Annotated in this window: 110 protein-coding genes and 1 pseudogene (1 of these 111 only partly in view); 46 read left to right on the top strand and 65 right to left on the bottom strand. The window is 72.7% G+C overall.

Going from position 1 to position 112,476, the window contains the following annotated elements:
• Positions 1-133: 133 nt before the first annotated feature.
• The 6 genes from GRQ65_RS16455 to GRQ65_RS16475 all read right to left on the bottom strand — a co-directional run bounded on the left by GRQ65_RS16455 (position 134) and on the right by GRQ65_RS16475 (position 5,410).
• On the bottom strand, positions 134-796 hold the full coding sequence (locus GRQ65_RS16455; protein WP_160879089.1) for a VC0807 family protein: 663 nt from the start codon (positions 794-796) through the stop codon (positions 134-136).
• A 140-nt stretch (positions 797-936) separates the two neighbouring features.
• Positions 937-1,392, bottom strand: a complete 456-nt coding sequence (locus GRQ65_RS22215; RefSeq protein WP_202388269.1) for a hypothetical protein — start codon at positions 1,390-1,392, stop codon at positions 937-939.
• A gap of 25 nt (positions 1,393-1,417) precedes the next feature.
• Positions 1,418-1,900: a hypothetical protein gene (locus GRQ65_RS16460; RefSeq protein ID WP_160879090.1), complete on the bottom strand. Its 483-nt coding sequence runs from the start codon at positions 1,898-1,900 to the stop codon at positions 1,418-1,420.
• Positions 1,901-1,908: 8 nt separating this feature from the next.
• Positions 1,909-3,216, bottom strand: a complete 1,308-nt coding sequence (locus tag GRQ65_RS16465; protein WP_160879091.1) for an ABC transporter permease — start codon at positions 3,214-3,216, stop codon at positions 1,909-1,911.
• A complete protein-coding gene (locus tag GRQ65_RS16470; protein ID WP_160879092.1) occupies positions 3,213-3,914 on the bottom strand; it encodes an ATP-binding cassette domain-containing protein in 702 nt (233 codons plus the stop codon). The genes GRQ65_RS16465 and GRQ65_RS16470 overlap by 4 nt, the downstream gene beginning before the upstream one ends.
• Positions 3,911-5,410 (bottom strand): permuted SH3 domain-containing protein, encoded by a 1,500-nt coding sequence (locus tag GRQ65_RS16475; protein WP_160879093.1) that lies wholly within the window; start codon positions 5,408-5,410, stop codon positions 3,911-3,913. The genes GRQ65_RS16470 and GRQ65_RS16475 overlap by 4 nt, the downstream gene beginning before the upstream one ends.
• 92 nt (positions 5,411-5,502) lie before the next feature.
• Here GRQ65_RS16475 and pgm point away from each other — a divergent pair, with 92 nt between their 5' ends.
• The gene (pgm, locus tag GRQ65_RS16480; protein WP_160879094.1) at positions 5,503-7,149 is read left to right on the top strand and encodes a phosphoglucomutase (alpha-D-glucose-1,6-bisphosphate-dependent); all 1,647 of its coding nucleotides are present in this window, start codon (positions 5,503-5,505) and stop codon (positions 7,147-7,149) included.
• Between the two features lie 102 nt (positions 7,150-7,251).
• Here the strand turns inward: pgm and GRQ65_RS16485 are convergent, their stop codons facing one another.
• The gene (locus tag GRQ65_RS16485; RefSeq protein ID WP_202388270.1) at positions 7,252-7,650 is read right to left on the bottom strand and encodes a hypothetical protein; all 399 of its coding nucleotides are present in this window, start codon (positions 7,648-7,650) and stop codon (positions 7,252-7,254) included.
• Positions 7,651-7,713: 63 nt separating this feature from the next.
• Here GRQ65_RS16485 and GRQ65_RS16490 point away from each other — a divergent pair, with 63 nt between their 5' ends.
• On the top strand, positions 7,714-8,700 hold the full coding sequence (locus GRQ65_RS16490; protein WP_160879096.1) for a hypothetical protein: 987 nt from the start codon (positions 7,714-7,716) through the stop codon (positions 8,698-8,700).
• 13 nt (positions 8,701-8,713) lie between these two features.
• On the opposite strand, the gene GRQ65_RS16495 is transcribed toward GRQ65_RS16490, so the two are convergent.
• From GRQ65_RS16495 to GRQ65_RS16505, 3 genes are read right to left on the bottom strand one after another with little or no spacing between them, the layout of a single operon-like run.
• Positions 8,714-9,541: a hypothetical protein gene (locus GRQ65_RS16495; protein WP_160879097.1), complete on the bottom strand. Its 828-nt coding sequence runs from the start codon at positions 9,539-9,541 to the stop codon at positions 8,714-8,716.
• Position 9,542: 1 nt separating this feature from the next.
• The gene (locus tag GRQ65_RS16500; RefSeq protein WP_160879098.1) at positions 9,543-9,971 is read right to left on the bottom strand and encodes a hypothetical protein; all 429 of its coding nucleotides are present in this window, start codon (positions 9,969-9,971) and stop codon (positions 9,543-9,545) included.
• A complete protein-coding gene (locus tag GRQ65_RS16505) occupies positions 9,968-10,588 on the bottom strand; it encodes a hypothetical protein (protein WP_160879099.1) in 621 nt (206 codons plus the stop codon). Before GRQ65_RS16505 ends, GRQ65_RS16500 begins: the two co-directional genes overlap by 4 nt.
• Before the next feature lie 113 nt (positions 10,589-10,701).
• Here GRQ65_RS16505 and GRQ65_RS16510 point away from each other — a divergent pair, with 113 nt between their 5' ends.
• The 4 genes and pseudogenes from GRQ65_RS16510 (at position 10,702) to GRQ65_RS16525 (ending at position 14,150) form a co-directional block, all read left to right on the top strand.
• Positions 10,702-11,607, top strand: a complete 906-nt coding sequence (locus tag GRQ65_RS16510; RefSeq protein ID WP_337191801.1) for an ABC transporter ATP-binding protein — start codon at positions 10,702-10,704, stop codon at positions 11,605-11,607.
• A complete protein-coding gene (locus tag GRQ65_RS24095) occupies positions 11,600-12,505 on the top strand; it encodes an ABC transporter permease (RefSeq protein ID WP_202388271.1) in 906 nt (301 codons plus the stop codon). Before GRQ65_RS16510 ends, GRQ65_RS24095 begins: the two co-directional genes overlap by 8 nt.
• A gap of 62 nt (positions 12,506-12,567) precedes the next feature.
• Positions 12,568-13,416: pseudogene (locus GRQ65_RS24100) on the top strand (ABC transporter ATP-binding protein); the annotation flags it as partial.
• Entirely contained in the window at positions 13,413-14,150 is a 738-nt protein-coding gene (locus tag GRQ65_RS16525; RefSeq protein ID WP_160879102.1) for an ABC transporter permease subunit, read from the top strand. The pseudogene GRQ65_RS24100 and the gene GRQ65_RS16525, both read left to right, overlap by 4 nt.
• Positions 14,151-14,174: 24 nt before the next feature.
• Here the strand turns inward: GRQ65_RS16525 and GRQ65_RS16530 are convergent, their stop codons facing one another.
• Together GRQ65_RS16530 and GRQ65_RS16535 are read right to left on the bottom strand one after the other, a co-directional pair.
• A complete protein-coding gene (locus GRQ65_RS16530) occupies positions 14,175-15,410 on the bottom strand; it encodes a fatty acid desaturase family protein (protein ID WP_160879103.1) in 1,236 nt (411 codons plus the stop codon).
• Positions 15,407-16,546, bottom strand: a complete 1,140-nt coding sequence (locus tag GRQ65_RS16535) for a ferredoxin reductase (protein WP_160879104.1) — start codon at positions 16,544-16,546, stop codon at positions 15,407-15,409. Before GRQ65_RS16535 ends, GRQ65_RS16530 begins: the two co-directional genes overlap by 4 nt.
• A gap of 86 nt (positions 16,547-16,632) precedes the next feature.
• On the opposite strand from GRQ65_RS16535, the gene GRQ65_RS16540 reads away from it, so the two are divergent.
• Complete coding sequence (locus tag GRQ65_RS16540) at positions 16,633-17,757, top strand: PucR-like N-terminal domain-containing protein (protein ID WP_160879105.1); 1,125 nt, start codon at positions 16,633-16,635, stop codon at positions 17,755-17,757.
• A gap of 173 nt (positions 17,758-17,930) precedes the next feature.
• Here GRQ65_RS16540 and GRQ65_RS16545 read toward each other — a convergent pair whose 3' ends face one another.
• Positions 17,931-18,917 carry a cation diffusion facilitator family transporter gene (locus GRQ65_RS16545; protein WP_337191802.1) on the bottom strand — a complete coding sequence of 329 codons (987 nt, stop codon included), beginning with the start codon at positions 18,915-18,917 and terminating at the stop codon, positions 17,931-17,933.
• A gap of 29 nt (positions 18,918-18,946) precedes the next feature.
• On the opposite strand from GRQ65_RS16545, the gene GRQ65_RS16550 reads away from it, so the two are divergent.
• Complete coding sequence (locus GRQ65_RS16550; protein WP_160879106.1) at positions 18,947-19,831, top strand: SGNH/GDSL hydrolase family protein; 885 nt, start codon at positions 18,947-18,949, stop codon at positions 19,829-19,831.
• Positions 19,828-20,793 (top strand): GDSL-type esterase/lipase family protein, encoded by a 966-nt coding sequence (locus tag GRQ65_RS16555; RefSeq protein WP_160879107.1) that lies wholly within the window; start codon positions 19,828-19,830, stop codon positions 20,791-20,793. Before GRQ65_RS16550 ends, GRQ65_RS16555 begins: the two co-directional genes overlap by 4 nt.
• Positions 20,794-20,819: 26 nt before the next feature.
• Here GRQ65_RS16555 and GRQ65_RS16560 read toward each other — a convergent pair whose 3' ends face one another.
• Positions 20,820-22,328: an amidohydrolase family protein gene (locus GRQ65_RS16560; protein WP_160879108.1), complete on the bottom strand. Its 1,509-nt coding sequence runs from the start codon at positions 22,326-22,328 to the stop codon at positions 20,820-20,822.
• Positions 22,329-22,389: 61 nt separating this feature from the next.
• Between GRQ65_RS16560 and GRQ65_RS16565 the strand changes: the two genes are divergently transcribed.
• Positions 22,390-23,088: a hypothetical protein gene (locus GRQ65_RS16565; RefSeq protein WP_160879109.1), complete on the top strand. Its 699-nt coding sequence runs from the start codon at positions 22,390-22,392 to the stop codon at positions 23,086-23,088.
• Between the two features lie 7 nt (positions 23,089-23,095).
• Here the strand turns inward: GRQ65_RS16565 and GRQ65_RS16570 are convergent, their stop codons facing one another.
• The gene (locus GRQ65_RS16570; RefSeq protein ID WP_202388278.1) at positions 23,096-24,580 is read right to left on the bottom strand and encodes a serine/threonine-protein kinase; all 1,485 of its coding nucleotides are present in this window, start codon (positions 24,578-24,580) and stop codon (positions 23,096-23,098) included.
• A 62-nt stretch (positions 24,581-24,642) separates the two neighbouring features.
• Between GRQ65_RS16570 and GRQ65_RS16575 the strand changes: the two genes are divergently transcribed.
• Entirely contained in the window at positions 24,643-25,215 is a 573-nt protein-coding gene (locus tag GRQ65_RS16575; RefSeq protein ID WP_337191803.1) for an RNA polymerase sigma factor, read from the top strand.
• Positions 25,215-26,198: an NAD-dependent epimerase/dehydratase family protein gene (locus GRQ65_RS16580; protein ID WP_160879111.1), complete on the top strand. Its 984-nt coding sequence runs from the start codon at positions 25,215-25,217 to the stop codon at positions 26,196-26,198. Before GRQ65_RS16575 ends, GRQ65_RS16580 begins: the two co-directional genes overlap by 1 nt.
• Positions 26,199-26,273: 75 nt before the next feature.
• Here the strand turns inward: GRQ65_RS16580 and GRQ65_RS16585 are convergent, their stop codons facing one another.
• The 10 genes from GRQ65_RS16585 to GRQ65_RS16630 form a co-directional block, all read right to left on the bottom strand.
• On the bottom strand, positions 26,274-27,440 hold the full coding sequence (locus GRQ65_RS16585) for a flavin reductase (protein ID WP_160879112.1): 1,167 nt from the start codon (positions 27,438-27,440) through the stop codon (positions 26,274-26,276).
• Positions 27,437-28,189 (bottom strand): alpha/beta fold hydrolase, encoded by a 753-nt coding sequence (locus tag GRQ65_RS16590; RefSeq protein ID WP_160879113.1) that lies wholly within the window; start codon positions 28,187-28,189, stop codon positions 27,437-27,439. The genes GRQ65_RS16585 and GRQ65_RS16590 overlap by 4 nt, the downstream gene beginning before the upstream one ends.
• Positions 28,186-28,779 carry a carboxymuconolactone decarboxylase family protein gene (locus GRQ65_RS16595; RefSeq protein ID WP_160879114.1) on the bottom strand — a complete coding sequence of 198 codons (594 nt, stop codon included), beginning with the start codon at positions 28,777-28,779 and terminating at the stop codon, positions 28,186-28,188. Before GRQ65_RS16595 ends, GRQ65_RS16590 begins: the two co-directional genes overlap by 4 nt.
• Positions 28,776-29,897 carry an LLM class flavin-dependent oxidoreductase gene (locus GRQ65_RS16600; RefSeq protein ID WP_160879115.1) on the bottom strand — a complete coding sequence of 374 codons (1,122 nt, stop codon included), beginning with the start codon at positions 29,895-29,897 and terminating at the stop codon, positions 28,776-28,778. The genes GRQ65_RS16595 and GRQ65_RS16600 overlap by 4 nt, the downstream gene beginning before the upstream one ends.
• 141 nt (positions 29,898-30,038) lie before the next feature.
• Positions 30,039-31,295, bottom strand: a complete 1,257-nt coding sequence (locus GRQ65_RS16605) for a PucR family transcriptional regulator (RefSeq protein ID WP_160879116.1) — start codon at positions 31,293-31,295, stop codon at positions 30,039-30,041.
• Positions 31,296-31,357: 62 nt separating this feature from the next.
• Positions 31,358-32,278, bottom strand: a complete 921-nt coding sequence (locus tag GRQ65_RS16610; protein ID WP_160879117.1) for an NAD(P)-dependent oxidoreductase — start codon at positions 32,276-32,278, stop codon at positions 31,358-31,360.
• Positions 32,279-32,286: 8 nt separating this feature from the next.
• Complete coding sequence (locus tag GRQ65_RS16615; RefSeq protein ID WP_160879118.1) at positions 32,287-33,684, bottom strand: amidohydrolase family protein; 1,398 nt, start codon at positions 33,682-33,684, stop codon at positions 32,287-32,289.
• 43 nt (positions 33,685-33,727) lie between these two features.
• On the bottom strand, positions 33,728-36,265 hold the full coding sequence (locus GRQ65_RS16620) for an ATP-binding cassette domain-containing protein (RefSeq protein ID WP_160879119.1): 2,538 nt from the start codon (positions 36,263-36,265) through the stop codon (positions 33,728-33,730).
• Positions 36,258-37,430 (bottom strand): substrate-binding domain-containing protein, encoded by a 1,173-nt coding sequence (locus GRQ65_RS16625; RefSeq protein WP_160879120.1) that lies wholly within the window; start codon positions 37,428-37,430, stop codon positions 36,258-36,260. Before GRQ65_RS16625 ends, GRQ65_RS16620 begins: the two co-directional genes overlap by 8 nt.
• A gap of 92 nt (positions 37,431-37,522) precedes the next feature.
• The gene (locus GRQ65_RS16630; RefSeq protein ID WP_160879121.1) at positions 37,523-38,578 is read right to left on the bottom strand and encodes an ABC transporter permease; all 1,056 of its coding nucleotides are present in this window, start codon (positions 38,576-38,578) and stop codon (positions 37,523-37,525) included.
• A 203-nt stretch (positions 38,579-38,781) separates the two neighbouring features.
• Between GRQ65_RS16630 and GRQ65_RS16635 the strand changes: the two genes are divergently transcribed.
• Entirely contained in the window at positions 38,782-39,222 is a 441-nt protein-coding gene (locus GRQ65_RS16635) for a helix-turn-helix domain-containing protein (protein WP_337191804.1), read from the top strand.
• Positions 39,223-39,232: 10 nt separating this feature from the next.
• Positions 39,233-39,649, top strand: a complete 417-nt coding sequence (locus tag GRQ65_RS16640) for a VOC family protein (protein ID WP_160879122.1) — start codon at positions 39,233-39,235, stop codon at positions 39,647-39,649.
• 21 nt (positions 39,650-39,670) lie between these two features.
• Here the strand turns inward: GRQ65_RS16640 and GRQ65_RS16645 are convergent, their stop codons facing one another.
• From GRQ65_RS16645 to GRQ65_RS16660, 4 genes are all read right to left on the bottom strand, one after another.
• A complete protein-coding gene (locus GRQ65_RS16645; RefSeq protein WP_160879123.1) occupies positions 39,671-41,083 on the bottom strand; it encodes a dihydrolipoamide acetyltransferase family protein in 1,413 nt (470 codons plus the stop codon).
• An 11-nt stretch (positions 41,084-41,094) separates the two neighbouring features.
• Positions 41,095-42,087: an alpha-ketoacid dehydrogenase subunit beta gene (locus tag GRQ65_RS16650; RefSeq protein WP_160879124.1), complete on the bottom strand. Its 993-nt coding sequence runs from the start codon at positions 42,085-42,087 to the stop codon at positions 41,095-41,097.
• Positions 42,087-43,274 (bottom strand): pyruvate dehydrogenase (acetyl-transferring) E1 component subunit alpha, encoded by a 1,188-nt coding sequence (gene pdhA / locus GRQ65_RS16655; RefSeq protein ID WP_160879125.1) that lies wholly within the window; start codon positions 43,272-43,274, stop codon positions 42,087-42,089. Before pdhA ends, GRQ65_RS16650 begins: the two co-directional genes overlap by 1 nt.
• A 158-nt stretch (positions 43,275-43,432) precedes the next feature.
• Entirely contained in the window at positions 43,433-44,017 is a 585-nt protein-coding gene (locus tag GRQ65_RS16660; protein ID WP_160879126.1) for a TetR family transcriptional regulator, read from the bottom strand.
• A gap of 131 nt (positions 44,018-44,148) precedes the next feature.
• Here GRQ65_RS16660 and GRQ65_RS16665 point away from each other — a divergent pair, with 131 nt between their 5' ends.
• The 6 genes from GRQ65_RS16665 (at position 44,149) to opgC (ending at position 51,608) form a co-directional block, all read left to right on the top strand.
• Positions 44,149-44,904, top strand: coding sequence for an SDR family NAD(P)-dependent oxidoreductase (locus GRQ65_RS16665; RefSeq protein ID WP_160879127.1), 756 nt, complete (start codon positions 44,149-44,151; stop codon positions 44,902-44,904).
• A gap of 139 nt (positions 44,905-45,043) precedes the next feature.
• Complete coding sequence (locus GRQ65_RS16670; protein WP_160879128.1) at positions 45,044-46,261, top strand: PP2C family protein-serine/threonine phosphatase; 1,218 nt, start codon at positions 45,044-45,046, stop codon at positions 46,259-46,261.
• Complete coding sequence (locus tag GRQ65_RS16675) at positions 46,258-48,366, top strand: glycosyltransferase family 2 protein (RefSeq protein ID WP_160879129.1); 2,109 nt, start codon at positions 46,258-46,260, stop codon at positions 48,364-48,366. Before GRQ65_RS16670 ends, GRQ65_RS16675 begins: the two co-directional genes overlap by 4 nt.
• Positions 48,363-48,698: an STAS domain-containing protein gene (locus GRQ65_RS16680; protein ID WP_160879130.1), complete on the top strand. Its 336-nt coding sequence runs from the start codon at positions 48,363-48,365 to the stop codon at positions 48,696-48,698. Before GRQ65_RS16675 ends, GRQ65_RS16680 begins: the two co-directional genes overlap by 4 nt.
• Complete coding sequence (locus GRQ65_RS16685) at positions 48,691-49,116, top strand: ATP-binding protein (protein WP_160879131.1); 426 nt, start codon at positions 48,691-48,693, stop codon at positions 49,114-49,116. Before GRQ65_RS16680 ends, GRQ65_RS16685 begins: the two co-directional genes overlap by 8 nt.
• Entirely contained in the window at positions 49,095-51,608 is a 2,514-nt protein-coding gene (gene opgC / locus GRQ65_RS24105; protein ID WP_160879132.1) for an OpgC domain-containing protein, read from the top strand. Before GRQ65_RS16685 ends, opgC begins: the two co-directional genes overlap by 22 nt.
• A 103-nt stretch (positions 51,609-51,711) precedes the next feature.
• Here the strand turns inward: opgC and GRQ65_RS16695 are convergent, their stop codons facing one another.
• The 5 genes from GRQ65_RS16695 to GRQ65_RS16715 all read right to left on the bottom strand — a co-directional run bounded on the left by GRQ65_RS16695 (position 51,712) and on the right by GRQ65_RS16715 (position 57,823).
• The gene (locus tag GRQ65_RS16695) at positions 51,712-52,353 is read right to left on the bottom strand and encodes a hypothetical protein (RefSeq protein ID WP_160879133.1); all 642 of its coding nucleotides are present in this window, start codon (positions 52,351-52,353) and stop codon (positions 51,712-51,714) included.
• 403 nt (positions 52,354-52,756) lie between these two features.
• On the bottom strand, positions 52,757-53,701 hold the full coding sequence (locus tag GRQ65_RS16700; RefSeq protein WP_337191805.1) for a glutathione S-transferase family protein: 945 nt from the start codon (positions 53,699-53,701) through the stop codon (positions 52,757-52,759).
• Between the two features lie 162 nt (positions 53,702-53,863).
• A complete protein-coding gene (locus GRQ65_RS16705; protein ID WP_160879135.1) occupies positions 53,864-55,243 on the bottom strand; it encodes a hypothetical protein in 1,380 nt (459 codons plus the stop codon).
• 195 nt (positions 55,244-55,438) lie between these two features.
• Positions 55,439-56,422 carry a putative zinc-binding metallopeptidase gene (locus GRQ65_RS16710; protein ID WP_160879136.1) on the bottom strand — a complete coding sequence of 328 codons (984 nt, stop codon included), beginning with the start codon at positions 56,420-56,422 and terminating at the stop codon, positions 55,439-55,441.
• A gap of 69 nt (positions 56,423-56,491) precedes the next feature.
• Positions 56,492-57,823 carry a phospholipase D-like domain-containing protein gene (locus GRQ65_RS16715; RefSeq protein WP_160879137.1) on the bottom strand — a complete coding sequence of 444 codons (1,332 nt, stop codon included), beginning with the start codon at positions 57,821-57,823 and terminating at the stop codon, positions 56,492-56,494.
• Between the two features lie 177 nt (positions 57,824-58,000).
• Between GRQ65_RS16715 and GRQ65_RS16720 the strand changes: the two genes are divergently transcribed.
• Together GRQ65_RS16720 and GRQ65_RS16725 are read left to right on the top strand one after the other, a co-directional pair.
• Entirely contained in the window at positions 58,001-58,249 is a 249-nt protein-coding gene (locus GRQ65_RS16720; protein WP_160879138.1) for a type II toxin-antitoxin system Phd/YefM family antitoxin, read from the top strand.
• The gene (locus GRQ65_RS16725; RefSeq protein WP_160879139.1) at positions 58,246-58,635 is read left to right on the top strand and encodes a PIN domain-containing protein; all 390 of its coding nucleotides are present in this window, start codon (positions 58,246-58,248) and stop codon (positions 58,633-58,635) included. The genes GRQ65_RS16720 and GRQ65_RS16725 overlap by 4 nt, the downstream gene beginning before the upstream one ends.
• On the opposite strand, the gene GRQ65_RS16730 is transcribed toward GRQ65_RS16725, so the two are convergent.
• From GRQ65_RS16730 to GRQ65_RS24110, 3 genes are read right to left on the bottom strand one after another with little or no spacing between them, the layout of a single operon-like run.
• The gene (locus GRQ65_RS16730; RefSeq protein WP_160879140.1) at positions 58,595-59,890 is read right to left on the bottom strand and encodes an FAD-dependent oxidoreductase; all 1,296 of its coding nucleotides are present in this window, start codon (positions 59,888-59,890) and stop codon (positions 58,595-58,597) included. The two genes, GRQ65_RS16725 and GRQ65_RS16730, sit on opposite strands and share 41 nt — an antisense overlap.
• On the bottom strand, positions 59,887-61,272 hold the full coding sequence (locus GRQ65_RS16735) for an FAD-dependent oxidoreductase (protein WP_160879141.1): 1,386 nt from the start codon (positions 61,270-61,272) through the stop codon (positions 59,887-59,889). Before GRQ65_RS16735 ends, GRQ65_RS16730 begins: the two co-directional genes overlap by 4 nt.
• The gene (locus GRQ65_RS24110; RefSeq protein WP_160879142.1) at positions 61,269-62,702 is read right to left on the bottom strand and encodes an FGGY family carbohydrate kinase; all 1,434 of its coding nucleotides are present in this window, start codon (positions 62,700-62,702) and stop codon (positions 61,269-61,271) included. The genes GRQ65_RS16735 and GRQ65_RS24110 overlap by 4 nt, the downstream gene beginning before the upstream one ends.
• 244 nt (positions 62,703-62,946) lie before the next feature.
• On the opposite strand from GRQ65_RS24110, the gene GRQ65_RS16745 reads away from it, so the two are divergent.
• From GRQ65_RS16745 to GRQ65_RS16760, 4 genes are all read left to right on the top strand, one after another.
• On the top strand, positions 62,947-63,669 hold the full coding sequence (locus GRQ65_RS16745; RefSeq protein ID WP_160879143.1) for a GntR family transcriptional regulator: 723 nt from the start codon (positions 62,947-62,949) through the stop codon (positions 63,667-63,669).
• On the top strand, positions 63,666-64,337 hold the full coding sequence (locus GRQ65_RS16750; RefSeq protein WP_160879144.1) for a haloacid dehalogenase-like hydrolase: 672 nt from the start codon (positions 63,666-63,668) through the stop codon (positions 64,335-64,337). Before GRQ65_RS16745 ends, GRQ65_RS16750 begins: the two co-directional genes overlap by 4 nt.
• A gap of 157 nt (positions 64,338-64,494) precedes the next feature.
• A complete protein-coding gene (locus tag GRQ65_RS16755) occupies positions 64,495-64,743 on the top strand; it encodes a hypothetical protein (protein ID WP_160879145.1) in 249 nt (82 codons plus the stop codon).
• Between the two features lie 145 nt (positions 64,744-64,888).
• Positions 64,889-65,650, top strand: a complete 762-nt coding sequence (locus GRQ65_RS16760) for an endonuclease/exonuclease/phosphatase family protein (RefSeq protein ID WP_160879146.1) — start codon at positions 64,889-64,891, stop codon at positions 65,648-65,650.
• A 247-nt stretch (positions 65,651-65,897) separates the two neighbouring features.
• On the opposite strand, the gene GRQ65_RS16765 is transcribed toward GRQ65_RS16760, so the two are convergent.
• Positions 65,898-66,569 carry a response regulator transcription factor gene (locus GRQ65_RS16765; protein ID WP_337191806.1) on the bottom strand — a complete coding sequence of 224 codons (672 nt, stop codon included), beginning with the start codon at positions 66,567-66,569 and terminating at the stop codon, positions 65,898-65,900.
• 107 nt (positions 66,570-66,676) lie between these two features.
• Here GRQ65_RS16765 and GRQ65_RS22220 point away from each other — a divergent pair, with 107 nt between their 5' ends.
• Positions 66,677-66,820 (top strand): GPGG-motif small membrane protein, encoded by a 144-nt coding sequence (locus GRQ65_RS22220; RefSeq protein WP_202388295.1) that lies wholly within the window; start codon positions 66,677-66,679, stop codon positions 66,818-66,820.
• A gap of 265 nt (positions 66,821-67,085) precedes the next feature.
• Here GRQ65_RS22220 and GRQ65_RS16770 read toward each other — a convergent pair whose 3' ends face one another.
• From GRQ65_RS16770 to GRQ65_RS16780, 3 genes are all read right to left on the bottom strand, one after another.
• Positions 67,086-68,339, bottom strand: a complete 1,254-nt coding sequence (locus GRQ65_RS16770; protein WP_160879147.1) for a type II toxin-antitoxin system HipA family toxin — start codon at positions 68,337-68,339, stop codon at positions 67,086-67,088.
• 45 nt (positions 68,340-68,384) lie between these two features.
• Entirely contained in the window at positions 68,385-68,687 is a 303-nt protein-coding gene (locus GRQ65_RS16775; protein ID WP_160879148.1) for a helix-turn-helix domain-containing protein, read from the bottom strand.
• 120 nt (positions 68,688-68,807) lie between these two features.
• Positions 68,808-69,392 (bottom strand): hypothetical protein, encoded by a 585-nt coding sequence (locus tag GRQ65_RS16780; protein ID WP_160879149.1) that lies wholly within the window; start codon positions 69,390-69,392, stop codon positions 68,808-68,810.
• A gap of 113 nt (positions 69,393-69,505) precedes the next feature.
• On the opposite strand from GRQ65_RS16780, the gene GRQ65_RS16785 reads away from it, so the two are divergent.
• Positions 69,506-70,450, top strand: coding sequence for a manganese catalase family protein (locus GRQ65_RS16785; RefSeq protein ID WP_160879150.1), 945 nt, complete (start codon positions 69,506-69,508; stop codon positions 70,448-70,450).
• On the opposite strand, the gene GRQ65_RS16790 is transcribed toward GRQ65_RS16785, so the two are convergent.
• Positions 70,392-71,312, bottom strand: a complete 921-nt coding sequence (locus GRQ65_RS16790; RefSeq protein ID WP_160879151.1) for a helix-turn-helix transcriptional regulator — start codon at positions 71,310-71,312, stop codon at positions 70,392-70,394. The genes GRQ65_RS16785 and GRQ65_RS16790 overlap by 59 nt on opposite strands.
• 101 nt (positions 71,313-71,413) lie before the next feature.
• Between GRQ65_RS16790 and GRQ65_RS16795 the strand changes: the two genes are divergently transcribed.
• Positions 71,414-72,166, top strand: coding sequence for an SDR family NAD(P)-dependent oxidoreductase (locus GRQ65_RS16795; RefSeq protein ID WP_160879152.1), 753 nt, complete (start codon positions 71,414-71,416; stop codon positions 72,164-72,166).
• A gap of 10 nt (positions 72,167-72,176) precedes the next feature.
• On the opposite strand, the gene GRQ65_RS16800 is transcribed toward GRQ65_RS16795, so the two are convergent.
• The 3 genes from GRQ65_RS16800 to GRQ65_RS16810 are packed head-to-tail and all read right to left on the bottom strand — an operon-like array spanning position 72,177 to position 74,399.
• Positions 72,177-73,202 (bottom strand): hypothetical protein, encoded by a 1,026-nt coding sequence (locus GRQ65_RS16800; protein ID WP_160879153.1) that lies wholly within the window; start codon positions 73,200-73,202, stop codon positions 72,177-72,179.
• A gap of 32 nt (positions 73,203-73,234) precedes the next feature.
• On the bottom strand, positions 73,235-74,020 hold the full coding sequence (locus GRQ65_RS16805) for an oxidoreductase (RefSeq protein WP_160879154.1): 786 nt from the start codon (positions 74,018-74,020) through the stop codon (positions 73,235-73,237).
• Between the two features lie 4 nt (positions 74,021-74,024).
• Positions 74,025-74,399: a nuclear transport factor 2 family protein gene (locus GRQ65_RS16810; protein WP_160879155.1), complete on the bottom strand. Its 375-nt coding sequence runs from the start codon at positions 74,397-74,399 to the stop codon at positions 74,025-74,027.
• Between the two features lie 78 nt (positions 74,400-74,477).
• Between GRQ65_RS16810 and GRQ65_RS16815 the strand changes: the two genes are divergently transcribed.
• Positions 74,478-75,302, top strand: a complete 825-nt coding sequence (locus GRQ65_RS16815; RefSeq protein WP_160879156.1) for a MerR family transcriptional regulator — start codon at positions 74,478-74,480, stop codon at positions 75,300-75,302.
• 25 nt (positions 75,303-75,327) lie between these two features.
• Complete coding sequence (locus GRQ65_RS16820) at positions 75,328-75,546, top strand: hypothetical protein (RefSeq protein WP_160879157.1); 219 nt, start codon at positions 75,328-75,330, stop codon at positions 75,544-75,546.
• A 203-nt stretch (positions 75,547-75,749) separates the two neighbouring features.
• On the opposite strand, the gene GRQ65_RS16825 is transcribed toward GRQ65_RS16820, so the two are convergent.
• Together GRQ65_RS16825 and GRQ65_RS16830 are read right to left on the bottom strand one after the other, a co-directional pair.
• Positions 75,750-76,916, bottom strand: coding sequence for an acyl-CoA dehydrogenase family protein (locus tag GRQ65_RS16825; RefSeq protein WP_160879158.1), 1,167 nt, complete (start codon positions 76,914-76,916; stop codon positions 75,750-75,752).
• Between the two features lie 45 nt (positions 76,917-76,961).
• Complete coding sequence (locus tag GRQ65_RS16830; RefSeq protein WP_160879159.1) at positions 76,962-77,822, bottom strand: 3-hydroxybutyryl-CoA dehydrogenase; 861 nt, start codon at positions 77,820-77,822, stop codon at positions 76,962-76,964.
• A 91-nt stretch (positions 77,823-77,913) separates the two neighbouring features.
• Here GRQ65_RS16830 and GRQ65_RS16835 point away from each other — a divergent pair, with 91 nt between their 5' ends.
• A complete protein-coding gene (locus GRQ65_RS16835) occupies positions 77,914-78,636 on the top strand; it encodes a TetR family transcriptional regulator (RefSeq protein WP_160879160.1) in 723 nt (240 codons plus the stop codon).
• Between the two features lie 54 nt (positions 78,637-78,690).
• On the top strand, positions 78,691-79,812 hold the full coding sequence (locus GRQ65_RS16840; protein WP_160879161.1) for a hypothetical protein: 1,122 nt from the start codon (positions 78,691-78,693) through the stop codon (positions 79,810-79,812).
• A 143-nt stretch (positions 79,813-79,955) separates the two neighbouring features.
• On the opposite strand, the gene GRQ65_RS16845 is transcribed toward GRQ65_RS16840, so the two are convergent.
• From GRQ65_RS16845 to curA, 3 genes are all read right to left on the bottom strand, one after another.
• The gene (locus GRQ65_RS16845) at positions 79,956-80,315 is read right to left on the bottom strand and encodes an anti-sigma factor antagonist (protein WP_160879162.1); all 360 of its coding nucleotides are present in this window, start codon (positions 80,313-80,315) and stop codon (positions 79,956-79,958) included.
• Positions 80,316-80,389: 74 nt separating this feature from the next.
• Positions 80,390-81,748 (bottom strand): helix-turn-helix domain-containing protein, encoded by a 1,359-nt coding sequence (locus GRQ65_RS16850; RefSeq protein WP_160879163.1) that lies wholly within the window; start codon positions 81,746-81,748, stop codon positions 80,390-80,392.
• A gap of 183 nt (positions 81,749-81,931) precedes the next feature.
• The gene (gene curA, locus GRQ65_RS16855) at positions 81,932-82,975 is read right to left on the bottom strand and encodes an NADPH-dependent curcumin/dihydrocurcumin reductase (protein WP_160879164.1); all 1,044 of its coding nucleotides are present in this window, start codon (positions 82,973-82,975) and stop codon (positions 81,932-81,934) included.
• 106 nt (positions 82,976-83,081) lie between these two features.
• On the opposite strand from curA, the gene GRQ65_RS16860 reads away from it, so the two are divergent.
• The 12 genes from GRQ65_RS16860 to GRQ65_RS16915 all read left to right on the top strand — a co-directional run bounded on the left by GRQ65_RS16860 (position 83,082) and on the right by GRQ65_RS16915 (position 97,544).
• Positions 83,082-84,677: a Re/Si-specific NAD(P)(+) transhydrogenase subunit alpha gene (locus GRQ65_RS16860; protein WP_202388273.1), complete on the top strand. Its 1,596-nt coding sequence runs from the start codon at positions 83,082-83,084 to the stop codon at positions 84,675-84,677.
• A 5-nt stretch (positions 84,678-84,682) separates the two neighbouring features.
• Positions 84,683-86,083 carry a Re/Si-specific NAD(P)(+) transhydrogenase subunit beta gene (gene pntB / locus GRQ65_RS16865; protein ID WP_160879165.1) on the top strand — a complete coding sequence of 467 codons (1,401 nt, stop codon included), beginning with the start codon at positions 84,683-84,685 and terminating at the stop codon, positions 86,081-86,083.
• Between the two features lie 206 nt (positions 86,084-86,289).
• Positions 86,290-87,828 carry a molybdopterin-dependent oxidoreductase gene (locus tag GRQ65_RS16870; protein WP_160879166.1) on the top strand — a complete coding sequence of 513 codons (1,539 nt, stop codon included), beginning with the start codon at positions 86,290-86,292 and terminating at the stop codon, positions 87,826-87,828.
• Between the two features lie 241 nt (positions 87,829-88,069).
• Positions 88,070-88,759: a fasciclin domain-containing protein gene (locus GRQ65_RS16875; RefSeq protein WP_160879167.1), complete on the top strand. Its 690-nt coding sequence runs from the start codon at positions 88,070-88,072 to the stop codon at positions 88,757-88,759.
• Between the two features lie 49 nt (positions 88,760-88,808).
• Positions 88,809-89,432 carry an ECF RNA polymerase sigma factor SigK gene (sigK, locus tag GRQ65_RS16880; protein ID WP_160879168.1) on the top strand — a complete coding sequence of 208 codons (624 nt, stop codon included), beginning with the start codon at positions 88,809-88,811 and terminating at the stop codon, positions 89,430-89,432.
• Complete coding sequence (locus tag GRQ65_RS16885) at positions 89,429-90,172, top strand: anti-sigma factor (protein ID WP_160879169.1); 744 nt, start codon at positions 89,429-89,431, stop codon at positions 90,170-90,172. Before sigK ends, GRQ65_RS16885 begins: the two co-directional genes overlap by 4 nt.
• Before the next feature lie 22 nt (positions 90,173-90,194).
• On the top strand, positions 90,195-92,213 hold the full coding sequence (locus GRQ65_RS16890) for an FAD-dependent oxidoreductase (RefSeq protein ID WP_160879170.1): 2,019 nt from the start codon (positions 90,195-90,197) through the stop codon (positions 92,211-92,213).
• Positions 92,210-93,466: an SAM-dependent methyltransferase gene (locus tag GRQ65_RS16895; RefSeq protein ID WP_160879171.1), complete on the top strand. Its 1,257-nt coding sequence runs from the start codon at positions 92,210-92,212 to the stop codon at positions 93,464-93,466. The genes GRQ65_RS16890 and GRQ65_RS16895 overlap by 4 nt, the downstream gene beginning before the upstream one ends.
• Positions 93,463-94,728, top strand: coding sequence for a class I SAM-dependent methyltransferase (locus GRQ65_RS16900; protein ID WP_160879172.1), 1,266 nt, complete (start codon positions 93,463-93,465; stop codon positions 94,726-94,728). Before GRQ65_RS16895 ends, GRQ65_RS16900 begins: the two co-directional genes overlap by 4 nt.
• 192 nt (positions 94,729-94,920) lie before the next feature.
• Positions 94,921-95,883: a hypothetical protein gene (locus GRQ65_RS16905; protein ID WP_160879173.1), complete on the top strand. Its 963-nt coding sequence runs from the start codon at positions 94,921-94,923 to the stop codon at positions 95,881-95,883.
• Between the two features lie 103 nt (positions 95,884-95,986).
• Positions 95,987-96,799, top strand: coding sequence for a DUF1295 domain-containing protein (locus GRQ65_RS16910; protein ID WP_337191808.1), 813 nt, complete (start codon positions 95,987-95,989; stop codon positions 96,797-96,799).
• Positions 96,800-96,821: 22 nt separating this feature from the next.
• Positions 96,822-97,544 carry a serine hydrolase gene (locus GRQ65_RS16915; RefSeq protein ID WP_160879175.1) on the top strand — a complete coding sequence of 241 codons (723 nt, stop codon included), beginning with the start codon at positions 96,822-96,824 and terminating at the stop codon, positions 97,542-97,544.
• Here GRQ65_RS16915 and GRQ65_RS16920 read toward each other — a convergent pair.
• From GRQ65_RS16920 to GRQ65_RS16970, 12 genes are all read right to left on the bottom strand, one after another.
• Positions 97,541-97,912 carry a PLDc N-terminal domain-containing protein gene (locus GRQ65_RS16920; RefSeq protein ID WP_337191809.1) on the bottom strand — a complete coding sequence of 124 codons (372 nt, stop codon included), beginning with the start codon at positions 97,910-97,912 and terminating at the stop codon, positions 97,541-97,543. The genes GRQ65_RS16915 and GRQ65_RS16920 overlap by 4 nt on opposite strands.
• Positions 97,913-97,963: 51 nt before the next feature.
• Complete coding sequence (locus GRQ65_RS16925; protein WP_160879177.1) at positions 97,964-98,995, bottom strand: YhjD/YihY/BrkB family envelope integrity protein; 1,032 nt, start codon at positions 98,993-98,995, stop codon at positions 97,964-97,966.
• Between the two features lie 131 nt (positions 98,996-99,126).
• Positions 99,127-100,290: an acyl-CoA dehydrogenase family protein gene (locus GRQ65_RS16930; RefSeq protein WP_160879178.1), complete on the bottom strand. Its 1,164-nt coding sequence runs from the start codon at positions 100,288-100,290 to the stop codon at positions 99,127-99,129.
• Positions 100,287-102,188 carry an ATP-binding protein gene (locus GRQ65_RS16935; protein WP_160879179.1) on the bottom strand — a complete coding sequence of 634 codons (1,902 nt, stop codon included), beginning with the start codon at positions 102,186-102,188 and terminating at the stop codon, positions 100,287-100,289. The genes GRQ65_RS16930 and GRQ65_RS16935 overlap by 4 nt, the downstream gene beginning before the upstream one ends.
• A gap of 133 nt (positions 102,189-102,321) precedes the next feature.
• Complete coding sequence (locus GRQ65_RS16940; RefSeq protein WP_160879180.1) at positions 102,322-103,872, bottom strand: acyl-CoA carboxylase subunit beta; 1,551 nt, start codon at positions 103,870-103,872, stop codon at positions 102,322-102,324.
• Between the two features lie 29 nt (positions 103,873-103,901).
• Entirely contained in the window at positions 103,902-104,372 is a 471-nt protein-coding gene (locus GRQ65_RS16945) for an SRPBCC family protein (protein WP_160879181.1), read from the bottom strand.
• Positions 104,369-105,490 carry an acyl-CoA dehydrogenase family protein gene (locus tag GRQ65_RS16950; protein WP_160879182.1) on the bottom strand — a complete coding sequence of 374 codons (1,122 nt, stop codon included), beginning with the start codon at positions 105,488-105,490 and terminating at the stop codon, positions 104,369-104,371. Before GRQ65_RS16950 ends, GRQ65_RS16945 begins: the two co-directional genes overlap by 4 nt.
• A gap of 127 nt (positions 105,491-105,617) precedes the next feature.
• Positions 105,618-105,962 carry an AtuA-related protein gene (locus tag GRQ65_RS22915; protein WP_237448410.1) on the bottom strand — a complete coding sequence of 115 codons (345 nt, stop codon included), beginning with the start codon at positions 105,960-105,962 and terminating at the stop codon, positions 105,618-105,620.
• Complete coding sequence (locus GRQ65_RS16955; RefSeq protein ID WP_337191810.1) at positions 105,959-107,239, bottom strand: acyclic terpene utilization AtuA family protein; 1,281 nt, start codon at positions 107,237-107,239, stop codon at positions 105,959-105,961. The genes GRQ65_RS22915 and GRQ65_RS16955 overlap by 4 nt, the downstream gene beginning before the upstream one ends.
• The gene (locus GRQ65_RS16960) at positions 107,236-108,045 is read right to left on the bottom strand and encodes a TIGR03084 family metal-binding protein (RefSeq protein ID WP_160879183.1); all 810 of its coding nucleotides are present in this window, start codon (positions 108,043-108,045) and stop codon (positions 107,236-107,238) included. The genes GRQ65_RS16955 and GRQ65_RS16960 overlap by 4 nt, the downstream gene beginning before the upstream one ends.
• Complete coding sequence (locus GRQ65_RS16965) at positions 108,042-108,662, bottom strand: TetR/AcrR family transcriptional regulator (protein ID WP_337191811.1); 621 nt, start codon at positions 108,660-108,662, stop codon at positions 108,042-108,044. The genes GRQ65_RS16960 and GRQ65_RS16965 overlap by 4 nt, the downstream gene beginning before the upstream one ends.
• A gap of 297 nt (positions 108,663-108,959) precedes the next feature.
• Complete coding sequence (locus tag GRQ65_RS16970; RefSeq protein ID WP_160879184.1) at positions 108,960-109,328, bottom strand: VOC family protein; 369 nt, start codon at positions 109,326-109,328, stop codon at positions 108,960-108,962.
• A gap of 59 nt (positions 109,329-109,387) precedes the next feature.
• Here GRQ65_RS16970 and GRQ65_RS16975 point away from each other — a divergent pair, with 59 nt between their 5' ends.
• A complete protein-coding gene (locus GRQ65_RS16975; protein WP_160879185.1) occupies positions 109,388-109,834 on the top strand; it encodes a MarR family winged helix-turn-helix transcriptional regulator in 447 nt (148 codons plus the stop codon).
• A gap of 17 nt (positions 109,835-109,851) precedes the next feature.
• Here GRQ65_RS16975 and GRQ65_RS16980 read toward each other — a convergent pair whose 3' ends face one another.
• The 3 genes in view from GRQ65_RS16980 to GRQ65_RS22920 are tightly spaced (at most 49 nt apart) and all read right to left on the bottom strand, a layout consistent with a single transcriptional unit that may run on beyond the window.
• On the bottom strand, positions 109,852-110,286 hold the full coding sequence (locus GRQ65_RS16980) for a TA system VapC family ribonuclease toxin (protein WP_160879186.1): 435 nt from the start codon (positions 110,284-110,286) through the stop codon (positions 109,852-109,854).
• 10 nt (positions 110,287-110,296) lie between these two features.
• Positions 110,297-110,539 carry a DUF2191 domain-containing protein gene (locus tag GRQ65_RS16985; protein ID WP_160879187.1) on the bottom strand — a complete coding sequence of 81 codons (243 nt, stop codon included), beginning with the start codon at positions 110,537-110,539 and terminating at the stop codon, positions 110,297-110,299.
• 49 nt (positions 110,540-110,588) lie between these two features.
• Positions 110,589-112,476: the 3' portion of an FtsX-like permease family protein gene (locus GRQ65_RS22920; RefSeq protein ID WP_160879188.1), read on the bottom strand. It continues 749 nt past the right edge of the window; only the last 1,888 of its 2,637 coding nucleotides appear in the window; its start codon lies off the right edge, out of view; its stop codon occupies positions 110,589-110,591.

Here is a 112,476-nt window from a genome sequence, read left to right on the forward strand (position 1 = left end):
GCAAGGTCCCACCCATCACCCGGTTGACCAACCTGGCTGGACATCACAGCTAGCGACCGTCTCGAAACCGCTCGACCTCAGGTAGTGGTTTCGAGACAGGACTCCGTCCTTCCTCAACCACCGGACCGGATGGTCAGGCGACGGGGAGGGGCTCCGGCCGGGCGACGGGCGCCGGGTTGAGCAGCCCCTCGCGCTTGGCGACCCAGAGGGCGAGCGCGATGGTGGTGGCGATGGTGAGCACGTTGGTCGGCGGCACCGTGAGACCACGGACGAGGACGTAGGTGTCCGTCGAACTGCTGGTCAGCACCCAGAGCATGATGCTGCCCTTGAGGATGAGGACGGTGCCCCACAGCGCGGTGAGCCCGGCGAAGAGGCGGCGCACGCCCGGGCGGGCCGCGACCTCGTCGTCGAGCGGGTAGAAGTCGGGGGCCATGCGGGCGATGATCGGCTTGCTGCTCAGCAGCGTCATCAGGAACGCGATGCCGATCGCCACGTCGGTGAGCACCGGCTGCAGGAAGTACAGGAACGGGCTGTGCGCCGCGATCGACACCATCGTGCGCAGCGTCAGCACACCGGCCGCGAGCACCAGCAGCCCCGAGACCGGGCGGTGGGTGGCGCGGCGCCAGATCAGCGCGCCGTAGGTCCAGGCCAGGGCCGCGCCCATCGCGGGCCAGACGCCCCCGACGATGAACAGCGAGTAGAACAGCACCCCGGGGATCAGGCAGCCCACGCTGATGCTGACGGTGGTGCGGCGCGCGACTTCGCGCAGCAGGACACGTCGCTCCGAGCAGGTCATGGTCACATCACAGTCGCACAGATTCCTGAGCGTTGCCCCATCGCTGTCCACAGGCCGAAAGGCCGACGACCGGTCTGGCGCGTCGTGTCGTCTGCCGGCCACACTGCCGGCATTCGTGGCCCGTCGAGCACTGACCGCAGCTACTCTGCGGACGACTGCGCGGCGCCCGGTCCGCCGCTCGGCAGCTCGATGCCGCAGGCGGCCAAGGCCGCCTGGACGTCGGGGTCCGAGGCCAGGTCGCTCATGCCGCCGGGCCCGCCTGGGCCTCCCGACGGCGCCCCCGAGGGCATGTCTGTCGGCATGTCTGTCGGCATGTCGGTCGGCCGGTCCGTGGGTACGTCCGTGGGCACGTCGGTCGGCAGGGCATCGGCGAGTCCCGCCGCCTCGAGGCAGCTCTGGATCGCCTCGAACTGCGACCCGCCGCCCTGAGGCGCGCCGGAGGCGGCGCCACCGGAGGGGGCGCTGCTCGCTGTCCCGGTGGAGACGGTGTCCGAGCTGTCGTCGGAGCCGCACCCGGCCAGCGCGACCGCGAGCAGCACCGCGGCCGGAGCGGCGAGGAGCCGTGTCGAGGTGGTGCGGGGCAGGAGGTGGTTCATCGCTTCTCGTTCCTGGTGGTGGGGTTCAGCGGACGGTGACGGAGGTCGCGGTGACGAGGCCCTGGGCGTCGGTGGTGCCGACGACGGAGACGGTGGTGCCGGCGCCGACTCGCAGGTCGGCCGTCACGACGACCTGGTGAGCGGTGCCGCCGAGGTCGGTGACGGTCCAGGTCGTGCCGTCGGTGGCGGTGACGGTGCCGATGACGGCGGGCGCGTCGTCCTGAGACGGGGTGGTCGTAGAGGACGCGGAGCCCGTCGACTCGGTGTCCGTCGACGCAGCACCGGGCGGTCCGCCCTGGCCCATCCGGCCCATCGCTCCCGCCGCACCCGTCGCGCCGCCTGCGGGGAGCGCAGCCGTCGTGGACCCCCATCGCTGCTGCACGGTGGCGCCGGCGCAGAAGACGCACGAGGCGAGGAGCAGTGCCACGAGCAGCCGCCTCACGCGTGAGCGTCGTGGCGGCTCGGCGAGCCAGGCCTCGTCGTCGGGACGGTCGGTCGGGTCGGTCACGGTGGTCCTCACTCGTAGCGCAGGGCGTCGATGGGTCGCAGCGACGCGGCCCGGTGGGCGGGGTAGAAGCCGAAGACGAGGCCGATCAGCACGGCGACCCCGAACGCCAGCGCCACGGAGTACGGCGCCACGACGGGCTGCACACCGACGATCTCGAAGCGGGAGCCGACGAGACCGGCGACGACCCCGAGGAGCCCGCCCAGCAGGGACAGCAGCACGGCCTCGACCAAGAACTGGCCGACGATGTCGCCACGCCGGGCACCGATCGCCTTGCGGATGCCGATCTCGCGGGTCCGCTCGGTGACGGTCACCAGCATGATGTTCATGACGCCGATGCCGCCGACCAGCAGGGAGATCGCGGCGACCGCCCCGAGCAGCACGGTGAACGTCTTGTTGGACTCGGTGGCGGCCTCGAGGAACGACGAGGCGTTGGAGACCGAGTAGTCCCGGTCGTCGGACGTCACGCCGTGCCGACTGTCGAGCACGGCGTAGAGCTGGGTCTCGGCGAGGTCGACGGTGTCCGCCGAGCTCGCCTTCACGACGATCGAGCCGAGGGCGCCGTAGCCGGACAGGGTGTCCTGCACCGCGGTGGCCGGGGCGACGACCCGGTCGTCGGAGTCGGTGGGCCCGGTGCTGCCCTTGCTCTCCAGGATGCCGACCACCTGGAACTCGACGCCGTCGAAGGTCACGGTCTCCCCGACCAGCGCGTCGACGTCGTCACCGACCAGGTCCTCGGCGACCGACGTCCCGACCACGGCGACCCGGGCGTGCGCCTCGTACTCCGCGTCGGTGAACGCGCGCCCGTCGGTGACCGAGGTGTTGTCGATGCGCAGGTAGGTCGGAGTGCTGCCGGTGAACGTCGACACCGCGTGCGAGGCGCCGTCGTAGGCCGCGGTCACCGACGAGGCGCTGACGACCGGCGCGACGCCGAGCACCGCGGACGCGTCGCCGTCCTCGGCGGCCTGCCAGATGGCCTCGGCGTCGGCCATCGTGAGCTCGGGGGTGCGGGTCGAGGTGGCGTTCTGGCTGGTCGAGTCGGCGGAGCCGCCCCCGCCGGGTCCGCCGAAGCCACCCCCGCCGCCACCTCCGCCGCCCCCGCGCCCGCCGGCGGCGGTCGAGCTGGCGGAGACCGTGAGCGTGTTGGTGCCGAGGCTGCTGATCTGGTCCTGCACGGCGCGGCTCGAGCCGGTGCCGACCGCGACGAGCACGATCACGGCCGCCACCCCGATCAGGACTCCGAGGGTGGTCAGCAGTGACCGGGGCTTGTTGGCCGTCACGCCCTGCCAGGCGAACCGGAGCACCTCGCGGACGTTCATCCGGCCAGCGCCCGCTGCGACCGGTCGGACACGACCACCCCGTCGCTCATCCGGATGACCCGGCGAGCGCGTTCGGCGACCTCGTCCTCGTGGGTGATGACGACCAGGGTCCGTCCCTCTGCGGCGAGCTCGTCGAAGAGGTCGAGCACGTCGGCGGTGCTGCGGGTGTCCAGGGCGCCGGTCGGCTCGTCGGCCAGGAGGAGGACGGGGTCGGTCGCGATGGCGCGGGCGACCGCGACCCGCTGCTGCTGCCCGCCCGAGAGCTCCGAGGGGTGGTGGCGCACCCGGGCGGAGAGCCCCACCCGGTCGAGCGCGGCGAGGGCCCGCTCGCGACGCTCGGCGGCCGGGACGCCGGCGTACGCCAGCGGCAGCTCGACGTTGCGCAGCGCAGACGTGCGGGCGATGAGGTTGAAGCTCTGGAAGACGAAGCCGATCTTGCGGTTGCGCACCCAGGACAGCTGCCGGTCGTCGAGGCGGCGCACGTCGACCCCGTCGAGCAGGTAGCGGCCGGTGGAGCCCGTGTCGAGGCAGCCGACGATGTTCATCAGCGTGGACTTGCCCGACCCCGAGGCGCCCATGACGGCGACGTGCTCGCCCCGGCGGATCACCAGGTCGACGCCGGCGAGGGCGTGCACCTGGGCGTCGGCCGTGCCGTAGGTCTTGGTCACGCGCTGCAACTCGATGACGGGCCCGCTCACGGTCCGCCCACCCCGCCGCCAGGAGCGCCACCGCCGGGGGCACCGCCGCCGCCCGCACCGGGGAACGTGAACCCGCCCGTGCCGGAGTCGTCGCTGGCGGCCACCACGACGCGGTCGCCGGGCTCGAGCCCGCTCAGCACCTCGGTGTCGGTGTCGCCGTGCACACCGGTGGTCACCTCCACGGTGCGGGTGCTGCCGTCGTCGTCGAGCACGGAGGCCGTGGTGCGGTCGCCGACCGTCGTGAGCGCCGAGCTCGAGACCCGGGTGACACCGTCGGCCTGGCCCGTGGTGACGACGACCTGGACGGTCGCCCCGAGCCGGACCCCGCGGTGGCGGGCGAGCCGCACGGTGACGCCGTACTCCACGACGTTGTTGGTGACGGTCTGGACGGTGTCGACGTGGGTGACCTCGCCGGTGAGCTCGGTGTCGCTGGCCTCGAGGGTGACCGTGGCCGCCTGACCGACCTCGACATCGGCGATGTCGGCCTCGGCGACGTACGACGTCACCTCGAGCGCGTCGGTGGAGGTGAGGGTCACGAAGCCCGAGGTGCTCGCCGAGGTCGTGTCGGAGGTGGACGTCGACGAGCCCGAGGAGCTGGACGAGCCCGACGAGCTCGTGGACTGCCCGACGCTGCCGTCGATCGCGGCCACGGTGCCCGCGATCGGCGCCCGCAGCGTCGTCTCGTCGAGCGCCTCCTGCGCCTGGTCGACCGTGATCTGCGCCTGCTGGACCGACGCGCGGGCGGAGGCCAGCTCACCGTCGGTCGCTCCCTCGGCGTTGACCGCGACCTGGGCGCGGGTCGAGGCGAGCGAGGTGCGCGCTGCGGCGACGGACTGCTCGGCCTGCGCGATCTGCTGGCGGGCCTGCAGCAGGCCCGACTCGCGCTCGTTGCGGGCCTGGGTGAGCGCGGTGCGCGCGGCCGCTCGGTCCTCGGTCGTCGTGGCTGCGGCGAGGGCCCGCTCGGCCCGGGTCACGGCGGCATCGAGCTGGTGCCGGGTCACGGTGAGGCTCTGGCGGGCCTGGGTGAGGCTGAGCGCCGCGGCGTCGAGCTGTTGCTGTGAGGAGCGGACGGACGCCTCGTCCTGCACGGTCTCGGCCTGCGTGCGGCCCGCCGCGACCGTGTCGTAGCCCGCCTGGGCCGCGTCGAGCGAGGTGTTCGCGAGGTCGAGCGCCTGCTGCGCCTCGGTCGGGTCCACCCGCGCCAGCGCCTGGCCTGCGGTGACCTCGTCACCGACGTCGACCAGGATCGCCGTCACCGTGCCGCCGTCGCCCTCGAACGACACGGCGGCGGTGCTCTGTGCCTCGACGTTGCCGCTGGCCGAGACCGTGGCCTGCACCGAGCCGGTGTCGACTGTGACGGTTTGCGCCGTGGTCGCCGCGACCGGGTCGCCGCCGTCGACGACCCGGAAGGTCATCACCCCGACAGCCACCAGGGCCAGCACGATCACGGCGTTCACGACCCAGCCCCGGCGCACCCGCGCCACCACACCTCTCACGGCCCGGACTCCATCGTGCGCACCCGTCAGGAACCCCGCAGCAGCCTGTGCGGAGGGTGTGAGAGGGGGGCCGGGCAGGCCATGATGGGCGCATGGCAGACCCCCGCGCCGGACAGCTCGCGCAGCCCCAGGACCTCGTCGACGTCCCCCACCTGGTGACGGCGTACTACACCGGCGTGCCCGACCCCGACGACGTCGACCAGCAGGTCGCGTTCGGCACCAGCGGGCACCGCGGCTCGTCGCTGCGCACGGCGTTCAACGAGACCCACATCCTGGCCACGACCCAGGCGATCTGCGACTACCGCCGTGACCAGGGCTACGACGGCCCGCTCTTCATCGGCCGCGACACCCACGGCCTGTCGGAGCCGGCCTGGGCGACCGCGCTCGAGGTGCTCGCCGCCAACGACGTCACCGTCCTGGTCGACGACCGCGACGCCTACACCCCGACGCCGGCCGTGAGCCACGCGATCATCCGCGCCAACCGCGGCAAGTCGCTCGACGGCGGCTCGGGGCTCGCCGACGGCATCGTGGTCACGCCCTCGCACAACCCGCCGAGCGACGGCGGCTTCAAGTACAACCCGCCCCACGGCGGGCCGGCCGACACCGACGCGACGGCGGTGATCGCGAAGGCAGCCAACGCCTACATCGCCGCGGGCCTCGACGGCGTGCGTCGGGTGTCGTTCGCGAAGGCCCGCGCCGCGGCCGCGGCGTACGACTTCCTCGGCACCTACGTCGACGACCTGCCCTCGGTGGTCGACCTCGACGCGATCCGCGAGGCGGGGGTGCGCATCGGCGCCGACCCGCTCGGGGGCGCGTCGGTGCACTACTGGGAGGAGATCGCCACCCGCCACCGCCTCGACCTCACGGTGGTCAACCCGCTGGTCGACGCCACCTGGCGGTTCATGACCCTCGACTGGGACGGCAAGATCCGGATGGACTGCTCCTCGCCGTCTGCGATGGCCTCGCTCATCACCCGCAAGGACGACTTCTCCATCGCGACCGGCAACGACGCCGACTCCGACCGCCACGGCATCGTCACCCCCGACGCCGGACTGATGAACCCCAACCACTTCCTCGCCGTCGCCATCCAGCACCTGTTCGGCGGCGCGCGCCCCGACTGGCCCGAGTCCGCCCGCATCGGCAAGACGCTGGTCTCCTCCTCGATGATCGACCGCGTCGCGGCCTCCCTGGGCAAGCCGATGGTGGAGGTGCCGGTCGGGTTCAAGTGGTTCGTGCCCGGCCTCATCGACGGCTCGTTCGGCTTCGGCGGCGAGGAGTCCGCCGGCGCGTCGTTCCTGCGGATGGACGGCAGCACCTGGACCACCGACAAGGACGGCATCATCCTGTGCCTGCTGGCCTCGGAGATCCTGGCCCGCACCGGCCGCAGCCCGAGCGAGCACTACGCCGACCTGGTCGCCCAGCACGGCGACCCGGCGTACGCCCGCGTCGACGCCCCCGCCACCCGCGAGCAGAAGGCCGCGCTGTCGGCCCTCAGCCCCGACGCGGTCACCGCCACCGAGCTGGCCGGTGAGCCGATCACCGCCAAGCTGACCGAGGCGCCCGGCAACGGCGCCAAGATCGGCGGGCTCAAGGTGACCACCGAGTCGGCGTGGTTCGCGGCCCGTCCGTCCGGCACCGAGGACGTCTACAAGATCTACGCCGAGTCGTTCCGCGGCCCCGAGCACCTCGCCGAGGTGCAGGAGGCCGCCCGCGAGGTGGTCTCCGCCGCCCTGGGCTGAGGTGGTTTCGAGACAGGACTTCGTCCTTCCTCAACCACCGACCAGGACCGACCCGGTGGTTGAGGAGGCCGGCTACGGCCGTCTCGAAACCACCCGACGGGCTCAGAGGTGGTCGGGGACGATCAGGGCGTCGGGGTCGGCCCGCGGGGGCACGTGGGAGAGCGCGAGCTGGACGAGCGCGACGCGGGCCTTGACGACGACGGTGCGCTTGATGCCGCGGGCGGGCTCGGTGAGGCGCTCCTCGACCGCGGCGGCGATCTCCTCGTCGGTGTACGTCGGCCGGGTGCCGACCGCGACCTCCTGATCGGGCAGCGCCACGAGCACTCCGAGCAGCTGGTCGCCGAGGCCGTCGAGGAGCTGGAAGCGCTGGAACTTGCTCAGCTCCTCCCACGCCTCGTCGGCCGTGCGCCGGCCCTTGCGCACCGACTTGTCCTGGGCCGCGAGCACGCTCTTGGCCGCCCCGGTGAGGGCGAGGGTCAGCTCCCGCTCGGTGAACCGCATGGGTCCAGCCTCTCGCACCGGTCCCAGGTTGCACCGCGCGCCCGGATGGGCATGCTGTCCGACATGCGCCCCGTGACCACGCTGCTCCTCGCGGCCACGCTGCTACCCCTCACCGCCTGTGGCCTGATCGGTGCTGACGACGTGGAGCCGGGCGAGGTGGTCCGCGCCCAGGAAGAGGCCATCGACACCGGCGCGACCGGCACGCGTGAGCTCGAGCTGCAGCTGCCGGAGGGCCGGTTGACGGTGACCGTGGGTGCCCCCCTCGACGAGGTCCCTGCGGCCGACACCCTGGGCGAACGCGACCTGAGCCCGGCAGGCGGGGCCCGCCTGGTCCCGGTGACCTGGGAGGTCGACTCGGCCGGCACCTCGACGTTCCAGCGCTCGGTGGCCGGGCCGGGCACCGCTCCCGCCTCGCTCTCGCTCGTCGCCGGCGACGAGCCGACGGTGATCGACGACCGCTGGCGGCGCACCGGGGCGGCCTACGTCGCCGTCCCCGCCGACGGCGACCTGTCGGTCGCGATCGACTACGACGGTCTGACCCAGCGCGCCAGCGTCGACGGTCAGGACCGGGAGGTCCCGGCGATCGCCCGGTCCCTATACGACGCGCCGGACGAGCCGGCTGACCAGGCCTGTGCGGACGTCGTCGTCACCGGCGTCGCCGAGGTGACGCAGGTCGACGCCCCCGCGCTGAGCTGCCGCCTCGCGCTCGGCGAGGCGGCGTACGTCGCGGGACCCGGCTGGGCCGATGACGTGCCGTGGCGAGTCGTGGAGGTGAGCGTCGACCCTGGTGACGTCACCGCGCCCGACGGCTCGACCTACGCCGCGACCTCCGCGGAAGAGACCATCACGCTGAACGGTGCCGAGCCCGTCGCGACCGTCTCGACCGTCGGCACCACCGACGACGGCCTCGGTGAGGGCGTGGTCGTGTTCCCCGGCGGCGCCGCCGCCTCGGAGGTGGGCATCAGGCGGACCTTCGCGCTCACGAAGGTGTCGGGGTCCGGTCCTGCGAACGCCGCGATGACGGTCTCCAGCACCACCGCGGTCGGCTGAGACCGAGAACCGGTCAGCTCGGCTTCCAGGGCCCGTTGATGTTGCCCTTGTCGAGGTCGGAGTAGTCGGGCCACTGCTTGCCCGGCAACCCGCGCTCGCCGAAGGTAGCGGTGAGGCTGTCCCAGTCGCCGGCGCGGCCGACGTTGAGGTCGATCATGTACTGGTTGGTGTCGGTGAGGATCGTGGTCGCGGACGATCCTGCCGCGGCGATGACCTTGATCGCCGTGCCCGCGCCGGCGGTCGGCCAGTTGCCGACGTTGCCCAGCTCGCCGATGAGGCCGACGACGTCGGTGGCGAGGTCGAGGACGTTCTGGAGCTGCTTGTTCCAGAACGACAGCAACTCGACGGCGTGGTCGTCGAGCAGATCGGCGGCGTCCTTGAGCATGTCGGACATGCCCTGGATCGCCTCGAGCTGGGAGGTCGACATGTTGGTGTAGGCGATGTAGGCGTTGCCGGACCAGCTGTCGGCCAGGTAGGCGTTGGCCTGCTCGACCTTGCCGTGCTGCTCCCCGAGAGCAGTGACGGCGTCCTTGTAGGCACTCGAGATGCCCGACATCTTCAGCGGGTCGCCGAGCATCGAACCGACGTCCTGACGGATCTGCCCGGCGACCTTGTCCCAGAGCTCGCTGATCTCCTTCATCTTGTCCTCGCACTGCTCCTTGAGGTGCTTGCCGAGGAAGTAGCCGGCGAGACCGCCGGTGAGGCCGCCGATGAGGTCGAGGTGGGAGGTGACGCTCGTGGCCACGGCCTCGAAGTACTGACCGATCTTGGCGCTGACGTCGTCGAGCGCGTCGTCGATCTGGGTGAGGAAGACCTCGGGGTCCTTGCTGGGCTGGGCCACCTCAGGCTCGCTTCCTCAGGGATCGGAAGTTCTCACCCTGGGTCGTGTCGGTGTCCTCGAAGTCGTTGGCCACCTCGACCAGTCCGTCGGCGAGTCCCTGGGTGATCCAGTGCCCGTCGGCAGCGGCGTTGACCAGCGCCTGGTTGAGGTGCATGTGCAGCGTCCCGCTGACCTGGAGCATGTCGTACTTCCCGAACAGCCCGGGGTAGCCCCAGCCCTCCTGGATGCCGTCCCACACGGTCTTGAGGGTGCCGGCCACGTCGTCCCAGACCTTCGATGCGTCGAGGAGCTCCTTCGCGTCGACGCTGAAGCCGCCGCTCGGCGGGTGCGGCTCGCCGTAGCCGGTCGGGTTCTCGGGGACGTTCCAGTCCGGAGGGTTCCAGGGCGAGGGCTGGGTCGGGTCCAGAGGGAAGGGGAACGGGAAGGTCACGCGCGTTCATCTCCTGCGTCCGAGGCTGCCTGGAACGCCTCGCGCAGCGCGTAGCGCAGCATCGAGGCCTGAGTGGTGCGGAGCCAGCCCGCGTCGACGACGACGGACTGGAGACCGTCGATCCACCCCAGGACGACGGTCACCTCTCCCTCGCGCGAACGACCGGTGCTGGTGCGGTCCAGCCGCTCGTCGACGGCGATGGCGAGGGGACCCCGACGGGCCACCGCCGCGCGCAGCTCCTCGACGGAGGTGCGCTCGACGCGGCGCACGGGTGGCACCGAGACCGTGACACGGCCCTCGAGCAGAGCGCGGCCGGTCTCGAGATCCCTCTCGTCGCCTTCCTCCGCGAGCTGACGGGCCTCAGCGGCGAGGTGCTCCCACATCGCACTGGCGATCGCGGCCCGCAGGGCGGACTCCAGGACGGCTACCTGGCGCAGCTCCTCGGGCACCTGCTCGACGGCGACATCGCAGACCCAGCCGGTGCGATCGACCAGGAGCCGCAGGCTCCCGGTGACGTCCTGGCCCCAGCGGGGCTCGAGGTCGAGCGGCCGGTCCGGACGCGCCAGCCCTTGAACCCTCAGCCGGGCCTGCATGCCCGGACGCACTGCGGTGCTCATCTCGGTGCCTCTCCACCGGGGGTGCCGGTGCTGCGGGACGTCGTGGTCTCCTGCCGTCATGCCCATCTGGTCTGCGACCAAACGCGCCCGCCCCGCACCCTAGGGTGGTCACCGTGACGGTCATCGAGACGGTGCAGCTCACCAAGAGCTATCCGTCGGTGACCGCGCTCGACCACCTCGACGTCACCGTCGGCCCCGGCGTCACCGGCCTGGTGGGCGCGAACGGCGCCGGCAAGTCGACGTTCATCAAGATCCTGCTGGGGCTCGTCGAGCCCACGAGCGGGAGTGCGCGGGTGCTGGGCCACGACGTCGTGGGCGAGGGCGCCGCGATCCGCGCCCGGGTCGGCTACATGCCCGAGCACGACTGCCTACCCGCGGACGTCTCCGCCAGTGACCTCGTCGTCCACCTCGGCCAGATGTCGGGGCTGCCGTACGCCGCCGCCCGCGAGCGCGCCTCCGACGTGCTGCGCCACGTGGGGCTCGCCGAGGAGCGCTACCGGCCGATGGGCGGCTACTCCACCGGCATGAAGCAGCGCGCCAAGCTCGCGCAGGCGCTCGTCCACGACCCGCAGCTGGTCCTGCTCGACGAGCCGACCAACGGCCTCGACCCGTCCTCGCGCGACGACATGCTGGCGCTGGTGCACCGGATCGGCCACGAGTTCGGCATCGCGGTGCTGGTCACCTCGCACCTGCTCGGCGAGCTCGAGCGGGTCTGCGACCACGTCGTCGTGCTCGACGGCGGCCGGCTGCTGCAGGCCTCGGCGACCGCGGACTTCCTCGGCGCGACCGGCAGCCTGCTGGTCGAGGTGCAGGGCCCGACCGGCGCGGACCGGTTGCTCGGCCAGGCGCTCGTCGACGCGGGGTACGCCGCCCGACCGGCCGAGGGCACCCTCGTCGAGGTCGACGTGCGCGACGACGCCACCCGCGACGTCGTGCGCGACCTCGTGGTCGACCTGGGGCTCGGCCTGGTCCGGATGCAGGAGCGCCACCACCGCATCGAGGACGTGTTCCGTGGCTGACTCTTCCGACGGGCGTCCGAGCGGCGTCATCCACGACCTGGGTTACCGCCCTTACGCCGGGCCGCGACTCGGCGGCCGCGAGATCGCCTGGTCGTTCTTCGTCACCGGGTTGCGCAACACGTTCGGTCTCGGCCGCTCGGGGCGCTCGAAGGTGCTGCCGATGACGCTGTTCGCGATGATGCTGCTGCCGGCACTGATCCTGGTCGGGGTGCTGGTGCAGGCCAAGGACGTCCTCGGCCTCGACGCGCAGATCGTGAGCTACTCGACCTACCCGCTCACGACGCAGCTGCTGATCTCGGTCTTCGTCGCCGCGCAGGCGCCGGCGCTGATCTCGCGCGACCTGCGGTTCCGCTCGATCACGCTCTACCTCGCCCGCCCGATGCCGCGCACCGTCTACGTCCTGGTGCGGCTCGCCTCGCTGGCCGCGGCGACGCTCGTGCTGATCGGCGTGCCGTTGCTGCTGCTCTACCTCGGCGGGCTGCTGGCCGACCTGCCGGCCGGGCGCGAGACCGGGAGGTTCCTGGGCGGGATGCTCGGCGCGGTGCTGCTCGCCCTGCTGCTGTCGTGCCTCTCGGCGCTGGTCGCGGCGCTCACCGTGCGCCGCGGGCTCGCCGTCGCCGGGGTGATCGTGGTGCTGCTGGTCAGCTACACCGTGGTCACCACCGTGCAGGGCATCGCGGTCGGCACCGGCCACCCCCGCGTCGGCGAGGTCGCCGGGCTGTTCTCGCCGTTCACGCTGGTCAACGGGGTGCAGCGCGCCCTCTTCGACGTCCCCCGGGCGACGCCGACGCCGCCGGCGGGTGCCGCGATGGGCGCGCTCTACGTAGCGGTCGTCGTCCTCGTCGTCGCCGGCAGCGTCGCCGCGCTGCTGGCGCGCTACCGGAGGGTGTCGCCGTGAGCAGCATCGTGGTCGACCACGCCTCGCGCTGGTTCCGCAACGTCGTCGCGCTCAACGACGTCTCGATGACGATCGGGCCGGGCGTCACCGGCCTGCTCGGGCCCAATGGCGCCGGCAAGTCGACGCTGATCGCCCTGATGTCCGGCTTCCTCGCGCCGTCGTCGGGGTCGGTGACGCTCGACGGCGAGCCGCTGTGGCGCAACGAGCAGGTCTACCGCCGCCTCGGGCTCGTGCCCGAGCGCGAGGCGCTCTTCGACCACCTCACGGGGCGCCAGTTCGTGGTCGCCTGCGCCGAGCTGCACGGCCTGGCCGACGCCGGGGCCGCGGCCCAGCGGGCGATCGCCACCATCGAGATGAGCGAGGCGCAGGACCGCTCGATCTCGACGTACTCCAAGGGCATGCGGCAGCGGATCAAGATGGCCTCCGCGCTCGTGCACGACCCGGCGGTGCTGCTGCTCGACGAGCCGTTCAACGGCATGGACCCGCGCCAGCGGCTGCACCTGATGGAGCTGCTGCGCACGATGGGCGCCGAGGGGCGCACGGTGCTGTTCAGCTCGCACATCCTCGAGGAGGTCGAGCAGGTGGCCCGTCACATCGAGGTCGTCGTGGCCGGACGGCACGCGGCGTCGGGTGACTTCGGCGCGATCCGGCGGCTGATGACCGACCGGCCCAACCGCTTCGTGATCCGCTCCGGCGCCGACCGCACGCTGGCCTCCGTGCTGCTGGCCGACTCCTCCGTGCGCGGGGTGCGGCTGCGGCCCGAGGGCGGGCTCGAGGTCGAGGCCTCCGACTTCGGCCGGTTCAGCGAGGTGCTCCCGCGGCTGGCCCGCGAGCACGCCGTGCGCCTGCACGAGGTGACGCCGACCGACGAGTCCCTGGAGAGCGTCTTCTCCTACCTGGTGTCGTCGTGAGCACCTCGTCCCGCGCGCCCGTCCACCCCACGGTGGTGCGCCTCGGCGTCCGCTCGGTCTTCGGCCGCTGGCGCGGGGTGCTGCTCTTCGCGCTGCCGGTCGTGCTGCTCGCCCTGGCCGTGCTGGTGCGGGTGCTCGTCGGTCAGGACCGGCTCGCCGCGCAGAGCACGCTCTACGGTCTCGGCCTGGTCGTCATCACGCCGCTGGTCGCGCTGCTGGCGACCTCGGGGCTGCTCGCGCCCGAGATCGACGACGGCTCGATCGCCTACCTCCTCGCCACGCCCGTCCCCCGCTGGCAGATCGTCACCAGCAAGCTGGTCGTCGCCCTGGGCTGCGTCGTGGCGTTCGCCGCGGTGCCGATGCTGGTCGCCGGGCTGGTGCTGCGCAGCGACGACCCGACCCTGGCCCTCGGGTTCGGCCTCGGCGCACTCGCCGGCGGCGCGGCGTACTGCGCGGTCTTCGCCTGGCTGTCGGTCCTGACCCGCCACGCGATCGTGGTCGGGCTGATCTACCTGCTGATCTGGGAGGGCCTGCTCGGTGGCCTGCTCGCCGGCATCCGGTGGCTCAGCATCAGCCGCTGGTCGGCCGAGCTCGTCGACCGGGTGGGCGGGGTCTTCCTCGTCGACGACCTGCCTGCGGCGTACGCCGTGGTCGCGCTGGTGGTCGTCATCGTGCTGGCGACCTGGCGCACCGGCGTACGCCTGCGGGCGTTCAACCTGACCGGCGACGAGTAGCCGCCGGTCAGGCGGGTCCCAGGCTCAAGCGGCCTCGGCGAGCCGGCGCTCCTGCTGCTGCAGGCGGGCGGAGGCGGCGCGGCGGACCTTGGGGCCCTTGGTGCTCATGGCCCAGAGCAGCTTGGTCTGCTCGACCAGGTTGGAGCGGTTGGTCGTGGCGAGCCAGCCGTTGGGCAGCGAGAGGCGCACGACCTTGTGCCACGCCGAGGCGACCTGCTGCGGCAGCGGGGCGGAGTGGTAGTTGAGGTCGTACTTCTCGAACAGCGCCTCGACCTTGGGGGCGACCTCGGCGTAGCGGTTGCTCGGGAGGTCGGGGAAGAGGTGGTGCTCGATCTGGTGCGACAGGTTGCCGGTCATGACGTGCATGGCCTTGGAGCCGGAGATGTTGGCCGAGCCGAGCATCTGGCGGAGGTACCACTGGCCGCGGGTCTCGTCGTCGGGGATCGACTTTTTCTCGAAGGTCTCGACGCCCTCGGGGAAGTGGCCGCACATGATGACCGAGTGCGACCACAGGTTGCGCACGAGGTTGGCGGTGAAGTTGGCGGCCAGCGCCGGCACGAAGCCGCCGAGCGGCGCCGCGAGGGCCGGGTTGACGACGTAGTCCTTGGTGGCCTGCTTGCGGATCTTCTTCAGCGTCTTGGACAGCTGGGCCTTGAACTCGGCGGAGCGCTTCTCCTTGGGGATGCGCAGGTTGCGGCCGAGCTCGAGGTCGTAGGCCGCGATGCCGTACTCGAAGAAGCAGGCGTTGATGAAGTTCCACACCGGCTGGGCCAGGAACATCGGGTGCCAGCGCTGGTCCTCGTCGACGCGCATGATGCCGTAGCCGAGGTCGTTGTCCTTGCCGACGATGTTGGTGTAGGTGTGGTGCACCTCGTTGTGGGCGTGCTTCCAGCCGTCGGCGGTGGAGGCGTTGTCCCACTCCCAGGTGGTCGAGTGAATCTTCGGGTCACGCATCCAGTCCCACTGGCCGTGCATGACGTTGTGCCCGATCTCCATGTTCTCGAGGATCTTGGCGACGCTGAGGCCGACGGTGCCGAGCACCCACAGCGGCGGCAGCGCGGAGCCGAGCAGCACGGCGCGCGAGCCGAGCTCGAGGCGGCGCTGGATCGCGACGACCTTGCGGATGTACGCCGCGTCGCGCTCGCCGCGGTCGTCGAGGACCTCCTGGCGGATGGCGTCGAGCTCGATGCCGATCTGCTCGATGTCCTCGGGGGTGAGGTGCGCGGTCGGGTTGACGGGCTTCTTGGTGATGGCGGTCATCGGCGAGCTCCAATCTCACAATCACCAGCAGCGGCGCTGATGCAGGTCTGGACGGGGACGCCGTCGGGCCCGGTCTCCCCGGGCACGGCGACGGTGAGGGCGCCGTTGCGCAGGTCGCGCACGGCACCGCTCTTGAGCGGGATGACGCAGCCGAAGCAGACGCCCATCCGGCAGCCGCTCGGCATGAGCGCTCCGGCGGACTCGGCGACGTCGAGGATGGGGGTGGCGCCGTCGGCCTCGACCTGACGACCGTCGGGCAGCGTCAGCGTGCCGCCCTCGCCCTCGGCGCCGGCCGTGACGACCTGGGCGCGGAAGCGCTCGGTGTGCAGGGTCTGGCCGCGCTCGTCGTAGTACGTCTCGAGCGCGTCGAGCAGCCCGGCCGGGCCGCAGCCGTAGGCCAGGCGCTCGTCGAGGTCGGGCACCAGCGTGGCGAGGTCGGAGACGTCGAGCAGGCCGTGCTGGTCGTCGTACCGCTCGAGCAGGGTGATGCGACCGGCCGCGCCGTGGGCGCGGAGCTCGTCGCGGAACATCGCGGTGTCGGCGCTCTGGTTGACGTGGACGAGCACGATGTCGGTGCTCGGCGGCACGCGGCGCGAGAACAGGTTGCGCAGCATCCCGATGACGGGGGTGATGCCGGAGCCGGCGGTGACGAGCAGCAGCTTGGCGGGCATCGGCTGGGGCAGCACGAACTCGCCCTCGGCCTGCTCGAGCTGCACCATCCGGCCGACCTGGGCGTGGTGGACGAGGTGGTTGCTGACCACGCCGCCCGGGATCGCCTTGACGGTGATCGAGATGCAGCGGTCGGGGCGCGGACCGTGGGTCAGGGAGTAGGTGCGCCAGAGGCGGACGCCGTCGACGTCGACACCGATGCGGACGTACTGCCCCGGCACGTGACCGGCCCAGTCGCGGCCCGGCTTGATGAGCACGGTCGCGGACTCGGCGGTCTCCGGGGTGATGGAGACGATGCGGCCCTGCAGGCCGTCGCGCCCGCCCCGCAGCGGGTGGAACACGTCGAGCACGTCGTCCACGTCGAGCGGCGTCACGGCCGCGTCGGCGACCCGGCGCAGCACGGAGCGCAGGCTGGTGACGCGTCGCGCGCCCTGCCCGGCGCCGCTGGGGACGGAGATCGATGCCATGTTCCTAGTCTGTTGTGTTCGGGTGCGATGATTCATGACCTGAGGACGTGAACGACCACGTCACAATTGTTCGCAGGGGATGAAAGATGGCTCGTGAACGCGGACTCACCCTCCCCGCCGAGGCCGTGCGGGCCATGCGCACCGAGCTCCCCGACCTCGCCGACGCCGTCGTGGCGGCCATCGTCGAGGAGGTCCCCGACTACCGCGACGCCTTCTCCGGGCCGATGGGCCAGACGATCAGCAACGCGGTGCGGCTCGCGCTCGGCGGGTTCCTGACCCTCGCGGCGCGGCGGCGACCCTCCGACCGGCGTACGACGGTGCTCGCGACGGAGGGCTCCTACCAGCTCGGTCGGGGCGAGGCCCGCAGCGGCCGCTCGACCGACGCCCTGCTCGCGGCGTACCGCATCGGCGCGCGCGTCGCGTGGCGCGACCTGTCGTCGACCGCGGTGCGCCACGGGGTGGGGGCCGACGTGCTGGCGGGGTTCGCCGAGCTGGTCTTCGCCTACATCGACGAGCAGTCGGCCGCCGCGGTGGCGGGCCACACCGACGAGACGGAGACGACCGGGCGGGTGCGCCAGCAGCTGCTCGACCGGCTCACCGAGCTGCTGCTCGAGGGCGCCGCACCCGACGACGTCGCCCGCGCGGCCGAGCGAGCGGGCTGGACCCCGCCCACCACGCTGACGGCAGTGCTCGTGCCCGAGTCGCAGGTGCGCGCCGTCGACGTCTCGACCGCGACGCTGCGCGCTCCCGCGGTGGAGGAGGGCGACGCCCTGCTGCTCGTGCCGGACGCACGGCGCCCCGCCCTGCTGCGCACGCTCGCCGAGCGCGGCGCCGTCGCCGGCCCCGCCGTGCCGTGGCTCGAGGTGGGGCGCTCGGTCCGCCGCGCCCGCCGGGCCCGGGCCCTCGGCCTCACCCTCGACACCGAGGCGCACCTGCCGACCCTCGTGCTCCACGCCGACGAGGACGCCCTCGCCGACCTGCGGGCCCGCGCGCTAGCGCCGCTCGCCGACCTGCGCCCGGTCACGGCCGAGAAGCTCGCCGACACCCTGCGCGCCTGGCTGCTCCACCAGGGTCGCCGCGACGACGTCGCCCAGGCGCTGTTCGTGCACCCCCAGACTGTCCGCTACCGCGTCACCCAGCTGCGCGAGCTCTACGGCGACCGGCTCGAGGACCCCGATACGGTGCTCGCGCTGACCCTCGCCCTGGGATAGTCCGCGACGTTCTGGACGGACGCGGCCCCGGGCGGCGGTGAGTCCTCAACGCGCGCGGCCGGGGAGCGGTGCGTGAGCAACCTTCCTGAGGTCTTCGACGGTTGCTGAGGCACCGCCACCCCGGGCCGACGGTCGACAGCTCACCGCCCCCCGGGCGTGCGGAACGTCGCGGACTACCGGATCGACTCGGGGATGAGTGCGGGCTCGTCGGGCGGAGCGAGGGTGAGGACGGCGTCCTCGATCAGGTCGTCCGTCTCGATCTCGCTCTCCAGCTTGCGGAAGCGCACTGCGAGGTGGGGCTCGTCGTCGTCGCCGGTGAGGTCGACCGCGGCGACGACGAAGAGCCGCTGCGGGCCGACGAACTCGACGTGGAGGTAGGTGATCCGGTCGATCGCGGGGTGCGCGAGCAGCGTGGTCAGCACGCGGCGGCGCACGTCGGGGCCCTGGTCCTCGCCCAGGAGGTACTCCATGTTGCGGCGCATCAGGAAGACCGCTACCCCGGCGAGCAGCAGACCGATGAGGACCGACGCGGCGGCGTCGTACTCGTGGTGGCCGGTGAGCTGGTGCAGGCCGATGCCGACGGCGGCGATCACCAGACCGAGCAGCGCCGAGAAGTCCTCGAAGAAGACCGCGCGCAGCGTCGGGTTGGAGGTCTCGGAGACGTAGCGGAACGGGTTGAGCCCGAAGCGCTTGGCGGCGCCCGAGACCTGACGCGAGGCCTGGAGGAACGACGTCCCCTCGAGCACGAACGCGATGCCCAGCACGATGTAGCTGGCGAGGTAGCTGTTCTCGCCGCCGTCGCCGAACAGCTCGGTGACGCCGTGCCAGACCGACACCACGGCACCCGCCGAGAACAGACCGAACGCCGCGACCAGCGACCAGATGTACGTCGAGCGGCCGTAGCCGCGCGGGTGGGCGGCGTCGCGCGGCTTGCGACCGGTGCGCTCGGCGACGAGCAGGAACACCTCGTTGCCGGTGTCGGCCCACGAGTGCGCGGCCTCCGCGACCATCGCCGCCGAGCCGGTGATCACCGCGACGAACGTCTTGGCCGCCGCCAGCAGCCCGTTGGCGGCGAGCGCCACCACCACGGTCAGCATCGACTCCGAGGAGTCGTCCGACCCGTTGCCCGCCGCCCGCTGCTCCGCCTGATCCTGCGCCACCTGGATGCGGTACCCCTACCGTGGTGTCCATGCGAGGTGTCCTGACGTCGGCGGCGCTCGCCGGGATCCTCGCCCTGACCGGGTGCGGGTCGACCGACCCGACTCGCCCCGCCGCCGCGCCGGCGGCCCCCACCACGGGTCCGGCCAGCACCCCCGCGACGGAGCCCGCCACGGAGCCACCCGTGCGCCCCCTGCGCTACGTCGCCCTCGGCGACTCCTACACCTCCGGCGCCGGCCTGCCGGGCAGCGCGCCCCGTGGCTGCCGCCGGGCGGCCCGCGCCTACCCGGCCCAGGTCGCGCTCGCGGTCGGCGCGACGTACGCCGACGCGAGCTGCTCGGGGGCCCGCACCGTCCACGTGCTCCAACCGCAGCCGCACCCCGGAGTGCGACCCAACCCGCCGCAGCTCGACCGGGTGCGGGCCGACACCGACGTGGTGAGCATCGGGCTGGGGTTCAACGACGGCGGGTTCCTGCGTGACCTCACGCTGCCGGGCCGCGACCGGTCCGAGGCCATCACCCACGTGCCCGGTATCGGCCGCGCGCTGACCCGGGTCGTCGCCAGGGTGCGCGAGCGCGCACCCGAGGCCACGATCGTGCTGGTCGGCTACCCGCAGCTCGTGCCCGTCTCGGGCACGTGCCGGGTCTCGCCGTGGTCGGGGCGCTCGCGTCGCCAGGCCTACGCGGCGTTCGACGCCCTGTCACGCGAGACGGCGGCCGTCGCCGCGACCACCGGCGCGGTGTTCGTCGACGTCGCTGCGGCCAGCGCCGGACACGACGTCTGCGCCGGCTCGAAGGCCTGGGTCAACGGCTCGCAGCGGCGCCCCGGGACGGCGGCGGCGTTCCACCCGTTCCAGCGCGGTCAGGACGCCGTGGCCCGGCTCGTCGTGGCAGCGGTCCGTACGGTGGTCGGGTGACGCGCCGCCCCCTCCGCCCCGTCCTCGCGTCCCTCGTGGCGCTGAGCGCGGTGCTCGCGCTCGCGGCCTGCAGCGACGACGGCGCCGACCCGTCGAGCTCGCCTGCGCCCAGCCCCTCGGTGAGCAGCCCGTCGGCGTCCTCGTCTGGTCCGGCCTCGTCGGCCCCGGCGGGCCCGAAGGTCACGATCGACGGCGGGTACGTCGCGCTCGGCGACTCCTACACCGCCGCGCCCGGCGTGCCGACCACCGAGACCCAGACCGGCTGCCTGCGCTCGGACCACAACTACCCGAGCCTGATCGCCGCGTCGCTCGACGCCACCTCGGTGGCCGACGTCAGCTGCTCCGGGGCGAGCACGCTCTCGCTCGTCGGCGCGCAGCAGACGACGAACGCCGTGCTGCCGGCCCAGTTCGACGCGCTGGGCGACGACACCGCTCTCGTCACGATCGGGATGGGCGGCAACGACCTCGACCTGTTCCAGACCCTCGTCGGCACCTGCGCCTTCGTGGCCCAGAGCGCGCCCGAGGGCGCGCCGTGCCAGGCGCAGCTGACCGCCGGCGGCACCGATCAGATCGCCGACAAGATCGCGCAGATCGGCGAGCGGGTCACCGCCGCGGTCGCCGGTGTCGTCGACAGGGCGCCGAACGCCCGGGTGTTCGTCGTCGGCTACCCGCAGCCGGTGCCCGCCCAGGGCACCTGCCCCGAGCTGCCGCTGGCCGCCGGCGACTACGCCTTCGTGCGCCAGGCCATCGTCGCCCTGGACCAGCAGCTGCAGTCCGCGGCCGAGGCGAGCGACGCGACGTACGTCGACGTGCTCGAGGCCAGCAAGGGCCACGACGTCTGCGCCGGTGACGAGGCGTGGATCCAGGGGGCGCAGTCGGTCGAGGGCGAGGCGATCGCCCTGCACCCGTTCGCGGTCGAGCAGGCCGCGGTCGCCGAAATGGTGCTCGCCGAGCTGGGCTGAGGCGGGGGCCGCCGGGTGGGCGACGGTCAGAGCACGGAGTGCACGACCCGGCCGCCGACGACGGTGAGGGCGACGGACATGGTGCGCAGGGCGCCACCCACCGCGGCGGAGTCGGACCCACCCGCCAGCGGGTCGGCGTCGAGGAGCACGAGGTCGCCGCGGGAGCCGGTGCCGACGGTGGGCTGGCCGTCGACGGAGGCGGCCAGGGCCTCGGCGGGGGTGAGGGCCTGCTCGGGGGTCCACGGGTCGCGGTCGTCGGCGCTGCGGTGCACGGACGCCGCGATGGCGAGCCACGGGTCGAGCGGAGAGACGGGGGCGTCGGAGCCGAGGGCGAGCTCGACGCCGTCGTCGAGCATCCAGCGGAAGGCGAAGCTGCGCTCAGCGCGTCCCGGCCAGACCAGGTCGGTGAGGTCGCGGTCGTCGAGCAGGTGGGCGGGCTGCACGGAGGCGCGCACCCCGAGCTCGGCCATCCGACGCACGTCGTCGCGCCCGACGAGCTGGGCGTGCTCGATCGAGCCGGCCGCGCCGGTGTCGGCGTAGGCCCCGAGCGCCTCGGCGACCGCCGCGTCGCCGATGGCGTGGGTGGCGATCTCGAGGCCGTGGGCGTGGGCCCGCGCGAGGAGGTAGCGCAGCTCGGCGCCGGAGAGGTTGGGCTGGCCGGCGGGGTACTCCAGGCGGTGCGCGTCGGCGTACGGCTCGCAGCACCACGCCGTGCGGGTGTTGAGCGAGCCGTCGCTGATGATCTTGAGCGGCCCCATCGTGGCGCGCTCGTCGCAGCCCGGCAGCACGTCGCCGGTGCGCAGGCCGGCGGCGATGACGTCGTCGAGCGTGTCGGCATACGTCGCCCAGCGGACGCGCAGCACGTCGCACTCGGCGGCCCAGCGGCTCGCCCACTCGGCCCGGTCGCCGCCGAACTCGAAGTCGACGAGCCCGACCACGCCGCGCGCCGCGGCCGCGTCGAGGGTGCGGCGCACGGCCTCGGGCGAGGTGCCGTCGTTGCCGACGAGGGTGGCGAGGCGGGGGTAGACCGCGAACCACTCGTTCTCGCGCACGACCGAGTCGCGCACCGGCAGCGCCAGGTGCATGAGTGCGGTGGTGTTGAGCCAGGCGTGGTGGCCGTCGCCGCTGATGAGCACGACCGGGGTGTCGCCGGTGACCGCGTCGAGCTCGGAGACGGTGACCTCGCGCGTCCAGGTGCCGGAGCGGTGGCCCCAGCCGACGATGGGCACGCCGGGCAGCGTCGTCACGCGCTCGGCCACCAGTTGCAGCGCCTGCTCGGGGGTGCGCGCCGGACCGAGGTCGAGGCGCTGCGAGGCGAGGGTCCACTGGGCGAGGTGGACGTGCTGGTCCCAGAGGCCGGGCGCGCACCAGCGGCCGTCGGCGTCGACCTCCTCGACGCCGGCGGGGGCGTCGAGACCCGGCGCGACCGCGGTGACGCGGCCGTCCTCGACCAGCACGTCGACCGTCCCCTGTGCGGGAGCGGAGGCCGGGCCGATCGGCACCAGGCGGGCGCGGCGGACGAGCAGGCTGGTCACGGCGTGAACGGTAGTCGCGGCGTTCTGGGGGCGGCACGCCCGGGCGGCTACCCTGCAGCGCATGTGGCGGCGGGCGACGGGGGTGGCCGTGGTGCTGCTCGCCCTGGGCGCGGCGGGGGGCTACGTCGCTGCCGACCGCACCCGGCCCGAGCCGGTCGCGCTCGACCTGCCGGAGCCCGTGCCCGCGGTCTCGCCGGCGGTCCCGACGCCGCCCGCGGTGGAGCTGCTGCCGGATCCCTCGAGCCCGGCCCTCGCGCCCGCCCTGCCTCTGGAGCAGATGGACTTCCGGGTGGGCAGGCGTGGCATGGGCGTCTCCGTCGGCATCCCCACCGGGTGGGCCGTCTACAAGGAGGCCGAGGGGGACCCGGCGTGGAACGCCACCGTCCCCGGCAACCCGACGTACACCTTCAAGCTGCGGGTGGCACTCGTCGCCGGTCGCCACCAGTCGGTCGGGGTGGCCAAGCTCAGCCGCAAGGAGGCGCTGCGCAGCGCCGTCGACGAGGACGAACTGGCCGACCTGACCTACCTCGCCGAGACCGAGGACGCCTTCGTGGCGACGTACGTCCAGGATGACCACCTGCGGGTGACGATGGAGCGCTGGGTGAGCTTCGGCAGCGACACGGCGTACGCCGACATCTCGGTCACCGGCCGCAAGGTCGACGAGCAGGGGCTGGCCGACCTCCTCGCCCGGGTCGCGGCGTCCGCCGAGCCCCTGGCGGCCCTGCCCAAGGAGGAGAAGACCGAGGAGCCGAGCTCCTAGATCCCCGCTAGATGCCGTGCGTCTCGACCCCGTCGAGCACCTGGGCGGCGGTGGGGCGGTCACCGCTGCGCACCTGCACCCACAGCAGGGTGTTGCGGGTGACCTGGACGACGCGTTCGACGACGACGGCCCCGTCGGTGCCGGGACACCCGGAGTAGACGACGGTGACCGAGGAGTCGCCGTCCTGGGTGTCCTCGACGGCGCGCCCGGCGCTCGCGCACTCCGGGTGCTGCGGCACCTGGTCGGGTAGGGAGTCGCCCTCGAGGAGCGCGGCGAAGACGCCCTCGCCGTCGCCCTCGTTCCAGGTCGGGTCGGTGCCGACCGACAGCGCGGAGACCTCGTCGGAGGACCCGGGCGGCTGCCAGTCGTCGACCGCGTCGGCGCGGTCCCACGAGGCGGGGACGGTCACGCTGATGTTGCCGTCGCTGTCGAACACCGTGCGCTCGGTGGGCTGCGACGCGCGCTGGACAGCCCAGCCACCGCCGGCGCCGAGGGCGAGGGCCACGATCCCGACGCCGACCAGCACTGGCCAGGCGCGCCGGCGCCTCGGGGCGGCCGCGACCGGCAGCGTCGCGGCTGCCGGGGCCTGGGTCGGGCGGGGGCCGGGCTGGGTCAGGTCGGGGTCGCGCTCCAGCCAGGGCCGGGTGACCTGGGTGCGGGCGTCGGCGTCGACGACCCCGTCGAGCGCCTCGGCGAACGCCGTCACGAACGCCGTCACGTCGGGGAACCGCTCCTCGCGGTCGGGCGCGAGCGCGCGGCGCAGCACCGCGTCGACCTCGCCCGGGAACTCCCGCTCCGGGACCGAGAGCGGCGCGAGCTCGCCCGGCGACTGCGCGGCGGCCAGCGAGACGTGGGCGAACGGCGGGCGGCCGCTGAGCAGGAGGTAGGCGAGTGCGGCGAGGCTGTACTGGTCGGCGCGCGCGTCGGGGCTCTCCGCCGAGGCCTGCTCGGGCGAGACGAACGTCGGGGTGCCCGCGACCATGGTGAGCCGCGAGGACACGTCGAGCGCCTTGCCGAGGCCGAGGTCGCCGACCATCGCCCGCACCTCGTCGCCCCGCGGCCCGCGCACAGTGCGGAACAGCACGTTGGCCGGCTTCACGTCGCGGTGCAGCACGTCGCGGTCGTGGAGGGCCTGCAGCCCGGCGCCCACCTGACGCACGACCTCGAGCGTCTGGGCGCTCGTGAGCCCGCCGGCCTCGAGCCGGTCGGCGAGCGTGCCCTGGTCGGCGTACGACATCACGAGGTAGGGCCGGCCGTCGTCGAGCTCGCCGGCGTCGTAGACGCTCACGACGTGCGGCGACTCCACCTTGCGCAGGTAACGCCCCTCCTCGACGAAGCGGCGGCGCACGTGGGTGTCCTCGGTCCAGTTCTCGGCGAGCACCTTGACCGCGACGGGCGAGTCGAGCTGCTCGTCGTAGGCGAGCCACACCGTCGCGAAGCCACCGGAGCCGATCCGGCGGCGCACGGCGTACCGCCCGAGGCGGTGGGGCATGGACACACCGGCATCCTCTCCCGAGAGGGTGAGGTCGAGCACGACGGGGAAGGATGTGTCCCGTGGTGAGCGAGACGGGGTCGACGCCGGACGAGATCGACGACCTGGCGCGCCGCGCCCAGGCCGGTGACCGCGACGCGATGGAGCTGCTGCTCGCCGCGGTCCGGCCGCGCACGCTCAACGTCTGCCGGGGCGTGCTGCCCTACACCCCCGACGCCGAGGACGCCTGCCAGGAGGCGCTGCTCAAGGTCGCCGAGAAGATCGGCAGCTGGAACCAGCGTGGCCGGTTCACCACCTGGCTGCACGTCGTCGCCGTGAACTCCGCGCGATCGACGTACCGCCGGATGAAGAACCAGGCCGTCGCCGCCGACCCGACCGACTCCCCCGCCATGCATCGGCCCGACCCGCGCACCACGAGCGTCATCGCCGGCACCCGCCTCGACCTGCTCGAGGCGATGGAGACCCTGGAGCGCGAGCACCCGCAGTTCGTCGAGCCGCTGCTGCTGCGCGACGTGTACGGCCTGCCGTACGACGAGATCGCGCAGCTCGTCGGTGCCCCGCTCGGCACGGTCAAGGCGCAGATCCACCACGGCCGCAAGCTGGTGCGCCCGATGCTCGCCGACGGCGGGATCTGATGCGGCTGCTCGTGCTGGGCGGCACGGTCTTCCTCTCCCGCGCGGTCGCGGACGCGGCGCTGGCGCGGGGTCACGAGGTCGTCTGTGCAGCACGCGGCACCTCCGGGTCGGTGCCCGAGGGCGCCCGGCTGGTCGAGGTCGACCGCGCCGCCGACCTGCCCGACCTGGGCGGACCCTTCGACGCGGTCGTCGACGTCGCGCGCCAGCCGTCGTGGGTGCGCCGCGCGCTGGCCGCGACCGACGGTGCGCACTGGGTCTTCGTCTCGACGATCTCGGTCTACGCGGACGAGTCGACTCCCGGCGGCGGGCCCGGCTCACTCCCGCTCGTCCCCCCGGTCGTCGACGACACCGACCTGGAGGCCGAGCCGTCGGCGTACGGCGGACTGAAGGTCGAGTGCGAGCGGCTCGTCCGCGAGGGGGCGACGTCGGCGACGGTGCTGCGACCGGGGCTGATCGTCGGCCCTGGCGACCCGACCGGTCGGTTCAGCTACTGGCCGCGGCGGCTCGCCGACGGCGGCGAGGTGCTGGCGCCGGGCGCGCCCGACGACAGCGTGCAGGTCATCGACGTGCGCGACCTCGCCTCGTGGGTGGTGCACTGCGCCGAGGAACGGGTGGTCGACACCCTCGACGCCGTCGGGCGGTCGCTGCCGTTCGCCGACCTGCTCGCGCAGTGCGCCGACGGGGTGGGCTCGTCGGTGGCGCTCACCTGGGTGCCGCAGGAGCACCTGATCGACCACAGCGTCGAGCCCTGGGCCGGGCCGGGCTCACTGCCGCTGTGGCTCCCGCGGCCGGCGTACGACGGGATGCTGGCGCACGACGTGGCCCCCGCTCTCGCCGCCGGGCTGCAGCTCCGGCCGCTCGCCGAGACCGCCCGCGACACCCTCGCCTGGCTGCGCGACACCCCCGACGCCGTCGTCACCGGGATCGACCGGGCGCGTGAGGCGGCGCTGCTGGGGTCGTGGGGCGCTCGGACCGGGCGGTAGTCACCGACGTTCCGGGGCCCTGAGACACCTCTCAGACCCCCGGAACGTCGGTGACTACCGCCCGTTCGTCGGTGACTACAGCCGCCCACCCGTGTGCGCCAGGATCTCCCTGACGCGGGACTTGGCGAGCTCGCAGTAGGAGCGGGCAGCGGCGCTGGCGGCGTCGGGGTCACCGGCCTCGAGGCCCTCGAGGACGGCGCGCTGGGCCTCGACGAACCGCTCGGAGGTGACCGGGGTGGCGCCGAAGCTGCGGGTCATCACGTTGCGGATCGACAGGGCGCCGAAGGTGCTGGTCAGCAGGTCGTTGCCGGCCAGCGCCACGATCCCCTCGTGGAAGGCGTAGTTGGCGTCGAGGTAGGCGTCGAAGTCGATGAACCGGTCGCCGACGAGCAGCGCGGCCATCCGCTCGAAACGGGCCCGCAGGTCGGCCATCGCGGCGGCGTCGACGGTGCCGGCGCGCAGGGCATCGGCGAGACCGGCGATGACGCCGAGCTCGATGGTCAGCCGCGCGTCGAAGGTGGTGTCGGAGAGCCGGGTGTCGAAGGCCGTCACGACGTAGCCGCGGTCGGGGTCGCGGCGCACGAGGCCGTCGGCGGCGAGGCGGGTCAGGGCGTAGAACGCCGCGGGCGCGTCGACGTCGAGCGCACCGGCCATCTCGTCGACGTCGATGACGTCGCCGGCGCTGTGCACGCGGTGGAGCACGCGGTCGCGAGCGCGGTGGTAGACCTCGTCGTCGCGGGCGAAGGAGAACCGGCCGAAGCCGCCGCGGAAGTAGGTGAGCGGGTGCCCGTCGTGGGCGACCGCCGAGACGACGTGGCCGATGAACACGGTGTGGGTGCCACCGACGATCCGCTCGACGACCTCGCACTCCAGGTGCGCCAGCGCGTCCTGCAGGACCGGCGCGCCGGTGCGACCGGCGGTGGTCGGGACGCCGTGGAACTTGTCCTCGGCCGGTGTGCTGAACCGGTGCGCCAGCTCGCCGCCGCGCTCGCCGAGCACGTTGACCACGAAGACCCCGGCGCGACCGACGGCGGCGGCCGTCGGGGTGGCGTTGTTGAGGCACGCGATCATCAGCGGCGGGTCGGCCGAGAGCGAGGTGACCGAGCTGGCCGTCATCCCGTGGCGCTGGTCGTCGTCGTGGGTCGTGATCACGGTGACACCGCTGGCCAGGCGGCCCACCACGTCGCGGAACTCGCGCGCCGAGATCGTCGGCGCGGCCTGCGCGGTCGACAGTTCCGTCATGACTGCTCCTCCTGCGGTTCGGGCTGCGGGTCCGGGGTGGACAGGAACTCCTCCAGCGCGGCGACCGCCGGCTCGGGGGACTCGATGACCGCCGCGTGCCGGCCGGGCAGCCAGCAGGTGCGGACGTCGGTCAGGGCGGCCTCGAGCTCGGCGACCGCGGCCCGGAACGGCGGGGCGTCGTCGTCGCCGCACACGACGAGCACGGGCTGGGTGATCCGGTCGAGCAGCGGGCGGGTGTCGGCGCCCTCGAGCAGCTCGCACGCCCGGGCGTAGCCCTCGGGCGAGGTGCCCTCGACCGTCTTCGCGGTCCACGCGACGACCGGCTCGTCGGCCTCGCGGGCCTCCGCGGTGAACCACAGCGCCAGCGTCGGCTCGACGTACGCCGCGACCCCGTCGGTGCGGGCCACCGCGGCGCGCTCGCGCCACATCGCCCGCATCGGCTCGGGGTACGTCGTCACGGCGTCGACGACGACGAGCCGGCGCACCAGGTCGGGCCGGGTGGCGGCGAGCTGCTGCGCGAGCAGCCCGCCGAGCGAGACGCCCAGCAGGTCGACCGGGCCGTCCTCCTGCGAGGCGAGCCGCTCCGCGAGCCAGGCGGCGTGGGCCTCGAGCCCCGCGCCCTCGGGCAGCGCCGGCTCGGCGCCGTGACCGGGCAGGTCGAAGGCGACGGTGGGACCGGTGAGCCGGTCGCGCAGGTCGTCGAACATCGCTGCGTCCACACCGAGGCCGTGGAGCAGCACCAGGGTCATGGCTGTCCTCGCTCGGGCAGGGCGGGCATCCCGTCGGACGGCTCGGTGTCGGCGGCGTTCATCACGAGCGCGAGCGTCGTGTAGTAGCCGAGGGTGGCGACCAGCTCGAGCACGGCGGTCGGCGACAGCTCCCCGGCCAGCCGCTCCCAGGCGTCCTCGTCACGACGTCCCGTCTCCAGCAGCGCGTGGGAGAGGTCGGAGACGGCGGCGACGAGCTCGTCGTCGGCCGGTCGCTCTCCGGCGCCGAGGGCGTCGACGTCGGCCTGCGAGACCCCGGCGGCCAGTGCGAGCGGCTGGTGGAAGCCCCACTCGAAGGGCTGGTCCCAGTGCCGCGCGACGCAGAGGATCGCGGTCTCGAGCAGCCGGTCGGGCAGCTCGGTGGCGAAGCGCAGGTGCTCGCCGACCTTCTGCACCCGCGTCATCAGCTCAGGGCTGTGCAGCAGCGGTGCGAACGGCCCGACCAGCGCCCCGCGCGGGCCCGCCACGATGGTGGCGACAGCCTCGCGCTGGGCCGGGGTCATCGACTCCTCGGTGGGCGGGGTGAGCGGCTGGACGCGAGCCGCGGAGCCGGTCGAGGAGGAGGCGCTCACGAGGCGGCTCCCGCGACCTCGCGGTCGGCGGTCGCCTTGTCGACGGCGGGCATGACCTCGGTGGCCATCAGCTCCATCGAACGACGGGCCAGGGTGGGGTCGACCCAGTCGAGACCGGCGTAGACGAGCTCCCCGAACGGGCCGACCTCGTCGTGGAACGCCACGACCTGCTCGGCGACCTCCTCGGCGGTGCCGGCGATGACCAGCTCGTCGAGCAGCGTGTCGATGGTGATGCTGTCGTCGTCGGCGGCCTGGTCGGCCTTGAACAGGTTGAGGCGACCGAGCTTGCGCATCTTGGTCAGCATCTGCTGGTAGTAGAAGCGGTAGGGGCTGTCGGACGAGCTCTTGGCGTACTCCACCGCCTGCTCGTGGGTGTCGGCGACGAAGACCGTGCGCGCGACGCGCCAGTCGGCCACGTCGGCGCTGGCGCCGACGGACTCCTTGCCCTCGACGTACTTCGGCCAGTGCGTGGCCACCCACTGGGGCAGCAGGAAGTTGGCCGACAGCGGGTGGAAGTCCTTGCTGCCCATCGCCACGACTCCCTTGGAGAACGGCGCCACGACGGTGCCGACGATCTCGGGTCGCGGCTGCTGCAGCGGCTTGCCGATGAAGCCGACGCCGAGCTTCTCGTCCATGGTGCGGGCGGTCGAGACGTGGAAGCGGCCGCCGGGCGAGCGGATGTCGTAGGGCGCCTCGCCCTCCCAGATCGCGGTGATGACGTCGACTGCCTCGGCGAAGATGGCCGGGCGGTCCTCGTCGAGCAGGCCGAGCGCCTCGGCGTCGGAGGCGAGCGCGCCGGGGCTGACGCCCAGGATGAAACGGCCGTCGGAGAGGTGGTCGAACATCGCCGAGTTCGCCGCCACCAGCACCGGGTGCTGCTGGGACAGGTTGGTCGTACCGGTGCCCAGGCGGATCGAGGAGGTGTCGTGGATCAGCGTGGCGAGGAAGACCAGGCTGTTGGTGATGTTCTCGTGACGGTCGGTGAGGTGCTCGCCGATGAACGCGTCGTGGAACCCGAGCTGGTCGGCCAGGATCACCGCCTCGCGGTCCTCGCGCAGGGTGTCCTGCCAGGTCCGGCCGAGCGGGTGCAGCGGCATCGAGAAGTAGCCAAGCCTCATGGTCGTGTCCTCCGGGAGTTCAACGCGGTTTCGAGCGTGGGGTGGGCGCACCGCCCCCTTCCCGTCCGAGTCTTCGCGGAGTCGGCGGGTGAGGCAGTGGCGTAGCGGGTGAGATGTCGTGCGGGTCGATGACGCCCGGCGTCAGCGGGTGTCGGGAGCCGTGAGCCGGTGCAGCCGCAGGGCCACGTCGACCTCGGTGCGGCGCTGCCGGATGTCGTGACCGAGCAGCTCCTCGACGCGCTGCAGCCGGTTGCGGACGGTGTGCTCGTGCAGGCTCAGCGCCTCGGCGGCGCCGACGTGGCTGCCTCGATCGAGCCAGGCCTCGAGGGTCTCGCGCAGCCGCTGGGCCTCGGCGGTGGGGGCGGCGAGGCCGGCGAGCTCGTCGCGCACGAACGCCGCGCTGCTCACCGGGTCAGCGAGCAGCAGGCAGTCGAGCGCCACCTCGGGGAACGTCGTCACGGGGGCGGCGCGGTCGCCGCGGCGGCGGCGCACCTCCTCCACGCTGTCGAGCTCCTCGGCCGTGCGGCGGAACCCCTCGAGCCCGGCGTGCGCCCGGCTCACGGACGCCGTCACACCCGAGGAGCGCAGGAACGCCGTGAGGTCGGCGAGCTCGTCGTCGCGCCAGCTGCGCGAGCGCCCCAGCCAGAGCGTCGTACGGCCGGTCGAGACGGGGAACAGCAGTGTGCGGCGCACCGACGCCCGCTCCCGCAGCCCCACGAGCAGCCGGCCCGCGGCGCCCTCGGGCACGTCGGGCAGGTGCACCGCGACGTGGTGGGCGGCGAGGTCGTAGCCCAGGGACACGACGTCCGCCGGCGACAGCGTGCCCTCACCGCGGAGCAGCTGACGGACGAGTGCGTAGCGCAGGTGGTCGCGCGACTGGCTGAGCGCGCGCTCCTCCCGCGCGTGGGTCTCGGAGACCTGGGAGGCGACGTGGTGCTGGTAGCGCAGGATCAGCGCGGTGAGCTCGTGCAGGACGGGCAGCACCTCCTGCGCGTCGATCCCCTGCTCGGCGGCGCCCCGGGTCACCAGGGCGCTCAGCTGGTCCCACATGATCCCGAACCCGACCCGGTAGGACCGGTTCATCGCCGAGGCCGGGATGCCCAGCTGCGCCACCATCGCCGCGAGGGCGTGCGGCTGGGTGAGCACCACGTGGTCGAGGTCGATCTGCCCGGCGAGGAACGTGCGCAGCCGGCCGACGTTCTCCTGGACGCTGGCGGTGAGCTGGTCGACGAACGGCTGGTTCTCGAGCTGGTCGGGGTAGGCCGCCGGCATGTTGCCGGCCATCACCTCGGCCACCAGTGCGTCCACGTCGAGGCTCAGCATCAGCCGCTGCGCCCACGCGGGGATCGTCGGCAGCTCGTCGACGTACAGCCGCGAGCCGCGCGGCTCGACCACCATCCATCCTCCGTCCGCGCCCGCACGAGCTGTGTCGTCCGTCACCAGCGACCCGAGACCGCCTGTCATACCACGTGGGGTGTCGACATCTGGTCGAGGACCGCGAACACCGAGGCGGCGTCCTGCGCGGCCCGGCCCTGGGCGGCCGCCGCCTCGTAGAACACACCGGTCAGCGACAGCAGCGGGATGGGGCTGCCGGTGTCGTGGGCCAGGGAGCGGATGGCCGCGATGTCCTTGAGGAAGATGTCGACGCGCGCGGCCGCCGTGCGGTAGCCCTCGTCGAGCATGAGCGGCCCGCGGTGGGCGAGCATCTTGGAGCCCCCCGCACCGTCGACCAGGGCCGGGAGGGCCAGGTCGAGGTCGAGGCCGGCCCGCTGCGCGAGCAGCAGCGCCTCGGCCGCGGTCAGGTTGTGCACCGCGACGAGCAGGTTGGCGACCAGCTTGAGCCGGGTGCCGGAGCCGAAGTCGCCGACCTCGTACGTCGCGCGCACCATGTCGGCGAGCACCCGCCGCGCCGGCGCCGAGGTCTCGGCGTCGGTGCCGCTGAGGTAGGCGATGACGTCGCGGTCGCGCGCCTGCTGGCTGGTGCCGCTCAGCGTGCAGTCGAGCAGCGCGAGGCCGAGGGCCTCGGCCTGATCGCGCGCGGCGAGCTTGGCCTCCAGCTGCAGCGTGCTGGTCTCGATCACCACCAGCGGGGCACGGCCCGAGCGGTCGGCCGAGCCGAGCGCGTCGATGACGCTCACCAGCGCCGCCGCCGAGGGCAGCGAGGTGACCACCACGTCGACGCGGTCGGCGACGTCGGCGGCGGAGGTCGCCGGCGAGCCACCGCGACGCTGCAGCTCGCTGACCGCGTCGGCCGACAGGTCGTGGCCGACGACCTGCCAGCCGGCGTCGACGAGGTGACCCGCGAGCGGCGTACCCATCGCGCCGAGGCCGACGAAGCCGACCTCGCCCGGTGGTCGCCGTTCGTAGAACGGGTCGCTCATGGCTGCGCTCATCGAGGCACCCGGTGGATGCCGGGGATCCACGAGCCGCCCGTGCGGGCGTCGGCGGTGCTGGGGCGCTCGAGGGCCCGCTCGAAGAGGACGTCGCGCGCCGCGCTGGCCCGCTGGCGCAGGCCGGCGACGTCGCCGTAGGTCAGCTTGCCGTGACGCTTGAGCCACTCCCCCCGCACCATGACGCTGTCGACCATGCCGGGGTGACCGGAGTAGACGAGCGCGCCCGCGGGGTTGTTGAGCGGGGTCATCGCGAGGTTGTCGGTGCGGATGCAGATGATGTCGGCGTCCTTGCCCGGCGTGAGGCTGCCGGTCACGTGGTCGAGGCCCAGGGCGCGGGCACCCTCGATGGTCGCGAACTCGATGACGTCGTGGCAGCTGAGCTCGATGCCGGCCTGCTCGCCGGGGGTCGCCTCGGCGGCGTTGTCGAGGCCGCGCTGGATGGCGATGGTCGCCTTCATCGCGTTGAACATGTCGCCGCCGTTGGAGACGCACACGTCGACCGACAGGCTCGGGCGCACGCCGACCTTCAGCAGCTTGCCGGTGGCGGGCCAGCCGAGCCCCATCTGGGCCTCGACGTCGGCCGAGACCGAGGCGGTGCCGCCGGAGTCGGCGATCATCTGGAACTCGTCGTCGGCCAGCGAGCAGCAGTGGACGTGGGTGACCTTGTCCGAGAGCATCCCGTGCTCGTGCATCCAGGCCACCGGCCGGGACTTGCCCCACTCGCCGTCGCCGTTGTGCACGGTGACGCGGCAGCCGAGCTCCTGGATCAGCTTCCAGTCCTCGATCGCCACCTCGGGGGTGCTGAACTGCGGGCCGCGCAGGCCGATGGCCATGGTCATCAGCTGGTCGTCGGAGGAGAAGTACTGGTCCTTGATCCGCAGCACGTCGCGGGTGTGCGGGACGGTGCTGGGCAGCTGCCACATCGTCGCGCCGCCGCCGTGGGCGAAGACCGAGCGCATGCCCGACTCCTGCAGCGCCTGGATCGCGCCGTCGCCCTGCTCGGGGGAGTCGATGTTGTGCGACCAGTCGAGGAGGGTCGTGATGCCCGAGTCGATCGCCTCGAGGGCGCCGACGAGGTTGCCGAGGTAGGTGTCCTCGGCGCGGTAGTCGCCGCTCAGGCCGACGTGGACGCCGGTGAGGTACTGGCCGTGGGTCCAGTCGGAGCCGATGTGGCGGATCAGGGCCTGCCACAGGTGGCGGTGGGAGTCGACGAAGCCCGGCATCACGATCATGTCGGTCGCGTCGACCACCTCGGCGTCACCGGCCTCGATGCCGTGGCCGACCTCGAGGATGCGACGGCCCTCGACCAGGACGTCGGCGCCCTCCATCTGCCCGAGCTGCGGGTCGACGGTCAGGACGGTGCCGTTGCGGAACAGGGTGCGGCGGTCGGACATGGGTTCCTCCAGGAGCTGAGGGTGAGGGTGGTGAGGTTCGGGTTCAGTGGGCGCCGGCGACGGTCTGTCCGCCGCGGGCCCGGAAGGCGATGGCGGTGGCGACCAGCATCAGGCCGCCGGGGAGCCAGTACTGCCAGGCCTGGTCGAGGCCGAGGAAGCTGCTGGCGTTGGAGAGCATCGCGAGCAGCAGCGCACCGGCGAGGACGCCGGGGTAGGACCCGCGGCCGCCGTACACGCTGGCGCCGGCGAGCACGACGGCCGTGATGCCGGTGAGCGTGTAGGACACGCCCTGGGTGGGGTCGCCGATGCCGATCTGGCCGGCCACGACGATGCCGGCGAGGCCGGCGCCGAGCGAGGACAGCACGTACGCCGCCGCGGTGGCGCGGCCCGAGCGGACCCCGAGGCGCTCGGCGGCGATGCGGTGCGAGCCGGTGGCCCGCAGGGCGCGGCCGCCGGCGCCGCGCAGCAGCCGCTCGGCGAGCACCGCGACGACGACCAGCACGATGAAGATGATCGGGACCGGCCCGATCGCGTGGTAGGGCAGGCCGAGCAGCGTCGGGTCCATGAGCCCGCCGGGCGTCGAGCGCAGCAGCAGGGTGAGGCCCTGCACGGCGACGAACGTCGCGAGCGTGGCCACGATCGGCGGGAGACCGCCGAGCACGACCATGCCGGCGTTGAGCAGACCCACGCCGGCGGCCACCGCCAGGGCGATGAGCGCCCCGGTGACCACGCCGACCGTGCCTCCGTCGGTCGCGGTGAAGGACAGCACGATGATCGTGAGCCCCAGGACCGGTCCCGCGCTGAGGTCGATGCCGCCCGTCATGACGACGGTGAGCTGGCCCAGGGCCACGAACCCGAGGGCCGTCGTGGCGACGAGCAGCCCCTGCACGTTGAGCTCGCCGAGGAACGTCGGCGTGCGGCTCGTGGTGACGATCGCGAGCACCACGGCCAGCGCGAGGAGCAGGAGGCCCGGGGCGCCGTCGCTGCGGCGGGCCCAGGTGAGCGGGTCGCGGCCCCGCGAGCGCTTCTTCTCCGGCGCGACGGGGGCGTCTGCGTCGTCGTGGCGCGAGTGCACCGAGCGCAGCGCGGCGCCGGTGATCGCCTGCTCGGTGACCTCGTCGTCGTGCAGCTGCGCGGCCACGCGACCGGCCGAGAGGACGGTGACGTCGTCGCACAGCCCTGCCAGCTCGGCGGCGTCGGAGGACAGCACCACGACCGAGGCGCCGTCGTCGGCGAGCTCGCGCAGCATCTGGTAGATCTCGCGGCGCGCACCGACGTCGACCCCTCGGGTCGGCTCGTCGCACAGCAGCAGCGTCGGCTCGGTCATCATCGCGCGGGCGAAGATGACCTTCTGCTGGTTGCCGCCCGAGAGCGTGCGCACCTCGACCTCGTCGGAGGCCGCGCGGATCGACGTACCGGCCGTGCCGACCGCGACCGCCTCGCGCTCGCGCGAGGTCGAGACGACGCCGGCTCGGGCCAGGGCGGGCAGGTGGGTCACGGTCATGTTCTCGCGCACCGAGAGGTCCGCGAACAACCCCTCCGACGTGCGGTCGTCGGGGATGAACCGCACCCCGCGCCGGGCCACGTGGCCCGGCGTCGAGACGGTGAGCGGCTCGCCCTGCAGGACGACCTCGCCCGCCGAGACGGAGCCGAGGCCGGCCAGCGCGCGGATGACCTCGCGCTGGCCGTTGCCCTCCACGCCCGCGAGGCCGACGATCCTGCCACGACGGCAGACCAGGTCGACGTCGCGGAAGCCCGCGCCGCTCAGCCCGGTCACCCGCAGCCCGACGTCCCCCTGGTCGGGATGCTTGGGCGGGAAGACCGCCTCCAGCGCCCGGCCGACCACCATCTCGACGATGTCGTCGTCGGTGAGCGTGCCGGTGGCCGCCGTGCCGCGGATGATGCCGTTGCGCAGCGTGGTGATGCGGTCGGCGACCCGCCGCACCTCGGCGATGCGGTGCGAGATGTAGATGACGGCCGTGCCGGCCGCGGTGAGCTCCGCGACCAGCGCGAAGACCCGCTCGACCTGGTCCTGGGTGAGCGACTCGGTCGGCTCGTCGAGCACGAGCACCTTGGGCTGCAGCGCGACGGCCTTGCCGATCTCGAGCAGCTGCCGCTCGGCGGTGCGCAGCTCGGAGGCGCGGGCCGACAGGTCCACGTCGAGCCCGACCCGGTCGAGCTGGGCGCGGGCCCAGGCCTTGACCGGGTCCGTACGACGGGCCGACGGGACGGCGAGCAGCAGGTTCTCGAGGACGGTGAGGTCGTCGAGGATCGCGGGGTGCTGGTAGACGACCGCCAGCCCGAGCTCGTGGGCCAGCGCCGGGGAGGCGCTGGTGAGCTCCTGGCCCGCGATCTCGACCGTGCCGGTGTCGGCCGCCAGGCTGCCGGCGGCGATGCCCATGAGCGTGGACTTGCCGGCGCCGTTCTCACCGACGAGCGCGTGCACCTCGGCGGGCAGCACCTCCAGGTGCACGTCGGTCACGGCCGGGTTGCCGGCGTAGGACTTGCTGACCCCGTGCAGGCGCAGGGCGGGCACCGGAGCCGGTGCGGTCGCCGGCGCGGACGTGGAGGTCTCAGTCACGCCAGCCGCCCTCGCCGCGGGTCAGCTTCATGATCTGCTCGTCGCTGATGTCGTTGGACAGCAGCGCGTCCTCGGGGGCGCTGTCGTCGCAGATCGGCTGCTGGTCGGCGACGGTCGAGTCCTCGAAGAGGGGCAGCTTGAGGATGTCGTCGGGGCTGAGCAGCTCGTCCTCGGGGATGTCGACGCCCTGGGCCTTGGCGACCGCGAGCTGCACGGCGATGCGGGCGGTCCAGTTGCGGGCCGAGGAGGTGGCGAGCTTGAAGTCGGGGTTGTCGGCCTGGGCCTTGGTCCACTCGCACGACAGCGCGTTGGCCTCGAGGCTCGCCATCGGCGGGAGCGCGATGCCGGCGGTCTGGAAGGCCTTGATGATGCCGGTCGACATCAGGCCCTCGTCGGAGATGACGCCCTTGATGTCGGGGTTGGCCGAGAGCACGGCACCGAGCGCCTGCTGGGCGGCCGCCGGGTCCCAGTTGCCCTCGATCCAGGTGTCGTCGCCCGAGACCAGGTCGATGTTGTCGGCGAGGCCGGACTTGATGCCCGCCAGCTCGTCGGCCGAGACCTGGTTGCCGGCGGGGCCGCCGACGAAGATCACCTTGCCGCCGTCGGGCAGCTGCTTGCTCATCCACTCGCCCCACAGCTGACCGTCGTACTCGTGGTCGGAGTCGACGTAGGTGAGGTAGTCCTTGCCGGCCTCGCCGCCCGGGTCCGAGGCCCACGGCACGATCGCGACGCCGCGCGACTGGGCCGAGGTGATGCCCGGGAGCTCCGCCTCGCCGCTGCCGCCGGCGTCGGGGATGATCACGACGGCCTTGGCGCCCTGGGCGACCATGCCCTGGAGGCCGGAGATCGCGGCCTGCAGGTCGAACTTCGCGTCGACGGTCTTGACGTCGGTGATGTTGGAGCACTCCTTGAACCCCTGGAGCGCCTGGGCCTTGGACTCCTTCGACCAGCCGTTGAGGCCGCCGCCGTCCTGGAAGCCGGCCACCAGGTCGCCGTCGCCGCACCAGGCGGGGTTGTCGCCGCTGCCGCCGCCGCTGCCGGTGCTGCCGCCGGCGGAGGAGGAGCTGTCGGAGCCGCAGGCGGCGAGGGCCGAGACGGACACGATCGCGAGCGCGGCGAGGCCGGCGGCGCGGGTACGACGCGAGGTGTGACGGACGGTGCTCATGCGGATCCTCCGGAGAGAGTCGGGACGACGGGCGGGTGCCCGTCGCGCGTCACCGGCGGGCGCCGGTGACGTGGGTTGGGTGGACGGACGCCTCAGGCGGCGGTGGACGCCCGGCGGCGGCGGGAGCCGAGCCGGGGCAGGAGGCGACGGGTCCCGAGCCCGACGCCGACAGCGATGACGAGGCCCTGCGCGAGGTTCTGCGCCGCGGGCGGGAAGCCGGCCGCGACCACGACCTGGCTGAGCTGGGTGAGGAACAGCGCGCCGCCGGCCGTGGCGACCACGCTGGCGCGGCCCCCGGCGAACGCGGTGCCGCCGATCGCCACGGCGGCGATCGTCGACAGCAGGTAGGGGTCGCCCTGGAAGGCGCTCGGGCGACCGATGAACCCGGCGAGCAGCACGCCGGTGAGGCCGTAGCAGACCCCCGCGGCGACGTACGCCCCCGCGATCGTGGTGCGCACCGGCAGGCCGACGGCCCGGGCGGCGGCCGGGTTGGCGCCGGTGAGCTCGACGCGGCGGCCGAGGACCGTACGACGCCCCACCCAGGCGACCAGCGCGACGATCACGATCGTCAGCCAGATCAGGACCGGCAGGCCGAGCACCCGGTCGCTGACCGCGCTGGTCAGGGCGGGCGGAGCGCTGGCCGACATGGTGCCGCCGGTGACCGAGAGGATCGTGCCCTGGGCCAGGGCGCTCACGCCGAGCGTCGCGACGAACGGCGTGATGCCGAACCGCGTCACCGCGACCGCGTTGACGAGACCGCCGAGGGCGCCGAGGGCGAGCGCGGCCAGGATCGCCGGCACCAGCTTGCCGTCGGCGCCGCCGCTGACCTCGACCACCGTGACTGCGCTGATCGAGATGATGCCGGCGCTCGACAGGTCGAGGCCGGCCTGCTGGGCGACGAGCGTCTGGCCCATGGCGGCCACCGCGAGCAGCGCTGCGAACGGCAGCATCGACTGCAGCGCGGAGGAGTCGACCGTGCCGGGCACGGTGATGGCCGAGACGACGAACAGCGCGATGGTGAGCAGCCACACCGTCGCGAAGCCCGACCCGAACCAGCGGCGAACCGCGCCGCCGGGCCGCGCCGCGGCCGCGGGGGTGGCGGCGGAGGCGGGCAGCTGGTCGTGGTCTGCGGAGAGCGCGGACGGCATCGGAGCTCCTGACGGCGGTGTGACGGGCGCCACCCATCTGACTCCTGGTGTGGGGTGGGCCACATTGGCCGTCCCCGTGAGAATCGGACCCCTTCGATGACGGGACCCGTGATTCCTCAGCATCGTGCTGACGTCGTCCGAGCCCTCCGCTCACGGGCGCCGTGAGTGCCTCTCGATGGTCACGCGCGTGGCACAGTCGCGCCGTGAGCCGGGAGGTCGAGCAGCGCAACCGGGCGATGCTGCGAGCGCGCGACGCGATGGACCGGCGCTTCGCCGAGCCGCTGGACGTGCCGGGGCTGGCGTCGATCGCGCACGTCTCGCCGGCGCACTTCATACGGACCTTCCGGGCGACGTTCGGCGAGACGCCGCACCGTTACCTGCAGAGACGACGCATCGAGCGGGCGATGGCGATGCTGTGCTCGACGGACCTGTCGGTCACCGAGGTGTGCATGGCGGTGGGGTTCTCGAGCCTCGGGACGTTCAGCCGCACCTTCCGCGAGGTCGTCGGCCAGTCACCGCGCGACTACCGCGCCACCCACCCGCACGTCGACCGCGTGCCCACCCACTTCTCGATGGCGTGGACCCGACCGAGCAGTCTCGGGTCAGCAGTTTCGGAGAAGCGCGACGGCGACGTGGCCCCCTAGCGTCGGGGCCGTGTTCACCGACATCAACATCTCCCAGCTCTTCGTCTTCGACCAGGACGAGGCCCTCGACTACGTCGGCAAGCTCGGCCTGGAGGTCCACACCGACCAGGACCTCGGCTTCATGCGCTGGCTCACCGTGATGGTCCCCGGCCACCCCGAGCGGGAGATCCTGCTCGAGCGCCCCGGCGCCCCGTCGATGGACGAGGAGACCGCGGCGCAGGTGCGCGAGCTGGTCAGCAAGGGCGTGATGGGCGGCTGGGTCGGCTTCGTGACCGACGACTGCCGCAGGACCTACGAGGAGCTCAGCGCCAGGGGCGTGGAGTTCACCGACGGACCCAACGAGCAGCCGTACGGCATCGACGCAGGCATCCGCGACCCGTTCGGCAACAAGCTGCGGTTCGTGCAGCCGCTCGCACCCCAGGGCTGACCCTCCTCAGAGCAGCAGCGCTCAGAACAGCAGCGCGGACGCCGGGTCCTCCAGGATCGAGGCGACGTCGGCGAGGAACTGCGAGCCGGCGGCGCCATCGATGTGGCGGTGGTCGAAGGACAGCGCGAGCGTCGTCACCTGGCGCACGACGATCTCGTCCCGGCCGTCGACCTGGGCGACCCAGGGCTGCTTCTTGATCGCTCCGAAGCACAGGATCGCCGACTCGCCCGGGTTGATGATCGGGGTGCCGGCGTCGACGCCGAAGACGCCGACGTTGGTGATCGTGAAGGAGCCGCCCGCCATCTCGGCGGGCTGGGTGCGGCCCTCGCGGGCGGTGGCGGTCAGCTCGTTGAGCGCGGTCGCCAGCTCGAGCAGCGAGAGCCGGTCGGCGTCCTTGACGTTGGGCACGACCAGCCCGCGCGGGGTGGCGGCGGCGATGCCGAGGTTGACGCCGTGCTTGACCACGATCTCCTGCGCGGCCTCGTCCCAGAACGAGTTCACGATCGGCGTGCGCCTCATCGCCAGCAGCGCGGCCCGGGCCAGCACGAGCAGCGGCGAGACCTTCACGTCGCGGAACTCGCGGCGCGCCCTCAGGCGCTCGACGAACTCGACGGTGCGGGTCGCGTCGAGCGTGACCCACTCCGTCACGTGCGGGGCGGAGTAGGCCGAGGCGACCATCGCCTGCGCCATCATCTTGCGCACGCCCTTGATCGGCTCGCGGGTCTCCCGCTCCCCCGTCCCGGCGTACGACGGCACGGAGGTCGGAGCGGGGGCGGGCGCCGGGCCGCCTGCGGACGCCTGCTCCACGTCGGCACGGCTGATCGTGCCGCCGGGTCCGGTCGCGCTGACCGTGGCCAGGTCGACGCCGAGGTCCTTGGCGAGCTTGCGCACCGGGGGCTTGGCGAGCACCCGCACGGCGGCGGGCTCGCGCTCGACCGGCGTGACGGGCACCGCGGGCTCCGGCTCCTCGGCCTCGACCAGCGGCGAGGCCGCGCCCGGCTCGAACGCCGCCTGCGCCTGCATGTGGGTCGCAACCGCACCGGAGGCGACCTTCCGGGGGCGCCGGGTCGGGCCGCGGTCGGCCTTCATGCGGCCGACCAGCGACTCGCCCTCCCCGCCGCCGGACGCGGCGGGGTTGGAGAGGTCGATGACCATGTCGGCAGCGGGATCGGTCGACGGCGCGGGCGCTGCCGCCTCGTCGGGTGAGCCGATGGCGATGATCGGCGTGCCGACGGGGACGGTCTCGCCCTCGGCGACGAGGATCGCGGTCACCTCGCCGGCGTACGGCGAGGGCAGCTCGACGATCGACTTCGCGGTCTCGATCTCGCAGACGATGTCGTTGACGGCGATGGTGTCGCCGACCTTCACCTTCCAGGAGACGAGCTCGGCCTCGGTGAGGCCCTCGCCGACGTCGGGCAGGAGGTACTCGGGCATGCGGGGGTCTCCTAGAACGCGAGCGAGCGGTCGACGGCGTCGAGCAGCCGGTCGAGGTCGGGCAGCCACTCCTCCTCGAGCCGCGAGGCGGGGTAGGGCGTGTCGAAGCCGCCGACGCGCAGCACCGGCGCCTCGAGGGAGTAGAAGCACTCCTCCTGCACCCGGGCGGCCAGCTCGGCACCGAGGCCGAGGTTGACGTGCGCCTCGTGGCACACGACCGCGCGACCGGTGCGGCGCACCGACTCGTGGACCGGGCCCATGTCGAGCGGGGAGAGGGTGCGCAGGTCGATGACCTCGACCGAGCGGCCCTCGCCGGCGGCGGCCTCGGCGGCCTTGAGGGCGGTCTTGACGGTCGGGCCGTAGGCCAGCACCGTCACGTCGTCGCCCTGGCGCACGACGCGGGAGGTGAACAGCGGCGCGGGCTCGACCGAGTCGTCGAGCTCGGCCTTGTCGGCGTGGTACTGCCGCTTGGGCTCGAGGAAGATCACCGGGTCGTCGCAGGCGATGGCCTGCTGGATCATCCAGTAGCCGTCGACGGGGTTGGAGCAGGCCACGACCTTGAGCCCCGGGGTGTGCGCGAACTGCGCCTCCGGCGACTCGCTGTGGTGCTCGACCGCGCCGATCCCGCCGCCGAAGGGGATGCGGATGACCATCGGCATCGGGATCCGGCCCTGGGAGCGGAAGTGCAGCTTGGCGACCTGGCAGACGATCTGGTCGTAGGCCGGGTAGACGAAGCCGTCGAACTGGATCTCGACGACCGGGCGGTAGCCGCGCATCGCCATGCCGACCGCGGTGCCGACGATGCCGGACTCCGCGAGCGGGCTGTCGATGACGCGGTCCTCGCCGAAGTCCTTCTGCAGGCCGTCGGTGATGCGGAAGACGCCGCCGAGCTTGCCGACGTCCTCACCCATCAGCAGGACTTTGGGGTCGGCCTCCATCGCCTTGCGCAGGCCGAGGTTGAGCCCCTTGGCGAGCGTGATCTTCTCGGTGGTCTGCTGAACCATCAGTGGGCCCCCTCGAACGACGACAGGTAGGCGGCGTACTCGGCCTTCTGGGCCTCGAGCTCGGGCGTCATCTCGGCGTAGACGCGGTCGAAGACGTCGAGCGGCTGCGGGTCGGGCAGCGCCTTGCACCCCTCGCGCAGCCGCACGCCGAGCTCGTCGGCCTCGGTCGCCACGGCGTCGAAGAACGACTGCTCGGCCAGGCCGTTGCGCTTGAGGTAGGCCTCGACGCGGGCGATCGGGTCGCGCAGCTTCCAGCTCTCGACGTCGTCGGAGAGGCGGTAGCGGGTCGGGTCGTCGGTCGTGGTGTGGGCGCCCATCCGGTAGGTGTAGGCCTCGACGAACGTCGGGCCCTGGCCCTCGCGGGCGCGCTGCAGCGCGGCCTGCGTGACGGCGTACGTCGCGAGCACGTCGTTGCCGTCGACCCGCACGCCGGGGAAGCCGAAGCCGAGCGCGCGCTGGTAGAGCGGGATGCGGGTCTGGCGCTCGATGGGCTCGGAGATCGCCCACTGGTTGTTCTGGCAGAAGAAGACGACCGGCGCGTTGTAGGACGCAGCGAAGATGAAGGACTCGTTGACGTCGCCCTGGCTGGAGGCGCCGTCGCCGAAGTGGGCGATGACCGCGGCGTCGCGGTCGGGGTCGCCGGTGCCGACGACGCCGTCGCGCTGCATGCCCATGGCGTAGCCCGTGGCGTGCAGGGTCTGGGCACCGATCACGATGGTGTAGAGCCCGAAGTTGACGTCCTTCGGGTCCCAGTCGCCGTGGTCGACCCCGCGGAAGAGGCCGAGCAGCTTGAGCGGGTCGAGGCCGCGGCACCAGGCGACGCCGTGCTCGCGGTAGGTCGGGAAGACGAAGTCCTGCGGGCGCAGCGCGCGGCCGGCGCCGACCTGAGCGGCCTCCTGACCGAGCAGCTGGGCCCAGATGCCGAGCTCGCCGTGGCGCTGCAGCGCGGTCGACTCGGTGTCGATGCGGCGCACCAGCACCATGTCGCGGTAGAGCCCGCGGATCGCCTCGTCCTCGGCGACGCCCGGGCCGGGGTCGAAGCGGAACTCGGCGTGCTCGACGCGCTCGCCCTCGGGCGTCAGCAGCTGGACCAGCTCGGGTCCGCCGTGCTGCTGGGAGGGGCCGAACACCTCGGCCAGGTCGGGCCCGAAACCGGCTCCGGGGCTCGCGGGGGCAGTGCCGTCCATGCGTCTCCTCAGGTCACGTCCGCAGCAGGGTCTCCGCTGCGGGTTCCACGCGCCCGCCCACCGCGCCGCGGGGTGGTGCGGACTGTGAGCCGGGTCACGATTCGTGCTCCGTCAGCCTAGCCATCCCCACCGACCCTCGCGAACCGAGGCCGCACCGTCTACGTCGCGCCCCACCACCGGGGGACCAGCGTGCGGTGCAGCTCGACGAACGTCGCGGCGCCGGGCGGGTCCGGGTCGGCCAGCCAGGCCTGGATCGCGCCGACCGTGCCGGCGGCCACGAAACGTGCCGCCGTGTCGTGCACGAGCGCAGCAGGCGCGTCGGCGACGGGGGGCGGCCACGTCAGCCGGCCCTGGGCGTCGAGGGCGCGAACAGTGCCGACGAAGTGCTCGGCCAGCATCGCGTGCAGACTGCCGGCGCCGGCGTCCGCGGCGAGGCCGCGACGGTAGACCTCGACGTGGCGGGCGACGTGCTCCAGCACGCCCCCGGTCACCGCCTCCATGGCCTCGCCGGTCGGCCGGTCCGGGTGCGCGAGCAGCCCCGCGCGCAGCACGTCGAGCTCGGCGGACAGCGCCGCCCGCAGGAGCTCGTCGACCGAGGTCGCGTGCTCGTAGAACGTCGAGCGGTGCACCCCGGCCGCACGGGCGACCTGCGTGACGCTCAGCGCGTCGACCGGACCGGCCGCCGCGAGCTCGAGCACGGCGTCGTGGAGGCGCTGACGACTGCGGAGCAGGCGGGCGTCCACGCGGTCTCCTCCTCACACCAGTGCTCGTCGGGAATGCGCCGACACTATCCGACGTTTGTCGGATAGAGGCCCGACGCGGTGCCGGGCCACGACAGACGACAGTCAGACGACAGTCAGAAGGAGTGTGGATCATGGCGACCTACGACGTGGCGGGCCGGTCGGCGATCGTGACGGGCGCGGGCTCGGGCATCGGACGGGCGATCGCCCTCCTGCTCGGTGCCAACGGCGCCTCCGTCCTCGCCCACGACCTCTCCGCCGAGACGGCCGATGCCGTGGCGGCCGAGATCAGGGCAGCGGGCGGCACGGCCGAGGCCTTCGCCGGCGACACCGCCGACCCGGAGGTGGCCCGGCGAGCGGTCGAGGCGGCCCAGGCCCTGGCCCCGCTGCGGATCGCGATCAACAACGCCGGCATCGGCGCGGCCCCGGCCTCGATCGGCGACTACCCGGAGGACGACTGGTCCCGGGTCATCGACGTCGACCTCAACGGCGTCTTCCGCGGCCTGCGCGCCCAGCTGCCGGCCATCGCGGCCAACGGCGGCGGTGCGGTCGTCACCATGGCCTCGGTGCTCGGCTCGGTCGGCCTGGCCGGCAACGCGGCGTACGTCACCGCGAAGCACGGCCTCATCGGCCTCACCAAGAACGCCGCGCTGGAGTACTCCGGCCAGGGTGTGCGCGTCAACGCCGTCGGCCCCGGCTTCATCGAGACCCCCGCCCTGGTCGACGCCATGGACGCCGACGCCCGCGCGGGCCTGGCCGCCCAGCACGCGACCGGCCGTCTCGGCACCCCCGAGGAGGTCGCCCACCTCGTCGCCTTCCTGGTCTCCGACGCCGCGAGCTTCGTGACCGGCAGCTACCACCTCGTCGACGGGGGCTACGCCGCGCACTGACCAGCACCTGCGGGATCACCCGTCTGGGTCACCTTGTCCGATTCGCCTGCCGGACCAGTCCAGCTCCGGCAGACTTGGGAGTGCTCGGGGGGTGCCGAGCCGGCGGGTACGGCAGCCGGCCTTGCACAGAGAGTGATCCATGGCTGTCCACACCGACGTGCGCAGCACGCGCACGGGCCGCGAAGAGCGGCGCCAGCGAGCCGTCGAGGCGCTCGGGCTGACCGAGAACGTCCGCGAGGAGCGCTTCGACCGCATCACGCGCCTGGCGCGCGCGCTGTTCGACGTCGACGCCTCGACCGTGACGGTGCTCGACCGCGACCGGGCGATCTACCCCGGCGCCGCGGGGTACGACGGCACCCCGCTGCCGCGGCAGGAGACCCTGTGCGACCGGGCGACGTCGGAGGAGTCGCTGCTGGTCGTGCCGGACGCGACCCAGGACCCGCGCTTCGACTCCCTCGACATCGTGACCAGCGGCGTCATCAGCTTCTACGTCGGCGCCCCGCTGCGCGACGGCGCGGGCAACGTCGTGGGCGTGCTCTGCGCCTTCGACTCCGCGGCGAAGATGCCGTCGCCGACCCAGCTCAAGGCCTTCGAGGACCTCGCGGTGTGGGCGCAGCAGGAGCTCGTCGGTCACGCCGAGCGGCGCGGCGCGCGCCAGGTGCAGACCTCGCTGCTGCCCGACCGGCCGCTCGAGCTCGACGGGTGGGACGTCGCGGGGCTGTGCCTGCCGGCGCTGGCCGTCGGCGGCGACTTCTACGACTACGGCGTCTCGCACGGCGTGCTGCACCTCGGCCTGGGCGACGTCATGGGCAAGGGCACGGGCGCCGCCCTGCTCGGGGCGGGCGTGCGCGCCGCGATCCGCGCCACCCACCAGGAGGTCGTCGCGGGCGGCGACCTCGGGCGCAGCGCCACCCGGGTCGCCCGCGGCCTCGGCGCCGACCTGGAGCGGTCGGGCTCGTTCGCGACGGTCTTCGAGGCCGCCGTCGACCTGTGCGACGGCACCGTCCGCTCCGTCGACGCCGGGCTCGGTCTCGTGCTCGTCGTACGCGCGGACGGCTCGTGCGAGCGCCAGGTCGGCCGGGGCCGCCCGTTCGGCGTGCTGCCCGACGACACCTGGGAGCAGCAGACCTTCCACCTCGAGCCGGGCGACCGGCTCGTGGTCTTCAGCGACGGCCTGCTCGACCTCGTCGACGACCAGCTGCGCTGGTGGGAGCCGGTGGGCGCGATGGTCGGCGAGGCCGCCGACACCGCGAGCCTGCTGGCCCACGTCTCCGCCCTCGCCGCGGCGCACACCGCCCTCGACGACGTCACCGTGCTGGTCGTCCACCGGCACGCCGGAGCCCAGGGGGCTGCGTGAGCCGGCGCGGCCCGGTCGAGCGCACTCCTCAGCAGGCGGCGCGGCGGCTGGTGCTGATCCGCGTCATCGTGGTGCTCACCGCGGTCCTGGGCGTCAACTACGTCGCCTGGCGCTGGCTGTTCTCGGTGCACTGGGGTGCGTGGTGGATCGCGGTGCCCCTCGTGATCGCCGAGACCTACAGCCTGGTCGACTCACTGCTCTTCGGGCTGACCATGTGGCGGCTCAAGGACCGCGGGGCCGCGCCACCACCCCCGCCCGACGTGACCGTCGACGTCTTCATCACCAGCTACAACGAGCCGGTCGAGATGGTGATGCGCACCGCCCGGGCCGCGAAGGCGATCCGCTACCCGCACGAGACGTGGGTGCTCGACGACGGCAACCGCGAGGAGATGCGGCTGGCCTGCGAGGCCGAGGGCGTCGGCTGGATCACCCGGTCCTCGGCGTGGACCGACCGCCCGCGCCACGCCAAGGCCGGCAACCTCAACAACGCGCTGCTCGCCACCGAGGGCGAGTTCCTGCTGATCCTCGACGCCGACCAGGTGCCGCTGCCCGAGATCCTCGACCACACGCTGGGCTTCTTCACCGACGAGCAGATGGCGCTCGTGCAGACGCCGCAGTGGTTCGTCAACGTGCCCGAGTCCGACCCGCTCGGCAGCCAGGCCCCGCTCTTCTACGGGCCCATCCAGCAGGGCAAGGACGGCTGGAACGCCGCCTTCTTCTGCGGCTCCAACGCCGTCATCCGCCGCGAGGCGCTGATGCAGCTCGGCGTGAGCGGCTACGTCGGCGAGGTCGAGGTGGGCGTCCACCGCGCGCTGCGCACCGGTCGCCGGATCGTGACCGAGGCGCGGCGCTCGCTCGAGCGCGACCCCTCTCCGCACGACAACGCCGCCCAGGTCGCCGCGGCCCTGGACAAGATCCTCTACGACATCGGCCGCGCCCGGCGCGAGCTCGCCCGCGGCGTCGCGCTCTTCGACGTGACCTACCGCTTCCAGCGACGGCTCGCCTCGATCCGCCGCGAGCTCGTCGCCGCCGACCTGCACGCGCTGCGCTCCGACCTCGCGATCGTCGCCGAGCTCGAGGGGCTCGCCGCGGACCCCGACGAGCGGCTCGCGACCGTCGACGAGGCCGTCCTCGAGCAGCTCGCCCAGCGCGAGTGGTCGCCGCTCGGTGCCGTGGAGACCGTGCAGGCCCTGGTCGACGCAGTCGACGTCGACCGCGCCGCCGAGGCGCAGCCGATCATGCCGCTGGCCACCATCTCGGTCACCGAGGACATGGCGACCTGCATGCGGCTGCACTCGCTCGGCTGGCGCTCGGCGTACCACGACGAGGTGCTCGCGCACGGTCTCGCGCCCGAGGACGTGCAGACGATGATGACCCAGCGGTTGCGCTGGGCGCAGGGCACGGTGCAGGTGATGTTCCGTGAGAACCCGCTGCGCCAGCGGCGGCTCTCGGTCCCTCAGCGGCTCATGTACTTCGCGACGATGTGGAGTTATCTCTCCGGCTTCGCCGCGGTCGTCTACATCGCCGCCCCCGTGATCTACCTGCTGTTCGGGATCTTGCCGGTGCAGGCGATCAGCACCGACTTCTTCATCCGGCTCGTGCCGTTCCTGATCGTCAACCAGCTGCTCTTCTGGGTGGTCGCCGACGGCCGCCCGACCTGGCGCGGCCAGCAGTACTCCCTGGCGCTGTTCCCGGTGTGGATCAAGTCCTTCACCTCGGCGTTCGGCAACGTCTTCCTCGGCCGCACCCTCGACTTCGCCGTGACGCCCAAGGTGCGCCGCGAGGACGACGGCGGGCGGCCCTGGCACCTCGTGAAGCCGCAGCTCGTCGCGATGGGCCTGCTCGCCGGCTCCGGCGTCATCGGGCTGGTGCGGCTGCTCGCCTTCGACCAGGGCAGTCCGCTCGGGGTCTACCTCAACCTGTTCTGGGTCGCCTTCGACCTGGTGATCTTCTCGGTCGTCATCAGCGCCGTCCGCTACCGCGGCTTCCAGCCCGCCGGGCAGCCCGTCGAGCAGCCCGGTGAAGCCGCACCCGAGCCCCGACCGACCGCGCCCCTGCCCGCCGTACGCCGTCCCGTCCCGACCCACCGAGGAGAACGCAGATGATGGAGCTCGACGTCCGCACCGACGAGCGGGGGGTCGGCGTGGTCGTGCCCCGCGGTCGGCTCAACATGGTGTCCGCCCGCAGCCTGCGCGACGCCCTCGACACCCTCGTGAACGACGGCACGCACCGGATCGTGGTCGACCTGGCCGAGACGACCTTCATGGACTCCTCCGGTCTCGGCGCTCTCATCGCCGGACTCAAGACCGCACGCCAGGCGGGCGGCGACCTGCGCATCGCGCGGCCGACGCCCGCGGTCACGACCGTCTTCGAGCTCACCAACCTCGACAAGGTGCTGCGCCCGCGCGAGAGCGCCGAGGCGGCGTTCGATGACTGAGGGTCGCCTGCAGGTCGACGGGCACGCGCAGCCCGAGGTGCTCGACCAGGTGCACACCGAGCTCGAGCAGCTGTGGGAGACGACGGGCGACGTGTCGATGCGCGACCGGATGCGCTTCGAGATGGGGCTGATGGAGATCGTCGGCAACGTCGTCGAGCACGCCTACCGGCTCGACCAGGGCTCGGCGGCACGGGTGCTCAGCGTCTCGGTCACCGTCACCGACTCCGAGGTGCGCGGCGTGCTCGCCGACAACGGCCTGCCCGTCGAGGTCGACCTCGGCGACGTCACGCTCCCGGATCCCGAGGCCGAGTCGGGCCGCGGGCTGGCGATGGCGCTCGCCTCGCTCGACCACCTCGAGCACGCCCGCGTCGCGGGCTGCAACCGATGGACGCTGGTGTGCGAGCGCAGCGCGCCCTGACGTCCGTCCTCACGGGGCTGCTGGTCCTCCTGGTCCTCCTCGGGCCGGGGGCGCCCGCGCGCGCCGCGGAGGACACACCCCAGGAGACCCGCAGTGATCCCGTCCCGCCGCCGCCCACCGGCGCGCCGTGGTTCGGCCCCGGGCTGGACTGGTCGAGCGAGCTCCCGGCCGACTACTCCGGTCGCCTCGGAGAGACCCCGTCGCTCTACGCCCAGCGCATCGACTACCCGCTGACCGACCAGTCCTCGACGTACCTGCAGCAGTTCGCGGAGCAGGCCGCCACCGAGGGCGCGGTCGCCGTGGTCAGCCTCGAGCCGCAGGTGCCGCTCACCGACCTCACCGACGCCCAGGCCCAGGACCTCGCCGACGAGCTGGCCACGCTGCACCACGACTACGACAGCGAGTTCCTCGTCCGGTTCGCGCCCGAGATGAACGGCAGCTGGGTCACCTGGGGCCAGCAGCCCACGGCGTACGTCGCGGCGTTCCGCGCGGTCGCCACCGCGGTGCACGCCACCACCGAGCACGCCGCGATGGTGTGGTCGCCGGCCTACGGCGCGGGGTACCCGTTCGGGAAGTCCTACGGCGCCGTCGACCCCTCCGGCGACCGCGAGGTCGCGCAGCTCGACACCGACGGCAACGGCGCGGTCGACGCCGACGACGACCCCTACGGTCCCTACTTCCCGGGCGAGCGCGCCGTCGACTGGGTGGGGCTCTCGCTCTACCACTTCGGCCTCGACCAGGAGTTCGGCCGCAACACCGTCCCGGTCGCGGGCGAGCTCGAGCAGCGCCTCGACGAGCGCTGGGGCTACGCCGACGACACCGCTCGGGTGCCGTTCTACGACCGCTTCGCCGAGCCGCGCGGCACGCCGTTCCTCATGGAGACCGGCGCGCTCTTCAACCCCTCCGAGAAGGGCGCCGACGGCTCCGCCACGGAGAAGGCGATCAAGCAGGGCTGGTGGCGCCAGGTCTTCGCCGCCTCCCGGACGCACCCGCTCGTCGCCGCGATCAGCTGGCTCGAGCTCGCCCGCTCCGAGGCCGAGGTGGGCGGCGCGACCGTGCAGTGGGGCGCGGCCCGCACCGACGGCCTGGCCGCCGCGCTGCGCACCGACCTCGACCGCTCCGACGTCACGATGGGACCGGTCACCCGGGTGCTCGACCTGCAGGCCGGCAACGAGGCGACCGCCCAGGGCCGTCTGCCCGACGCCGGCGACACCAGCGCGGAGATGGGCTGGATCGTCTTCTGCGTCGCGCTGCTCGCCGTCGCGTTCGCCTTCGCCGGGCTCGCCGGGCGCTACCTGCCGTCGTGGCGCTACCCGCTGGAGAACGACCCCCGCGACCAGCGTCTCGACCTGTTCCGCGGCTGGATCATCCTCGTCGTCGTCTTCACGCACACCGAGGTCGCGGGCCTCTACACCTACATCAGCCTCAACGCGATCGGCGCGATCACCGGCGCGGAGATGTTCGTGCTGCTGTCGGGGATCGTGCTCGGGATGATCTACCTCCCCACCGTCGCCAAGCTCGGCGAGTGGGGCACGGCGATCACCATGTGGCGCCGGGCGCGCAAGCAGTACCTCGTCGCGCTCGCCGTGGTCGTCCTGGTGTGGCTGCTCGGCAAGGTGCCGGGCGTCTCCACGTCGGTCGTGACGACGTTCACCGACCGCGGCACCGGCGAGAACGGCCAGTCCGCGCAGGGACTCGTCTACGACCTCTACCCCAACTTCCCGCGGCTGTTCGACTACCCGCCGCCGTGGTACGCCGTGAAGCAGCTCCTGCTGCTCGAGCAGGGCCCGTGGGTCTTCAACATCATGGGGCTCTTCGTCGTGCTCTCGCTGGTGCTGCCGCTGTGCATGGTGCTCGTCAAGCGTCGGCTCTGGTGGCTGCTGCTGGCGATCTCGTGGGCGCTCTTCGTCTGGAACTACGTCAGCCCCCAGCACCCGCTGCCCTCGCAGTTCGAGGGTGTCTTCCCGCTGCTGTCGTGGCAGGTGCTGTTCACCCACGGCCTGGTGCTGGGCACCTACCGCCGCCGGATCACCCGCGCCCTCACCTCACGCTGGGGCCGCGTCGGCTGCACGGTCTTCGTGATGGCCTACGCGCTCTCGCTGATCTGGCTCTGGCTCGGCCACCGCTACGGCTACGCCTCCACGCCGTTCCCCGAGGGCTCCTACGACTGGCTCTACGCCAACGCCTACAACCGCGTCTTCCTGCAGCCCGGCCGCCTCGTCGACTGCGTGCTGATGATCATCGTGGCCTACGCCGTGCTCACCCGGTGCTGGAAGCCCGTCAACGCCGTCGTCGGCTGGCTCTACACGCCGCTGGGCGCCGCCTCGCTCTACGTCTTCGTGGTCCACGTCTTCTTCGTCGTCGCCGTGGCCAACATCCCCGGCCTTGACCGCATGAACCCGTGGACCGGCACCCTGATCCACACCGTGATCATGATGCTGATCTGGCTGATGGTGAAGAAGAGGTTCCTCTTCTCGGTCATCCCGCGGTAGTGGGTTTCGAGCGGGCCGCGGCCGGCCTCGACCACTGGTGCCGGTGGTCGAGGGAGGACGACGCCCTCGCCGCGCGTGCGAGCGGTCTCGACCCCGGCCGGGTTCACCCGCGGTCCGAGAGCTCCAGTGCCCGGTCCAGGTCGGAACGCCGGCCTGTGAGCCCGAGCAGCTCCGGGCCCCGGCGTGTGTTCTTCCAGTGGAGGACGAACGCGGCAGCCTGACCGTTCTGGAGGTCGTAGACATCGACCCACACCGCGAGCCGCCCACCGTGCTCGTTGCCGCCGGTGAGGACGACGAGCCGCTCCGCATGAGCCTGCTCAGCCGCCGCGAGGCTGACGGCCGCCCGCCGGTCGGTGGTCGGCAGGCGGAGCCTGTCCGGGTTCTCCGTCGACCGCCCGGGTCGGAAGACGAGCACGAGGCTTCCGTCGACGCCACCACCCCGCCTGAACTCCTTCATGACCCATCCGCTCGCCCAGTCCACGAGGCTGCGGCGTGCGGGGCCCGAGGCCGCGAGGTCCAGGTCGGGCGGGCTCGCGGGTGTCGCCTCGCTGCCGAGCCCGCCGGAGCCGAGGGCCGAACCCCCTGCTGGCGGCGAAGACGCGCTCAGGAGCGCGACGAGGTGATCCTGCAGCGCAACCGCCGACCGAGGCACTTGGACCGAGAACGCGATGTCGGTAGGGACGTCGGTCGTGAACAGGTGGATGACGGTCGCGTCCTCGCGAGACGACAGCACCGCCTCGCGCACACGGGCTCGTTCGACGACGTCGACGTGCTCGTGCTTCGAGAACACCCCCCGCGTGGACGCCAGCGCGACGACCTCGGTGGTGACGACGAGGAAGGCGAGTCGTGACGTCCCGGGCATCGCGACGACGCCGGCGAGGAGAACCTCACCGCGTCGGGAGGCCTCGTCGACCGGCACGCGGTACTGCCGGTACAGCTCCCGCGTCGTGCGCTCCAGATCAGGTGGTGCCGGCTCCATCAGTGTCAGCATGCGAGCGATGCCGGCGTCGATCGTCCTCACGATCCCCACTCAAGCAGGTCCCGTGGCGTCTCGGGCAGACACGTGGGAGGGGTTCGTGCAGTCCGTACGGGTCAGGCGCAGAGGGTCAGGCGCAGAGGGTCAGGCGCAGAGGGTCAGTCCCAGAGGGTCAGCCGCGACCGTGCGGCTCCAGCCAGACGTCGGGGTCGGGACCCTTCGGCACGACGCCGGTCGGGTTGATGTCGGTGTGCACGCGGTAGTAGTGAGCCTTGATCTGGTCGAAGCGGGTCAGCTCGCCGAAGCCCGGGCTCTGGTAGAGGTCGCGCGCGTAACCCCACAGTGCCGGCATCTCGGTGAGCTTCTGCCGGTTGCACTTGAAGTGGCCGTGGTAGACGGCATCGAAGCGCGCGAGCGTGGTGTAGAGCCGCACGTCGGCCTCGGTGATGGCGTCGCCCATCAGATAGCGGCGGTCGGTGAGCCGCTCCTCCAGCCAGTCCATCGCGGTCCACAGCCGGTCGTACGCCGCGTCGTAGGACTCCTGGTCACCGGCGAACCCGCAGCGGTAGACGCCGTTGTTGACCTCGGTGTAGACGCGCTTGTTGACCTCGTCCATCTCCTCGCGCAGGTGCGCGGGCCACAGGTCGGGCGCGTCGTCCGAGTGGAACTCGCGCCACTCGTGGAAGAAGTCGTGGGTGATCCACGGGAAGTCGTTGGTGACGACCTCCCCGGTCGAGATCTCGACCATCGCCGGGACCGTGATGCCCTTCGGGTACGCCGGGAAGCGGGCGAAGTAGGCCTGCTGGAGCCGCTCGATGCCGAGCACCGGGTCCTTCCCGCCCTCGTCGAGGTCGAAGGTCCACGACCGCATGTCGTGGGTCGGGCCGCACACGCCCATCGAGATGACGTCCTCGAGGCCGAGCAGGCTGCGCACGATGATCGCGCGGTTGGCCCACGGGCAGGCCCATGAGGCGACGAGTCGGTAGCGGCCCGGCTCGACCGGCCACAGCGGGACGTCGGCGTTGCCGTGCTCGGGGCGCCGACCGTCCTCGGTGATCCGGTCGGGGATGTAGGCGGTGTCGCGGTTGAAGCCGCCCTTCTCGACGTATCCGGTCACGGACGGGCGGTACCCGGACGGTTGAAGGCTCAACCGCCCGGAAGGGCCGGTTCAGCCCGCGGCGCCGACGGCGACGTCCGCGAGCGGGAGAGCACCAGCGCCCGGGCGGTCGAGACCGCCCGGGCGCCGGGAAGAGCTGGTGGAGCTGGGTTGAGCTGGAGGTCAGGCCTTGGCCTTGACCTCGACGGTCTGGGCAGCGACCTTCTTGTTGCCCTTGTAGACCACGGTGTACTCGTGCGTGCCGGCGACGACGCCCTTGAGGTTGACGAGGAGCTTGCCGCGCACGACGCGGCCCTTGCCGACCTTGACGTCGTCCTCGTAGACGAAGACCTTGCCCTTGGCGAGCTTGAGGGCCTTGGCCTTCTTGACGCCCTTGACCTTCACGATGCCCGTGATGCGCAGGACGGTCTTCTTGCCGACGACGGCCTTCTTGGCCTTGACCTTCTTCAGCTTCGAGACGAGGCCGACCTTGACGGCGTCGGTCGAGGCCGAGCCGACGAAGTCGCCGTTGCGGGCGGTGACGACGGCGCGGACGGTCTTGCCGAGGTCGGCCTTCGACAGCGTGTAGGTCGGGGTGGTGGCGACCTGGGCGTCGTTGATGAGCCACTGGTAGGTGTACTCGGTGCCGGCCCTGACGGTCCAGGTGCCCGGGTCGACGCTCAGGGTCTTGCCGGGAGCGGCCTGGCCCTCGAGCTCAGGGGCCTTGGAGGCCTGCAGCGTGTTGGTCAGCGCGATGTCGATCGGCTGGGTGATGGCGCCGGCGGCGCCGGTCTCGACCGGCGTGGCCTCGGCGAACGTCGAGCCGGTCTTGTAGAACTTCGAGATGTAGTTGACGACCGGGCCGCCCGCGGCGGGCTGCGCCGACGCGAAGTAGCGCAGCGTGTAGCTCTCGTTGGGGTCGAGATCGTCGAGCAGGTAGGTGACCTCCGCGCCGCGACCGGTGGTGGCCGGGTCGTTGTCGAAGAAGGTGCGGGTGACCTGCACATCGTCGGCGTCGTACGCCGTGACCGAGCCGGTGTAGACGTAACCGGCGGGCACCGGCACGGAGACCGTGCCCTTGATGCCGGCGGAGAGCGCGAGCGAGATGGTCGGCACGGTGGTGACGGAGCCGGCGGCGCCGAGGGTGATCGCCGTGGCCTTGGCCTCGGTGTCGGCGTCGTTGTAGTACTCGCCCTGCCCGCGCAGGGTGTCACCGGTGAGCGTGCGCGCGTCGTAGGCGTAGACCTTCACCTGCGGGCGGTCCTGGACGGCGCCGGTCAGGAGGACGCCGCCGTTGCTGGCGGTGCCACCGTCGAAGTCGAAGTAGTACTCACCGGCAGCGTCGGTGAAGGCGGTGCCGAGCTCCTGGAGGGTGCCGTTCACCTCGACGTCGTAGGCCGTCACGGCCAGGCCCGCGACAGCCGTGCCGTTGAGCTGGGCGATGCCCGCGAGGTCGGCGCCGGCCGGCGGGGCGGCGTTCGCCGCGGGGGCGGCGACGAGGGAGAGCGACGCAGCACCGACGGCGAGGGCCGTCAGCGACGCGAACTTCTGGGGAGTGCGCATGGGAACCTTTCGTGGCAGTGGACGAGGGCGCGAACCGGTCCTGCCGTGTCGGCCCGCGCACCGTGCACGCCCCCACCCCCGAGGGTGCAGCATGACCGGCGGCTCTTTGTCTACCAGCCTGGGTTAATTCTGGGTGGCGAACACGCAAGTCGGACTGGACAGACCTTGACAGGTCGGTCACATCTCGTCGGCGGTCTAGCGCCGCAGCGACGCCACGAACTCCAGCTTGTCCAGCACCGGCGCAGGGATGACGAACGGGTAGAGGTCGTCCTTGCCCATGGACCGGTTGATCATGTTCAGCGCCACCGTCAGCGGCGCCCAGACGCCGGTGACGACGTCGCGGAACGTCGAGAACGCCGTCACGGGGGCGACCGCTGTCAGGCCGTACTCCCCCGCGGTCTCGATCGTGTCGCTGATGTGCAGGAAGTGCGCCCAGGTCTCGGCGAAGTCCTCGAACGGGTGCATCGTGGCGTAGCTGCTGAGGTAGCGGTCCTCCCACCCGGCCGGCGGGCCGTCGGCGTAGTGCCGGTCGATCGCCGCCTGGTAGTCCTGCGACTCGTCGCCGAACAGCGCGCGGCAGCGCGCCATCAGGTCGTCGCCGCGCACCAGCTGCCACTCGTAGTAGTGCCCCACCTCGTGACGCAGGTGGCCGAGCATCGTGCGGTAGGGCTCACCGAGCTGCAGCCGCACCCGCTCGCGGTACGCCGCGTCGCCCTCGGCCAGGTCGATCGTCACGACGCCGTCGGCGTGCCCGATCGTCACCTGCTCGTGGGTGCTCGAGAGCATGTCGAAGGCGAGCCCGCCCTTGGGGTCCATCCCCTTGTCGTGAACCGCGAACCCGAGGGTGTCGAGCTCGTAGACGAGGTGTCGCTTGGCCCGCTCGGCGGCCGGGTAGAGCGCCATCCCGTCGGTGTCGGCGTCGTTCGGACGGGTGCGGGTCAGGTCGCAGGCCGAGCACTGACCGCCCTGCCAGCGGGAGAGCCACGTGCAGCCGTGCAGATCGAAGTGGCGGCAGCGGTGCCAGACCAGCCCCTGCGCGTCGACGTAGCGCCCCAAGCCGTCGACGGGCACGATCGCGCGCTCCTCGCGCGAGAAGCCGAGCGGGCTCCCGCACGAGACGCACGAGGAGTTCTCGAAGTGGAGCTGGTTGTCGCACACCCGGCAGCGGAACGCCTTCACGGCTCGCACGGTGTCACGCGAGCCGCGCAGGCAAACCCCGCCGAGGCGCACATCTCACGGCGGCGTGCGTCAGTCGTCCTCCCACGTCGCGCCGGGGCGCAGGCCGTCGGGCTCGACGCTCGTCACCCTCGTCGGCATCCCGATCAGGCTGCGGAAGCTCGCATACGTCGTCGTGTACGCCGGGCGCGAGTTGCCCCTGCCCTTCCACATCAGGTCGAAGTTGCGCACGTACTTCCGCGCCACCCCGGCCCCGCGGATGCTGAACAGCACCTCGTCCTGCGCGGTGCCGAGCCCGGCCCAGTTCGACGAGCCGGTGAAGGTCAGCGAGGTGCGCGGGCGACCGGCGTACGTGCCGCGGATGACGAGGTACTTCTGGTGGGTGTAGAGCTCGACCTCGCCGTCGCCGTTGCGGTCGAAGCCGGTCGAGCGCAGCGGCACCCGCCCGCGCGGGGTCTGCTTGCCGAGGACCTGCTTGGTCCTGAACCCGATGAGGCCGTAGTCGACGCGCACCTGGCACCCCTCGGCGTACTTCTGGCGGAGAGCGGCGGCCAGGTAGTTGCCGCGCTGGCCGCGCATGGAATGCATCGAGAGGTCCAGCTTCGTACGACGGCCGTCGGTCACGCACTGCACGCGGTCGAGGATCTCCAGCACCGGGTCGTCGCGACGGTTGGAGGTGCGCGGGAAGACCTGGGTGGTGAACTTGTCGACCGCCTCGTCGCAGGCCTGGCCCTCGCCGGCGCGCGGGGTGCCGCAGAAGGTGTACGCCGGTCGCTTGGTCGACCAGTCGCGCTTCATGTCGTTGAACAGCGCGACGTACTGGTCGAACATCGCGCGGCGCCCCGAGGTGATGAACAGGTCGTTCCACTGGTGCACGTGGGCGTTGAGCATCATGTTGGCCGAGCCGACCATGAGCACGCGCTTGGACTTCCCGGCCTCGGTGAACGTGTAGAACTTCGAGTGCAGGTTGCGGTCGGGCGTCGCCGATCGGCACCCGCTCCTGCACTTGTAGATGAAGCTGCTCGCCCAGCGGTTGGTGCCGAGCCGGGCGCGGAGGTACTTCATCGCCTTGGTGTCCTGGTGGTCGTTGAGCAGCAGCTGCACCTTGACCCCGCGGCGATGCGCGGCGGCGAGCGCCTCCGCGACCGGCATCCGGTCGAAGGAGTAGAGCGCGATGCGGATCGTGCTGCGCTTCGGCGTCGCCCGGATCGCCGCCAGCACCTGCCGCTCGATGCGGAACTTCGCCGCCTGTGAGCCCCGCGGGTTGTTGAAGAACGGCCCCTCGGGCGCGCGGTAGCCCTTCGTGGCCTTGGCCGCCTCCGCGTGCTCGGTCGTCACCGGGGTCGGTGCGACGGCGAGCAGGGTCGCGACGAGCGCGAGGACTGCGAAGCGGACCGCGGTCACCGCTGGTTGAGGAGGCGCGCCAGCGCCGTCTCGCAACCACTCACGGAGAAGGACAGGACGGTGAAGAAGTCTGCGGAGCATCACCAGGTACGACGGAGCCGAGCCCCGCGGAGTTGGGCGCAGTGATCGTCTGTGAGCCGCGCCTCCTGGTAGCACAGGTGCTACTACCATGGGTCCATGACGACCGTGGGGCTCCGAGAACTACGACAGGACGCGTCCGAGCTCGTCCGCCGTGTCGAGGCAGGCGAGGAGATCACCATTTCGGTGTCCGGGCGTCCGGCGGCCCGACTCTCGCCGGTCCGGCCGGCTCGGTGGCGGACGTGGGACGAGGTCGAGGAGCTGTTCCAGGGGCCGGCCGACCCGGACTGGCGCGAGGACCGCGACCTCGTCGACGGTGAGCTGCGCGACCCGTGGGAGGCGCGGTGACCGGCGAGCGGGCCGTGCTCGACACGAGCGTCGTCATCGACGAGGGCCTCTCCCCGCTGCCGGGAGTGCTGGCCATCAGCACCGTGACGCTGGCCGAGCTCCACTTCGGGGTGATGGTCGCGAAGAGCTCACCGGTGCGGGCCGAGCGACTGCGACGGCTGAGCGTCCTTCAGCACCGCTTCGACGCACTCCCGGTGGACGACGCGGTCGCGGCGAGCTACGGGCGTCTGTCGGCGGCGGTCGTCGAAGCCGGGCGACGGCCCCGCGGTCGGGTGATGGACCTCCTCATCGCCGCCACCGCACACGCGCACGACGCTCGCCTCTACACGCGCAACCCAGGGGACTTCAGCGGGCTCGAGGAGCTCGTCGAGGTGGTGGCCGTCTGAGGTCGGTCGACCTCAGGCTGATCGTGACGGGCCCGCCGGCCGGGTCGGCGCTCGACACGACGCTCGCGGGCACGCGGTAGACCCGGCCGGGCGCGGCGGGCCATGCAGTGCGGGCCCGGCCGATCTCGCGGCCGTCCTGAGTGGCGACGACGACCGGCAGCAGCCTGGAGGTCTCCGGCCACAGCAGCAGGTCACCTCGGGGTGTCCGCTGACCGGACACCAATCGCTGGGGGCTCACCCAGCGGAAGTCGTCGCTCGCCAGGAGCGGCACCGAGTCTGACTCGCCGAGCACGCCCCTCAGGTCGGCCACGACGCCGTCTGCGACGTGCCGTCCGTCGAGGGCGGCCGCGTCGGCGGTGTCCACCGGATGGACGAGGTTGCCGACGGCGAACACACCGGCTCGGCTGGTGCGCAGCGACCCGTCGACGCTGGGGCCACGGGTGCCGCGATCCAGGTCGAGCCCGGTGAGCCGGGCGAGCTCGTGGTCGGGCACCCAGTCGCCGGTCGTGACCACGGTGTCGCACTCGACCCGGGTGCGCTCGCCGGTGTCGAGGTGCTCGAGCACGACCGCCTCGACCCGGGTGCGGCCCTCGATGCTGACCACGCGACTGCGGGTGCGCACCGGCACGTGCGTGGCGCGGCCCCACGCCCGGAACGCGGCGTACGCCTCGGCGTGGGCGTAGCGGCTCACCATCGCGACCGTCTCGCAGCCGGCCTCGCGCAGCGTCACGACCGCCGACCAGCTCACCAGCTCGGCACCGACGACGACGGCCCGCCGGCCGACCTCGGCGTGGTGGAGGTGGACGAGGTTCTGCAGCTGACCGGTGGTGTACACGCCGTCGGGACGGTCGCCGGGGATGCGGCGGGCCGGGCGCGGGCGCTCGCGGGCGCCGGTGGCGAGCACGACGGCGTCGGCCTCGACGACGTGCCGGCCGCGGGGCGAGGTGACGAGCAGCCGTCGCTCGCCGTCCCAGCCGGTCACCTGCGCCTCGGTCTCGAGCACCGCTCCGGCGTCACGGGCGGTCGCGGTGAGACGGCGCGCGTACGCCGGCCCGGAGACGAAGCGGTGGAGGTCGCGCAGGCCGTAGCCGGGGTGGTCGCTGTGGCGCGGGATGCCGCCGGTCTCGCGCTCGCGCTCGATCACGCGCACCTCGCCGTCGACGACCGGGGCGAGCGCGGTCGCCGCGGTGAGGCCCGACGGCCCACCGCCGACCACCGCGACGGCGACGTGCTCGACCGGGAGCTCGGCGCTCACTGCGCCACCCCCTGCGCGAGCAGCGACGCCGCGTCAGCGCCGCAGTAGAACCCCTGGCACCGACCGCCGGCCATCCGGGTGCGGCGCCGCAGCCCGTCGAGGTCGCACGGCGGGATCGTCGAGGCGAAGGCGTCGCGCACCTCGCCCGCGGTGACCCGCTCGCAGAAGCAGACGATCCGCCCGTACGCCGGGTCGCGGGCGATCAGCTCGGCGTCCTCGTAGGGGCGCACGCCGGCCTCGCCGAGGTTCGGCATCCGGGGCGGCTCGGGCAGGTCGTCGCGTTCGGTGAGGTCGAGGTCGGTCGCGCCCAGCAGCCCGACGACGTGCTCGGCCAGCGCCATCCCGGCGGTGAGACCGGTTGAGCGGATGCCGCCGACGAGCAGGTAGCGCGCGTCGGCGTCGAGGTCGACGAGGTAGTCCTCGCTCGCGATCGCGGCGCGCAGCCCGGCGTAGGAGGCCGTCACCTCCTCCTCGAGCAGCGACGGCATCAGCCGCTCGCCCTTGCTGAGCAGGAAGTCGAACCCCTCCTCGGTGGTGCCGGTGGCGGTGCGGTCCTCGATGTTCTCCGAGGTGGGGCCGAGCATGACGTTGCCGTAGATGGTCGGGCTGACGAGCACGCCCTTGCCGCGCGAGGACGGCACCGGCAGCACGATGAGCGGGACCTTGGGCCGGGCGAGCTTGTCGAAGACGAACAGCTCGCCGCGACGCGGGGTGACGGTGAACCGTTCGTGGCCGAAGAGCCGGTCGACCGCGTCGGCGCCGAGGCCGGCGGCGTTGACGACCCACCGCGCGTGGACGTCGCCGCGCGCGGTCTCGAGGCGTACGCCGTCCTGGTGGCTCTCGACGCCGGTGACGCGGGTGCCGCGCAGCAGCTGCGCGCCGCGGCGTACGGCGTCGGTGGCGAGCGCGAGGTTGGTCGTCCAGGTGCAGGTGATCGACTCGCCGGGCACGGTGAGGCCACCGAGCGCGCCGGGCCCGAGGTCGGGCACGAGTGTGTAGACCCCGTCGGCGCCGATCAGCGCGCAGGCGTCGTAGCCGTTGGCCTCGGCCTTCTCCTTCAGCCCGGGCAGTGCGTCGAGCTCCTCGTCGCTCCAGGCGACGAGCACGGCGCCGGTGCGCTCGACGGGGATGCCCGTGCGCTCGGCGTACTCCCCGAGGAGGTGGTAGCCACGGGCCACCATCCGCGACTCGAGCGTGCCGGGCTTGGCGTCGAAGCCGGTGTGCAGGATCGCGGTGTTGGCCTTGCTGGTGCCGTCGCCGACGTCGTCGCGCCCCTCGATCAGGGCGACGGACAGGTGCCGGCCCGCGAGGTCGCGGGCGATGGCCGAGCCGACGATGCCGGCCCCGATGACGGCGACGTCGACGGTGGCGAGGGTGGTCACGGGCGAGCCTTTCCGAGAGATGACTGGGTGGCCGCCGCCTGCCACCGGTCGAGGAACTCCTCGGCGCGGTCGGCGCCCCAGGCAGGCTCGAAGACGTGGTCGGGGGTCCAGCCGCCGACGACCTCGGCGAGGTCGAGACCGGGATCGAGGGCGAGCCGCGCGCAGGCGGCGGCGCCGAGCGGGGTGGCGTGGGCGGAGGGGTAGACGTCGACCGGCAGCTGCGCGAGGTCGGCCTGGGCCTGCATGAGCACGTGGGAGCGGGTGAGGCCGCCGTCGACGCGCAGGCGGGTGAGCGGGGCGCCGAGGTCGGCGCCGACGAGACCGGCGAGCAGCGCCACCTGGGCGGCGACGCCCTCGAGCAGGGCGCGCACCAGCTGACCGCGACCGGAGCTCAGCGTCATGCCGGTGAACGACGCGGTGGCCTGCGGGTCCCACCACGGGGCTGCCAGGCCGGCCAGCGCAGGCACGCAGAGCACGCCGTCGCTGTCCGGCGCCGCGACGGCGTCGAGCTGGTCGGCCGCGCCGACCAGGCCGAGCTCGGTGGCCCAGCGCACTGCGGAGGCGGCGGTGTAGACCTGACCGTCGACGCAGTACGACGTGCGCCCGGCCAGCCGCCACGCCACCGAGGTGGTGAGCCCGGCGGTGGAGCGCACCGCCCGCTCGCCGAGCTGCGCGAGCAGGAAGGCGCCGGTGCCGTAGGTGCACTTGGCCGTGCCCGCCTCCAGGCACGCCTCGGCGAGCAGCGCGGCCTGCTGGTCGACGACGAGCCCGGTCACCGGCACCTCGGCCCCGAAGACGGTGGTGGTGCCGACGACGTCGTCGCTGGCCACGACCTCGGGCAGCGCCTCGTCGCCGAGGCCGAACACGTCGAGCAGCTCGCCCGACCACGCCACCTCGTCCAGTTCGAGTAGCAGCGAACGGCTCGCCGTGCTCGCGTCGGTCACGAACGCCCCGCACAGCCGGTGCACCAGCCACGTGTCGGTCGTCGTGACCACGCCGTCGGTGGTGACGTGGTCACGCAGCCAGCGCATCTTGGGCGCCGAGAAGTAGGGGTCGAGCACCAGCCCGGTCCGCTCCGCGACCCGCTCGGCCTCGTGCCGTCGTACGTCGCAGATGGCCTCGCTGCGCCGGTCCTGCCAGACGACGGCCTGCGAGAGCGGGCGACCCGTGGCGCGGTCCCAGGCGAGGACGGTCTCGCCCTGGTTGGCGAGCGCGACCGCCGCGAGCGGCACCCCCGCCTCGGCCACCGCGCGCCGACCGGCGTCGACCACCGAGTCCCACAGCGCCTCGGGGTCCTGCTCGACCCCGCCGCCGTCGAGGTAGCGCGGGTGCAGCGCCTCCTCGGCCAGCGCCAGCACCCGCCCGGCCTCGTCGACGACGATCGCCTTGGTGCCCGACGTGCCCTGGTCGATGGCGAGGACCGCTGTCACATCACTCCTTGGTATAGACCAACAGTCCTACCGTCCCGCGCCCGCGCTCCCCAGTCAAGACCCGCCCGTCGGTGGTTGAGGAAGTCGCGCCAGCGACTGTCTCGAAACCACTCCCATCCCACCGCTGGTCGAGCAGCGAGCCCCAGCGAGCGTCGTCGAGACCACACCCACCACCCGGTGGTTGAGGAGGGGACGAAGTCCCGTCTCGAAACCACGCCCGCCCACCGCGCGTACAGTCACCGCCATGCCAGGGCCGGGAGGTGCACGCTCCCCCCGCTACCTCACCATCGCCGCCACGCTCCGCGACCGCATCCTGGCCCGCGAGCTCGCCCCGCACGACCCGCTCCCCTCCGAGCGCGAGCTCGGCGAGCAGTTCGGCGTCAGCCGGATGACGGCCCGCCAGGCGATCACCGTCCTCGAGAGCGAGGGCCACGTCTGCCGCCGCCCGCCGCGCGGGACGTTCGTGGCCGAACCTCGGGTGAGGTTCCGCATCGGCAGCTTCACCGAGGAGGCCAACCGCCTCGGCCGCCGTCCCCGCGCCGAGCTCCTGTGGGCCGCCGAGACCGAGCCCGACCCGGACACCAGAGCGGCCCTCGACCTCCACGACGGCGCCACGGTCCACGCCTTCCGCCGGCTGCGGCTGATGGAGGACGAGCCGATCGCCATCGAGACGACGTACTTCGCTGCAGCCGCGACCCCCGGCATCCTCGACAAGGCCGACGAGGGCTCGCTGTGGACGCTGGTCACCGAGCTCTACGGCACCGAGCTGCACCACTCGGACGCCGTGCTGGAGTCGATCGTCCTCGACGAGAAGTCGTGCGCGTTGCTCCACATCCGCGCTGGCTCGCCCGGCATCATGCTGACGCGTCGCACGTACGACGCCGCCGGCGCATGCGTGGAGTACGCCCGCGACGTCTACCGAGCCGACCGCGCGGCCTTCGAGGTCACTGCGAGCCTGACCTCGTGACCGCTCCCGACTCCCGCCGGGTCGTCCTCTTCGACCTCGACGGGGTGCTGACCCGGCGCGACACCTTCGGCACCCTCGTCACCCGCCGCCTGCAGCGCCAGCCGTGGCGCCTGCCCGCCACCGGCCCCGCCCTGCCCCTGCTCGGCCTGTCGGTGAGCGTCCCGAGGCTGCGCGGCCCCGTCGCCCGCCACCTGGTCCGCTCCGCGCTCTTCGGTGTCTCCCTCGAAGCCGGCCTCGCGGAGTGCGCCGCGCTCGGCGCCGAGTTCGCCGCCACCCCGTCCTGGCTCCGCGCCGAAGCCATCGCCGCCGCGGTCGAGTACGCCGAAGCCGGCGACCGCGTCGTCGTCGTCACCGCCACCGAACGCCACCTCGCCCGCGCCCTCCTCGACGGCGTCGGCCTGGACGCCGCCGAGCTCGTCGCCTCCGAGCTCGCCCGCACGCCCCTCGGCCTCGAGCTCAGCCCCCACAACTACGGACCCGCCAAGCTCGACGGCCTCGCCCGCGCCGGCATCCACCCGCCCTTCGCCGTCATGCACAGCGACTCCGCTGCCGACCTGCCCCTGCTCCGTCTCGCCGACGAGGCCGTGCTCGTCGCCGCCCCCCGTGCCGACGTACGACGGGTGCGCAGCGAGTTGGCTCGGGAGCCGGCAACCGCCGCCTGGCGGTGAGAGCCGGACCGAGACCCGTTCGCGGAGCACGCGCGGCGGTCCGTCCGCGCGACGGTCGTGTCGTCTCATACTTGCGACTGTGACCGAGCCTGCAGCGACCGAGGTTCGACCTGCAGGGACCGACGTTCCGTGGGGCCCTTTGACCCTGGCGCTCCACATGACGCTGTTCGCGGTGCCCGCGGTCGTCGCGTGGACGTCGTCTCTCGATGCGTCAGCCGCGCTCCCCCTCGTGGCGCTGCCCGCGACGCTAATGTGCGGGTTGGGCATGCTTGCCAGATCACGGCAGCGGCCCGCTGGTCTGAGGATCGTCGGGGCCACGCTCGCTGCCGCGGCGCTCGAAGCCGGGGCCGCGCTCGCGTTGATCGCCGCATACGCGGCCCAGCACCCCGAGTGGGACCTGTCGTAGGGCGGCCGTCGACCCCTCCGCGTTGCTGTTGCCGATATAGGCGAACTGGTCGCGCACGACCCCTGCCGGACGCCGACGGGCCGCGCCCTCGACGAAGTTCACCGACAGCCCGCGCTGGCTGGCTCGCACCTGCTTCGATGCCTGGGTGACCGACCTCCGCATCGGGACGTGGAACGTGCAGTACGCCCGAGGTGTCGACAAGAACCAGGCCCGGCTCGACCACCTCACCAGCCTCGACGCAGACGTGTGGGTGCTCACCGAGACGCACGACGAGCTGGACCTCTCGTCTACCCACACTGCCGTCAGCACCGAGGACCGGTACGTCACCCCAGGAGGCCGGTGGACGACGGTCTGGACGTCGCTGCCCGTCCTCGAGCGATTGCCGGTCGGCGATCCCCGTCGATGCGTCGCGGTGCGACTCGGCGCCGGCCGCGCCGGTGAGCTCGTCGTCTACGGGGCCGTTCTGCCGTGGAACGGTGACGCCGGCCCGGACCCGAGTCGTCCGGCGAGAGGCTGGGACGAGTTCTACCGCGTCGTCCCGGAGCAGGGCCGGGAGTGGGCTTCGCTGCGAGATCGGTACCCGGACGCCACCCTCGTCGTCGCAGGCGACCTCAACCACGACCTGGGTGGACCTCACTACTACGGCACGAGGGCTGGTCGAGCGCTACTACGCGAGCACCTCGACGCGGCCGGCCTCGATTGCCTGACCGCCACCGACCGATTCGAGCCGGGCATTCTTGAGCACCCCCCTATCGACCACGTTTGCGCGGGGCCCGCTCACGGCAGATCCCTCACGTCGACGGCGGACGGGTGGGACAAGGTCATCCGAGGCGTACGGTTGAGTGACCACGGCGGCACTCTCGTGAGCCTCGGGGTGCATTCCGAGAGGCCCGGGCGCTCCCACTGAGCCCGACCCAGCGGGTGTCTCGTCCACTGCGTCTCCCTGATGCACATCGGCCACCGGGCCGCGAAGCGCGGGACGCTCGACACGCCTGTTGCGTAGAACCCAATGCGAACAGAGCCCTGTCGCAGAGGGCTGGCGAGGGCCCTTGCCTCCTCTAACCGAGGCATCCGCCTCGACGGTCATTCCGCCGCTTGTGGTGCAACCAGCTTCGCCCGGTGTTCGGCGGAAGCGTGTTCGCCGCAGGGCTCTCTCAGGGTCCCCCCCGCCAGTGGTCGATCCGATGGTGGTCCGGCAGGAACCCGTGCCGGACACCCCAGACGACGGCCTGGGTCCGGCTCTCGACCTGGATCTTGCGGTAGAGGTTCTGGATGTAGGACTTCACGGTGTTGGGCGCGAGGTAGGTCAGCGCGGCCACCTCGGCGTTGCTCTTGCCCTGGGTGATGAGCGCAAGGATCTCCGACTCGCGGTCGGTGAGGCCCTCCCCACGCCCCGGCCAGTCTCCTGGGGCCGGCTGGCGGCGGCTCCGGGTGCGGGGCGGCGGGTCGTGGAAGACGCGCTCGCCGGCGTGGACCGCTTCGATCGCCTCGACGAGCTCGCGGGCGCTGAGCGCCTTGGAGAGGTAGCCGTGAACGCCGAGCTCGCGCGCCTTGCCGACCAGCTCGGGGTGGAAGTTCCACGAGTAGACCGCGACCCGGTGGGCCCGGGGGTTGTCGATGAGGACCTGGATCTCGTCCTGGTCGGTCTCGGGCTGGGCGAAGGAGTCGTAGAGCGCGACGTCGACCTCGTCGTGCAGCGCCGTGTCGGCGTCGAGCTCGGCGACCAGGACCCGGTCGCGGTAGGGGTCGAGCATGCTGGCCACGCCCGAGACGACGACGTCGTAGTCGTCGATGATCGCGATCGTGATGGGGGCCTTCGGCGGCACCGCTCGAACTTACCTCCCTAGGTAGGTGTCAGCGCCTCCCTGTGGATGGTTGCGTGGCCACCGGTGCCGGGAGCTCCCGGCGTCACCACAGGGAAGGAGCACCAACCGTGGAGTTCATCCTCTGGATCCTGGCCGTGATCCTGGTCGTGTCCGGGATCGTCACGCTGTTCCGCGGCCAGGTGCTGTGGGGCGTCGTCCTCATCGTCGTGGGGCTGCTCGTCGGGCCTGGCGGCGTCAGCCTGTTCACCTGAGCTGTACGACGGGCCGCCAGTCCCAGGTCGCGGACCCCTACCCCCGACGGGGTCCGCGACCTGTCCCTCCCTGCCCGTGCAGCGTGCGCTGGCGTCGCATGACGTTCTCTGGCCACAGACGCCCTCCATGCCCAACCATCCGTTGCGTGGCGTGCGCCTGCAGCGGGCTCGCGAAGGGATGTGTTGGCTTTTCGCCCCCTCCCAACCTCTTCGGATCTCGAAGCCAGCAGATCTCGAAGCCAGCGATCGCCGGTACCTGCGAATCTCACGCAATGTCGAGCAGGGACTCGACGGCGCCGATGCCTTGCCCGATGGCGGGAGCGAAGGAGGCAAGCTCTGACTCGCCGATGCGGTGGGAGCGGGCGACCGACTCCCACTCGCCGACGGCACTGACGACCCGCTCGGCGGCCTCGTTGCGCTCAGACTCCGTCAATCGGCACTCGACCGCCAGAGAGGCGAGTCCGAGGGTCTCGTCGGCCAGGGCGCGGGCACCGTCGATGCCGGACACGCGCGTCTTGGCAACGTCTCGCTCGGGGTTGACGTCGAAGAGCGGAGCTAGGGTCCAGCCACCCCGAGAACGGGTGAAGCCGTGGTTGCGCATGTGGTCGTCGGTGTTGTGGATCGCGACCGAGAAGGCCACCCGGACCCACAAGGCAGCGAGGTCGGCCGTGGTGGCTGAGCCAAGATCGCTGATGGCGTCGCAGACGTCGGTGTAGTCCGACGGGTTACCGTCGGACGCGCCCAGCAAGGTCATCGCGCTGACGTACGGCAGCCGGTGGCCCTCGGGGGTCCGGTCGAAGCGATCGAGGACCAAGACACCGCGCCCGTTGAGCCGTGTCAGACGGCGCTCAGGTACGTCGATGCCGCAGGTAGCGGCCAGGTCGAGCGCGGTTGCCTCCCAGGCCATGACATCCCACTCGTCGTCATGGTGGGGGAACTTGGCGATCATGAGTTGTTCCCCGTCGCGCACGGACGCCTTGGGGCGCGCGCCACCCAGCGAGCCAGACCCGGCGTCGAGCAAGTCCTTGATCGCGCCCTGGTCCTCGGGGTCGCGCGCGATGGTGTCGGCAGCGGCCAGGAGCCGCGGGAGTTCGAGGAGTTTCGGCACGCTCGTGTCGGGGTCGACGAAGGGCCCGTCGGCACTGGCTCGCAATCGGAGCGCGCCTTGACGGGTCAGGTCGGAGACGCCGACGAGGTAGTCGACGTCGGTCAGGGTGCGCTGGGTGGTGCCCGCTCGCAGCGACTCGGCCCGCAGCCGCTTGGTGACCAGATTGCGGCCCCAGCGATCTGGCGAGCAGTCCTGGAAGCAGCCGGGCAGGCCGGGCACGGTCGTGGAGCGACCGAAGATGGGTAGCGCCGGGTCGATCGGATAGTTGTCGGCACGTTCCAGCCAGGCAGGATCGTAGGTGAAGGTAGTGCTCACTCCGGATCGGAGCCGCGAGGAGGCGTCGAAGAAGAGCGTGCCGACGAGGCTCGACTGGCTCTCTCGGTCGTCGTAGACGAGGACGTACTCGGGCATCTCAGGTCTCCTTCGGCGGGTCTGCCTGGTGGGTTCCGCGGCGGGTCAGTGGCGGACGCGCTTGGGCAACGACTGCCCGGCGCGGGCCTTGCCGAGGTCGGTCTGGAGTGGGTCGACGGCCTCGAGGATGAGATCGGTGATGCCGAGGGCGCGGGCGACGTCGAGGAGGACGCCGATGCTGACGCCCGGATCCCCGGCTTCGAGTTTCCACAAGGTGGGCTTGGAGACGCCCGCGCGTTGGGCGACCTGTTCGGCAGTGAGATCCTGCAACTTGCGCCACTCGACGAGGCGTGCGCCGAGGGTGTGGGCATGACGACGGGTGCGGGCCGAGATGGGCCGAACGGCCATAACAGGCCTCCTTACGGCTAAGTATTCTTAGTGCTAACCGGGATAAGACTAAGGATACTTAGTCATAGAGTCCATCGCGGAGGAACCCGGCTCGGCGACCTGTCCACACCGACCTGTCCCTCACCGGCGCCTGAGCCTGCGCTTGCGCCGCCTCCGGGCGCGCTGACGCCGCTCGACGACGGGGTCGACCACACGCGGAGGTGGGACGAACCCGGGAGGCAGCTCCACCGCGAGGCGACGCGCGCGCCGGCGCCGCGCCCACGGCGTCCGGCCGTGGAGCCACGCCACGACCGGGACGTTGGCGACGACGAGGACGACCACGCCCACCACCCGCGCCCCGTCGTACGTCATGAGCGAGCGCAGCAGGCTGCCGCGCCGCGTGGTGGTGATCTGCGCGTCGTACGACGCCGTCGCCGGGTCGACGACCGCGACCACGCCGTACCAGGTGAACATCGCCCACACGCTGGCGACGAGCAGCCACCACCCGACCCCTCTGGTGCGCCGGAACGACGCGACGACGATCGATGCGAACGCCGCCCCGACGACGTAGAACTCCCCGCCCAGCAGACTCTCGTCGAGCGCCTCGGGCGCCGATGCGAGGAACAGCACCGCGGTCGCGGCAGCCACCACGCGGCCCAGCCACGCCAGCACCGTCAGCAGCACACGCGACCAGCGTCGGCGACTGCGCGAGCGGCCACGGGTCACCCGGTCAGCCTGCCCCTGCCGACGGCCAAACACCCCCGAGGGTGACCATGCGACCCCTCGCGGCGGGAGACCTGCCTCGCAGCGGCGAGACTCGCCGCAGGTGAGGAGCCGACATGTACCTGCACGTGGAAGAGCTCATCAACGAGATCGTCGTGGACGAGCCGGACCCGGCTGCGGCCAACGCCCTCCAGGAGGGCCTTGGTGGTCAGTTCGGCGAGATGCGCACGATGATGCAGTACCTGTTCCAGTCCATGAACTTCCGTGGTGACCCGGCCTCGAAGCCGTACAAGGACCTGCTCCAGGGCGTCGGCACCGAGGAGATCAGCCACGTCGAGCTGATCGGCACCACGATCTCGAAGCTGCTCGACGGCTCGCCGCGCTACCAGGGCAAGAAGGACGACCCGGTCGACCAGCCGGGCGCGAAGGGCGCGACGCCGCTCAAGATCGCCCTCGACCACAGCAACATCCACCACTACCTCGTGGGCGCGCAGGGCGCGCTGCCCGTCGACTCGGCCGGCAACCCGTGGTCCGGCTCCTACGTCTACAACAGCGGCAACCTCGTGCTCGACCTGCTCTACAACCTGATGCTGGAGTCGACCGGGCGGCTGCAGAAGTGCCGCATCTACGAGATGACCGACAACAAGGCCGCGCGCTCGACGATCGCCTACCTCATCGTGCGCGACCAGGCCCACGAGAACGCCTACGCCAAGGCGCTGGAGTCGCTCGGGGTCAACTGGGGTCCGCTGCTGCCGATCCCCAAGACGAACGCCGAGCAGTTCCCCGAGGTCAAGCGGCTCGTCGACAAGGGGCTGCAGAGCATCCAGTACACGTTCAACCCGCAGCAGACGAGCCAGGCCGCCAAGCTCTACCGCGGCGCGTCACCCTCGAACGACGGCACCGAGCTGAGCGTCGAGCTGATGCCGGAGGGCGTGCCCATCGAGATCTCGCCGGAGCGCAAGGAGGAGTTCGCCCCCGGCCTCGACCCCGAGCTGCTGGCTCTCATCCAGGCCACCGCCGAGGTCGAGCTGAAGGAGGCCGACCGGCCGCCGTCGTCCTGACCGGTGCCTGACCTGCCGCCGGCTGCGATCCGCTCCAGCCGGCGAGCAGGCCGAGCGCCCGGGCCGTCGCCGAGCCCGGCTGCACGGTGTAGACGACCAGCCGCTGGTCGGGGTCGTGCGGACCGGCGACGGTCTCGATCTCGAACTGCATCGGACCCGCGACCTCGTGGCGCACGTGCTTGACGAGCGAGGTGCGGTCGCTGACCGCGTGGTCGTCCCACCAGCGCGCGACGTCCGGGTCGCCCGCCCGGAGCTCCTCGACGGTCTCGCGCAGCCGGTCGTCGTGCGGCCGGCGCCCGAGCTCGAGGCGGAGACCGCCGACGGCGGCCTCGGCGAAGTCCTCCCAGTTGACGATCACCTCGCGGGCCCGCGGGTCGGTGAGCAGCCAGCGGGGGAACGACGTCCCGACCGGCAGCGGCGCGTCGAGCACCGCGGCGAGCAGCGCGTTGCGGGCCAGCACCTCGCCGCGGTGGCCGAGCAGGAGCACCGGCACGTGCCCGAGGGCGGTCATCAGCCGCAGCATGCCCGGGTCGGCGCGCTGAGCCTCCACCGGGCTGCGGCGGGCCCCACCGGGCGCCGCGGCGGCGTCGGCCAGGGCGCCGAAGTGGGCCGCCTCCACCTCGTCGAGCCGCAGCGCCCGGGCGATCGCCGTACGCACCTGCGGGCTGAGGTGTCGCTGGCGGCCCTGCTCGATACGGCTGTAGTGATCGGTCGAGAGACCGGCGAGCCAGGCGACCTCCTCCTTGCGCAGCCCCGGCACCCGGCGCGCGCCCGGCCACGGATCGATGCCGGCCCGCGAGGGCGTCAGACGGTCGCGCCGCGAGCGCAGGAACGCCGCCAGCGTGTCGCCCCCGGTCGTCATGACCAGAGCCTAGACACGCGCAGCCGGCCCGACCTGGTCACGCGGTGCCCAGGCAGGACCGCCCGTGGTGCGTACGCCGGATCGCGGCTTGGCTCGACGACATGACCACACACCTCACCGCCCTCGTCACCGGCTCCACCAGCGGCATCGGCGCCGCCACCGCCCAGGCTCTCGCCCGCGAGGGCTACCGCGTCGTGGTCACCGGCCGCGACGCCGACCGGGCACGGTCGGTCCTCGGCGCCATCGAGGCCGACGGCGGCGAGGCCGTCTTCGTCGACGGCGACCTCACCGCCTCACCCGACGCACTGCGCGAGCTGGCCGCCGCGTGCGTCGAGGCCGCGGGCGGCCACCTCGACCTGCTCGTGCACAACGCCGCCGTCTGCATGGTCGAGACGACCACGAGCCTCAGCGACGAGCAGCTCGAGACGACCCTCGCCGTCAACGTCCGCGCGCCCCACGTGCTGACCGCCGCCCTGGCCCCGGCGATGGTCGAGCGCGGACGCGGCGCCATCGTCGTCATCGGCTCGTGGATGGCGGAGGTCGGGCACCCGTTCGTCGGGCTGTACGCCGCCAGCAAGGCGGCCGAGCAGGAGCTCGCGCGCTGCTGGGCCGCAGAGTTCGGCCCCCGCGGCGTCCGCGTCAACACCGTGGCTCCCGGAGCGACCCGCACCCCGATCAACGACGACTCCTCCGACGTCATCACGGCGATGACCAGCGGCATCCCCGCCCGGCGCCCCGGGCGGCCCGAGGACGTCGCCGCCGCCGTCGTCTGGCTGGCCTCCGACGCGTCGGCGTACGTCCACGGCACCGTGCTCGAGGTCGACGGCGGCATCAACGCCACCCACTCCTCCTGAGCGCGAGCGGTCAGTCGGCGAGCAGCTCGGCGACCTCGGCGGAGGCGTAGAACGGCGCCAGCTCGGCGCGGACGATCCGCTCGAGCGCGCCGGACTCGACGAGCGGCTCGACGACGCCCGGCGCGAACCGGACCAGGTCGGCGACGACGTCGGCACGGTCGAGGTCGAGCTCGGCGAGCAGCTCGGTGGGGGTGTAGCCGCCGAACGCCTCGAGGAACCCGTCGACGACCGAGTGCGCGAAGGCCACCGTGCGGGTGTCGGCCAGGACCGTGATGGCGAGGTCGTGGCCGGCCTCGACCAGGCCGTCGGCCTCGTCCGACTCGGCCTGCTCCCCCAGCCCGCGGACCGGCGCGGCGGCGACCAGGTCCCAGACCTGCAGTGCCGCCTCGCGGGTGGTGGGGTCGCGCAGCGTCTCGACGACGATCCGATTGAGGCGGCGTACGGCGAGGGTGCCGCCCTTGCCCGCGGTGTCGGCGAGCAGCCCGTCGAGCTGCCGGTCGGCCGCGCCGACGACGCCGGCCGCCGCGCGGGTGCCGAAGGACAGCAGCCCGCCCAGCCCGGGCACGAGGTCGGCGACGGCCTGGTTGGCCGCCAGCACCTCGCCGACGATGCGCCCCATGAACCGCGACGCCGCGGCACCCACCTGGGAGCTCGCGGTCAGCCGCTCCAGGGCCCGCTCCAGGGCCGGGGTCAGCGCGAGCGCCTCGTCGACCAGCCGCTCGACCTGCGCCCGGTCCACGACGTCGGCGAGCGCGAACGGCTCCGCCGGCCCCGCTCTCAGCACCTCGCGGCCCAGGTCGACGAACCCCGCCACCGCGGCGCTCGACGGCACGTCGGTCAGCCCCCGACCGACCACGGCCTTGAGCGCCTCGGCGTCGACGAGGTCGGCCAGCTGGTGCTCACCGACGGCGTCCAGGACGGCGTCGGCCAGGCGGGCGACCGTCGCGCCCAGCTCGTCACCCGTCAGGCGGTCGAGGTGGTAGGCGACCTGCGCGTCGAGCAGACGATCGGCGACGGAGGGCGTGGCGTCGGGCACGTCGCGACCGTACGCGACTCCCGGGTGCCGGCTCAGGCGATCGGGACCGTGCCGCCGTCGACGACGTACTCCGCGCCGACGATCGCCGAGGCCCGGTCCGAGACGAGGAAGCCGATGAGGTCGGCGACCTCCTCGGTGGTGGCGAACCGACCGAGCGGTACGCCGCCCAGCGAGTCGAAGACGCTCTGCTCCGCCTCCTCGCGCGTCGTCCCGGTCTTCTCCGCGATCGAGCCCACGAACACGTCGTAGCCCTCCGTCCGGATCCCGCCGGGGCTGACGGTGTTGACGCGGATCCCGTGGGGAGCCAGCTCGTCGGCCAGACCCTTGCTGTAGGTCCGCAGCGCGGCCTTCGCGGCGGCGTACGGCAGGGTCGCGTCGTGGAGCGGCAGCTGGCGCTGGATCGAGCCGACGTGGACGACGGCCCCCGACCCGGCCGCGACCATCGCGGGGAGCAGTAGCCGGTCGAGCCGCACGGCGCCGAGGAGGTTGAGGTCGAGCTCGGCGCGCCAGTGCTCGTCGGTCGCGGCGGCGTACCCACCCGGAGGCGTCGACGACCCGCCGACGACGTGGACCAGCACGTCCAGGGGGCCGTGCTCGGCGATGCGGGCGGCGACGACGCCCGCGCCGTGCGCGGTGGACGTGTCGGCCGCGACGAAGCGGTCGGGTCGCTCGTAGCCCTCGGGCATCGTGCGCGCGCTCGTCCAGACGTCGGCGCCCAGCTCGCGCAGCCGCTCCACGACGGCCCGTCCGGCCCCCTTGGAACCTCCGGTGACGAGCGCCCTACGTCCGTCGAGACGGTCGCGATCTGCGTGCGTCACCGCGTCAGCCGAGCACGATGTCGAGGCGGGCGACCAGGTCGCCGGCCAGCGTGAACCGGTGGTCGAGGTCCGCCTGGCCACCGGGGAAGTCACCCTCGAGGTGGTGCCCGAGCACCCACGTGTCGCCGTCGCGCGCGATGCGGGTGACCACGTCGGTGTAGGAGAACTCGGCGCCGGCCTCGCTCACGAAGCGGCGCAGCGCCTGCTCCCCCTCGAACGCCTCGCCCACGTCGGTGATCACCGCTCCCGGGGCGAGGGCGGCGAGTGCCGCGTCGGCGTCGCGCGCCTCGTGGGCGGCCGAGAAGGCGCGGACCGCGGCGGGCAGCTGGTCGGCCGCGCTGGGGGTGGTGGTGTCGGTGAGGTGGGTGTCGGTGTCCATGCCTCGAGCCTGGGGACTCCTCACGAGCGAGGGTCAAGCACTGGAGTCTCCCCCTGGGGGAGGGCCCAGACTGCACGCATGCTGGCGATCGGCGAGTTCTCCCGGATGACGCACCTGAGCATCCGGACGCTGCGGCGCTACCACGAGGCGGGGCTGCTCGAGCCGGAGCAGGTCGACGCCTCGAGCGGCTACCGCTACTACACGGTCGAGCAGATCCCGACCGCCCAGGTGATCCACCGGCTGCGCGAGCTCGACGTCCCGCTCCCCGACGTACGCCGCATCCTCCGCTCGCCCGACCCCGACCAGCGCGCGGCGCTCGTCGCCCAGCACCTCGGGCGGCTCGAGGCCGAGCTTGCCCGCACCCGGGCCGCGGTCGGCTCGCTGCGCCGGCTGCTGGTCCCCGAGCCGCCGCCCCTCGAGGTCGAGCTCCGCGCCGAGCCTGCGGCGACGGTGGCAGCGGTGGCCGACGACGTCGACGCCGACGACGTCATCGGGTGGTACGCCGGCGCCATGGCCGAGCTCGACGCCGTGCTCGGCCCGACCGCCGAGGGCCCGCCCGGTGGTCTCTACGACAACGCGCTCTTCGAGCGCGGACGGGGGCGGATGGTCGTCTACCGCCCGGCCGTCGACCCACCCACGCGCGGGCGGGTCCAGCCCGTCACCGTGCCGGCCGTCGAGCTCGTCGTCACCACCCACCGTGGTGAGCACGACGACGTCGACGTCACCTACGGCGAGCTCGGCGCCTGGGTGGCCCGCAACGCGCTGACCGTGGCCGGACCGGTCCGCGAGCGCTACCTCGTCGGCCCCCGCGACACCGACGACCCCGACGCGTGGCGCACCGAGATCGGGTGGCCGGTGTTCCGAGTCGGGCCGCGTCCGGACGGCGGCCGACTGGGCCGATGACCGCACAGGGGGGATGCTGGAGGCGATGGCATCCTCAGAACGGCGACCGCGTCACCCCGCCTCCAGCCCCTTCCAGTCCGATCCCGAGCCGACGATCGAGGTGTTCGAGGTCGGAGACCTCGTCTCCCACGACTCCTATAGGATGGGCCGGGTCATCCAGGTCGAGGAGTCGGCGGTCAGCGTCGACTTCCGGCCGCAGCGGATCCGGGTGATGAGCCCGTTCCGCAAGATGTCGCGCATCTAGGGCCCGCCGTGACGTGGGCCGGGCTGCGGTTGTCGACCGGGTCGCCACGTCTGACGGCCTCGGCGCGCAGATCGAGTGGTTTCGAGACAGGACTTCGTCCTTCCTCAACCACCGTGAGGGAGCAGGACTTCGTTCCTCCTCAACCACCGACGACGATGGTTGAGGAGGTCGCGCTCGCGACCGTCTGGAACCACTCCCGCCCGTCAGAGCTGCGACTGCACCCCGGCGAGGAGCTGGCGGGCCATCACGATCCGCTGGACCTGGTTGGTGCCCTCGTAGATCTGGGTGATCTTGGCGTCGCGCATCATCCGCTCGACCGGGTAGTCGCGGGTGAAGCCGTAGCCACCGAGCACCTGGACGGCGTTGGTGGTGACCTCCATGGCGACGTCGGAGGCGAAGCACTTGGCCGCGGCGCCGAAGAAGGTGAGGTCGGAGTCGCCGCGCTCGGAGCGGCCGGCGGCGGCGTACGTCAGCTGGCGCGCGGCCTCCACCTTCATGCCCATGTCGGCGAGCATGAACTGCAGGCCCTGGAACTCCGCGATGTTCTTGCCGAACTGCTTGCGCTCCTGGGCGTACTGCAGCGCGTAGTCGAGCGCGCCCTGCGCGACGCCGACGGCCTGGGCGGCGATCGTGACGCGGGTGTGGTCGAGGGTGCGCATCGCGGTCTCGAAGCCGGTGCCCTCGGCGCCGATCATCCGGTCGGCGGGCAGGCGGACGCCGTCGAAGTAGACCTCGCGGGTCGGGGAGCCCTTGATGCCGAGCTTCTTCTCCTTGGCGCCGAAGGAGACGCCCGGGTCGGACTTCTCGACGACGAACGCCGAGATGCCCTTGGAGCGCTTCTCGGGGTCGGTGACGGCGAGGACGGTGTAGTACTCCGACTCGCCGGCGTTGGTGATCCAGCGCTTCACGCCGTCGAGCACCCACTCGTCGCCGTCGCGGACGGCGCGGGTGCGCATCGAGACGGCGTCGGAGCCGGCCTCCGGCTCGGAGAGGCAGTAGGAGAAGCCGCCCTCGCCGCGGGCGAGCGCCCCGAGGTAATGCTTCTTCAGCTCCTCGGAGCCGGCGAGCTGCACCGGCAGGGCGCCGAGCTTGTTGACGGCGGGGATGAGGGAGGCGGAGACGTCGACGCGGGCGATCTCCTCGATCACGAGCACGGTGGCGAGCGCGTCGGCGCCGGCGCCGCCGTACTCCTCCGGCACGTGCGGGGCGTGGAAGTCGCCCTCTAGCAGCGCGGCGGCGGCCTCGCTGGGGTAGCGCGCCTCCTCGTCCACGTCGGCGGCGTACGGCGCGATGCGGGCCTCGGCGATCGAGCGCACCGCCTCGCGGATCGCCTGGTGCTCCTCGGACAGCTGGAACATCTCGTCGGTCATCTCAGGTCCCCCTCGTTCGGTGTGGCGGTGTGGCGGTGCAGCGCGTCAGCGCGCGTCGTAGGTGTAGAAGCCGCGGCCGGTCTTGCGGCCGAGCAGGCCGGCGTCGACCATGCGGGCGAGCAGCGGCGGAGCGGCGTACAGCGGCTCCTTGAACTCCTCGTAGAGGCTCTCGGCGACGGCCTTGGTCGTGTCGAGGCCGATCAGGTCGGCGAGCGCGAGCGGTCCCTGCGGGTGCGCGGCACCCAGGACGAGCCCCTGGTCGATGTCCTCGGCGGAGGCGAAGCCGGACTCGTACATCCGGATCGCGGAGAGGATGAAGGGGATCAGCAGCGCGTTGACGACGAAGCCGGCGCGGTCCTGGCAGTCGATGGCCTGCTTCTCCAGCGGTCCCTCGACGAAGGCGCGCGAGCGGGCCAGCGTGTCGTCGGAGGTCATCAGCGACGGCACCAGCTCGACGAGCTTGAGCACCGGCACCGGGTTGAAGAAGTGGATGCCGAGCACCTGCTGCGGGCGCGAGGTGACGACGGCGAGCTTCATGATCGGGATCGAGGAGGTGTTGGAGGCCAGGATCGCCTCGGGGTCCTGGACGATCTCGTCGAGCCGGCGGAAGAGCGCGGTCTTGGCGGACTCGTCCTCGACGATCGCCTCGACGACGAGCTGGCGGTCGGCGACCTGCTCGAGGTCGGTCGTGACGCGGATCCGGTCGAGCACCTCGTCGGCGCTGGCGATCTTGCCGCGCTCGGCGGCGCGGTGCAGCGACCTCTCCAGGCGCTGCGCGGCGTTCTTAGCGGCGTCCTCGCTGCTCTCGACGACCACGGTGTCGAGGCCCGCGCGCGCGGCGACCTCCGCGATGCCGGCGCCCATCAGACCGCCGCCGATGACGGCGACGCGCTCGATCGTGCTCATGCTGCTCCCTCGGGTTTGGTACTCCGTACCCTACCGTGAGACTCAGTCCCAGATCCAAGTCCGACCCGCCCGCACCTGAGAGGCTGGAGCCGTGCCCCCCACCGACGTCGCCGAGCGGCTGCGCGCCGCGGCGTTCGAGCTCTTCGCCGAGCAGGGGTACGACGCCACGACGGTCGACCACATCGCCGAGCGCGCCGGGGTCGGGCGCTCGACGTTCTTCCGCGTCTTCCGCGCCAAGGAGGACGTGATCTTCCCCGACCACGAGCAGGTGCTCGCCCGGATCGAGGAGCGGTTCGCCGCCGCCTCGACCGAGCACAGCCTGCTCGCGGTGACCGACGCGTCGCGGCTCGTGCTGCGCTCCTTCCTCGCCGACGCCGACCGCGCCCGCGAGCGCTACGCGCTGACCCGCGCCGTGCCGAGCCTGCGCCAGCGCGAGATCGCGAGCATGCAGCAGTACCAGCGCGCCTTCCGCGAGTTCATCCGCTCCTGGATGGACGAGACCGAGGGCTCCGCCGCCCTCACCGACCTGCGCGCCGAGCTGATGGCCGCCGCCGTCGTCACCGCCCACAACCACGTGCTGCGCCACTGGCTGCGCGATCCGGGGGCGAGCCTCGACGACGTCGAGGCGGCGTTCGAGGAGGCGATGGGTGAGGTGCGCGCCCGCTTCGCGGCACCCCGGGCCGCCGCCGCGCCGGTGACCGTCGTGGTCGCGGGCGCGTCCGACCCCGACACCGTCGCCGAGCAGGTGCGCCGCGCACTGCGTGAGGGTGGTCCGGACCAGTCGCGCCGTTCCGGGCTGTCAGCGTCGCCCTGACGCACCGGTGTCGTTGAGGAGCCGTCTCCCTCCCCCTCTCCCCCGGAGCACCTCATGCGACGCACGCTCTCCGCCCTGGTCACCCCACTGGTCGGCACCGGTCTCGCCCTCGGCCTGGCCACCCTCGCCCCCGCCGCGGCACACGCCGACGCGGCCGCGAGCGGCGGTGAGACCTTCTCGACCGGTGCCGCCGGCTGGACCGGCTCGACCGCCACCAGCGGGGTGTGCCTGCCCGCCGTGCTGTGCCCGACCGTCTCCGCGACGTACGCCGCCGGCGGGGGCGCGGGCGGCGCGACCGACGGCTACCTGCGCACGGGGTTCGCGGCCGTCGCCAACACCCTGCTCGCCACCACGACGGCGACCTGGACCAGCCCGGCGTTCGCCTACACCGGCGTCGCCGGCGCCCAGCCGGCCGACCTCACCGTCGACCTCTCGCGCCGCGCCGAGCTGGGAGCGCTGCTGCCCGTCGACGTCGCCAACACCTCGAGCTTCCGCGTGGACCTGGTCGACCAGGCGACCGGCACCGCCGTCACCGCGGTCGACGCCCAGCCGCTGCCGCGCGACACCGGCTGGACGACCGTGCCGACCGCCCACGTCGACCCGTCGCTGCTGACGATCGGGCGCGACTACGCCGTGCGGATCACCACGACCTACACCTCCGCCGCCACGGTGACCGCCGCCGGCGAGGTCGGCTACGACGACGTGAAGGTCGCCGCGATCCCGGTCCCGCCGGTCGACCCGCCGCTGCAGGCCCAGCCGCCGGTCGTCATCTACCCCGGCCCCACGCCCACCGCCGCCGCACCGGCCACCCCCGGCACGCCCGCCCAGGTCGGCCTGCGCAGCACCCGCGAGCTGCGCCAGTTCGTGCGCAACGGCGGGCTGCCCGGCCGCGCGAAGCTCGTCGGCGACCGCATCACGTTCAAGGTGGGCTGCCCGCCCCAGTCGCTGCGCACCTGCCGCTGGACCGTGCAGGGGCTCGTCACCGGCGACCGCACGACGACCTCCACCTCGCGACGCACCCTGCGCGTCGCGCCCGGCAGGGCCGGGACGGTCCGCCTGACCGTGCGGCCGGCGTACCGCTCGGACTACGCGCGCGGCCAGCGCATCTCCGTGCGCGCCACCGTCCGTGCCGGGGTCTACAAGGTCACCGTCGTCAAGCGGATCCGGCTGCGCTGAGGTCAGTTGCCTGGGTGGCCGCGCCAGGTACCGTCCGGTACTCACCGACGTTCCGGGGGCCTGAGAGGGCTCTCACCCGCACCGAACGTCGGTGAGTACCGACCGAACGTCGGTGACTACCGCCAGGACAGCAGCAGGAGGCGTCAGGCAGGACCTGGCGCGGCGAGGGCCTCGTCGAGGGTGCCGAAGACCGAGAGCACCTGGTCGAGCTTGGTGATCCGGATGACGCGGTAGGCCGCACCGCGCTGGCAGACCAGGCGCAGCTCGGCGCCGCGGAGCTTGGCCTGGCGACGGGCGGCGACGAGGGCGCCGAGGCCGGTGGAGTCCATGAAGGCGACCTTGAGCAGGTCGATCACCAGCACCGGGCTGGTCAGTGCGGCGGAGTCGTTGAGCGCCTCGCGCAACCGCGAGGAGGTGTAGATGTCGAGGTGACCACTGACCTGCACGTGGTCGCGCTCGGGGGTCGAGTCGACGCTGATGTCGAACTCCTCGATGTCAGACACCGCTCCTCCTCCCGATGGCTCCGAGACCGGCCGCGCTCATCATGCCACCGGCCCCCCGCTCGCGCAGGACACCGTCACGTCACGTCGGCCACGCGACGCGCGGCCGCCCGCGCCCGCGGGGTCACCCCCGCCGAGGCCGCGGCGCGACGGTAGGCGTCGCGAGCCTCCGCGACCATCCCGGCCTCGTCGGCCAGCGCACCGATCTCGAACCACAGCTGGGCGGCGCGACGGTCGGAGCCGATGGCGGTGAGCACCGCGATGGCCCGGTGGTACGCCGCGTGGGCGGCTCCGGCGTCGCCGCTCGCCCACTCGACCTGGCCGAGCAGGGCCAGCACCTGCGCCCGCAGCGGGGTGAGCTCGTCACCGAGCTCGTCGAGCACGCGCTGCGACCGGCCCCGGGCGTCGTCGAGGTCCCCCGCAAGGTGGGCGGCGCGGGCGACGACGTAAGCGTGGTGGGAGCGGTCGGTGGGGCTGGCCTCGCTCCAGTCGAGCTCGCGCTCGGCGACGGCGAGCTGGGCTCGCGCCTCCTCGACCCGGGGCGGGTCGGAGTCGAGCATGATGTGGCTCAGCTGCAGCCGCAGCCGCCCGAGGTCGCGCACGCGCTCGGTGCCCTCGAGCAGCCCGAGCGCTCGGCGGGCGAGCTCGAGAGCCGGACCGATCTCGCCGGCGTTGGAGTGGATGACGCTGGCGTTCCAGTACGCCGAGGCGCGGGCGACCGGCGAGCTGAGCCGCTCGGCGTCGACGATCGCGACGTCGCAGACCCGGGCGGCCTCCGCGACCTCCCCGCTCTCGAAGAGCGCCGCGGCCAGGGTGACCGAGAGCCGCACCGCCTCCTCGGAGGCGGCGAGGTCGGGCGGCAGGGCGTCGAGCGCCGCCCGGGCCACGGCCACGGAGCGGTCGAGCTCGCCGGCCTCGCGCAGGATCCGGCTCATCGCGGTCGCTGCGCGCAGGGCGTCGGGACCCTTCGGCGCCCGCGCGAGGAAGGCCTCGTAGGCCGCGACCGCCGCCGGGTCGCCCAGCGCATCGAGCGCGGCGGCCTCGACCCAGCGGGCCCGGGTCTCGGTCTCGGGCAGCGCGTCGCGACCGGGGTCGATGAGCGCCACGCGGGCCAGGTCGAGGGCCTGCGCCGCGTCGCCACCCTTGAGCGCCAGCTCGGCGTGGTCGAGGTGGAGGGCGAGTCGGCGCACGTCGTCCGCGCTGCGCCCGAGCACGAGGTAGTCCAGGGAGACCCCGAGCCGCTCGGCGAAGCCCTCGAGGAGCGCGACCCCCGCGCGACGCTCACCGCGCTCGATGCGCGAGACGTAGGCGACCGAGGCCTGCTCGCCCCCGAGCTCCGGCTGCGTCAGTCCGGCCGCGGTGCGAGCCGCCTTGATCCGAGCACCCAGGGTCGCGGAGTCCACCTGGTTGAGCGCGCGGGCCAGCTCAGGGGTCACACCGGCATCCTGCCGCCTGGCCGGGCGCCGCGGGAGCGGTCCCCCGAGAATTCACAGCCTCGTCACAGTGGACGTTCGACGGGACTTGACTTGGTGTCAGGCTCACGAAACGATCGGAGGGCCCGGCGTCGGCAAGCCCCCCCAAAGCGGGTCGGCGCCGGGCGCTCTCGTCGTCCGCCGCAGTCAGCCGCGGACCGGGTCCTCGCCCACGCGCACGAGCAGCTTGCCGAAGTTCGCGCCGCGCAGCATCCCGCGGAACGCCGCCACCGCCGCGTCCAGCCCGTCGACGACGTCCTCGACGTAGCGCACGTCCCCGTCGCGCACCCACGCACCCATGTCGCGACGGAAGTCCGCGGTGTGCGACTCGACGAACTCGCTCTGGATGAAGCCGCGTACCGTCAGGCTCCGGCTCAGGATGCTGCCCATGAACGCCGGAAGCCGGTCCGGCCCCTCGGGCGCCGCCGTCGCGTTGTAGTCGGCGACGAGTCCGCAGACCGGCACACGAGCGTAGGTGTTCAACCGCCGCCACACCGCCGCGGCGACCGGCCCGCCGACGTTCTCGAAGTAGACGTCGACGCCGTCCGGCGTCGCCGCCTCGAGCTGCTCGCGGAACGCCGGGTCGCGGTGGTCGAGCGCCACGTCGAAGCCGTAGGTCTCGCTCAGCGCCCGCACCTTCTCGGGCCCACCGGCGATCCCGACGGTGCGCAGGCCCTTGAGCCGCGCGATCTGCCCGACGGCCGAGCCGACCGGCCCGGCGGCCGCGGCGACGACGAGCGTCTCGCCGGGCTGCGGGCGGCCGATCTCCAGCAGGCCGGCGTACGCCGTGAAGCCGGGCATGCCGAGCACGCCGAGCGCGGTCGAGATCGGCGCGAGGTCGGGGTCGATGCGCTGCGTCTGCCGGGCGGGCACGACCGCGTGGGTCTGCCAGCCGGTGTAGGCGAGGACGACGTCACCGACCGCGCGGCGCTCCGAGCGCGACCCGACGACCTCGCACACAGTGCCGCCGACCATGACGTCGCCGATCTCGACCGGGTCGGCGTAGGACTTCGCCGCGCTCATCCGACCCCGCATGTAGGGGTCGAGGGAGAGGTAGACCGTGCGGAGCAGGACCTCACCCTCGGCGAGCTCGGGCACCTCCTGCGTCGTGGTCTCGAAGTCGGAGTCCTTCGGCTCGCCCTGCGGTCGGGCGGCGAGGCGGATCTGGGTGCTCTGCGGTCGCTGGCTCATCCCGTCAAGTCTCGCAGGGAGCTCCGGCGCCGCCTGGTCAGACCGCGGAGGCGACTGTGGCATCGGCCACAGCCGATGTCGGTGTCATGGCCTATGTTGCATCGCGATGCGCCTGGCGAACACTCGCCCGCAGATCGCAGGAGGCCCCGTGCTCATCGGCATCCCCCAGGAGTCCCGCCCGGGCGAGTCGCTCGTCGCGGCGACCGCGAAGACGGCCGCCCAGCTCCGCGCGCTCGGCTACGACGTCGTCGTCGAGACCGGCGCCGGGGCGGCGGCCGACGTCTCCGACGCGGCGTACGCCGGCGCGAGCGACGACGGCGGTGTCCGCGTCGGGTCGGCCGAGGAGGTGTGGGGCGCCGACGTCGTCGTGAAGGTCGCCGCGCCCACCAGCGAGGAGGTCGCCCGGCTGCGCCGCGGCGCCACGGTGGTGTCGATGATGGCGCCGGCCCGCTCGCCCGAGCTGCTCGCCCAGCTCGAGGCGGCCGGCGTGACCGCACTGGCGATGGACGCCGTGCCGCGCATCTCGCGCGCCCAGGCCCTCGACGTGCTGTCGTCGATGGCCAACGTCGCGGGCTACCGCGCGGTGGTCGAGGCGGCCCACGAGTTCGGCCGGATGTTCACCGGTCAGGTCACCGCCGCCGGCAAGATCGCGCCGGCGCGGGTCTTCGTGGTCGGGGCCGGGGTCGCCGGTCTGGCCGCGATCGGCGCGGCGAGCTCGATGGGCGCGGTCGTGCGGGCCTTCGACGTGCGGCCCGAGGTCGCCGAGCAGGTCGAGTCGATGGGCGCGCAGTTCGTCCGGGTCGCTTTCACCCAGGAGGTGTCGACCGACGGCTACGCCAAGGAGATGACGGCCGAGCAGGAGGCCGCGACCGCCGCGACCTACGACGAGGAGGCGCGTGCCGCCGACATCGTCATCACCACAGCGCTCATCCCGGGTCGCCCGGCGCCGAAGCTGATCACCGCCGAGACCATCGCCGCGATGCGCCCCGGCAGCGTCATCGTCGACATGGCCGCCGCCAACGGCGGCAACGCCGCGCTCACCGTCGCCGACGAGCGCGTCGTCACGGACAACGGTGTGACGATCCTCGGCTGGACCGACCTGGCCGGTCGGCTGGCCGCCCAGACCAGCCAGCTCTACGGCACCAACGTCGTCAACCTGTTCAAGCTGCTCACCCCCGCCTCCGACGGCGTGCTCGCGCTCGACCTCGACGACGTCGTGCAGCGCCAGATGACCGTCGTACGCGCGGTCGACGGGGTCGGTGAGACCCTCTGGCCGCCTCCGCCCGTGCAGGTGTCGGCGGCCCCCGCCGCCGCCGCGGCCACGCCGAAGGAGGCGCCCGCACCGAAGCCCCCGATGGCCGCCTCCACCAAGCTCGGGCTGACCGCGCTGGGCGTGCTGGTGCTCTTCCTGGTCAACGCCACCGCCCCCGAACCCATCCCCCAGCACTTCACCGTGCTCGTGCTGTCGGTGGTCATCGGCTTCTACGTCATCGGCCACGTCGCGCACGCGCTGCACACCCCGCTCATGTCGGTGACCAACGCGGTCAGCGGGATCATCGTCGTCGGTGCCCTGCTGCAGATCGGGGTCGACGACACCTTCATCCGGGTGCTCGCCTTCGCGGCGGTGCTGCTCGCGTCCATCAACGTCTTCGGCGGTTTCGCCGTCACCCGGCGGATGCTCGCCATGTTCCAGAGGAGCTGAGCGCGATGTCCGTGCAGTCCGTCGCCGTCGCCGCCTACCTCGTCGCGGCCCTGCTCTTCATCCTCTCGCTGGCCGGGCTCTCCCGCCACGAGTCCGCCCGCCTGGGCCTCACCTACGGCATCGCCGGCATGGCGATCGCCCTGCTGGCGACGTTCGGGGTGCTCCTCGACGAGTCCGACGCCACCGCCGTCGTCCTCGTGCTGGTCGCGGTGGTCATCGGCGCCGCGATCGGCCTGTGGCGGGCCCGCGTCGTCGAGATGACCGGGATGCCCGAGCTCATCGCGCTCCTGCACTCCTTCGTTGGTCTCGCCGCCGTGCTCGTGGGCTGGAACGGCCACCGCGAGATCGGTCTCGGCTTCTACGACGCCGACTCCACCCTGGGCCGCATCCACTCCGCCGAGGTGTTCATCGGCGTCTTCATCGGCGCGGTCACCTTCACCGGCTCGGTCGTCGCGTGGGGCAAGCTCTCGGGCCGGGTCAGCTCCGCACCGCTCGTGCTGCCCGCCAAGAACGCCATCAACCTCGGTGCGCTCGCGGCGTTCGTCGTGCTCACCGTCGTCTACGTCGTCTCACCGAGCCTGCCGCTGCTGATCGCGGTCACCCTGGTCGCCTTCGGCCTCGGCTGGCACCTCGTCGCCTCGATCGGAGGCGGCGACATGCCGGTCGTGGTCTCGATGCTCAACAGCTACTCCGGCTGGGCCGCCGCCGCGTCGGGCTTCCTGCTCGACAACGACCTGCTGATCGTCACCGGCGCGCTCGTCGGCTCCTCGGGTGCCTACCTGTCCTACATCATGTGCCGCGCGATGAACCGCTCGTTCATCTCGGTCATCGCCGGCGGCTTCGGCATCGAGGCCGCCGCCGGTGGCGACGTCGACTACGGCGAGCACACCGAGACCACCGCCGCCCAGGTCGCCGAGCTGCTGACCAACGCCTCGTCGGTCGTCATCACCCCGGGCTACGGCATGGCCGTGGCGCAGGCGCAGTACCCCGTCGCCGACCTCACCGCCCGGCTGCGCGCCCGCGGCGTCGACGTCCGCTTCGGCATCCACCCGGTCGCCGGGCGCCTGCCCGGGCACATGAACGTCCTGCTCGCCGAGGCCAAGGTGCCCTACGACATCGTCCTCGAGATGGACGAGATCAACGACGACCTCGCGAGCACCGACGTCGTCCTCGTCATCGGCGCCAACGACACCGTCAACCCCGCCGCCTCCGAGGACCCCGCGTCGCCCATCGCGGGCATGCCGGTGCTCGAGGTCTGGCACGCCCGTCAGGTGGTCGTCTTCAAGCGCTCGATGGCCGCGGGCTACGCCGGCGTCCAGAACCCGCTCTTCTTCCGTGACAACACCGCGATGCTCTTCGGCGACGCCAAGGAGCGGGTGGAGGACATCCTGCGCGCCGTGGGCTGAGCGCCCCACCGCTGGTCGAGCAGGGAGGGCCGCCAGGCCCGAACGTCGTCGAGACCACCGCAGCCCGAGCGGGGCAGCGACCGCCGTGTCTCGGGTCTCGACGACGCTCGCTGGCGCTCGCTGCTCGACCACCGGTCTGCGCACCGGTCTGGTCGTGAGGCGGGGGTCACGCCATCCGGGCGGCGCGACCGCTCCGAACACTCCACATGCGCTCGCGAATCGCCTACGCCCTCTTCGGGGTCCTCGCGACCCTCGTCGGCGTGGCGGCGGGTCACGTCGTCGCCGCGCTGCTGAACCCCGCCTCCTCACCCGTCCTCGCCGTCGGCTCCCAGGTCATCGACCTGACGCCGACGCCGCTCAAGGAGTGGGCGATCCGGCAGTTCGGCAGCTCCGACAAGCAGGTGCTCATCGGTTCGGTGATGGCGGGCGTGCTGCTGCTCGCCGCCGTCGCCGGGCTGCTGGCGCGCCGCCGCTTCGTCTACGGCGCGGCGCTTCAGGTGGTGCTGGTCGGGGTCGCGGCGTTCACCGCGCTTAACCGGCCGACCACCGAGGCGGTCGACGTCGTTCCGAGCATCGCGACCGTGATCGCCGGGGTCGGTTCGCTGTGGCTGCTGGACCGGAGCGCACGGGCGTCCGCAGGCGACGGGGAGTCGGTGGAGTCGTGGTCGGGGGACCACTCCACCGGCCCCAGCCGGCGTGGCGTGATCATCACCGCCGGGGTGCTCGCCGTGGCCGCAGCGGCGATGGGCGGCGCGGGGCGCCTCATCGGCAACGCACGGAGCAAGCTCCAGGACATCGCGTTCCCGCGCCCGGCCGACCCGGCGCCGGCGTTCCCGAACGGCATCCAGGGCGACTTCTCCGGCATCACGCCGTTCCGCACCGCCAACTCCGACTTCTACCGCGTCGACACGCGCCTCGACGTGCCCGTCGTCGACATCGACACCTGGTCGCTGAAGATCGAGGGGATGGTCGACCAGGAGCTGGAGTTCAGCTTCGACGACCTGCTGGGCATGCCGCTCATCGAGCGCGACATCACGATGACCTGCGTCTCCAACACCGTCGGTGGCCCGTACGTCGGCAGCGCCCGCTGGATCGGCGTACCGCTCGCCGCGCTGCTGGAGAAGGCCGGCGTCCAGGACGGCGTCGACCAGATCCTGGCCACCGACGTCGACGGCATGACCATCGGCACGCCGTACGCCCTGGCCACCGACGGTCGCGACGCCATCGTCGCCCTCGGCATGAACGGTGAGGCGCTGCCGCGCGAGCACGGCTACCCGGTGCGGATGGTCATCCCCGGGCTCTACGGCTTCATCAGCGCCTGCAAGTGGATGACGAGCATCAAGCTGACGACCTACGCCGACGACGAGGCCTACTGGACCGAGCGCGGCTGGACGCCTGAGGCGCCGATCAAGATCAGCAGCCGCATCGACACCCCCAAGGTGCTGCAGGAGATCCCGGCCGGTGACACCTTCATCGGTGGCGTCGCCTGGGCCCAGCAGAACGGCGGGGTCGCGAAGGTGCAGGTGCAGGTCGACGGCGGCGGGTGGCAGGACGCCCAGCTCGGGCCGAGCGCCGGCAACGACTACTGGCGCCAGTGGTACTACCCGTGGACCGCCGAGAGTGGCACCCACACCATCTCCTCGCGCGTCATCGACGGCAACGGCCAGACCCAGAGCGACGTGCGCGCCGAGCCGTTCCCCAGCGGCTCCTCCGGCATCCAGTCGCTGATCATCAAGGTCGCCTGACCCCCGTACGCCGACCCGGCGCACAGTGCCGCTGCAACGCCGCCGACCCGGCGCGAAGTGCCGCACTTCGCGCCGGGTCGGCGTACGTCCGCCAGCACATTCCGCCGGGTCGGCGCACGTCTGCCAGGCGCTCACCAGGACGGGGGTGGTGCAGACCACAAGAACCGGCAACGGATCGACCAATCCGGCTCAGCCACGGCCACGAAGACCCTGTGTAAGCACACCAACGGAAGGTTCCACCATGAAGCGCACCACTCTCCGCAAGACCGGCGCCACGGGTATCGCCGTCCTCGCCCTGTCGATGGGCCTGGTCGCGTGTGGCAGCGACGACTCCGAGGACACCAGCGCCTCGGACACCACGTCGAGCTCGGCCCCCGCCACGTCGGACGCCCCCTCGGAGGACACCTCGGCCTCGGCCTCCGCCTCTGAGGACGCCACCTCCGCCTCGACCGAGCCCTTCGGCCCGTCGTGCAACGCGATCCCCGCCAACGGCAAGGGCTCGCTCGAGGGCATGACCAGCGACCCGGTCGCGACCGCGGCGAGCAACAACCCGCTGCTCAAGACCCTCGTCTCCGCCGTGGGTGCCGTCCCCGGTCTCGCCGACACGCTCAACAGCGCCCCGGCCCTGACCGTGTTCGCGCCGACCGACGACGCGTTCGCCAAGATCCCCGAGGCCGACCTGAACGCCGTGCTGGCCGATCAGACCCAGCTGACCGCGATCCTGTCGCACCACGTCGTGGGCGAGCGTCTCGACCCGACCGCGGTCGTGGGCGAGCACGAGACCCTCAACGGCGACCAGGTCACCGTCGACGGCGACGCCGAGGCCGGCATGACCGTCGACAACGGCACCGCCAACGTCATCTGCGGCAACGTGCAGACGGCCAACGCCAACGTCTACGTCATCGACTCGGTGCTCATGCCGACGAACTGACCTCGTCAGTTCTCACGCCTCAGCAGCAGCCACAGGGAAGACTGACCACGTGGACCAGCTCCGACCCGTGCCGGGCGGCGTCCCCTCCGAGGAGGGGGCGCCGTCCGCGGCCGGTCGTGGCCAGGCGGGACCCGACCTGGTCGACCTGCTGAAGGCCTGTGGCCGCAGCGACGAGGCCGCCTTCGCCCAGCTGTACGACGCCACGGCGTCGCGGGCGGTCGGCCTCGCGGTGCGGGTCGTCCGCGACCCGGCCCAGGCCGAGGAGGTCGCCCAGGAGGCGTTCCTCGAGATCTGGCGCACGGCCGCTCGATTCGACCCGGCCAAGGGCAGTCCGCTGGGATGGCTCCTGACCATCGTGCACCGCAAGGCCGTCGACCGGGTCCGCTCGGCGGAGGCCAGCACGCGGCGGGACACGACGTACCACCAGCAGAACCAACCGATCGACCACGACTCCACCGCCGAGGCGGCGCAGGCTTCCCTCGAGGCCCGACGGGTGCGCAACGCGCTCGAGAGTCTGACGCCGGTCCAGCGCGAGGCGCTGGAGCTGGCCTACTTCGGGGGATACACACACACGGAGGTGGCGACCATGCTCGATCTGCCGGTCGGCACCGCCAAGACACGGATCCGCGACGGGCTGATCCGACTGCGCGACACCATGGGGGTGGGGGCATGATCGACATCCATGCTCTCTCGGGCGCCTATGCCGTCGATGCTCTCGACGACGACGAGCGCTCAGAATTCGAACGACACCTGGCCGAGTGCCCGGCCTGCCAGGCCGAGGTGGCCTCACTGCGCGAGGCCGCGACGCTGCTCGCCGAGACCACACCGGTCACGCCCAGCGCGGTCCTGCGCGACCGGGTCCTGGCCGACATCGCCACCGTGCGGCCGCTGCCGCCGGTCGTCGAGCAACAGCACCAGCCGGCGATCGGCACCGTCACCACCCTGACCTCCCACCGTGAGTCACGCCGGCGCCGACGCGTCGTGCCCTTTCTGGCGGCCGCTGCGGCGGTCATCGCGATAGGCACCGGCGGCGTCGTCTACCAGGCCGTCACCGACGAGCCGCCGACCAGCAGCACCGAGCAGGTGCTCGAGGCCGGCGACGCCCAGCGCTTCACCGTCGACCTCGACGGCGGCGGCACCGCGACCGTGGTCCGCTCCCGCGAGCTCAACCAGGCCGTCATCGAGACCCACGACATGCCGGACGCCCCGGCCGGGCACGCATTCGTGCTCTGGCTCGGTCACGACGGCGTGATGACCCAGGCCGGCGTGATGCCGCAGGGCGCCGACCAGGAGGTGCTGATGAGTGGCGACGCCGCCACCGCGACCAGCGCCGCGGTCAGCCTCGAGGACGCCGACACCAACCCGACCTCCCCGAGCGACGACGTCGTCGCGTCGTTCGACCTCTCCACCTGATCACCCGCACCAGGAGCACCGCATGACCCCGACTCCTCGACGGATCGCGGTCGTCGGCTCCGGCGTGGCCGGGCTGACGGCGGCGTACGTCGCCTCCCGCACCGCGCACGTCACGATCTACGAGGCCGACGCGCGGCTCGGCGGCCACGCCGACACGCACCGCGTCACCGACGCGTCGACCGGGCGCGAGCTGGAGATCGACACCGGCTTCATCGTGCACAACCCGCGCACCTACCCGGTGCTGCTGCGGATGTTCGCCGAGCTCGACGTGGCCACGCAGCCCTCCGAGATGTCGATGTCGATCCGCGACGACGACTCCGGCCTCGAGTGGGCCGGCGCCCTCGGACGCCGCGGGCTGTTCCCGACCGCCGCCAACCTCCGCAACCCGCGCTACCTCGCAATGCTGGTCGAGATCCCGCGCTTCCACGCCCGCGCCAAGGCGCTGTTGGAGGCGGAGGGTGCCGACGAGCCCGACACGACGCTGCGCGAGTTCCTGGCACGCGGCCGGTTCTCGGCGTACTTCACCCGGCACTTCATGGAGCCGCTCGTCGCCGCCGTGTGGTCCTGCGACCCGGCGGTCGCGCTCGACTACCCGGCGCGCTACCTGTTCACCTTCCTGCGCCACCACGGGATGCTCGGCGTCTTCGGCAGCCCGCAGTGGCGCACGGTCACCGGCGGTTCCCACCGGTACGTCGAGAAGGTCGCCGAGCAGCTGCACGAGGTGCGCCTCGGCACCAAGGTCACCTCCGTGCTCGAGACCGCCGAGGGCGTCGAGATCACCGACGGCAACGGCGCCGTGTCGACGTACGACGCCGTCGTGGTCGCGACCCACCCCGGCCAGGCCCTCGCGCTGCTCGCCGAGCCGAGCGCCGTCCAGCGCGACGTGCTCACCGCGATGCCGTACTCCCCCAACACCGCGCTGCTGCACACCGACACCTCGGTGCTGCCGCGCGCCGACGACGCCCGCGCCTCGTGGAACTTCCACCGCCCCTCTGACGACACCGGGCTGCACGTCACCTACGACATGACCCGGCTGCAGCGCCTCGACACCGACATCCACTACCTCGTCACGCTGGTGGACCGCGGCGCCGACCAGGACGTCGTCGACCCGGCCCTGGTCATCGACCGGATGGAGTACGAGCACCCGCTCTACGACCCCACCTCGGTGGCCGCCCAGGCCCGGCTGCGCGACATCGACACCGACCGCGTGGTGTTCGCCGGCGCCTACCACGGCTGGGGCTTCCACGAGGACGGCGCACGCTCGGGGCTCGCGGCCGTGGAGCGGCTCGGCCTCACCTGGCCCGAGACCGCGCCGCGCTCGCCCGCCGACGAGGTCGAGACCGGCCCCTACGAGACGACGATCCGCCACACCCGGCGCTCGCCGTGGCGACGGACCTTCACCCACCGCTCGCACACCTGGGTCGTCGACGTCGACGACCTGCCCGACCACGGGGTGCTCGGGCGGTTCGAGCCGCGCGACCACTTCGACGGCGACGGAGCGTCGATCCGGGCCGAGGTCGAGACATTCCTGGCCGGCGAGGGTGTGCGGCTCGGTGCCGTCCCCGGTGCCGGCCGCATCGTGATGGCCGCCCAGGCCCGGGCCTTCGGCTACTGCTTCAACCCGATCTCCGTCTTCTGGTGCTGGGACGCCGACGGCGAGCCAGCCGCCACCGTCGTCGAGGTGCACAACACCTACGGTGACCGCCACGCCTACCTCGTCCACCCCGACGAGCAGGGTCGCGCCACGACCCCGAAGGCGATGTACGTCTCGCCGTTCCACGGCACCGACGGCGTCTACGACCTCGCCGTGCCCGTGCCCCGCGACGGCCGGCTCGACCTCGTCGTCAACCTCACGACCGACGACGGCGAGCGTTTCCTCGCCTCGCTCGCGGGGCGGCGTACGACGACCACCCCGGCGCAGGCGGCCCCGGCCGCTCTGCGAGGCTCTGCGCTGATCCGAGCCCACGGCATCTGGCTGTGGGCCCGGCGCCTGCGCATCCACCCCCGCCCCGCCCACTCTCAGAGGGGAGTCCAGCGATGACCCAGGTCGCTCCCGACCGCCGCGCGGCCAACCACTGGCCCGGTCTGCACGCCGTCCCGAGCGGCCCCCGCGCCGCCGTCTCCGCACGCGTCGCGCGCGGGCTGTTCCGCGCCGCCGTGAGCCAGCTCGACGTCTCGGTGCTGCTCGAGGGCCGCACGATCGGCCGTGGCGGCCCCGTCATGGTGATCCACCGACCCGAGGAGTTCTTCGCCCGCCTCGGTCGCGACCAGCTGATCGGCTTCGGCGAGTCCTACCTCACCGGAGCCTGGGACGCCGAGGACCTCGGCGGCTTCCTCGAGGTGCTCGCCGCGCGGATGGCCACCCTCGTGCCGGAGCCGCTGCAGCGGCTGCGCCGGCTCGTCGTACGCCGCCCGCCGGCCGAGGAGCTGAGCAGCGACGCCAACGCGCAGGGCAACATCGCCCACCACTACGACCTGTCCAACGAGCTGTTCGAGCTGTTCCTCGACCCGACGCTGAGCTACTCCTCGGCGCTGTTCAGCGCCTCGCAGCTCGCAGCGCGACCCACCGTCGAGGAGCTCGAGGACGCGCAGGGCGCCAAGGTCGAGCGGCTGCTCGACCAGGCCGGCGTCGGCGAGGGCACCCGGCTGCTCGAGATCGGCTCGGGTTGGGGCGAGCTCGCGATCCGCGCCGCCCGCCGCGGCGCGACCGTCCGCACTATCACGCTGTCGGTCGAGCAGCAGCGGCTGGCTCGCGAGCGCATCGGGGCGGCGGGGTTCGCCGACCGGGTCGAGGTCGAGCTGCGCGACTACCGCCACGTCGAGGGCACCTTCGACGCCGTCGTCTCGGTCGAGATGATCGAGGCCGTCGGCTGGCAGTACTGGCCGACCTACTTCGCCACCATCGACCGGGTGCTCGCGCCCGGCGGCCGGGTCGCGATCCAGGCGATCACCATGCCGCACGACCGGATGCTCGCGACGCGCAACACCTGGACCTGGATCAACAAGTACATCTTCCCGGGGGGCTTCCTGCCCTCGGTGCAGGTCATCGACGAGGTCACCCGCGAGCACACGACGCTGAGGATGGCGGCGCCGTTCTCCCTCGGACCGTCGTACGCCGAGACCCTGCGGCTGTGGGACGAGACCTTCCTGGCCGCCTCCGAGAAGGTGCTGGCGCTCGGCTTCGACGAGACGTTCCTGCGGATGTGGCACTTCTACCTCGAGTACTCCCGCGCCGGCTTCGCCTCGGGCTACCTCGACGTCCACCAGCTGACCTTCACGAGGGAGTCCCGATGAGCTCCGGTCCCGCCGCCCCCGTCGCCCCGCGTCTGGAGGAGGCGCTGCGCCCCTTCGTGGGCGGCGACCTGCCGGTGCGGCTCAAGGCCTGGGACGACTCGACGGCCGGGCCGGTCGACGCGCCGCTGGTGGTGCTCAACTCCCCTGACGCCGTACGCCGCCTCGTGTGGCGCCCGGGCGAGCTCGGCGCCGCCCAGGCCTACGTCACCGGCGAGCTCGACGTGCCCGGCGACCTCGACCACGCGCTCACCCACGCCTTCGCCGTGGCGCGCGAGCGGGGCCTGTCCTCGGGTCGCCCGTCGCTGACGGCGCTGCGCACGGCCCTGCGCACCGCGCTCGACCTCGGGGCCCTCGGACTGCCGCCGGCCGCGCCGCGGTCGCAGGCCAAGGTGCGCGGCCGGCTCCACTCGCAGCTGCGCGACCGCGAGGCGATCAGCTTCCACTACGACCTCTCCAACGAGTTCTACGAGCTGATCCTCGAGCCCCAGATGGCCTACTCCTGCGGCTACCACTCCTCGCCCGAGCAGCCGCTCGAGGAGGCGCAGTTCGCCAAGCTGTCGCTGGTCTGCCGCAAGCTCGGCCTCGAGCCCGGCATGACGTTCCTCGACATCGGCTGCGGCTGGGGCTCGCTCTCGCTGCACGCCGCCGAGCACTTCGGCGCCCAGGTCACCGGCATCACCATCGCCGCCGAGCAGAAGCGCTTCATCGACGCCCGCATCCGCGAGCGCGGCCTCGAGGACCGCGTCACGATCAAGCTCTGCGACTACCGCGACTCCGTCGGCGAGTACGACGCCGTCGGATCGCTCGAGATGGGCGAGCACGTCGGCCAGGGCAACTACCCGACGTACGCCTCGGTGCTGAAGCGCTCGGTCAAGCCAGGCGGGCGCGTGCTCGTGCAGCAGATGAGCCGCGCCGGCAAGTGGCCCGGCGGCGGCCCGTTCATCGAGAACTTCATCGCCCCCGACATGCACATGCGCCCCGTCGGCGAGACCGTCGGCTTCCTCGAGGCCGCCGGGCTCGAGGTGCGCGACGTCCATGGCCTGCGCGAGCACTACGTGCTCACCGTCGCCGGCTGGCTCGAGAACTTCCACCGCAACCGCGACCGCCTCGTCGCGCTCATGGGCGAGGAGGTCGTCCGCGTCTGGGAGCTCTACCTCGTCGGCGGCTCCATGGCCTTCCGCGACGGCCGCATGGGCGTCGACCAGATCCTCATGGTCCGTCCCGGTGGTCAGCACACCCTGCCCTGGGTGCGGGACTGGTAGGTGTCGGAATCCCAGCATCTGCTGGGATCGCCAACGTTCTGGGGCGTTGCAACACCCCAGAACGTCAGGAAGTGCCTCCAGCGCCGCCCGCGGGGTGACTGAGTAGTCCAGATTCCGTTCACAGGCGAGCCTCGTCCACAGGCCCGACGGCCGCGGCGAGCAACGATCGGCTCCAGCGGCCAGCCTTGAGGCATGGACACGACCGACGCGCCTGACCCTTTCGACGTCTGGCTCCGACTGCGTCGTGAGCTGGTGGCCGAGAACTGGAAGGACCGCGGCATCGTCCGCATGCTGCAGAACGGCGCGTGGCACCGGCCCAGGCGAGGCGCCTACGTCGAGTCGCCGGCATGGAAGGCCCTGGACGCGTCCGGGCAGCACGTCGTACGCACTCGCGCGGCGATGCGGGCCGCCAGGACCGAGGTCGCGGTGTCGCACGTGAGCGCTGCGATCTTCCACGGCGGTCCGACCTGGGGACTCGACCTGACCGACGTCCACCTCACGAGGAAGGACGGCAAGGTGGGGCGCGACGAAGCAGGCATCCATCAGCACTGCGGGGTGATCGAGACGGGTGACCTGCAGGACGTCCGCGGGTTCGACGTGATGTCGCCGGCCCGGGTCGCCCTCGAGGTCAGCACCATGTCACCCCTCGGGCCCAGCCTCGCCGTGCTCAACGACTTCCTGCACCGCGGACTCACGACTCCCGAAGAGGTCCGCAGGCGCTACGACGCAGGGATCGTCTGCTGGCCCGACAGCCGGGTGACGGAGCTCGTCGTGCGCATGGGGGATCCGCGCATCGAGAGCGTCCTCGAGACCCGGATCTTCCTCCTGTGCCGCGAGGCGGGGCTGCCCGCGCCGGTCCCGCAGTACGAGGTCATCGACCCTGCGACCGGCGTGGTGATCGCACGGCTCGACTTCTGCTGGCCCGAGCTCGGTGCCTGGGTCGAGGCCGATGGGAAGGTGAAGTACACGTCCGGTCTGCGGCCGGGCCAGGACCCCGCCGAGGTGGTCTTCCGCGAGAAGCGTCGTGAGGACCGGATTCGCGAGCTGACCGGGTTCCGGCTGATGCGCCTCGTGTGGTCCGACCTCTCGACACCTGAGGCCACGAAGAGGCGGCTGCGGCACCTCGTGCACCCCGGGCAGATCGAGGCGAGCTGAGGCACTTCCTGACGTTCTGGGGCATTGCAACACCCCAGAACGTTGGCGATCCCAGCAGATGCTGGGATTCCGACACCCTCCCGACCCGGGTACCGGGGAGCACGTGAACGTGGTGATCGTGCTGGTGGCGGGACTGCTGGCGGTGGTGGCGGGGATGACGGCCGCGGCGGTGCGGGCGAAGCAGCTCGACAAGGTCGCGGTGGTGGACATCGCGTGGGGCGCGGGGTTCGTGCTGGTCGCGCTGGTGACCGCGGTCGTGGCGACCGTCCTCGACGACGGCACGGGGTGGCGGCGCTGGCTGCTGGTCGTGATGGTCGCGGTGTGGGGGCTGCGGCTGGCGTGGCACGTGCGCGGGCGGGCCATCGACGACCACCAGGGCAAGGAGGACCCGCGGTACGCCGAGATGCTGGGCGGGCCGCCGTCCGAGGTCGGCATGGGGACCGTCGTGCGCCGGGTGTTCGCGGTGCAGGGCGTCGTGCAGTGGCTCGTCGCGGGACCGGTGATGGTCGGCGTGGTGCTCGGTGTCGAGTGGTGGCCGGTGGTCGTGCTCGGGGTGCTGGTGTGGGCGACCGGGCTGTTCTTCGAGGCCGTCGGCGACCGCCAGCTCGCGGCGTACAAGAAGCAGCCGAAGGAGCAGCGCCCGCAGGTCATGGACCAGGGGCTGTGGCGCTACACGCGCCACCCCAACTACTTCGGCGACGCGACCGTCTGGTGGGGACTGTGGCTCGTCGGCGGGCTCGCCTCGGGCTGGGTCGCGGGGCTCGCGACGATCGTGTGCCCGGTCGCGATGACGTTCTTCATCTACCAGGTCACCGGCGCCAAGCTGCTGGAGAAGACGATGATGCAGCGCCCGGGCTACCCGGAGTACGCGCGGCGCACCTCGATCTTCTTCCCGCTCCCCCCGAAGAAGGCCTGAGCCGCTCCTGCAGGATGGCGGGGTGACGGCAGCGGACTGGAACGGCGACCCGCGGGTCACGTGGTCGGTCCAGGTGCGCGACGCCGACACCGACGAGGTGCTGTTCGAGCAGACACCCGACACGGTCCTGCCGGCGGCCAGCGTCGGCAAGGTGCTGCTGCTGCTCGAGGTGGCGCGCCGCCTCGAGACCGGTGAGCTCGACGGCGCCGCGCCCCTCGACCGGCGTACGACGCCCCGCGTGGCCGACTCGGGCCTCTGGCACCGGATGGCCACCGACGTGCTGCCGCTGCGCGACGTCGCGCTGCTGGTCGCGTCGGTGAGCGACAACTGGGCCACCAACGTGCTCGTCGAGACCGTGGGGCTCCGGGCGTCGGGGCTCCTCGACCTGGTGCGCGACGTGCGCGGGCCCGAGCACCCACCGGCGCTCAGCCTGGCCAACGCCTCGGCGTACGCCGCGCTGATGGGGCGCCTGCACCGCCGCGAGCTGCCGGGCGCCTCGCAGGTGCTCGACTGGCTGGCCTCCGGGGTGGACCACTCGCTGGTGCTGTCGTCGCGGGGTCGCGACCCGCTGGTCGTCGACGACCTGGTGCTCGGCAAGACCGGCGCCGACGACGGCATCCGCGCCGACGTCGGCCTGGTGCGCACCGGCGGCCGGACGGTGGCCTACGCCGCGTTCGCGACGTTCGACCCCGAGCACCTGGCCGTCGCGGTGCGCGACCTGCGGCGGCTGGGCGAGAGCTTCTAGGCCTCGCCGGCCTCGCGCCGGCGCCGCTCCAGCTCGTGGCGCTTGCGCTGCTCCTCCGCCCGGGCCCGCACCTGGCGCAGGAACTCCTCGTCGCGCTCGGGGTCGGTGGCCGCGGCGCGGCCGGGGCGGTCGTACTCCGGGTAGGCCGGGGCGGAGCGCTCGTAGGCACCTGTCGGGCGACGCCCCTCGGGACGGCCCAGCACGAACCACGCGGCGCTGCCCAGCAGCGGGAACAGCAGCACCACGACGACCCACGCGGGCTTGGGCAGCATCCGCATCGTCGTGCCCGGGGTGGAGAGCACCTCGATGAGCGTGTAGACCCACACGACGAAGACGAGGACGCTGAAGACCAGCTCGAGCTTGATCACGGGGCACATCCTGACCCACCGGAGGCCCCGGTGTCTCCGGCTGTCGCGGGACTATTCCACGCCGCGCTTGCCGAGCGGGCCCGGGTCCTCGACGACCTGGAGCGCGCCGGTGTCGGGGTCGCGGAAGGAGACCCGCACGTCCTCGGCCTCCTTGTGCATCTGCGCCCGGACGTAGCTCGCGTAGGCCCGCCGGTCGGCCTCGGTCAGGTCGGGGCGGTCGACGAAGAGCGCCCGCAGCGAGCGCGGCCACAGCCTCCGGGCGAGCACGACGTTGACCTCGATGCCCAGCACGCCGACGAACGCCGCGATGTAGATGATGCCGACGAGGCCGAGGAAGAGCCCGAAGGCGCCGTTCATGTTCTCGGTCTCGCGCAGGACGTGGGTGGCGTAGATCGTGCCGACGTACTGCAGCCCCTGCCACAGGACGGCGACGGTGAACGCCCCGGGCGCAGCGCGGGTGAGGTGGTGGCGTCGGGCCGCGGCGAGGCGGAAGACCACGGTCAGCAGCGCGCCGATGAGCAGCACCGTGACCAGCCGGATCAGCCAGCCGAGGGTGGCGTCGACCCGCGGCCCGAACACCTGCGTCTGCGCGCCCAGCGCCGAGACGATCGTGATGGTCAGGACGAACAGCCCGGCCGTCACCACCAGCAGCAGGCTGCGCAGCCGCAGCAGCACCGGGTTGGGGCGCTTGTTGCGCGGGACCGACCAGGCCACGTTGAGCGCGTTCTGCAGGGCCTGGCCCAGGCCGAGCGAGCCGTACGTCGCCGCGATGATCCCGATGACCGTCGAGAGCGTCGAGCCCTGGAGCCGGTCGGGGCGGCCGAGCTCGTCGCCGATGATCGGGAATGTGCTCAGCGCGGAGTTGATCACCCGCTCCTGCAGCTCGGGGTTGCCCGAGAGGATGAAGCCGAAGATCGAGGTCGCCAGCAGCAGCAGCGGGAAGATCGCCAGGATCGCGTAGAAGCTGATGATCGCCGCGAGGTAGGGCCCCTGGTCGTCGATGAACTTGAAGAACGTCGCCACCGGGAACCCGAACACGCTGCGCTTGCGCTGCGTCCGGTCCAGGACGTCGACGAACCCCACGGGCTACAGGTTAGGGGCGGGTCTTGCCTGGCGTGGTTTCGAGACGGTCGTTGCAGGACCTCCTGAACCACCGGCGGTGACCACCGGTGGTTGAGGAAGGACGGAGTCCTGTCTCGAAACCACTCGTCCCGTCAGTAGCTCTTCGGCAGCCCCAGCGAGTGCATGGCGACGTAGTTGAGGATCATCTCCCTGCTGACGGGGGCGATCCGGCCGGCGCGGGTGGCGACGAGGAGCCCGGCCATGCCGTACTCCTGCGTGATCCCGTTGCCGCCGTGGGTCTGCACGGCGCGGTCGGCGGCGGCGCAGGCGGCCTCGGCGGCGGCGTACTTGGCCATGTTGGCGGCCTCGCCCGCGCCGATGTCGTCGCCGGCGTCGTAGAGCGCGGCGGCCTTCTGGGTCATCAGCCGCGCCATCTCGATCTCGATGTGGCTCTGCGCGAGCGGGTGCGCGATGGCCTGGTGGGCGCCGATCGGGCCCTGGAAGACCGTGCGCTCCCTGGCGTACGCCGTCGCGCGGTCGAGCGCGAAGCGCGCCAGGCCGTTGGAGAACGCCGCCGCCATGATCCGCTCGGGGTTGAGCCCGGCGAAGAGCTGCACGAGCCCGCCGTCCTCGTCGCCGACGACCGCGTCGGCGGGCAGCCGGACGTCGTCGATGAACACCTGGAACTGCAGCTCGGGGCTGACGATCTCCATCGGGATCGGCCGGGCCTCGAAGCCCGGGGCGTCGGTCGGCACGACGAAGAGGACCGGCTTGACCTTGCCGGTGCGGGCCTCCTCGGCGCGGGCGACGACGAGCACGTGGTCGGCCTCGTCGACGCCGGAGATCCAGGTCTTGCGGCCGTTGAGCACCCACTCGTCGCCGTCGCGTCGGGCGGTGGTGGTGATGTTGTGGGTGTTGGTGCCGGCGTCGGGCTCGGTGATCGCGAACGCCATCGTGCCGGTGCCGTCGCAGATGCCGGGCAGCCAGCGCTGCTTCTGCGCCTCGGTGCCGTAGCGGGCGATGATCGTGCCGCAGATCGCGGGGCTCACGACCATCAGCAGCAGCGGGCAGCCCTGCGCCGACAGCTCCTCGCAGACCGCGGCGATGTCGCCGATGCCGCCGCCCCCGCCGCCGTACTCCTCGGGGATGTTGACGCCGAGGTAGCCGTTCTTGCCGATCTCGAGCCACAGGTCGGTCGTCTTGCCGCCCGACCGGGCCTTGTCGGTGAACCACTCGCGGCCGTACTTCGAGGCGAGCTTGGCGACCTCGCGCCGCAGCGTCCGGCGCTCCTCGGACTCCGTGAACGTGTGCGTCATGCGTCTTCCTCCACCACTGCCAGGACCTCACCGGCGGCGACCTGCGCGCCGGGTCGTACGTCGAGCCTCGTGACGGTGCCGGGGCCGGGCGCCCGCACCGTGTGCTGCATCTTCATCGCCTCGAGCACCAGCACCGCCTGGCCCGCCTCGACCGCCTCACCCGCGGCGACCGACACGGCGACGACCGTGCCGGGCATCGGCGCGAGCAGGCTGCCGGTCGCGACCGCGTCGGCCGGGTCGACGAACCGCGGCGTGCGCCGCAGCGCCGCGTGACCGCCGGGCCAGTCGACGTCGACGGCGTCACCGTGCACCGCGACGTCGTACGCCGTGCGCACGCCGCCGGACTCGAGGACCACGCGCTCCGCACTCGCCGAGACGACCTCGGCGCCGTCGACGCGGCAGCCGGGCCACCACGTCACGTCGCACGTCACGTCGCCGGACACGTCGCCGGACTCGAACGACGTCACCTGCGGCTGGCTGGGCACGTTGCGCCACGCGACGGGCACTCCGCGCTGCACGGTGCGGGCCTCGCGGGCCCGCTCGGCGAGGGCCAGGGCCGCCGCGACCGGGGCCAGACCGGGGTCGGGCTCGGGCAGGGCGATCTCGGGCAGCAGGGCCGTGGAGACGTCGCCGGCCAGGAACCTCTCGTCGCGCAGGATCGCCACGAGCTGGTCGCGGTTGGTGCGCACGCCGTGGATGCGGGCGCGGCTCAGCACCCCGGCGAGCCGACGGGCGGCCTCGCGCCGGGTCGGCGCGTGGGCGACCACCTTGGCCAGCATCGCGTCGTAGAACGTCGACACCTCGCTGCCCGCCTCGAAGCCGGCGTCGACCCGGATGCCCGGCTCGCGCGGGACGTCGAACGCCGTCAGCCGGCCGCTCTGCGGCTGGTGGTCGGCGCGCGGGTCCTCGGCGTAGAGCCGCACCTCGATGGCGTGGCCCACGCCGGTGGTCGAGGAAGGACGAAGTCCTGTCTCGAAACCACGCTCCGACTCCTCGGCCGCCGCGATCTGCAGCGCGACCAGGTCGACGCCGTGGACGGCCTCGGTGACGGGGTGCTCGACCTGGAGGCGGGTGTTCATCTCCAGGAAGAAGAAGCGCTCCGTGTCCGGGTCGTAGAGGAACTCCACGGTCCCGGCGCCGACGTAGTCGATCGCCTCGGCGGCCTTGCGCGCCGCGTCGTGCAGCGCGGCGCGGACCTCGTCGGAGAGCCCGGGGGCGGGCGCCTCCTCGACGACCTTCTGGTGGCGGCGCTGCAGCGAGCAGTCGCGGTCGCCGACGACGGTCGTGCCGACGACCTGCACCTCGACGTGGCGCCCGCGCTCGACGTACGGCTCGACGAACACCGTGCCGTCGCCGAACGCCGACGCGGCCTCGGTCTCGGCCGCCGCGATCTCACCGGCGAGGTCCTCGAGGCGGCGTACGACGCGCATCCCGCGGCCGCCGCCGCCGGCGGAGGCCTTCACGAGCAGCGGCAGGTCGGACTCGGTGGGTGCGTCCGGGGCCTCGAGCACGGGCACGCCCGCCGCGCGCATCAGCTCCTTCGCCGCGATCTTGGATCCCATCTGCTCGATCGACTCCGGCGCCGGACCGACCCAGGTGAGGCCGGCGTCGATCACGGCGCGGGCGAAGGCGGCGTTCTCGGAGAGGAAGCCGTAGCCGGGGTGCACCGCGTCGGCTCCGGCCGCGCGGGCGGCAGCGAGCACCGCCTCGACGTCGAGGTATGTCTCGGCCGGGGTGCTGCCCGGCAGCCGCACCGCCACGTCCGCCTCGCGGACGTAGGGCAGCCCCGCGTCGGGGTCGGAGTGCACCGCCACCGTCTCGATCCCCAGCGCTCGGCAGGTGCGGAACACCCGCGACGCGATCTCGGCACGGTTGGCGACCATGAGGCGAGTGATCACGAGATCCCTCCCGGGCCGTCTCGGTGGTTGAGGAGCGCGTTCTGCGCGCGTCTCGAAACCACATCAGTGGTCGTGCGGCTCACGTGGTTTCGAGACGGTCGTTGCACGACCTCCTCAACCACCGCGGTAGAGATCAAGGTCTGAACACCCCGAAACGGTCGGTGCCGACGACGGTCTGGTTCTCGATCACCGAGAGGCAGATGGCCAGGACGGTGCGGGTGTCGCGGGGGTCGATGACGCCGTCGTCGTAGAGCATCCCGGAGAGGAAGTAGGGCAGCGACTGCTCCTCGATCTGGGCCTCGACGAGGTCCTTGATGCCCTGGAAGCCGTCGGCGTCGAAGGGCTGGCCCTTCGACTCGGCCGACTGGCGCGCGACGATCTCCATCACCCCGGCGAGCTGCGCCGGACCCATGACCGCCGACTTGGCGGAGGGCCAGGTGAAGAGGAAGCGCGGGTCGAAAGCGCGGCCGTTCATGCCGTAGTTGCCGGCGCCGTACGACGCGCCCATGATCACGCTCAGGTGCGGCACGGTGGAGTTGGAGACGGCGTTGATCATCATCGCGCCGTGCTTGATGATGCCGCCCTGCTCGTAGGCCGCGCCGACCATGTAGCCGGTGGTGTTGTGCAGGAAGAGCAGCGGCGTGTCGACCTGGTTGGCGAGCTGGATGAACTGGGTCGCCTTCTGCGCCTCCTCGCTGAACAGCACGCCCTGGGCGTTGGCGAGGATGCCGATCGGACGCCCGTGCAGCTTGGCCCAGCCGGTCACGAGCGAGGTGCCGTAGAGCGGCTTGAACTCGTCGAAGACGACCCCGTTGGTCGCCGAGACGCCGTCGCAGATGCGCGCGATCACCTCCCGGGGGTCGAACGGCTCCTTGAGGTCGGCCGGCACCAGGTCGAGCAGGTCCTCGGGGTCGGCGTCGGGCTCGGCCCACGCGGTGGGCGGCGCGACGGCCTTGCGCCAGTTGAGCCGGGCGACGATGCGCCGGGCGATCCTCAGCGCGTCGCGCTCGTCGGCGGCGAGGTGGTCGGCGAGGCCGGAGGTGCGGGCGTGCATCTCGGCGCCGCCCAGCGACTCGTCGTCGGCCTCCTCGCCGGTGGCCATCTTGACCAGCGGCGGTCCGCCGAGGAACACCTTGGCCTGGTCCTCGACCATCACCGTGTGGTCGCTCATGCCGGGCACGTAGGCGCCGCCGGCGGTGGAGCTGCCGAAGACGACCGCGATCGTCGGCTGCTTGCGAGCGCTCGCGCGGGTGAGGTCGCGGAACAGCTTGCCGCCCGGGATGAAGATCTCCTTCTGCGTCGGCAGGTCGGCGCCGCCGGACTCCACCAGCGAGATCGTCGGCAGGCCGTTCTCCTCGGCGATCTGCGAGGCGCGGAAGATCTTGCGGACGGTCCAGGGGTTGCTGGTGCCGCCCTTCACCGTCGGGTCGTTGGCGGTGATCATGCACTCGACGCCCTCGACGACGCCGATGCCGGTGACCACGCTGGCGCCGACCGTGAAGTCGCTGCCCCACCCCGCGAGCGGGCTGAGCTCGAGGAACGCCGACCCCTCGTCGACGAGCAGCTCGATGCGCTCGCGGGGCAGCAGCTTGCCGCGCGCGTGGTGCCGCTCGACGTACCGCTCCCCGCCGCCGGCGACGGCCTTGGCCTGCTCGTCGGCGAGCGAGGCGAGCTTGTCGAGCATCGCGTCCCGGTTCGAGACCGGCGCCGCGGTCACTTCTCGAGCACCGCCTTCATCCGCTCGAGGGTGGTGCGCATGCCGCGCTCGTTGGTGCGCCCCCGCAGCGGTCCCATGACGAGCCAGTAGAGGCGGAACGGCAGGGCGGGGCTCATGGTGAAGTACTCCGTCACCCGCGTCCCTCGGCCGTCCGGCTCCATCTCGTAGCCCCAGGTCGTCACGGTGGTGGAGTCGGTGCCGACCGCGAACTCGAAGACCTCGCCGGGCACGCACTTCGTGACCTGGCACGGCGACCAGTACGTCGGACCGACGCCGTTGCGCTTGACGTGGCCCTTGAAGCTCGCGCCCACCTCGGGTCCGGTCGAGCCGCGCGTCCACCGCGCCTCGAAGGTCTCGGGCGAGAACTCCCCGATCCGGGTCACATCGCTCACGAGCTCCCACACCTGCTGGGGCGTCGCGTCGACGTGCAGCGACACCTCCAGGTGGGGGTCGCGCAGCAGCCTCATCGGGCGTACCCCAGCAGCTTGGCAGCCAGTTCGGTCAGCACCTCTGTCGCTCCTCCTCCGATGGGCAGGAGACGGGCGTCGCGGTAGTGCCGCTCCACCTCGCTCCCGTGCATGTAACCGGTGCCGCCGTGCAGCTGCACCGCCGTGTCGCAGACGTACGTCGCCGCGTCGCACGCGGTCTGCTTGGCCAGGCACGCCTCGGCGATGACGTCCTCGCCGCGCACGTGCCGCTCGGCGACCGCTCGCGTGTAGGTGCGGGCGACCTCGACCTGGCGGCGCATCTCGACGAGCTGGTGGCGCACGACCTGGTTGGCGACGAGCGGCTTGCCGAACGTCGTGCGCTCGCGGCAGTACGCCGCCGCCAGCTCGAGCGCGCGGGCGGCGATGCCGTAGCCGTGCACGGCCAGCGCGATCCGCTCGACCACGAACTGCGCGGCGATCTGGAAGAAGCCGCTGCCCTCCGCGCCGACCAGGTGGCCGAGCGGCACCCGCGCGCCGGCGTACGACAGCTCGGCGGTGTCGGAGCAGTGCCAGCCCATCTTGCGCAGGCTCCGGTCGACCGTGAAGCCGGGTGTGCCAGCCTCGACGACGAGCAGGCTGATGCCGCCGTGGCCGGGCCCGCCGGTGCGCACCGCGGTGGTCACGAAGTCGGCGCGGACGCCGGAGGTGATGAAGGTCTTGGCGCCGTCGACGACCCAGGCGTCACCGTCGCGGGTCGCGCGGGTGGTGATGCCCGCGACGTCGGAGCCGCCCCCGGGCTCGGTGACGCCGAGCGAGCCGATCAGCTCGCCGGCCAGGGTGGGGCGCACGAAGCGGTCGATCAGGTCGGCGTCCTTGCTCGCCGCGATGTGGGGCAGCGCGATGCCGCTGGTGAACAGCCCGGCCATCAGCCCGCTCGACGCGCCCGCGGCGAACATGCCCTCCTGCAGGTCGACGCTGTCCATCAGCGTGCCCCCGCTGCCGCCGACCTCCTCGGGGAACCCGATGCCGAGCAGCCCCTGCTCGCCCGCGCGGCGGTGCAGCTCGCGCGGGATCGACCCGGCGTCCTCCCACTCCTGCAGGTGGGGCGCCACCTCCCGGCGCACGAACTCCGCGCCCAGGTCGTAGGTCGCGCTCATCGATGGCCTCCCACCGACAGTGGTTTCGAGACGGGCCTAGCGGCCCTCCTCAACCACCGGCCGAACTCGACCACCGCTGGTTGAGGAGGTTGCGCAGCAACCGTCTCGAAACCACGGACCGTCACAGTCACAGCAGCTCCTCCGGGATCTCGACGTGCCGCGAGCGCAGGAACTCTCCTAGCCCCTTGGCCTGGGGGTCGAAGCGGCTGCTGGCCGCGACGCCCTGGCCGAGCAGGCCGTGGGCGACGACGTTGACCGCACCGAGCCCGGGCAGGCGGTGCACCTCGACGTCGAGGTCGGCGGCCTCGGGCAGGAGGGTGCGGACCGCGTCGGGCGTGACGAGGTCGAGCAGCCAGGCCACGCGGGCGTCGTACGCCGGGGAGCCGTCGTGGGCGACCCAGAGGCCGACGTTGGCGTCGCCGCCCTTGTCGCCGGAGCGGGCGTGGACGAACGTCCCGAGCGGGGTCCTCACGCGACCTCCTCCCGCCGGCCGTCGTGGTGCACGACGACCTGGTGGACGAGGTCGCGGTCGACGAGCTCGGGGCGGTAGACGCCGTAGGGCGTGGGCTGCTGGGGCGGGGTGGTCATCGTGAAGCCGGGGTAGGACGCCAGCGCGAGCTCGACCGCCGGGCCCGTGAACGCGCGGCCGACCGGGCCGGCCTCGGGGTCGCGGACCGTGCAGCGCAGCAGCACCGAGGCGGCCTCCTCGCTGGTGGCGTCGGGCGGGGGCGCGACCACCTGCGACCACTCGACGTCGCGGGCGGTCAGCTGCGGGTCGAGCTGGGCTCGCACCCAGGCGGCCTTGTCGTCGACGTCGAGACCGGTGAGCACGAACTCGACCTGGTTGCGGAAGCCGCCGAGCTCGTTGACGCAGACCTTGAGCCGCTCAGGCGCCGCTTCGCCGCGCACACCGCTGATCGCGACCCGGTCGGGTCCGTGCTCAGCGAGCCGCACGGAGTCGAGGTCGACGGTCACGTCGGGGCCGAGGTAGCGCGTGGACTGGATCTCGTAGACCAGCTGAGCCGTGACCGTGTCGAGGGTGACGGCGCCGCCGGTGCCGTCGTGCTTGGTGACGACGCTGCTGCCGTCGGCCGCGACCTCGGCGATCGGGAACCCGAGCGGCCGGCTGAGGTCGAGCGAGCGGAACCCCGAGAAGTTGCCGCCGGTGGCCTGGGTGCCGCACTCGATCACGTGTCCGGCGACGACGGCGCCCGCGAGCGCGTCGTACGCCGTCGCGTCCCAGCCGTGGTGGTGCCAGGCGGGTCCGACCACGAGGCTGGCGTCGGTGACCCGGCCGGTGACGACGACCTGCGCGCCGGCGTCGAGCGCGCGGGCGATGCCGGCGGCGCCGAGGTAGGCGTTGGCGGTGAGCGCTCCGTCGAAGAGCGCGAGGGGTCGCAGGTCGTCGCCCTCCACGTGGGCCACGGCGACGTCGAGACCGAGCCCAGCGGCGACCTCGCGGACGCGGTCGGCCAGGCCGGCGGGGTTGAGCCCGCCGGCGTTGCTGACGATCCGCACACCGCGCTCGGCGGCGAGGCCGAGGCAGTCCTCGAGCTGGCGTAGGTGGGTGCGGGCGTAGCCCAGCGAGGGGTCCTTCATCGTGTCGCGGCCGAGGATGAGCATGGTCAGCTCGGCGAGGTAGTCGCCGGTCAGGACGTCGAGCGGGCCGCCCTCGAGCATCTCGCGCATGGCCGAGATGCGGTCACCGTAGAAGCCGGAACAGTTGCCGACGCGCAGCGGGGCGCTCACGAGGCCGCGTCCCGTCCGGGCCCGGGCGGGCCAGCGAAGGCCTGCGCGATCTCGAGCCACCGCTCGGCGCCGGGACCGGTGGCGACCAGGTCCGTGTCGACTCGGTGCACGCGCTGGGTGACCAGGCGGCAGAAGTCGTACGCCGACCCGCGCACCGACTCGGGCGCGTCGTCGGGGCCCCAGCTCCACACGTCACCGCTCGGCGCGGTCAGCTCGACGCGCAGCTCGGCCGCCGGCACCTCCTCGCCGTGGGTCGCGAAGGCGAAGCCCCGGGTGCGCACGCCGAGGTAGGCGACGTGGCGGATGCGATCGGTCGGCTCGGGGTGGGTGCCGGCCGCGTCGTGCACGTCGAGCGCGTGGGCCCAGGTCTCCATGAACCGTGCCGTCGCCATCGACGCCGCCGACATCGGCGGGCCGAACCACGGCATCTTCACGCCCTCGGCCAGCGCCAGCAACGCCTCGCGCAGACCGGCCCGCGAACGCCTCCAGCGGGCGAGCACCTCCTCGCGGGGCAGCGCGGCGATGGCGTGGGCCTGCGCGTCGACGTAGCCGTCGGGGTCACCGATGGCCTCGAGCACGACGGCGTCCCAGGCGGCCTTGCCCCCTGCGCCGTCGACAGGCTCCTCGTGGGCGTGGGCGGCGAGCGTGGCCACCTCGTCCGTCCAGAGCAGGTGGGCGACCTGGGTGGCGACGTTCCACCCCGGAGCCGGGGTGGGCGCGGTCCAGTCGACGGTGTCCAGGGCGGCCTCGAGCTCGGCGCCCTCGGCGGCCAGGTCGTCGAGAAGGCCGGTGAGCAGGTCGGTCATGCGTTCTCCCCCGGGGTGCCGAGCGCTCCGTCGAGAGTGAGCGCCCACTGGTCGAGGATCCGGCGGCGCCGGTGCGCGTCGTCGGTGATCGTGTTGGCCAGGCCCAGGCCCCGGACCAGGTCGAGGGTCGCCTGCACGAGCTCGCGCACCCCCGGCACCGACTCGTCGGCGCCGAGCAGCTCGACCGTGAGCCGGTGGGTGTGCCGGCCCAGCTCGCGCTCGAGCGGCGCGACCTCGGCCAGCAGCGCCTCGTCGGTGCGGGCGGCGACCCAGAGCTCGAGCGCGGCCGCGAACACCGGCGAGGAGAAGTGGTCGCCCAGCATCCGCAGCACGGCCCTGGTGCGCCGGGCGCCGCGGGGGAGCCGACGCGCGGCCTCCTCGAGCTCGCGGCCGCGCACCTCGGTGACGTGCTGCACGGCCGCCACGACGAGGTCCTGCTTGCTCGGGAAGTGGTGCAGCTGCGCCCCGCGGCTCACCCCGGCCCGCTCGCTGACCAGTGTGGTCGAGGTCCCGGCGTACCCCCGCTCGACGAGCAGCTCGACGGTGGCCTCCAACAGCCGGGCCCGCATGGCCCGGGTGCGCTCCTCCTGGGGCACCCGCACCGCCGCCTGGCTCACGGGCCCACCCTGCCCCGCCGATCAACAAACAGTCAAGACTGACTTTTTCCTGAGACCGGGCTGGGCCGACGCGTCGACAGTGCAACTTCCGGGGTCACCTGGTGGCCCGAAAGTTCGACTGTCGATCTCCGGGCCGCGGCGACCACGGCCGCCGGCCATCAGTGCAACCTTCCAGTCACCTGATGACCAGGAAGTTGCACAGACGGTCTCCGGCCCGACGGGTCCGTCGACAGTGCAACTTTCGGGGTCACCGGGTGACCCGGAAGTTCGACTGTCGACGTCCCGACCACGCCGAGCTCACGCCCGGTCGTGCAGCGTGACGTGGTAGCCGTCGAGGTCGGCGAAGGTGAAGGTACGGCCGAACGGCCCGTCGAAGGGCTCGGTGACGACGGTGTGACCGTCGGCGGCCAGGGCGTCGTGGATGGCCTGGACGTCGGTGGAGTGCATCCAGATGGCCGCACCGACGCCGGGCTGGGGCGCGGCGTCCAAGTCGGTGCCGGCCACGAGGTCGCGCAGCGCGAAGGCGATCGGCCGGGTCTCGAAGACGACGGCGTGCGGGGGGCCGGCCTGAGAACGGGCCAGGCCGAGGTAGCGGGTGTAGAACTCCGCGGCGCGCTCGAGGTCGCGGGTCTGGAGCGAGACGAAGTCGGGGCCGGTGACGAACATGGTTGCCTCCTGGGTTGATGTCAGTTATCTGACACCGACAACTATGTCAGACTCCTGACATGAGTCAAGCGGAGCGCGTCGACCTCCCGACCTCGATCGGCTACCTGCTCAAGCAGGCGGCGACCGCCCTGCGGACCTCGATGGAGGAGGTGCTGCGACCGCTCGGCATGACCGTGACGCACTACTCCTGCCTGGAGCTGCTGGCCCAGCGCCCGGGGCTGTCCAACTCCGAGCTCGCGCGCGGGACCTTCGTGACGCGCCAGTCGATGAACGTCCTGCTCCGTGCGCTCCAGGAGGACGGGTCGGTCACCCGCCCCGACGAGGCCCCGGTCGGCCGCGTGCTGCCCGTGAGCCTCACGCCGCTGGGCCGCGAGCGGCTCGCCGAGGCGAGTGCCGCCGTACGCCGGGTCGAGCAGCGCATGCTGTCGGGCCTCGACGAGGGCGAGCAGGACGAGGCGCGCCGCGTGCTGCGCAACTTCACCGCCGCGCTGGCCAGCGACGCCTGACGCTCGGTACGGCGAGGTCAGGACACCAGCGGATTGCGGGTGCGGAGGGCCGGGAAGTAGCTGAAGTCGCGATCCGCGGTCCAGAGCTCGTCGACGCCGTGGCCGAGGCAGATCGCAGCGATCCGGGCATCGTGCACCCGGGGGCCGACGACACCACTCGCCGTGAGCAGCGACCCGAGCCGGGCCAGGTGGTCAGCGGTCTCGCCCAGGAAGACCACGTCGCTCGTGCCGGCGAGGTCCTCGATCGCACCGACGGCATCGGCCACGGAGCTCGGCGGGCGGTAGACGCGGGGATGCGTCACCACGGCGAGGAACTCGTGGACGCACGGCCACGGGACGGCCCAGCCGTCGGAGCCGGCACCCAGCCGCGCCAACGCCGCCGCTGCCGCCGCGTGGTGCGACGCGTCCTCGCGGTGGGCCTGGACGAGGACGTTGGTGTCGACAGCGATCACCCCAGCGACCTCACAGCGCCGGCAGGTCGTAGGCGTGCCGGAGCACGTCGCTCGCGTCGACGTCCGGCGAGATGCCGTCACCACCGACGGTGCGGAAGACGAAGTCAGGTCGTGCCGCACCGGCCTCGCGACGGCGCCGCAGCTCGCGGCGCAGTCCCTCGACCACGACGTCGCGCATCGTCGCCCCGCTCTCGGCCGCGAGCTGCTTCACCTCGCGCACCAGCTCGTCCGGCAGCTCGATCGTCGTCTTCACCTGGGTCACCGTACCAACCGACCCGTACTCCCGTACTCTGCTGCCGGGGTCAGTCGAGGCGCGACACCAGCGGCAGACGGGACCGGGCGCTCGCACCCACGACGAGCGCGGTCAGGACCGGCAGCGCCACGACCAGGGCGAGCAGCATCAGCCACGGCACGTCGAGGAACGGCCCGGTCGGACCTCCTCCACCGAAGCCCGGGCTGGAGGTCAGCGGCCAGGTGACGGCGACGCCGGGGATCGAACCCACGAGCGCGCCGAGCACGGAGCCGATCCCGCCGACGACCAGGGCGTACGCCGCCGCGACGCCGCGACGCGTGCGCGGCGACGCACCGACCGCGGCGAGCGTGGCGAGGTCCGGCCGGGCGTCGGAGAGGGCGAGGAACGTCGCGGTCAGCGTGCCGCCGAGCATCAGCACCCCGCCCAGACCCAGGAGCACCAGCTGGGCGATCAGGGCGTCGGACTCGGGCTGGAACCCGCGCTCGACGTAGATGCTCGCGCTGGGGTCGACCCCCTTCAGCGCCTCCTGCACGGTGTCCTCCTGGTCGCCGTCGAGCCCGCCGGTCACCAGGAGCGAGACGACCGAAGGCTCCTGGCCGAGCTCGGCGGCGGCGGCCGGGGTGAGGATCGCGGACGGGCCGTCGTAGGGGTCGCTCAGCGGGAGGTACGTCGCAGGCAGGGTCACGCGGGCGAGGGTCTGGTCCTGGCCGGTCTGCTCGTCGAAGGTGCTGCGGACCACGGTCGCCTCGCCGTCGTCGACCCGGACGCCCGGGCCGGTGAACACCACCGACCGGCCGTCGCCGAGCGCCTGCTCGGCACGGCGGGCGTCTGCGTCGGACAGCCCGACGAGGCCAGGGGGCAGCGGACCGTCGGAGACGAGGACCATCGAGCCCAGCGCAGAGCCCGCGCTGATGAACCCGGCCCCCTCGGGTCGCTGCACTGAGGTGTAGCCACCGTCGGAGTCCGTGAGGCCCTGCTGCACGACGACCTGGACGCCAGGAGCCTCCCGCTCGACGGCGCCGCGCAGCGCGTCCCAGCGCGCGGGCTGCTCGTACGCCCGCACGACCCCGACCCCGTCGGCGACGGAGGAGACGTAGGTCTCCTCGGCCTCGCGCTGGTCGGAGGAGAGGCCGATGCCGAGCGCGACGACCCCCGCGACCGTCGCCGCGACCGCCGCCACGGCCGGCACGGTGCGGGTGCGGTGCCGGTGCGCGTCGCGCACGGCGTAGCGCAGGGTCAGCGGCAGCCGTCCGGCGCCGCGGGCGACCAGGGACAGCACGGCCGGGACCAGCAGGATCATCCCGAGCACGGCGGGGATCGCGCCGAAGGCGATGGCGAGCTCGCCGCCCGAGGGCTGCAGCGCGCCGTACGCCGAGGCGCCGATGCCGGCCGCGAGCAGCACCGCGCCCAGCACCGGGGAGCGGCGCGAGGCCGGCGCGTCACCGCGGCGACCGGCGAGGACGGCCACGACGTCCTGGCGCGAGGCCAGCACCGCCGGCACGGCCGCGGCGAGGAAGGCGCTGAGCAGGCCGAACGCCGCCACGGCGAGCAGGTGCAGCCAGGGCACGTCGAACGGGCCGAACCACGTCTGCGAGAAGCCCTGGAGGACCGGCTGGAGCAGCCGGGCGAGACCGAGACCGAGGAGCACGCCGACGACGGCGCCGGTCCCACCGAGCACGACCGCGCCCGCGAGCACGACCCGCCGCGACTGCGCCGGCGTGCCGCCGGAGGCGACCATCAGCGCGAGGCTGCGCTGCTGCGCGCGGGCACCGACCGCGAAGGCCGGCCCGGCGAGGAGGACGACCTCCAGGAGCACCATCACGGTGATGAGCGCGAGCACCGGGAGCAACCCCTCGTCGGTCCCGCTCTGGGCCCGCACCTCGGCGTACTGCTCGGAGGCGGGCGGCGGGTCCTCGATGACCGCGCGCGATGCGACG

It is taken from the genome of Nocardioides flavescens, assembly GCF_009823805.1.
Taxonomy (GTDB): Bacteria; Actinomycetota; Actinomycetes; order Propionibacteriales; family Nocardioidaceae; genus Nocardioides; species Nocardioides flavescens.

Bases quoted from the DNA above. Each gene is read 5' to 3' on its own strand.
- GRQ65_RS16455 (WP_160879089.1), bottom strand. From the start codon at position 796: ATGACCTGCTCGGAGCGACGTGTCCTGCTGCGCGAAGTCGCGCGCCGC.
- GRQ65_RS22215 (WP_202388269.1), bottom strand. From the start codon at position 1,392: ATGAACCACCTCCTGCCCCGCACCACCTCGACACGGCTCCTCGCCGCT.
- GRQ65_RS16465 (WP_160879091.1), bottom strand. From the start codon at position 3,216: ATGAACGTCCGCGAGGTGCTCCGGTTCGCCTGGCAGGGCGTGACGGCC.
- pgm (WP_160879094.1), top strand. From the start codon at position 5,503: ATGGCAGACCCCCGCGCCGGACAGCTCGCGCAGCCCCAGGACCTCGTC.
- GRQ65_RS16485 (WP_202388270.1), bottom strand. From the start codon at position 7,650: ATGCGGTTCACCGAGCGGGAGCTGACCCTCGCCCTCACCGGGGCGGCC.
- GRQ65_RS16490 (WP_160879096.1), top strand. From the start codon at position 7,714: ATGCGCCCCGTGACCACGCTGCTCCTCGCGGCCACGCTGCTACCCCTC.
- GRQ65_RS16505 (WP_160879099.1), bottom strand. From the start codon at position 10,588: ATGAGCACCGCAGTGCGTCCGGGCATGCAGGCCCGGCTGAGGGTTCAA.
- GRQ65_RS16530 (WP_160879103.1), bottom strand. From the start codon at position 15,410: ATGACCGCCATCACCAAGAAGCCCGTCAACCCGACCGCGCACCTCACC.
- GRQ65_RS16535 (WP_160879104.1), bottom strand. From the start codon at position 16,546: ATGGCATCGATCTCCGTCCCCAGCGGCGCCGGGCAGGGCGCGCGACGC.
- GRQ65_RS16540 (WP_160879105.1), top strand. From the start codon at position 16,633: ATGGCTCGTGAACGCGGACTCACCCTCCCCGCCGAGGCCGTGCGGGCC.
- GRQ65_RS16550 (WP_160879106.1), top strand. From the start codon at position 18,947: ATGCGAGGTGTCCTGACGTCGGCGGCGCTCGCCGGGATCCTCGCCCTG.
- GRQ65_RS16565 (WP_160879109.1), top strand. From the start codon at position 22,390: ATGTGGCGGCGGGCGACGGGGGTGGCCGTGGTGCTGCTCGCCCTGGGC.
- GRQ65_RS16570 (WP_202388278.1), bottom strand. From the start codon at position 24,580: ATGCCCCACCGCCTCGGGCGGTACGCCGTGCGCCGCCGGATCGGCTCC.
- GRQ65_RS16580 (WP_160879111.1), top strand. From the start codon at position 25,215: ATGCGGCTGCTCGTGCTGGGCGGCACGGTCTTCCTCTCCCGCGCGGTC.
- GRQ65_RS16585 (WP_160879112.1), bottom strand. From the start codon at position 27,440: ATGACGGAACTGTCGACCGCGCAGGCCGCGCCGACGATCTCGGCGCGC.
- GRQ65_RS16590 (WP_160879113.1), bottom strand. From the start codon at position 28,189: ATGACCCTGGTGCTGCTCCACGGCCTCGGTGTGGACGCAGCGATGTTC.
- GRQ65_RS16600 (WP_160879115.1), bottom strand. From the start codon at position 29,897: ATGAGGCTTGGCTACTTCTCGATGCCGCTGCACCCGCTCGGCCGGACC.
- GRQ65_RS16605 (WP_160879116.1), bottom strand. From the start codon at position 31,295: ATGGTGGTCGAGCCGCGCGGCTCGCGGCTGTACGTCGACGAGCTGCCG.
- GRQ65_RS16610 (WP_160879117.1), bottom strand. From the start codon at position 32,278: ATGAGCGACCCGTTCTACGAACGGCGACCACCGGGCGAGGTCGGCTTC.
- GRQ65_RS16615 (WP_160879118.1), bottom strand. From the start codon at position 33,684: ATGTCCGACCGCCGCACCCTGTTCCGCAACGGCACCGTCCTGACCGTC.
- GRQ65_RS16625 (WP_160879120.1), bottom strand. From the start codon at position 37,430: ATGAGCACCGTCCGTCACACCTCGCGTCGTACCCGCGCCGCCGGCCTC.
- GRQ65_RS16630 (WP_160879121.1), bottom strand. From the start codon at position 38,578: ATGCCGTCCGCGCTCTCCGCAGACCACGACCAGCTGCCCGCCTCCGCC.
- GRQ65_RS16645 (WP_160879123.1), bottom strand. From the start codon at position 41,083: ATGCCCGAGTACCTCCTGCCCGACGTCGGCGAGGGCCTCACCGAGGCC.
- GRQ65_RS16650 (WP_160879124.1), bottom strand. From the start codon at position 42,087: ATGGTTCAGCAGACCACCGAGAAGATCACGCTCGCCAAGGGGCTCAAC.
- pdhA (WP_160879125.1), bottom strand. From the start codon at position 43,274: ATGGACGGCACTGCCCCCGCGAGCCCCGGAGCCGGTTTCGGGCCCGAC.
- GRQ65_RS16665 (WP_160879127.1), top strand. From the start codon at position 44,149: ATGGCGACCTACGACGTGGCGGGCCGGTCGGCGATCGTGACGGGCGCG.
- GRQ65_RS16670 (WP_160879128.1), top strand. From the start codon at position 45,044: ATGGCTGTCCACACCGACGTGCGCAGCACGCGCACGGGCCGCGAAGAG.
- GRQ65_RS16680 (WP_160879130.1), top strand. From the start codon at position 48,363: ATGATGGAGCTCGACGTCCGCACCGACGAGCGGGGGGTCGGCGTGGTC.
- GRQ65_RS16685 (WP_160879131.1), top strand. From the start codon at position 48,691: ATGACTGAGGGTCGCCTGCAGGTCGACGGGCACGCGCAGCCCGAGGTG.
- GRQ65_RS16705 (WP_160879135.1), bottom strand. From the start codon at position 55,243: ATGCGCACTCCCCAGAAGTTCGCGTCGCTGACGGCCCTCGCCGTCGGT.
- GRQ65_RS16720 (WP_160879138.1), top strand. From the start codon at position 58,001: ATGACGACCGTGGGGCTCCGAGAACTACGACAGGACGCGTCCGAGCTC.
- GRQ65_RS16745 (WP_160879143.1), top strand. From the start codon at position 62,947: ATGCCAGGGCCGGGAGGTGCACGCTCCCCCCGCTACCTCACCATCGCC.
- GRQ65_RS16755 (WP_160879145.1), top strand. From the start codon at position 64,495: ATGACGCTGTTCGCGGTGCCCGCGGTCGTCGCGTGGACGTCGTCTCTC.
- GRQ65_RS16770 (WP_160879147.1), bottom strand. From the start codon at position 68,339: ATGCCCGAGTACGTCCTCGTCTACGACGACCGAGAGAGCCAGTCGAGC.
- GRQ65_RS16775 (WP_160879148.1), bottom strand. From the start codon at position 68,687: ATGGCCGTTCGGCCCATCTCGGCCCGCACCCGTCGTCATGCCCACACC.
- GRQ65_RS16785 (WP_160879150.1), top strand. From the start codon at position 69,506: ATGTACCTGCACGTGGAAGAGCTCATCAACGAGATCGTCGTGGACGAG.
- GRQ65_RS16790 (WP_160879151.1), bottom strand. From the start codon at position 71,312: ATGACGACCGGGGGCGACACGCTGGCGGCGTTCCTGCGCTCGCGGCGC.
- GRQ65_RS16795 (WP_160879152.1), top strand. From the start codon at position 71,414: ATGACCACACACCTCACCGCCCTCGTCACCGGCTCCACCAGCGGCATC.
- GRQ65_RS16810 (WP_160879155.1), bottom strand. From the start codon at position 74,399: ATGGACACCGACACCCACCTCACCGACACCACCACCCCCAGCGCGGCC.
- GRQ65_RS16815 (WP_160879156.1), top strand. From the start codon at position 74,478: ATGCTGGCGATCGGCGAGTTCTCCCGGATGACGCACCTGAGCATCCGG.
- GRQ65_RS16820 (WP_160879157.1), top strand. From the start codon at position 75,328: ATGGCATCCTCAGAACGGCGACCGCGTCACCCCGCCTCCAGCCCCTTC.
- GRQ65_RS16825 (WP_160879158.1), bottom strand. From the start codon at position 76,916: ATGACCGACGAGATGTTCCAGCTGTCCGAGGAGCACCAGGCGATCCGC.
- GRQ65_RS16830 (WP_160879159.1), bottom strand. From the start codon at position 77,822: ATGAGCACGATCGAGCGCGTCGCCGTCATCGGCGGCGGTCTGATGGGC.
- GRQ65_RS16840 (WP_160879161.1), top strand. From the start codon at position 78,691: ATGCGACGCACGCTCTCCGCCCTGGTCACCCCACTGGTCGGCACCGGT.
- curA (WP_160879164.1), bottom strand. From the start codon at position 82,975: ATGAGCCAGCGACCGCAGAGCACCCAGATCCGCCTCGCCGCCCGACCG.
- GRQ65_RS16860 (WP_202388273.1), top strand. From the start codon at position 83,082: ATGCGCCTGGCGAACACTCGCCCGCAGATCGCAGGAGGCCCCGTGCTC.
- pntB (WP_160879165.1), top strand. From the start codon at position 84,683: ATGTCCGTGCAGTCCGTCGCCGTCGCCGCCTACCTCGTCGCGGCCCTG.
- GRQ65_RS16870 (WP_160879166.1), top strand. From the start codon at position 86,290: ATGCGCTCGCGAATCGCCTACGCCCTCTTCGGGGTCCTCGCGACCCTC.
- GRQ65_RS16875 (WP_160879167.1), top strand. From the start codon at position 88,070: ATGAAGCGCACCACTCTCCGCAAGACCGGCGCCACGGGTATCGCCGTC.
- GRQ65_RS16885 (WP_160879169.1), top strand. From the start codon at position 89,429: ATGATCGACATCCATGCTCTCTCGGGCGCCTATGCCGTCGATGCTCTC.
- GRQ65_RS16890 (WP_160879170.1), top strand. From the start codon at position 90,195: ATGACCCCGACTCCTCGACGGATCGCGGTCGTCGGCTCCGGCGTGGCC.
- GRQ65_RS16895 (WP_160879171.1), top strand. From the start codon at position 92,210: ATGACCCAGGTCGCTCCCGACCGCCGCGCGGCCAACCACTGGCCCGGT.
- GRQ65_RS16900 (WP_160879172.1), top strand. From the start codon at position 93,463: ATGAGCTCCGGTCCCGCCGCCCCCGTCGCCCCGCGTCTGGAGGAGGCG.
- GRQ65_RS16905 (WP_160879173.1), top strand. From the start codon at position 94,921: ATGGACACGACCGACGCGCCTGACCCTTTCGACGTCTGGCTCCGACTG.
- GRQ65_RS16930 (WP_160879178.1), bottom strand. From the start codon at position 100,290: ATGACGCACACGTTCACGGAGTCCGAGGAGCGCCGGACGCTGCGGCGC.
- GRQ65_RS16940 (WP_160879180.1), bottom strand. From the start codon at position 103,872: ATGCTCGACAAGCTCGCCTCGCTCGCCGACGAGCAGGCCAAGGCCGTC.
- GRQ65_RS16945 (WP_160879181.1), bottom strand. From the start codon at position 104,372: ATGAGGCTGCTGCGCGACCCCCACCTGGAGGTGTCGCTGCACGTCGAC.
- GRQ65_RS16950 (WP_160879182.1), bottom strand. From the start codon at position 105,490: ATGAGCGCGACCTACGACCTGGGCGCGGAGTTCGTGCGCCGGGAGGTG.
- GRQ65_RS16960 (WP_160879183.1), bottom strand. From the start codon at position 108,045: ATGACCGACCTGCTCACCGGCCTTCTCGACGACCTGGCCGCCGAGGGC.
- GRQ65_RS16970 (WP_160879184.1), bottom strand. From the start codon at position 109,328: ATGTTCGTCACCGGCCCCGACTTCGTCTCGCTCCAGACCCGCGACCTC.
- GRQ65_RS16975 (WP_160879185.1), top strand. From the start codon at position 109,388: ATGAGTCAAGCGGAGCGCGTCGACCTCCCGACCTCGATCGGCTACCTG.